Origin of the sequence: Streptomyces sp. NPDC048606 (genome assembly GCF_040650855.1) — a bacterium.
GTDB lineage: Bacteria > Actinomycetota > Actinomycetes > Streptomycetales > Streptomycetaceae > Streptomyces.
In genome coordinates this window covers 112,104-222,253 of record NZ_JBEZIB010000011.1, presented here as the reverse complement: position 1 = coordinate 222,253, position 110,150 = coordinate 112,104, and the positions used below count along the sequence as shown (strand labels likewise).

The window sequence follows — 110,150 nt, the reverse complement described above, 5'->3', positions numbered from 1 at the left end:
CGGGTGCCGCTGGTGGCGGGGGAGGAGATCCGGCCCCTGGACCGGGTGCTGGTGGCGGCGGACTCGGCGAACGGGATCAGCGCGACCCTGGACTACGGCGGCTTCGTCTTCCTCAACGGCGACCTGACCGTCCACCTGCACCGGCACCCGGTGGGTGAGTGGGTCTGCGTGGAGTCCCGTACGAGTGTGGATCCGGGCGGGATCGGGCTGGTGGACGCCCGCGCGCACGACGAGAAGGGGCCGATCGGGCGGATCGCGCAGAGCCTGTTCGTGGCCCCGCGCTGAGCGCCAACCTCCGTGCCGGGGAGGGCAGTCCGTGTGGGAGGCTCGACGGGGGAGCGCCGCGGGGTGATGCTCGGGAGGGGCGCCGCGCCGTGGCGCGCGCGCCGGCGGTTCGGTTTCGCGCGCCGGTGCCCCCGCGGGGTGCGGGTCTGCGCCGGGCCGGTCCTCCCGTGCCTCGGGCGTGACCCCGCGCGGTGCTCCGGTGTGGCGTGCGGGGGCTTCCAAGTGGGGTAGTAGGACCGGCGTCACCGGCGATTCGCAAATGAAAGCGACGGCCATGGGGGAGGGTTGACGGGTGCGCAGATACTGGAAAGCGGGCGGGATCGGGATCGGGGTGGCGTTGAGCTTCCTCCTCCTGCTGGTGGTCGGTACCTATTCGGCCGCGGCCGGCCTCGCGGGGGCCGCGGGCGGTGGACGGCCGCTGGGCCTCGCCAAGGGGGCCGTGCCCGGGAAGTACCAGGCGCTGGTGCAGAAGTGGGGGACGCTGTGCCCGGCGATCACCCCGGCGCTGCTGGCGGCCCAGCTGTACTCGGAGAGCGGCTGGAACCCGAGCGCCGTCAGCCCGGCGGACGCGCGCGGGATCGCGCAGTTCATCCCGGGTACGTGGGCGGGCCACGGGGTCGACGGCGACGGGGACGGCGACCGGGACATCTGGGACCCCAACGACGCCATCCCCTCGGCGGCTTCGTACGACTGCACCCTGGCCAAGGACGTGGCGAGGGTGCCGGGCGATCCGACGTCCAACATGCTGGCGGCCTACAACGCGGGCGCGTACGCGGTCATCAAGTACGGCGGGGTGCCCCCGTACAAGGAGACGCAGGGGTACGTGAAGGCCATCACCACCCTGGCCAAGAGCTTCGAGCGACCGGTCGGGCGGGTGGCGCCGTCCCAGCAGGCGGCCGGGGCCATCTACTTCGCGCAGAAGCAGCTCGGCACCCCGTACCTGTGGGGCGGCAACGGGACGCCCGACCAGGACGGGCGGTTCGACTGCTCGGGGTTGACGAAGGCGGCGTACGAGACGGTGGGGATCGAGCTGCCGCGCGTGGCCAACGACCAGTACAACGCGGGCTCCCATCCCTCGCGCGCCGAACTCCTGCCCGGCGACCTGGTCTTCTTCTCCGATGATCTGACGAACTCGCGGGAAATCCGGCACGTCGGGCTGTACGTCGGCGGAGGCTACATGATCAACGCCCCGTACACCGGCGCGGTCATCCGCTTCGACAAGATCGACACCCCCGACTACTTCGGGGCCACCCGCGTCACGAAGGACGGTGCGGAGGCGCTTCCGGAGCGTCCGGGGTCCACTCCCGCCCCCTAGCGACTCTCCGTGAAGCGAAGGCCTTGAGCTGCGACGACGTGTCTCTCTTGGATAACGTTGGAGTGATCATTCGGTGATGAGTGGAACGGACCCGCCAGAACGGGCGTTCCATGAACACGGGGGCTGATCGGCGGGGGTTGAAGGGGCGCACACAGGCGTGCGTCCGCAGGGGACCTAGGCAAGCAAGGGGCCGCGTCGCATGGCTGGACTCACAACCGGTGGGCCGAATGTGGATGTCAGCCTGCTGTACAGGATCAACGGCCTCGCCCACCGGGCGCCCGACTGGTTCGACAGGGGCGTGGCCTTCATCGGCGGCTACGGCATCCCCCTGGCCCTCGTCCTGCTCCTGCTGTGGTGCTGGCACGGCGCCCGACGGCAGGACGAGTCGACGGCCGCCGAGGCCTTCGCCTCCCTGGTGTGGGCCCCCCTCGCCGCCGCCGTCGCGCTCCTCGTCAACGTGCCGCTAAGGGAGTTCGTGGCCCGGCCGCGCCCGTTCGCGCAGCACGACGGGCTCGACGTCCTCGCCGGCGCCACCGGACCGGGCGCGGGCTGGTCCTTCGTCAGCGACCACGCCACGCTGACGATGGCGCTCGGCATCGGCGTGTTCCTGGCGAACCGTCGGCTCGGGCTCGTCGGCATCGCTCTCGCGCTCGCCGAGGGGCTGTGCCGCGTGTACCTCGGCGTGCACTACCCGACCGACGTCATCGGCGGCTTCGCGCTGGGCACCGCCGTGGTGCTGCTGCTGGCCCCGCCCGCGATGGCCCTGCTGAGCCCGCTGGTGCGGGCGGTGGCGCGCTCGCCGCGCGCGGGGCGGCTCGTACGGGCCAAGGGGCGGGTGCTGGCCCGGCCGGTGGAGCTGGCGCAGCGACCGGCCGAGAGCGACCTCGCGGCCTGACCGTCGGCGCGCCGACGGGTCACCGGCCGGCGTGCGCGTCCCACGCCGACAGCAGCAGTGCCACCAGCAGGCACAGGCCCGCCGCGCCGAAGCACAGGCGGACCGCCGCCGGGCGCGGCCGGGACCTCACCGTCCGACGCCCCCGCGGCCGTCCGCGCCGCCGTCACCGCTTCCGGCCGGGTTCCCCTCGCCGTCCGGGCCCGGACGCTCGGGCTCCTCGCGGCGGTAGCGGGAGCGCAGCCACAGGCCGGTGGCCACGGCGGCCGCGGTGGTGACCCCGATGGCCAGCGCCACGTCGCCCGGTCCGTCCGCCGTGCCCACGGGGCGGGCCCAGGCCGCCGCGGCCGGGGTGAACGCGATCAGCAGGGCCCAGAGGAGGGCCGCGAGGCGGGGTGCGGTTCCTGGCATGAGTCCAGGGCAACGGGTAGCGCGCGCCGCGGCCAGCCGGGGCGTCCGAACGGGGGACGGTGCCTGCGGGTCAGCCGTCCGTGTGGCGGGTGGCGTCCCTGCGGGCCAGGTCGCGCGAGCGGCGGGCCGGGCCCTTCCAGCCGCAGTCGCACACGGCCAGGCAGAAGGAGCCGCGCTCGGCGGTGTCGGTGCGGTGAACGGTGTCCGAAGACGCGGTCGGCGCGGGGTGGCGCGGGGCCGGGACATCGGTAAACGGAGCGGCCTGATCGGCCTTCGCGTGGGATTCCACACCCCCAAGGTACCGGGGTTCGACCCGGCCCGGAATGGGCTTCCGTACCCGATGCCCCGTGACGGGAAACCCCAGGCCTCGTTAACCGGAGCGGGTGGGGGCCTCGGGCAAGCAGCGGTCACGCGTTGGGGGTTGGCAGGCGATGGTGGTGCACCAGCACGGGTGGCGGCGAGGACGTACGAGGCGTGTGGCCGGGGCGGTGCTCGCGGTCGGCGTCGCGGTCGCCGTGGCGGCCCTCGGCGGCTGCGGGGTGGCCGGCGGAACCGGTACGGGCACCCGTACGGGCGCCGGCGACGACCGGCCGGAACGGGACCCGGCCGCGGTGGTCCGCGGGGCCGCCGACGCGCTCACCGCCACCGGCAGCGCGCGGACCCGTACGGCGATGGAGATGGCCACCGGCGGCACCCGGGTCACCATCCGCGGCGAGGGCGGCGTCGACTTCAGGAAGCGGATGGGGCAGCTGCTGGTGATGCTGCCCGCCGACGTGACCGGCAAGGCCGAGCACCGGCCCATCACCGAGCTCCTCGTCCCCGGCGCGCTCTACATGAAGAACCGGGGCGCCGGGGTCCCCGACGACAAGTGGGTCCGCCTCGACACGGCCTCCCTCGCCGACGGCAACCTCGTCACCGGCGGCGCCACCGACCCGATCGCCGCCGCCGAGCTGCTGCGGGCCGCGCGGGAGGTGACGTACGTGGGCGAGACCGAGGTCTCGGGCACGAAGGTGCGGCACTACCGGGGGACGACGGACATCGGGCAGGCCGCCCGGAGCGCCTCGCCCGGGGTGAAGGGAGCGCTGGAGGCGGCGGCGAAAGGGTTCAGCAAGGACAGCGTGCCCTTCGACGCCTACCTCGACGAGGAGGGACGGTTGCGCAAGGTCAGGCACCGTTTCACGTACGTCAAGAATGGCGTGATCGATGTCTCGTCGACCACGCTGCTGTACGGGTTCGGGACACCGGTCGCCGTCGTATTGCCCCCAAGCGGGGACATTTACGCGGGCAAGATCGCCGAATAGTCGCGACGGCCGGTCGGGGCGGTGCGATCGGGTCATGGGCCCGGTATCCGGAAATGGTCCATCCGTGTCATGCGCGACGCGAGCCCCGCTCCCTAGGCTGAGGAGCCGGGCGCCGACGGGCGCGGGCGGTAGAGAGAGGTGACGCGCGTGACTCCCGCAGGCGGTACGACGGTGCAGGACCACGTGGCGCTCGCCGAGATCGAGCTGTGCGGTGAACTGATCATCGCCGCCTCCGCCGCGGCGGAGGAACGGCTCAGCCAGGACCGGATCGACGAGGTCCTGCTCGGCATCTGCCTGTAGCCCGCCGTGGTGGGCCCACCGCGGCGGGGCGGCCCGCTCGAAGGTGCGGTTCGGGTGCGGGTGTGGTGTGCTGCGGGCGCGGTTCAGGTGCGCAGGAGGCGGGCGATGGCCTTCGTGGCCTCCTCGACCTTGGCGTCGATCTCGGTGCCGCCCTTGACGGCCGCGTCCGCGACGCAGTGGCGCAGGTGTTCCTCCAGCAGCTGGAGGGCGAAGGACTGGAGCGCCTTCGTGCTCGCCGAGACCTGCGTGAGTATGTCGATGCAGTAGACGTCCTCGTCGACGAGCCGCTGGAGGCCGCGGATCTGCCCCTCGATCCGGCGCAGTCGTTTGAGGTGCTCGTCCTTCTGGTGGTGATAGCCGTGGACGGCTCCGGAGCCTTCGGCCTCGATGGTCGTCATGCGTCCTCCCGTGGTCCGGCATCGGGGACCCATACCCCTGATGGGTATAGGGTACTTCGCCCTGGCCGGAGGGACAGGGGTCCGTGCCGCCCACTGTGCCTGATGGAGGACACTGGGGAACGGCCGGTTAGCCGTGGCCGGGGGATGCGCCTAGCATCAGCCTGACCGAATCCAATGCACCCCGAGGACCTCACGTGCGATTTCGTCTGACCCCCAGGGAGACGAGCTTCTACGACATGTTCGCCGCATCCGCGGACAACATCGTCACGGGCTCCAAGCTCCTGATGGAACTGCTCGGAGCGGAGCCTTCCGCCCGGGCCGAGATCGCGGAACGGATGCGGGCGGCGGAGCACGCGGGGGACGACGCGACGCACGCGATCTTCCACCAGCTGAACTCCTCCTTCATCACGCCGTTCGACCGCGAGGACATCTACAGCCTGGCGTCGTCGCTCGACGACATCATGGACTTCATGGAGGAGGCCGTCGACCTGGTCGTCCTCTACAACGTGGAGGAGCTCCCCAAGGGAGTCGAGCAGCAGATCGAGGTCCTGGCGCGGGCGGCCGAGCTGACCGCCGAGGCCATGCCCCACCTGCGGACCATGGAGAACCTGACCGAGTACTGGATCGAGGTCAACCGCCTCGAGAACCAGGCGGACCAGATCCACCGCAAGCTTCTCGCCCAGCTCTTCAACGGCAAGTACGACGCCATCGAGGTGCTGAAGCTCAAGCAGATCGTCGACGTGCTCGAAGAGGCGGCCGACGCGTTCGAGCACGTCGCGAACACGGTGGAGACCATCGCGGTCAAGGAGTCCTGAACCTCGTGGACACCTTCGCTCTGGTCGTGACCATCGGTGTCGCGCTCGGTTTTACCTATACGAACGGTTTCCACGACTCGGCGAACGCGATCGCGACCTCGGTCTCGACGCGGGCGCTGACCCCGCGCGCCGCCCTGGCGATGGCCGCGGTGATGAACCTCGCCGGTGCCTTCCTGGGCAGCGGCGTGGCGAAGACGGTCAGTGAGGGCCTCATCGAGACCCCCCACGGCAACAAGGGGATGTGGATCCTCTTCGCCGCCCTGATCGGCGCGATCGTCTGGAACCTGATCACCTGGTACTTCGGTCTTCCCTCGTCCTCCTCGCACGCCCTGTTCGGCGGCATGGTGGGCGCGGCGCTGGCCGGCGGTACCGAGGTCATCTGGACCGGTGTGGTCGAGAAGGTCGTCATCCCGATGTTCGTCTCGCCGGTGGTCGGCCTCGTGGTCGGTTACCTGGTGATGGTGGCCATCCTGTGGATGTTCCGTCGCGCCAACCCGCACAAGGCCAAGCGCGGCTTCCGCATCGCCCAGACGGTCTCGGCGGCGGGCATGGCCCTCGGCCACGGCCTCCAGGACGCGCAGAAGACGATGGGCATCGTGGTGATGGCCCTGGTCATCGCCGACGTGCACGACGCCGGCGACGCGATCCCGACCTGGGTCAAGATCGCCTGTGCCGTGATGCTGTCGCTGGGCACCTACGCGGGCGGCTGGCGCATCATGCGCACGCTCGGCCGCAAGATCATCGAGCTGGACCCGCCGCAGGGCTTCGCCGCGGAGACGACGGGCGCCTCGATCATGTTCGGCTCGGCGTTCCTCTTCCACGCGCCGATCTCCACCACCCACGTGATCACCTCGGCGATCATGGGCGTGGGTGCGACGAAGCGGGTCAACGCGGTCCGCTGGGGCGTCGCCAAGAACATCATCCTCGGCTGGTTCATCACCATGCCGGCGGCCGCCCTGGTGGCGGCGGTGTGCTTCTGGATCGTGAACCTGGCCTTCGTCTAGCGTCGCGGACGAAAGCGGGCCGGCTCCCCCCACCCAGGGGGAGCCGGCCCTTTTCCATTCGCCATGCGGTGGCACCGCCATGCAGCACCGCAGGACGTTCACTCCATGCCCTTTAGCCGAAGCGGCCCGAGATGTAGTCCTCGGTCGCCTGGACGGACGGGTTGGAGAAGATGCGGTCCGTGTCGTCGATCTCGACGAGCTTGCCGGGCTGGCCGACCGCCGCGAGGTTGAAGAACGCGGTGCGGTCGGAGACGCGGGCGGCCTGCTGCATGTTGTGCGTCACGATGACGATCGTGAAGCGTTCCTTCAGCTCGCCGATCAGGTCCTCGATGGCGAGGGTGGAGATCGGGTCGAGGGCCGAGCAGGGCTCGTCCATCAGCAGGACCTGGGGCTCGACCGCGATGGCGCGGGCGATGCACAGGCGCTGCTGCTGGCCGCCGGAGAGGCCGGAGCCCGGCTTGTTCAGGCGGTCCTTGACCTCGTTCCAGAGGTTGGCGCCCTGGAGGGAGCGCTCCACGATGTCGCCCAGCTCGGACTTCTTGAAGTTGCCGTTCAGGCGCAGGCCGGCCGCCACGTTGTCGAAGATCGACATGGTGGGGAAGGGGTTCGGGCGCTGGAAGACCATGCCGACGGTGCGGCGGACCGCGACCGGGTCGACGTTGGAGCCGTACAGGTTCTCGTCGTCCAGCAGCACCTTGCCCTCGACGCGGCCACCGGGGGTGACCTCGTGCATGCGGTTCAGGGTGCGCAGGAAGGTGGACTTGCCGCAGCCGGAGGGGCCGATGAAGGCCGTCACCGAGCGGGGTTCCACGGTCATCGAGATGTCGTCGATGGCCTTGTGGTTGCCGTAGAAGGCGGACAGTCCGCTGACGTCGATTCGCTTCGCCATGAGGGTCACTTCGCTTTCGGGTGGTCGCTTCAGCGACCGGTCTTCGGGGCCTTCCAGCGGGCGATGCCGCGGGCCACCAGATTGAGGATCATGACGAAGGCGATCAGGACGAGGGCCGCTGCCCACGCCCGGTCGTAGGAGGCGTCACTGCCGACCTTGTACTGCTCCCAGATGTAGAGGGGGAGCGAGGACTGGGCGCCTTCGAAGGGGTTGCCGTTGATCAGCTGCGATCCGAAGACCAGGAGCATGATCGGGGCGGTCTCGCCGGCGATGCGGGCCACGGCCAGCATGACACCGGTGGAGATGCCGCCGATGGCGGTGGGGAGGACCACCTTGAGGATCACGCGCCACTTCGGGACGCCGAGGGCCAGGGCGGCCTCGCGCAGCTCGTTCGGGACGAGCTTGAGCATCTCCTCGGTGGAGCGGACGACGACCGGCATCATCAGGATCGACAGGGCCAGCGCGCCGGCGAAGCCGGAGGGGCCGAAGCCGAGCATCAGGTTCCACGTGGTCAGGATGAACAGGCCGGCCACGATGGAGGGGATGCCGGTCATGACGTCGACGAAGAAGGTGACGGCCTTGGCGAGCGAGCCCTTGCCGTACTCCACCAGGTAGACGGCGGTCAGCAGGCCGATGGGGGCCGCGATCAGGGTGGCCAGGGCGACCTGCTCGATGGTGCCGAGCAGTGCGTGGTAGACGCCGCCGCCCGCCTCGAAGCTGGTCACGCCGTTCATCGAGTGGCCGAGGAAGTTCCCGTCGAGGACCTTCATGCCGCGGCTGATGGTGGTGCCGAGCAGCGAGAGCAGCGGGATGACGGCGAGGACGAAGCAGACCCAGACGACGGAGGTCGCGACGCGGTCCTTGGCCTGGCGGCGGTTCTCGACGATCGAGCTCGCGGTGTAGGTGATCGCGACGAAGAGGAGGGCCGCGATCAGGCCCCACTGGACCTTGCTGTCGAGGTCGAAGACGAGGCCGACGGCGATGCCGAGGACGACGGAGGCGGCGGCGATGCCGGCCGGTGCCCAGCGGGGCAGGCCGCCCCGGGTGAGGCCGGCGGGGACCGCGGACTTGTGGGCCCCCGCGGGGCGCTGGTCCTGGATGGTGTGGCTCATCAGGCGTTCGCCCCCGAGAAGTCCTTGCGACGGGCGATGATCAGCCGGGCGGCGCCGTTGACCAGCAGGGTCAGGAGGAAGAGCACCAGGCCGGAGGCGATGAGCGCGTCACGGCCGAACTCGTTGGCCTCGTCGAACTTCGCGGCGATGTTCTGCGCGAAGGTTCCGCCACCCGGGTTGAGGATGTGCAGCGAGATCAGGAAGCTCGGGGACAGCACGGTGGCCACGGCCATGGTCTCGCCCAGGGCGCGGCCGAGGCCGAGCATCGAGGCGGAGATGACGCCGGAGCGGCCGAAGGGCAGCACCGACATGCGGATGACCTCCCAGCGGGTCGCGCCGAGGGCCAGGGCGGCCTCCTCGTTCATGCGCGGGACCTGGAGGAAGACCTCGCGGCTGACGCTGGTCACGATCGGCAGGATCATGATCGCGAGGAGGATGCCGACGGTGAACAGGGAGCGGGCGACGCTCACCTGGGTGCGGTCGAAGACGTACGTCCAGCCGAGGTACTCGTCGAGCCAGAGGTTCAGGCCGTTCAGCTGCGGCACCAGGAAGAGGGCGCCCCAGATGCCGTAGATGATCGACGGCACGGCGGCCAGCAGGTCGACGACGTAGGCGAGGGGCGCGGCCAGCTTGCGGGGCGCGTAGTGCGAGATGAACAGGGCGATGCCGACGGCGATCGGAACCGCGATGGCCATCGCGATGATCGAGCTGACGACGGTGCCGAAGAGGAGGACGGCGATGCCGAAGACGGGAGGGTTGGCCGACGCGTTCCAGTCGAAGGTGGTGAGGAAGTTGCCCTCGTTCTTCGACAGGGCGATCGAGGCCCGGTAGGTCAGGAAGACGGCGATCGACGCCATGATCACCAGGAGCAGGATGCCGGAACCCTTGGAGAGTCCCGCGAAGATCTTGTCACCGGCGCGGCCGGTGGACCTTCCGCTCGCTGCGACAGGCGGAGGCGTGTCTATCTGGGTGGGTGTGGTGGAAGCCATGTTCTTTCCGGTCTGTGTGGGGGGCGAGCCCCCTGGCGGCGGTGCACCGGATTCCCCCGGGGTGGAGGGGGAAGGTCCCGGGCCCGGCCCGCCCCGGACGGGGGGCGGACCTGGCCTCGGGGTTCAGGGTCAGGACAGCGACTTGATGGCTTCGCGGACCTTGGTGTTGATCTCGGCCGGGATCGGCGCGTAGCCGTTGTCCGTGAGGAGCTTCTGGCCCGAGTCGGAGGCGGTGTACTCCAGGAAGGACTTCACGGTGCCGAGGGTCTCGGCCTTGTTGCCCTTGTCGCAGACGACCTCGTAGGTGACGAGGACGATCGGGTACGCGCCGTCGGCCTTGGTCGAGTAGTCGAGCTTCAGGGCCAGGTCGGAGCCGGTGCCGGCGATCTTGGCGGCGGCGATGGCCTTGGAGGCGTTCTCGCCGGTGGCCTTGACCGGGGCGGCCGCGCCGGTGTTCACGTCGACGGTCTTGATGTTCTGCGCCGAGGCGTAGGAGAGCTCGAAGTAGCCGATCGCGCCGTCGACCTGCTTGACCTGGGTGGCGACACCCGCGGAGCCGGAGGCGCCGAGACCGCCCTGCGCCGGCCACTTCTTCGCGGCCTCGTACGGCCAGGCGTCACCGGCGGTGGCCTTGAGGTACTTGCCGAGGTTCTCGGTGGTGCCGGAGTCCTCGGAGCGGTGGAAGGCCTGGATGGCGGTGGAGGGGAGCGTGACGCCGGGGTTCAGCTTCTTGATCGCCTCGTCGTCCCACTTCTTGATCTTGTCGTTGAAGATGTTGGCGATCGTGGCGGCGTCGAGGTTCAGCTTGTCGACACCCGAGACGTTGAAGCCGAGCGCGATCGGGCCGCCGACCATCGGCAGGTTGATGCCCTGGCCGCCGGTGCAGATCTTCTTCGACTCCTCGACCTGCTCGGGCTTCAGCGCCGAGTCCGAGCCCGCGAAACCGACCGTGCCCTGGTTGAAGGCGACGATGCCCTCGCCGGAGGAGGAGGACTTGTAGTTCACCTCGACGCCGGAGCAGGCGGCCATGTAGTTCTTCACCCACAGGTCGACCGCGTTCTTCTGCGCGGAGGAGCCGGAGGCGAGGAGCTTGCCCTTGGCGCCGTCGCACTTGATGTCGCCCGGGGCCGCGGCGGACGCCTTCGGCGCGGTGCCGTCGGCACCGGTCTTCGTGTTGTCGTCCGAGCCGCACGCCGTGAGGACCAGGGCGCCGGACACGACGAGGGCCCCGAGGGCGGAGGCACGAAGCCGGTTCTTGCGCTGAAGCTTCACTTTCGGGTGTTCCTTCCGAGGAGCCGCCGGCCGCTTTCTGTGTCGGGGCGGCGTGCGAAGAGGACTACGGGTCGCGTGGTGCGGGCGCCGTGGTTTCGCGGGCGGCTCGCTCCCTGCGCTACCGAAATTAGGCAGAACAGGTGAAGCGGTCGACGGTGGTCGGTTAACGGATGGTGAACCGTGGCGGGCGGGCCGGTGCGGATGGGGGGGGGTTTGTACCCGGACGTAATCGGGCGTTGTGCTCCCGTTATCCCGCCGTGACCTTCGCCCGGCCGGCGGTGGGGCGGGCAGGGGGAATGGCCGGAACTCGACGGTTCCGGGGCGGGGCGTGGCGTGGCGTGGCGGGGCGGGGCAGGGGCCCTGCCGGGCGGGCCCGGCGGGCCGGGCGGGTCAGCTCGGGGTGGGGAGGGGGTGCCACAGGGTGTGGAAGGTCCGGCGGGCCGCCTCGACCGCGTGGCGCTGGTCGGCGTGCAGGACGCCGAGCGCGTAGGCCGTCGCCGGGGCGATGCGCGGGGTGCGCGCCGCCGCCGCGGAGGCGGTGGCGGCCTCGGAGGCGTCGCGGTGGCGGTCCAGGGCCCGGCCGGCCTCGGCGAGGCGGGCCACGTCCTCGCCGAGGGTCTCCCGCGCGTACCGGTGGACCCGCAGCAGGCGGCGTACCTCGTGCCAGGCGCCGTCCTCGTGCGTGGCGTACGGGGTCGCGGCGTCGGCGTCGGCGACGGGCAGCGCGGACACGGCCGCGTCGAGCCGGGTCTCGGTGACGCCCGCCAGCGGCACCAGGACCTCTCCCACCCGGCCCCGCGCCGCGACCGGGTCGAGCGGCACCTCCGAGGCCAGTAAGGCCACCGCGTCGGCCACCGCGTGGAAGCGGGCGGAGCCGAGCGCGTGCAGGGTCGCCGAGTGGGCCCGCGTACGGGCCAGGGTGAGCCGGCGCTCCAGCAGCGCGCCCGCCCGGGCGGAGCCCACCGTCAGGGCTCCCGGGGAGCCCACCGTGCCGCGCGGCACGGGCACCTCGGGGTTGCCGGAGAGGCGTTGCAGGGCCTCCAGGAGCCGCGCCTGCCGGGCGGCGTACGCGTGCTCGTCGGCCAGGGTCGACGAGAGCCAGACGAGTTCCGTGCGCAGGGAGTCGGCCCACGCCGAATCGGTCACCACCCGGAACGTGCTCAGGGAGGCGGCGATGCGGCGCGCGGCCCCCCGCAGGCCGCGCCCCGCCTCACCGCCGTCCGAGGGGTCCGACCCGCCCGCCGCGCCCGCTTCGCGCAGGCGCAGCGAGCGCAGGAAGACGGTGGCCTGGGAGCGCAGGTAGACGCCGAGCACGTCTCCTGCGGTCGGGTCATGGTTTGGCTGAGCCACGCCGGCGCCTCCGGGCGTCAATGAGCATCTCCTGTACGTGCCGCAGCGGCTGGCCCTCGGCGTCGGTGCTGTGCCGGGTCCATTCGCCGTCCGGGCCCAGGTGCCAGGAGGAGGTGGCGTCGGACATGCCGGTCTCCAGCATCCGGTCCAGGGCCGCGCGGTGGGCCGGGTCGGTGACCCGGACCAGTGCCTCGATGCGGCGGTCGAGGTTGCGGTGCATCATGTCGGCGCTGCCGATCCACACCTCGGGTTCGCCGCCGTTGCCGAAGGCGAAGACCCGGGAGTGCTCGAGGAAGCGGCCGAGGATCGAGCGGACCCTGATGTTCTCCGACAGTCCGGTGACCCCGGGGCGCACGGCGCAGATGCCGCGCACCCAGATGTCGACGGGGACGCCGGCCTGGGAGGCCCGGTAGAGGGAGTCGATCAGGGCCTCGTCGACGATCGAGTTCATCTTGAGGCGGACGTAAGCCGGGCGGCCGGCCCGGTGGTGGTCGGCCTCCTTGTCGATGCGCGAGACGAGCCCGTCGCGCAGGGACTTCGGGGCGGTCAGCAGCCGGCGGTAGGTCTCGCGCCGGGAGTAACCGGACAGCCGGTTGAAGAGGTCGGAGAGGTCCGCGCCGACCTGGGGGTCGGCGGTGAGCAGGCCGAGGTCCTCGTAGAGCCGGGCGGTCTTGGGGTGGTAGTTGCCGGTGCCGACGTGGCTGTAGCGGCGCAGGGTGTCGCCCTCCTGGCGGACGACGAGGGAGAGCTTGCAGTGCGTCTTGAGGCCGACCAGGCCGTAGACGACGTGGCAGCCGGACTCCTCCAGCTTGCGCGCCCACTTGATGTTGGCCTGCTCGTCGAAGCGGGCCTTGATCTCGACGAGGACGAGGACCTGCTTGCCGGACTCGGCGGCGTCGATCAGGGCGTCGACGATCGGGGAGTCGCCGGAGGTGCGGTACAGCGTCTGCTTGATCGCGAGGACGTCCGGGTCGGCGGCGGCCTGCTCCAGGAAGGCCTGCACGGACGTGGAGAAGGAGTCGTACGGGTGGTGCAGCAGGACGTCGCGCTCGCGCAGGGCGGCGAAGATGTCGGGCGCCGAGGCGGACTCCACCTCGGCGAGGTCGCGGTGGGTGCCGGCGACGAACTTCGGGTACTTCAGCTCGGGCCGGTCGAGGGAGGAGATCCCGAAGAGGGCGGTCAGGTCGAGCGGGCCGGGCAGCGGGTACACCTCGGCGGCGCTGACGTTCAGCTCCTGGACGAGGAGGTCCAGTACGCCGGGGTCGATGGACTCCTCGACCTCCAGGCGGACGGGCGGGCCGAAGCGGCGCCGCATGAGTTCCTTCTCCAGGGCCTGGAGGAGGTTCTCGGCGTCGTCCTCCTCGACCTCCAGGTCCTCGTTGCGGGTCACGCGGAACATGTGGTGCGCGAGCACCTCCATGCCGGGGAACAGCTCCTCCAGGTGCGCGGCGATCACGTCCTCCAGGGGGACGTAGCGCTGCGGGGAGGCCTCCAGGAAGCGGGACAGGAGCGGGGGGACCTTGACCCGGGCGAAGTGGCGGTGGCCGCTGACGGGGTTGCGCACGACGACGGCCAGGTTCAGGGAGAGGCCGGAGATGTACGGGAACGGGTGCGCGGGGTCCACGGCCAGCGGTGTCAGCACCGGGAAGATCTGGTTCCGGAACAGGGTGAAGAGGCGGGCCTGCTCCTTCTCGGTGAGGTCGGGCCAGCGGATGAGGTGGATGCCCTCGTCGGCGAGCTGCGGGGCGATGTCCTGCTGGTAGCAGGCGGCGTGCCGGGCCATGAGCTCGCGGGAGCGGGTCCAGATGAGGTCCAGCACCTCGCGGGGCTGGAGGCCGGAGGCCGAACGGGTGGCGACGCCGGTCGCGATGCGGCGCTTGAGGCCGGCGACGCGGACCATGAAGAACTCGTCGAGGTTGCTCGCGAAGATCGCGAGGAAGTTCGCGCGTTCGAGGAGCGGGGTCGCGGGGTCCTCGGCGAGTTCGAGGACGCGTTCGTTGAAGGCCAGCCAGCTGCGCTCGCGGTCCAGGAAGCGGCCGGCGGGCAGCTCGCCGGTCTCGTCCTTGTCCTCGTAGACGTCCAGGTCGGCGTCGAGGTCCGGATCGAGGTCCACGTGGGGGCGGTGGGCGGCTATGGAGCCGAGGCGCGCCTTCGACCGGGCGGTGGCGGGGGGCGGGGTGCCGGTGCCGGTTCCTGTGCCGGTTCCCGTGCCAGTGGTGCCGCCGGTGCCGGTGGTGGTGGTGGTGTGAGACGGGTGCTGGGCGGGGACCTCGGTGGGGCCTGCGCTGGGCTGGTGGCTCATGACTCCATTCTTCCGCGCACGCGGGAGGACAGGCGCGTCGGAAGTGTCGGCCGTCAGGCGGAGTCGGGGGCGCATGTCGGAAGACTGGCAAGCGTTGCTGAATGCCCGGTTAATGGCGAATGGCTTCCAGGGTCCGCCTGGCGCACGGTTCGGCCGATCGGGGGGTGGGCCCTGCCCTTGCCCTGGCCGGGCGGGTGGGTACGGGGCCCTGCGGGGCGGGGGTTCGGGGTGGGGCGGGTGGGGGCCGCTGCGCGGGGCGTGCTCCCCGCCCCGCCCTTCCTCCGTTCCCCGGGGCTGCGCCCCCGCACCCCGTTTCGGGGGCTCCGCCCCCGGGCCCCCGCGCGTCGGGCGGCGGCGGGGCTGCGCCCTGGGCCCCGCGGGCCGGGCCGCCGGGCGTCGGGCGGCGGCGGGGTTGAGGGGGCGCATCGACCGCAGGGGGTGGGGCGGACGTCGCCGGGCCGGGAGGGGGCTCCGCCCCTGGCCCCCGGGGCTCGGGCGGCGGGCCGGGAGGGGGGCTCCGCCCGGGCCCCCCGCGTCTCGGGTGGCGGTGGGCCGGGAGGGGGGCTCCGCCCGGGCCCCCCGCGGCTCGGGTGGCGGTGGGCCGGGAGGGGGCTGCGCCCCGGGCCCCCGGGGCTCGGGTGGGGGGCCGGGGCGGGGGCGGGGGTCAGCTTTCGGTGCGGTACATCAGGTCGACCTCGTGGGTGGTGAAGCCGAGGCCCTCGTAGACGGCGAGGGCCGCCGGGTTGTCGGCGTCGACGTAGAGCATCGCCGTCGGGAGGCCCTCGGCGGCCAGGTGGCGCAGGCCGATCGCGGTGAGGGCCTTGCCGAGGCCGCCGCCCTGGGCGCCGGGGAGGACGCCGACGACGTAGACCTCGCCGAGCCGTTCCTCCGCGTGGACCTTCGTCCAGTGGAAGCCGACCAGTTCGCCGTCGCGTTCCGCGAGGAAGAACCCCTTCGGGTCGAACCACGGCTGCGCGATCCGGTCGTTCAGGTCCCGCTGCGTGAGCGAGCCCTGCTCGGGGTGGTGGGCGAAGGCGGCGGCGTTCGCGGCGAGCCAGGCGGTGTCGTCCCGGCCGGGGACGAAGGTGCGCACGCTCACGCCGGCGGGCGGGGTCGGCTCGGGCAGCGGGGCCGAGTCGGGGCCCAGCGGGCGGCGCAGTTGGCGCAGTTCGCGGAAGAGGGTGAGGCCGAGGACCTGGGCCAGGTGGCGGGCGGCGGACTTGCCGCCGTGGGCCCACACCCGGATCCGCTTGCCGGAGGCGTTGAGCAGCGCGGCGCCCAGGGCGCGGCCGTGGCCGCGTCCGCGCAGCGCCGGGTGGACGACGAGCTCGGCGGCGGGGGCCTCCACCGGGTCGGTGTCCTCCAGTTGTCCGTACGCGACGAGTCGGTCGTCGGCGGTGACGAGGAAGTGGCGGATGCCCTCGCGGGGGCCGCCGCGCAGCTGGAGGCGGCCCTGTTCGGAGACGGCGGTGGTGCCGTCGGTGCGGGCCGCCTCGTGGATCAGTTCCAGTACGGCTTCGGCCTGTTCCTCCGTCAGTTCGTCGAGGGTCTCGATCTGCCGTCCCGGCTCCAGGGCCGCTGCTGCGTCAGTCATGTCCCCGAGCCTACGGCCGAGGCCCCGGGTCGTGCCGCGTGACGGGGGACACGCCGTCCGACGCGTGCGCGTAACCAGCTCGCAACCCCCTACCCCCTGTCGTGCTACGCGCGTTGACCATAGGCTTCGGCCGACCTCCCTAGTTGTCTCGCTGTCCACAAAGGGGACCACATGTCAGCGACACCACAACGGCCCCGCACGGCCCGCCGGTTCACCCTCACCGCCCTCGCCCTCACGGCGGGGGCCGGAGCGATGGTGGCCGCCGCCCTGCCGGCGGGAGCCGCGAGTGGTGGCGGTGCGGCCAAGGGCCGTACCGTCGACGTGCAGATGCTTTCGTTCAACGACTTCCACGGCACGCTGGAGGCCCCCCAGGGCTCCTCCGGCACCGTGACCGAACGCCAGGCGGACGGCACCACCAAGGCCATACCGGCGGGCGGGGTCGAGTACCTCGCCACCGCCCTGCGCGAGGCCCGCAAGGGCCACGAGTACTCCGTCACCGCCGCGGCCGGTGACATGATCGGCGGCAGCCCGATGCTGTCCGGTCTCTTCCACGACGAGCCGACCGTCGAGGCGCTCAACAAGCTGAAGCTGGACGTCAGCAGCGTCGGCAACCACGAGTTCGACGAGGGTCGGGCCGAGCTGCGCCGGATGGCGTACGGCGGCTGCCACCCGGTCGAGGGTTGTTTCGAGTACGGCAAGACCTTCACCGGATCGGAATTCCAGTACCTCGCGGCGAACGTGACGGACGAGAAGACCAAGCGTCCGATGATGTCGCCCACCTTCGTCTGGAAGAAGGGGGACGTGAAGATCGGCTTCATCGGCGTCACCCTGGAGGGCACTCCGGACGTCGTGACCGCCGAGGGCGTCAAGGGCCTGAAGTTCGGCGACGAGGTCGAGACGATCAACAAGTACGCCGCCGAGCTGAACAAGCAGGGCGTCAAGTCGATCGTCGCGCTGATCCACGAGGGCGGTCTGCCCGCGAGCGGCGCCTACAACTACGACTGCGACGTGCCAGGCGCGGGCGCCGGGATCTCCGGTGCGATCGTCGACATCGCCAAGAACGTCGACGCGAAGGTCGACGCGCTGGTGACGGGCCACACGCACCAGGCGTACTCGTGCAACATCCCCGACCCGGCGGGCAACCCGCGCACGGTCACCTCGGCCGCCTCGTACGGCCGGCTGTTCACGGACACCAAGCTGACCTACGACCGGCAGACCAAGGACATCGTCCGTACGCCGGTCGCCTCCCCGAAGCCGGTCAACCGGCTCGTCGGTCGCGACCTGCCGAAGGCCGCCGACATGACCGAGCTGATCGACCGGTGGAAGACGCTGGCGGCCCCGGTCGCCAACCGTCCGATGGGATACATCTCCGGTGACATCGCGGGCCGCGGTCTGGACGCCCCGGAGAAGCCGCTCGGCGACCTGATCGCCGACGCCCAGCTGGAGGCCACGGCCGCCGCCGACAAGGGCGGCGCGCAGCTGGCGCTCATGAACCCGGGCGGCATCCGCGCCGACCTCGCCTACAAGGCGGCCGGTGACGAGGGCGACGGCGTGGTGACGTACGGCGAGTCGTACACGGTGCAGCCGTTCAACAACCTGGTGAACGTGGTGGACCTGACGGGCGCGCAGCTCATCACCGCGCTCCAGCAGCAGGTCAGCGGTACGGTCAACGGCCCGAGCCCGAAGATCCTCCAGGTCTCCAAGGGATTCACGTACACCCTGGACCTGACGAAGGCGGGCGCGGACCGGATCGTCGTGGACTCGGTGCGGCTGAACGGCGCGCCCATCGAGGCGGGCAAGACCTACCGGGTCGCGATGAACGAGTTCCTCGCGGGCGGCGGTGACGGGTTCACCGTGCTGAAGGAGCACAAGAACAAGCTGGTGGGCGTGTCCGACCTGGACGCCTTCAACGCCCTGCTGGCGAAGTCCTCGGCGGCGGACCCGATCGCCCCGCCGGCGGCGGACCGGATCACGGTCGTCAAGTAGGACGCGGACGCGCGGCGCGCAGGGCGCGCGGCGCGGAGCGACCCCGAGGGGGCGGTGGGCCGGTGGCCCGCCGCCCCCTCGGGCTTTCGGCGTCCCGCGCACCCCCGTGGCGCGGGGCCCCTGCCGCCGGTTCACGGGCCGGTTCAGAGGCCGGCGAGGAACGTCCGCACGGCCTCGTGGAAGGCGTCGGGGCGGGTGAAGGGCACGAAGTGGTCGCCCTCGACGGGGATGTACGCGGTTCCCGGGCGGCGCGCGGTCATGGCGTCGGCGGTGGCCCGCGGGAGGGCGGTGCTGTGGGTGGCGTGGATCAGGGCGGTGGGGCAGGTGCCGGCGAGCCAGGCGTCCCAGTGGTCGCCGCGGGCGCCCGCGATGGAGGCGAGCGCGTCCTCGGGGTGGTACGGGAGCCGCCAGCCGGTGCCGTCGGGCAGCGGGCGCAGGGCGGGGCCGACGAACCGGGCCCCGATCGGCCCGGCGGCCTCCAGGAGTTCCTCGCGGGTGGCGGCGGTGTAGCGCATGCCGGTCAGGAACTCGAAGCCCGCGGGCACGGCGGGGGCCCCGGCCCCGGCGCGGGGCACCTCGACGGAGGAGTCGGCGTTGACGAGGGCGGCGACCCGGTCGGGGTGTTCGGCCGCGAGGTGCACGGCGGTGAGGCCGCCGAGGGAGAAGCCGAGGACGACGACGGGGGCGTCGAGGCCGAGGTGGTCGAGGAGGGCGACGGCGTCGGCGACGTAGCCCTCGGTGCGGTAGTGCGGGGCGCGGTCGGAGTCGCCGTGGCCGCGCTGGTCGGGGGCGATGACCCGCCACCCGTCGCCGAGGGCGTGGGCCAGGCCGGTGTAGGCGGCGCCTTCGGAGAGGCCGCCGTGGAGGGCGAGCAGTGGGCGGCCGGAGCCGCCGAAGTCCAGGTAGGACAGTGTGCGGTCGTCGATGGTCAGCGTGTGGCGCATGGGTCCGCTCTCCTCCGTGTGGCCGTGGCCGTGCCGCGGCGTCGCGTGCCGTGTTCCGTGGTGACGGGATCGAGTCTGCCGCGATTTGGGCAAGCGCGCAATACGTTTGTATGGCGCGCTTGCCCAAGAGGGTGGCCGGAGCCCCTGGGCCGAGCCCGGCGCGGCTACGATCCGGGGATGGGAAATCGTGAGGACCTGCTGGCCGGGGCGCGCCGCTGCCTGGAGGAGAAGGGCTACCTGCGCACCACCGTGCGCGACATCGCCTCGGCGGCCGGCGTGAGCATGGCCGCGATCGGCTACCACTACGGATCCCGGGAGGCCCTGCTCAACCAGGCCCTCTTCGCCGCCATGGACGACTGGGCGGCCACCGCCCCGGCCCGCCTGACCGGACGGGGCGACAGCACCGAGGCGCGCTACGCCGACATGTGGGACCGCAAGATCCACGACTTCGGCGACACCCGCTGGCTGTGGATCGCCTCCGTGGAGGCCTTCGTCCACGCCCAGTCCTCGCCCGAGCTGCTCGCCGTCCTCGCCGAGAGCCAGCGCCGATCCCGCCGGATGGTGGCCGCGCAGCTGGCGGGCGTGGCCGAGGAGGACGTCGCCGAGGAGGACGTACGCGGTCTCGGGTCGGTCCACCTGGCCCTGCTGAGCGGGGTGATGGTGCAGGCCCTGACCGATCCCGAACAGGCGCCGGACGGCGCCTCGCTGGCCCAAGGCCTGCGCCGCATGGCCGAGTTGCTCGACGAACCGCTGTCTACCGACGGGTAGTAAAGCCGGGTCCCGCGGGCCATAATCCGTCCGACACCAGGGCGGCGAAGGGGCGGGGCATGGCGATGGACCGACGGGCCTTTCTGATCGGGGCGACGGCGGCGGGCGCGGGCCTGTTGACCGGTGTGGCGACGGCGGCCCCGGCCTCCGCGCGGGCCCTCGACACCCGGGACTGGATGGCCGGCCTCGCTGACTCCACCGCCCTGACCCGTATGACCATCCCCGGCACCCACGACTCGGGAGCGACCAAGGGCGGACTGTACGTCGCCTGCCAGAACACCTCGATCGCCGCGCAGCTCGACTCCGGGATCCGCTTCCTCGACGTCCGCTGCCGCTCCACCGGCGGGTCCTTCGCCATCCACCATGCCGCGTTCTTCCAGGACCTGATGTTCGGGGACGTCCTCGTGGCCTGCCGGGACTTCCTCGCCGCGCGCCCGTCCGAGACGGTGCTGATGCGCGTGAAGCAGGAGTACTCCTCCGAGAGCGACGCCGCCTTCCGCGCGGTCTTCGACGACTACCTCGACCGGCGCGGCTGGCGCCCCCTCTTCCACATCGCCGACACGCTGCCCACCCTCGGGCGGGCCCGCGGCAAGGTCGTCCTGCTCGCCGACAACGCCGGCCTGCCCGGCCTGCGCTACGGCGACGGCAACGTCTACGACATCCAGGACGACTACAACACCGAGCCCTTCGCCAAGCGAGGCCGGATCGAGAACCACTTCCGCAAGGCCGTCCAGCAGCCCGGCAGGCTGTTCGTGAACTACGTCAGCACCGCCGCCTACATGCCCCCGCGCTGGAACTCCGACCGGCTGAACCCGCAGGTCCACGGCTTCGTCGACGGCGGCGAACTCGCCGGTCGCACCGGCCTCGGCATCGTCCCCATGGACTTCCCCAACACCCGCTCGGGGCTGGTGGCCTCACTCATCCGGCACAACTGACCAGCCGGCGCCGCCCGGAGCCGGCGCGGCCGGCGGCGGGGTCGGGGCGCCGGGCAGGCTCAGCACCGCCTCGGTGCCGGCCCCGCCGTCGGCCGGCGCCCGCAGGGCCACGGTGCCGCCGGCGCGGTGGGCCGTACGGGCCACGATCGACAGGCCCAGCCCGCTGCCGGGCAGGGCGCGGGCCGAGGGGGAGCGCCAGAAGCGTTCGAAGACGTGCGGGAGGTCCTCGGCGGGGACGCCCTGTCCGTGGTCGCGCACGGTCAGCTCGCCCGCGCGCAGCCGCACCTCCACCGCGCCGCCCGACGGGCTGAACTTCACGGCGTTGTCCAGGACGTTGACCACGGCCCGCTCCAGCGCCGCCGCCTCGCCCCGGACGTACCAGGGCTCCAGCTCGGAGCCGAAGGTCAGCTCGGGACCGCGCAGCCGGGCCCGGGAGAGCGCGGACGCGGCGATCTCGTGCAGGGCCACCACGCCCAGCGGCGCGTGCGGGGCGGCGTCCGGCCGCGACAGCTCCTGGAGGTCGCCGATCAGCGAGGCCAGTTCCGTCATCTGGGCGGTGACCGAGGCGAGCAGCTCCTTGCGGTCCTCGGGCGGAATGGCCCGCCCGGTCTCCTCGCTGCGCGCCAGCAGCTCGATGTTCGTGCGCAGCGAGGTGAGCGGGGTGCGCAGCTCGTGCCCGGCGTCCGCGATCAGCTGGGCCTGGCGCTCCTGGGAGGAGGCCAGGGCCGCGGTCATCGAGTTGAAGGACCGCGACAGGCGGGCGATCTCGTCGTCGCCGTTCTCGGGGATGCGGACGGTGAGGTCCTCGGTGCGGGCGATGTGCTCCACGACGTCGGTGAGTTCGTCGACGGGCTTCAGACCGGTGCGGGCCACCCACAGGCCGGCCGCGCCGGCGCCGACCACGCCGACGCCGGAGACCAGCAGCAACACCCAGGCCAGGGTGGACAGCGGCTTGTCGATGTCGGCGAGGGGCTTGGCGATGGAGATCGCGAAGACGGCGCCGCCCGAGACGCGGGCCCCCTTGGTGTAGACGCGCATCTCGGTGCCGTCGGCGGTCGTCGCGTCGTAGAGCACCCAGTCGCGCAGTCCGGCCGCGACCTGCCGGTCGCCCGGGGTGACGGGCAGGTCGGTGCGGCCGCTCGTCCAGCAGTGGGTGCCGTCGGCGCCGACGATCTGCACGGTGGCGTTCAGGTTGTCGGCGATGCCCTCGGGCGGCTGGGCCGTCGGCCGGGTCACGCAGCCCTCGCGCAGGGTGCGCAGCACCTGCTCGTTGGGGTTGGTGGCGCGCAGCGACTGGTCGAGCTGGTCGCGCAGCTGGGTGCGGACCATCACCCAGGACACCCCCGCCACGGCGGCCACGGCCACCGCCACCGCCACCGCCACCAGCAGCGCGAGGCGCGAGCGCAGCGGCAGGGCGCGGAATCTGGCGAGGGGGCTCACTCGGGCCCGCCGTCGCCCTGCCGCAGGACGTAGCCGACCCCGCGCACGGTGTGGACGAGCCGGGGCTCGCCGCCGGCCTCGGTCTTGCGGCGCAGGTACATCACGTAGACGTCCAGGGAGTTGGAGCTGGGCTCGAAGTCGAAGCCCCAGACCGTCTTGAGGATCTGCTCGCGGGTCAGCACCTGGCGGGGGTGCGCGAGGAACATCTCCAGCAGGGTGAACTCGGTGCGGGTCAGCTCCACGGCCCGCCCGCCCCGGGTGACCTCGCGGGTGGTGAGGTCCATGCGCAGGTCCCCGAAGGTGAGGGTGTCGGCGTCGTGCGCGGTTCCGGCGGCGGGGGCGGCGTAGGAGCTGCGGCGCAGCAGGGCGCGGACGCGGGCGAACAGCTCGTCCAGCTCGAAGGGCTTGACGAGGTAGTCGTCGGCGCCGGCGTCGAGGCCGGTGACGCGGTCGCCGACGGTGTCGCGGGCGGTCAGCATCAGGATCGGGGTGACGCTGCCGGCCGCGCGCAGCCGGCGGGCCGCCGTCAGGCCGTCCATCCGGGGCATCTGGATGTCCAGGACGATCAGGTCGGGGGCGTACTCCCGCTCTTGGTCGAGGGCGTCGAGCCCGTCGACGGCGGTCCGGGTCCCGTACCCCTCGAAGGCGAGGCTGCGGCGCAGGGCCTCGCGGACGGCGGGCTCGTCGTCGACGACGAGGATGCGCTGCTGGTCGCCTTCGGTCATGGGTTCAGTCCCCCCGGGGGTGGTGGTCGGAGCCGGTCGGAGCGTGCGAGGGCACCTCCCAGGGTGTCAGAAGGAGGTGCCGAAGCCGTTCGCCGTGCCGCCGCCGTAGCCCGAGCCGGCGGAGGAGCCGTCGGAGGAGCCCGCGCCGCCGGGGCCGCCGCCGCGCAGGGAGTCGAGGTCGGCCTTGATGGTGTTGACCGGGATGGCGAAACCGAGGCCGACGCTGCCGGCGCTCGCGCCGTCGGCGGCGGGGGAGTAGATCGCGGAGGGCATTCCGACGATCTCGCCGGCCATGTTGACCAGGGCGCCGCCGGAGTTGCCCGGGTTGAGGGAGGCGTCCGTCTGGATGGCCTTGTACGAGGTGGTGTTCGAGCCGGTGTCGCCGTTGAACTGGCGGCCGTCGAAGGAGAACGGCCAGCCGCCGTCGCCCTGCTGCCGGCGCTGCTGCTGGGGGTTCTCGGACTTCGGGACGTTCACGTCGCGGTTCAGGGCCGAGACGATGCCGCTGGTGACGGTGCCGGTGAGGCGGTCGGGGGAGCCGATGGCGACGACCTGGTCGCCGACCTTGAGCCGGTCGGAGTCGCCGAGGGTCGCGGGCTTGAGGCCGCTCGCGCCCTGGAGCTTGATCAGCGCCAGGTCCTTGGCGGGGTCGGTGCCGACGAGCTTGGCGGCGTACTTCTTGCCGTCGCTCATGGTCACCTGGATCTCGGCGGCGCCGCTCACCACGTGGTTGTTGGTGACGATCTCCCCGTCGGCGGTGAGCACGATGCCGGAGCCGGTGCCCTGACCGCCGGAGGTGCGGGTGTCGATGCGCACCACGGACGGGCTGACCTGCTCGGAGACCCCCGAGACGGTACCGGTGTTGGACTGCGAGGCGTTGGTGCCGTTGATCCCGCCGACGCCGCCGCCGTGCGGGGCGAGGAACTGCTGGACGGCCGCGGCGGTGCCGCCGCCGACGAGGGCGGCGGCCAGGGCCACGGCGGCGATGAGCGCCACGGGCCGCTTGGCGCGGGCGGGGGCGGCGTGCGCGGGACCGCCGACGCCGTCCCGGCTCGCCCAGCCGGTGCCGTCCGCGCCGCCGCCCGCGCCGCCGGCGGGTCGGGGGACGGTCTCGCCCTGGATGACCGGGGGCTGGTGCGCCTCGTACCACCCGGGCGGGGCGGGCGGGACGGTCGGCGGGTGGGCCGGCGGCGGCGGGTAGGCGCCGGCCGCGGGGCCGACCCCGGCGTCGTGGGCCAACCGGTCGCGCCCGCGCTGCCAGTCCTCGCCGAAGGGCGCGTTCCGGTCGGGGCGGTTCTCCTGCGGGTCGCCTTCGCGGCGGAAGCTCTCGGTCATGTCCCCGACTCTGGCGCCGGTTCATGAGAGCTTCCTGAGTCCCCGCTGAGAAGCCCGACAGAACCGCGTATGCCCGATATAAGGCCTTGGGTCAGCGGCAGCCGCAGGAGCGGCGGATGACCAGGGCCGAGGGGAACTGCTTGAGGCGCTCGCGGCGCGAGCCCGCCACGCGCAGGGCGTCGTCCAGGACGAGGTCCACGGCCGCGCGGGCCATCGCGGGCCGGTCGGAGGCGATCGTCGTCAGCGGCGGGTCGGTCAGCGCGGCTTCCTTGACGTCGTCGAAGCCGGCCACCGCCAGCTGCTCGGGGACGTCGATGCGCAGCTCGCGGGCGGCCCGGAGCACGCCGATGGCCTGGTCGTCCGTCGCGCAGAAGATCGCCGTCGGCCGGTCCGGCCGGGCCAGGACCTCCAGGGCGACCTTGTACGCGTCGTAGCGGTTGTACGGGGCCTCGATGAGCCGGCCCTCGACCGAGCGCCCGGCCTCCAGCATGGCCCGCCGCCAGCCCTCGACGTGGTCGGCGACCGGGTCGCCGACGGACGGGGTGTTCTCGACGCCGCCGATGCAGGCCACGTACGCGTGCCCGTGCTCCAGGAGGTGGCGGGTGGCGAGCTGGGCGCCGCCGATGTCGTCCGTGACGACGGCCACGTCGTCGATGGCCTCGGGCCGCTCGTGCAGCAGCACGATCCGCGCGTCCCACGCCTCGATCTCGGAGGCGGCCCGCTCGCTCATGCCCTGGCTGACGAGGATCAGTCCGGACACCCGCATCCCGAGGAAGGCCCGCAGGTAGTGGACCTCGCGCTCGTCGCGGTAGTCGGAGTTCCCGACGAGGACCATCTTCCCGCGCTCGGCGGCGGCCTGCTCGACCGCGTGCGCCATCTCCGCGAAGAACGGCTGACGGGCATCGGGGACGATCATGCCTATGAGGTCCGTGCGGCGTGACGCCATCGCCTGCGCGACCCGGTCCGGGCGGTAGCCCAGGTCCTTGATCGCGGCGAGTACACGCTCGCGCGTGGCCGGGGCGACCGGCCGGGGTCCGTTGTTGATGACGTAGCTCACGACGGCGGTAGACGTACCCGCAAGTCGTGCAACGTCATCCCGCGTCACCTTGGCCACGCGCGGCAGTCTACGCGGGGTGACCTACCTCTGGGCAGGGTGTTTTGCCGAGTGGATGCTCACAGCGCCTTCCTCCATCCGGGGGAGGCCCGCCGACGAGCCGGAGCCCTGGGCGGAGGCCGCCCGCTCGGCCGCCTCCGCGGCCGCGCGCTCCACCTTCTCCGGTGTGACGAAGCGGTAGCCGACGTTGCGGACCGTGCCGATCAGCGACTCGTGCTCGGGGCCGAGCTTGGCGCGCAGCCTCCGTACGTGCACGTCGACCGTCCGGGTGCCGCCGAAGTAGTCGTAGCCCCACACCTCCTGGAGGAGCTGGGCGCGGGTGAAGACCCGGCCCGGGTGCTGGGCGAGGTACTTCAGCAGCTCGAACTCCTTGAAGGTCAGGTCCAGGACCCGCCCCTTCAGCTTCGCGCTGTACGTCGCCTCGTCGACCGACAGGTCGCCGTTGCGGATCTCCATCGGGGAGTCGTCCGAGCCGAGCTGGCGGCGCCCGGTCGCCAGGCGCAGCCGCGCCTCGACCTCGGCCGGCCCGGCGGTGTCCAGCAGGACGTCGTCGATGCCCCAGTCGGCGGTGACGGCCGCGAGGCCGCCCTCGGTGACGACGAGGATCAGCGGACAGCCCGGCCCGGTTGAGCGCAGCAGCTGGCACAGCGACCGCACCTGCGGCAGGTCGCGGCGGCCGTCGACGAGGATCACGTCGGCGCCGGGGGTGTCCACGAGGGCCGGGCCCTCGGCGGGCGCGACCCGGACGTTGTGGAGGAGCAGCCCGAGCGCGGGCAGCACCTCGGTCGAGGGCTGGAGGGCATTGGTCAGAAGCAGGAGGGAGCTCATGCCCGACCACCTGCCCGGGTCGGGTGGTCGTGCGCCTGCGCGGTTCGCGGGTCCATCACGTCGGTTCCTCCTCGGTCCCGTCGAGGACTTGCGTGGTACTGCTTCGTACGACTGCCTGGCGCCCCGCCCCGCCCCGCGCCCTGGGGCCGGAGGAGCGCCACTGTTCTCGGTCCGTTCAACGTGCTGAAAGCACAAAAGGACCCGGGGGCTACGTTGCCCGGATCCTCTACGCCGCCAGAATAGCCCACCGGTCCTTCGCGGGCCGAGGGCTCCGGGGGCCGCGTTCTGTGGTCCGTGCCACGCCCGGGCCCCGCGTATGCCCCGGTTTCACCACATCGGCGGCCCGCCGACCGGTACGGCGGGCCCCGCCGGGCGCACGAGGGGCGCGCGGACGCACACCGGGGTGGAGCCCCGGAGGGGTCATCATGGAGGCCGGTAGAGAGCCGACTGATAGGAGCTGCAGTGGCAACCGGAACCATCCGCTACTGGGCGGCGGCCAAAGCCGCGGCCAAGACTGCGGAGGAGCCGTACTCGGCGCGCACACTGGCCGAGGCGCTCGACGCCGTGCGGGAAGCCCACCCGGGGGAGCTCACCCGGGTCCTGCAGCGCTGCTCCTTCCTGGTGAACGACGAGCCCGTGGGCAAGCGCGCCCACGACGCCGTCCTGCTGACCGAGGGGGGCACCGTCGAGGTGCTCCCGCCGTTCGCGGGCGGGTGAGCGGGAACCGATGAGCACTCCCGAAGAACAGCAGCAGGGGCAGCACCACCGGCAGCAGGGTCAGCCGCAGCCGCAGCCGCCGCAGGACCCCTACTCCACGCAGACCTGGTCGTCCGACACCTGGGACACCGGCTACCAGCCGGTGCAGCCGCCGCTGGGCGCCGTCCCGGGGCAGGCCGCCGCGCCGGCGCCCGAGGGCTGGTTCCGCGACGAGGCCCCGCAGCAGCCGGTGCAGCAGCCGGTGCAGCAGCAGCCGGTGCAGCAGTACGGGTGGCCGCAGGCCGACGCCACGGGCGCGGGCGCCGAGACCGCGTACCTGCCGCCCGTGCAGGCGCACCAGCAGCAGCACCAGCAGCATCAGCAGCCCCAGCCGATGGCACCGGAGGGCTGGTTCCGCGAGGAGGCCCCGCAGCAGCAGGCCCCGCAGCAGCCGGTACAGCCCCAGCCGGTCCAACAGTCCGGATGGCCGCAGGCCGCCGCGCCGTGGCCGCAGGCCGACGCCACGGGCGCGGGCGCCGAGACCGCCTACCTGCCTCCCGTACGGGACGACGCCGCCGCCGAGACCGCCTACCTGCCGCCGGTGCGGGAGCAGCAGCCCCGCCACGCGCGGCCCCAGCAGCCGCAGCCGATGGCGCCGGACGGCTGGTTCCGCGAGGAGGCCCCGCAGGCCTCCGCCGCCGCCGAGACGGCGTACCTGCCGCCCGTACGGGACCTCCCGGCCGAGCAGCCGGCGTACCCGTCCCCCGTGGCCCCCGCGCCCGACGGCGCCGCCGCCGAGACGGCCTACCTGCCGCCGGTGCGGGACACCGAGCCCGCCGCCGAGCGGACCGCCTACCTGCCGCCGGTCGTGGACGACGGCCCCGCCGCCGAGCGGACCGCCTACCTGCCGCCCGTACGGGACACCGAGCCGGCCCCCGCCGCCGGTCCCGACGCGTACTCGCCGCCCACCCTGGGCGGCAACACGCTGCGCGCCGTCGACCCCGCGCAGGCCCGCGCCGAGGGCCGCTCGCCGATCATCGACCCGGGTCCGCAGTCGGCCATACTGACCGCCGCCCTGGGCCTGCTGATGGCCCTGGCCGCGTTCTTCGGCCAGTACGCGCTCCTGCTGCCGCTGATCGCCCTCCAGGGCCTCACCGCGGCCGGCTGGTTCCGCCTCAACGGCATGTGGCCCGCCCGCCAGGGCATCGCCCTCGCCTTCGCCGGCGCGCTCGTCGCCGACGCGGCGGTCCTCGCGGTGGACGACACGTACGGGCCCGGCGCGATCATCGGCACCCTCGGCGCCTGGGTGCTGCTCACGCTGGTGCTCCAGCTGCGCAGCCACGCCGATCCCGACGAGCGGATGTACGGGCTGATGGCCTCGGTCGCCTCGGCGGCCCTGGCGATCGTGTGCGCGGGCTTCCTGGCCGCCGACACGAAGGCCGTCACCGTGGGCGCGGTCGCCGTCGCGGTCGCCGTCTTCACCCGGGCCCTGCCGCTGCCCACCCCCGCCTCGGTGGCCGTCTCGCTGGCCGCCGCGGCCGGTTCGGGCATCGCGGTCGGCGGGCTGACCGGGGTCGGCGCGGGCGGAGCGCTGCTCGGGCTGGCCGCCGGCGTGTGCGCGCTGGTCGGCCTGCGCGTGGCGGCGTACGACTACCCGTCGAAGTTCGTGCACATGACGGCCGGTGTCGCGCTGCCGCTGGCCGTCGCCGCTCCCGCCGTCTACCTGATCGGGCGGGTGGTGGTCTGATCCCCGGCGGCCCGCCCGCGCCCCGATCCGCCCGCACCCCCGCCCGCCCGTACGCCGACCTGACAGGGCCCCGACACCCGGGCATGGTCCACTAGAACGCAGTACCGACTAGCAAGGGGGAGGGGCACGTGCGGTTTCTGCGCGTCGTCGTGATCATCGGAGTGGTGCTGGGCGCCCTGTTCGTGGGGGTGGACCGCTGGGCGGTCGGCTACGCCGAGGGTCGGCTCGCCGAGAAGATCCAGTCCCGGCAGGGGTTGGGCAGCGCCGAGGTGGAGATCCACGGGTTCCCCTTCCTCACGCAGGCGCTCAGCCACGACCTGGAGCGGGTCGACCTGAAGCTGGAGGGCGTGGAGGCCCAGGCGGACGGTCGCAAGACGCGCCTGACGCGGCTGGAGGCCGGCTTCCACGAGGTGAAGCTGAACGGGGACTACACGGGCGGCACCGCCCGCCGCGCCGAGGGCAAGGCGCTGATCTCCTACGAGGACCTCACCAAGGCCTCGCAGAGCGACGCCACGCTGACCTACGGCGGGGCGCCGGGCAAGGTCAAGGTGACCTCGACGCTGGACTTCCTCGGCAAGACCGTCACCAAGAGCGTGGTGTCGACGGTCACGCTCGTGGACACCAAGGGCGGCGGCAAGACGGTCCGGGTGCGGGCCGACTCCGTCCCGGGCGAGGGACTGCCGGGCATCGAGGCCGCCGTCCGCAAGCGGACCGACTTCGACCGGCGCCTCGACCAGGGGCTGCCGGCCGGTCTCCAGCTCTCGGCGCTGACCTCGGACGAGTCGGGTGTGCACCTCACCCTGAGCGGTACGGACGTGTCCCTGGCCGGATCGTGAGACGACTCGGTCCGATCCGCAGATGAACGGGCCACTCGAACAGCCCCGGAAGGCCGCCAGGCGGCCGTCCGGGGCTTTCTCATCCCACTATCCGGACGATCCGGTCTCGGAATATGACACACCGGTGACAGGGCGGCCGATTCCTCCCTACGATCCATGCCTATGAAGCATCAGCAGGCGGACCTCACGAAGCGGCGGGCAGTAGACCTGTGTCGCGTCGCCGCCATGCTCTGTCGCTCCATGTGAGGTGTGAGCCTTCCGCTCCACCGGCCGGATCGACGGCCTCGGCCCTTCATCCCGCGTGATCGCACCGACCGCACCTTCCTCCCGCCCCCGACGCCTCCCCGCGAACGGCCCGGCGCGACGTCCGCCAAGGCGCGCACGCACCCCGCACCATCCAGCCCCGCAGCGCAGCACCAGCACAGCCCGCCGCACACTGCCCCGGAGGAGAACACCATGAGCCGCAGCGACGTCCTCGTAGACGCCGACTGGGTCGAGGCCCACCTGAACGACGCCAACGTCGTGATCGTCGAGGTGGACGAGGACACGTCCGCGTACGACAAGAACCACATCACCAACGCCGTCCGGATCGACTGGAAGACCGACCTCCAGGACCCGGTCCGCCGCGACTTCGTGGACCAGGAGGGCTTCGAGAAGCTCCTCTCCGCCAAGGGCATCTCCAACGACGACACCGTCGTCCTCTACGGCGGCAACAACAACTGGTTCGCGTCCTACGCCTACTGGTACTTCAAGCTCTACGGCCACCAGGACGTCCGTCTGCTCGACGGCGGCCGCAAGAAGTGGGAGCTCGACTCCCGCGACCTGGTCGACGGCAAGGACGTCCCGAACCGCCCGGCCACCGCGTACAAGGCCAAGCCGCAGGACACCTCGATCCGCGCCTTCCGCGACGACGTCGTGGCCGCGATCAACGTCCAGAACCTGGTCGACGTCCGTTCGCCCGACGAGTTCTCCGGCAAGCTGCTCGCCCCGGCGCACCTCCCGCAGGAGCAGTCGCAGCGCCCCGGCCACGTGCCGAGCGCCCGCAACATCCCGTGGTCGAAGAACGCCAACGACGACGGCACCTTCAAGTCCGACGACGAGCTGACGGCCCTTTACCAGGCCGAGGGCGTCGACCTGGACACCAAGGACACCATCGCCTACTGCCGCATCGGTGAGCGTTCCGCGCTCACCTGGTTCGTGCTGCACGAGCTCCTGGGCCAGGAGAACGTCAAGAACTACGACGGTTCGTGGACCGAGTACGGCTCGCTGGTCGGCGTGCCGATCGAGCTCGGCCCCAACAAGTAGTCCCGGGCACGCGACGCCCTCGTAGCAACTCTCTAGGACAGGACAGAGAACATGTGTGGAGCACAGATCGGCGGGCCCGACCTCGCGACGCTGAAGCCCGGTGAGACCGCGATCCAGGGTCAGGTGACCAAGGACGGCGAGCCCATCAGCGGTTACGTCCGTCTGCTGGACTCGACCGGCGAGTTCACCGCCGAGGTCCCGACCTCGGCGACGGGCCAGTTCCGCTTCTACGCGGCGACCGGCTCCTGGACGCTGCGCGCGCTCGTCCCCGGTGCCCAGGCCGACCGCGCCGTCGTGGTCGCCGAGGCCGGCGGCGTGACGGACGTGGCCATCGCGGTCTGAGCCACCGCACGCAGAACGGCCGAAGGGCCGCACCCCCGGGGGTTGGACGCCACTGGATCGGGGTGCGGCCCTTCGCGCCGTCCGCGTCCGGACCTACGCTGGAAGCATGTACGCCAGGCGCCGACGCGCCTACTTCCTGCTCATGGGCGGATGCCTGTTCCTCTTCGTCTCCGCCTGGTCCTTCGTGCGCCTGTTCTCGGTGGAGGCGGCCGTGGCCCTGTGCGTGGTCGCCATGGTCATCCCGCCGGTCGCCGCGATGGTCGCGAACCGGCGGGGACCGGAAGACCGCTGGTGGGACGATCCCTCGGGCGATCCGAAGTCCGACGAGTGGTGGGACGAACTGGACGGAAAGCGGCGTCCGGGAAAAGACGACCCGCCTATATAAGAACGTAATAAGAATGCTTACAACTCCTCCGTAGGCGAAGGTGTCTTGCGTGTGCGCGGGTGAACGGAACCCGACGCGCAGGCCTGTGGGGGACCTCCTTTGGAACAAGAACAGACCGTTCCCGAGCCGTCGAATGCGGCCGAGAAGGGTTCGGAATCGGACACTCCGGAATTTCCGCCGGTGAATCCCGGCGCGGGGAATCCCGATGCGGTGGATCCCGACACGGTGAATTCCGCGCCGCCGCGCCGCAAGGGGCGTACGACGCTCCTCATCGCCGGCGCCCTCGTGCTCGGCGTCCTCGCCGGCACGGTGACCGGCTACGCGGTCCAGTACCACCGCGAGCCCACTCCGCTGCCGCCGCTGGCGCAGCAGGGGCTCGTCACGCCGAAGGCGCTCGCGCCGGACGACGCCACGACGAACAAGTCGATCAACGCCAACCGTCACCACAAGACGGACGACGACCTCGCCGAACTCCTGCTTCCGGTGCCGGACGGCGCGAAGGCCGAGGGCCGGGGTTACGACTCCCTCGACGACTTCGCCGCGGACTTCTTCGAGGAGCCGCAGTTCGCGCTGCCCGAGCTGGCCGAGAGCGGGATCCGGCGGGTCGCCTCGGCGGTGTGGACGGAGAACGACCGGGTCGTCGTCCAGGTCCGGCTGCTCCAGTTCAACGACCGCTCCGGCGCGGAGGACTTCCAGCTCGGGCACTCGCAGTACATGCCCGAGAAGAAGTACGCCGGCAACCCCGGCGTGGCCATTCCCGGCCTGCCCTCGGACCTGGGCCACGTGTGGGTGGACTCCGAGGTGCACGAGAAGCCCGGCTACTACCCCGTGCGCGGGGCCCGGGCCATCGCCCGCCGCGGCGACATCGTCATGGACATCGGCTACTACGACGGACGCGGCAAGATCACGCAGAGCGATGTCGTCGACCTGGCCAAGCGACAGCTGGAGCGACTGTGACCGAGCCCCGCGAAGACCTCCCGCAGTCCCCGGACGCGGCGCCCGTCGCCGCGCCCGCCCCGGCCCCGGACGCGGCTCCGACCCCGGCCGCGGCCCCGACCGCGACCACGGCCCCGGCCCCGGCTCCCGAGGCGGCCGAGGCCCCGGCGGGCGCGGGGCGGCGCAGGGCGCCGGCCCTCATCGCGGCCGGCGTGGCCCTCGCCGTCCTCGCGGGCGGTGGGGCCGCGGCCGTCGGCGCGCTCGAAGGCGCCGACCGGACCGCGACCACCCGCTACTGGAGCGCCCGCGACGACAAGGCCGCGACGCCCGAACCGCCCGCGCCCGTCCCCGCCAACGCCCTCTCGGGCAAGCTCCTCCCGGTCCCCGACGCCTACGACCTCGGCCCGGACCTCGCCGGCGACGGCAACAACTTCTTCGTCTCCGGCGAGAGCGCCGTCCAGGGCTTCAAGGACGCCCGCAAGGGGCTGTCCGGCGCCGAACGCAAGAAGCGCGACGAGGCGCTGGCCGAGCTGAAGCTCAAGGGACTCGCCGGGCGCAGCTACACGCGCGGCGGCGGTCGGATGGTCACGGAGGTCCGCATCATGCAGGCGGACCCGCAGGCCCTCGGCAAGTTCTCCGAGATCACCAAGAAGGTCATCGGGATCATCGGGGAGGGGCGCGACGCTCCCAAGGTGGACGGCTTCCCCGACGCCAAGTGCTCCATCGTCGCCCTGGGCGAGGAGAAGAAGGAGTCGATCGAGTCGATCGACTGCGTGGCCGTCGAGGGCGACGTGATGGTCGACTTCCGTGCCTACGGGCCCAAGCCGATGTCCACCCAGGACGCCATGCAGTTCCTCAAGAACCAGCTGACCCACCTGAAGTCCCCCGGGGAGTCCGTGTGACCGAGCAGAACACCACCCCGGCCGGCCCCGAGACCGTCCCGCAGCCGCCCGCCGCGCCGGTCGGGGCGCCCCTTCCGTCCGTCCCGCAGCCCCCCGCCGCGCCGCCCGTACCGGCCGCGCCCAAGGACCGGCGGGCCCTGTTCGCCTTCCTGCGCTGGACGGCGGCGGTGCTCGTCTTCGGCGCGGTCGGCACGGGGGTCGCGTACGGCCTCGTACGGTCCGAGCGCACCGACCTGCCCGGCCTGGCCACGCGGGACGACGGCCGCTGGACGTACCCGACGCTCGTCAAGCCCACCCTGCCGCCCGGCGCCGCGCAGCCCTTCGCCAAGGACAACCCGGAGGGCGTCCACTACGCCGGACTCCTCCAGCTCCTGCTGCCCGCGCCCGAGGGCTCCACGCCGGACGCCGGGCTCAAGCTGGAGAAGGACCAGAAGGTGTCCGTCGACACCTTCCTGGAGGAGTACGAGTCCACCGTCCGCGCCAAGATGCGGCAGGGGTTCACCGACGAGGGCCTGCGCGAGATCGTCGCCCGTGGCTGGACCATGCCCGACGGCACCCGCACCCGCGTCTACCTGCTGCGTTTCCACTCCTCCGGCTTCGTGGACACCTTCGAGGGCTGCGGCATCAACATGAACCTCGACGGGGTCAACCGGATCGAGGGAGACAGCGCCTGGAGCAAGGCCAAGAACGCCCAGGAGGCACCGGACCTGGCCGACGTCTCCCTCTTCACCGAGGCCGCGCCCGTCGGGGACGAGCAGCTGGTCGCGGGCTGCGTCAAGGGCGGCGACGTCCAGGCGGTGGTCTTCCAGAGCCGCAAGGGCGAGGTGGCCCCCGTCCCCTTCCACCAGACGGTGATCCTCCAGGACCAGCTCCTGCACTGAGTGCACCGAGTGCACCGAGCCGACGGGTCCCGTTGCCGGCCGATGGGCGGTACGGGCTACCTCACACAGTGCTCCGGTCCCCGGGCCAGTAGGCTTGGGGACCGGCCCGTACACCGCACCGAATCCTCCGAGGAGCACCCCGTGCTTGAGGCAGTCTTCACCTCCCTGCTGGTCCTGGTCTGCGTCGGCGTCATGGCCTTCACGGTCCTGGCCGTCAAGAAGCTGTACCAGGGTCAGCGCTGAGCAAGCGGCCGACCGCCCGCCCCGGAACCCCTCCCACAGATCGCCTGAGCAGCCAACCATGATCCAGATCCCGTCCGACCTGAACCCGGGCCTCGTCCCCCTCGCCTTCCTCCTCGGTACGTGGGAGGGAGCGGGCGTCTTCGACTTCCCCGGCGAGGAGAAGTGCAACTTCGGCCAGGAAGTCGTCTTCAGCCACGACGGCCGGGACTTCCTGGAGTACACCTCCCACTCCTGGGTGCTCGACGCCGAGGGCAACAAGGTGCGCCCGCTGGAGTCCGAGTCGGGCTACTGGCGCATCGACAAGGACCGCAAGGTCGAGATCGTCATGGTGCGCGACCAGGGCGTCGTCGAGGTCTGGTACGGCGAGCTCGCCGACAAGAAGCCGCAGATCGACCTGGTCACCGACGCCGTCGCCCGGACGGCCGCCTCCGGCCCGTACAGCGGTGGCAAGCGCCTCTACGGCTACGTCAAGAGCGACCTGATGTGGGTCGGCGAGAAGGCCACCCCCGAGGTCGAGCTGCGTCCGTACATGTCGGCCCAGCTGAAGAAGGTCGTCACCCCGGAGGAGATCGCCGACATGGCGCGCAACCTCCCGGAGCTCCCGGAAGACGGCATCGCCTTCTTCCGCTGAGCCGACCCGCTCCGCGACGAGGGGACCACGGGCACGCCCGGGGTCCCCTTCCCGCGCTTACACTGGCCGGGTGGTGACCACCGACTGGAAGAGCGACCTGCGGCAGCGCGGATACCGGCTGACACCGCAGCGTCAGCTGGTGCTGGAAGCCGTCGACGCGCTGGAGCACGCCACTCCCGACGAGATCCTCGTCGAGGTGCGCAAGACCGCCTCCGGGGTGAACATCTCCACCGTCTACCGGACCCTGGAGCTGCTGGAGGAACTCGGGCTCGTCTCGCACGCCCACCTCGGGCACGGGGCCCCCACCTACCACCTCGCCGACCGGCACCACCACATCCACCTGGTGTGCCGCGACTGCACCGAGGTGATCGAGGCGGACCTGGACATCGCGGCCGAGTTCACGGCGAAGCTCCGCGACACCTTCGCCTTCGACACCGACATGAAGCACTTCGCGATCTTCGGCCTGTGCGCCAAGTGCGCCGCCGGCCGCCGCGCCGCCGCCCCCACCCCCGGTGCGGACCCCGGCCCGGCCGCGCCCTGAGCCCCGCTCCGGCGGTCGTCCACGACGGCCCCCGTCATGATCCGGGCGGGGTCGTACGCTTGGTGGCATGACCAGCAGCCCCTTGCTCCATCTTCCCGGCGCCGTAGCGGCCGAAGGCCGTGACGAGGGCGTCGCCGCCCACTACGGAGAGCTCTACGGCGAACAGCGCGCCCTCGCCGCCGGCCGCGGCTTCGTCGACCTCTCGCACCGGGGCGTCGTCGCCGTCAGCGGACCCGACCGGTTGAGCTGGCTGCACCTGCTGCTCACCCAACACGTCACCGACCTCCCGGCCGGACAGGCCACCGAGGCGCTGATCCTCTCGGCGAACGGGCACATCGAACACGCCCTCTACCTCGTCGACGACGGCGAGACGGTGTGGGCGCACGTGGAGCCCGGCACCCAGGACGAGCTGATCGCCTACCTGGAGGCGATGAAGTTCTTCTACCGCGTCGAAGTCGCCGACCGGACCGCCGACTTCGCCGTCGTGCACCTCCCGGCCGGGTCCATCGCCGAGCTCGACAAGGAGCTCGTCGTCCGCGAGACCCCCTGGGGCCGCGACGTCCTCCTGCCCCGCGCGGACCTGGAGGCCTTCGCCGCCGCCCACGGTCCCGCCGCCGGACTCCTCGCCCACGAGGCCCTGCGCGTCGAGGCGCACCGGCCGCGCCTGGGCCTGGAGACCGACCACCGTACGATCCCGCACGAGATCGGCCTGATCGGCACCGCCGTCCACCTCCAGAAGGGCTGCTACCGCGGTCAGGAGACGGTGGCCCGCGTCCACAACCTGGGGAAGCCCCCGCGCCGGCTCGTCTTCCTGCACCTGGACGGCTCCGAGGTGCTGCTCCCGGCGCACGGCGCGCCCGTACGCCTCGCCGCCGACGGCGAGGAGGGGCGGCAGCTGGGCTTCGTCACCACCGCCGTGCGCCACCACGAGCTCGGCCCGATCGCGCTCGCGCTCGTCAAGCGGAACGTTCCCGTGGACGCCCCGCTGCTGGTCGGGACGACGGCCGCCGCGCAGGAGGTCGTCGTGGCGCCGTAGGACGGCCGGGGGCGCGTACGGGGACGGCCTCGCGCCCCGTACACACCCCCTACGCGCCCCGGGCGCCTCAGACGTCGATGACGATGGTGAACGGGCCGTGGTTGGTCAGCGAGACCCGCATGTCCGCGCCGAACCGGCCCGTCGCCACCGTCGCGCCCAGCGCCCGCAGTTGCGCCACGACCTCGTCGACCAGCGGCTCCGCCACCGGTCCGGGCGCGGCGGCGTTCCAGGTGGGGCGGCGGCCCTTGCGGGCGTCCCCGTAGAGCGTGAACTGCGAGATCACCAGCAGCGGCGCGTCGACGTCGCTACAGGACTTCTCCGCCTCCAGGATCCGCACGGACCACAGCTTGCGCGCCAGCACCGCCGCCTTCTCCGGGGTGTCGTCGTGGGTCACCCCCACCAGCACGCACAGTCCCTCGCCGACGATCTCGCCGACCGTCTCGCCGGCCACCACGACGCTCGCGCCGTCCACCCTCTGCACCACTGCTCGCATACCACCTGTGTACCAGGCGTGCACCCGTCCGGGGCCGATCGGGTGGAGTGGGACTGCGTCGGTACCACGGAGAGTGGCACGATGCACGCAGGCGGTGCCCCCAGCACCGGTCGAGGGGACGGACACGCAACGATGAACACTTCTGGTACCTCCGCACCTGCACCCGCTTCACCCGTCGCTCCCGCGCCGTCCGACGCGCCCGCGGACCCGCCGGGCGTCACCGGGCGCCCGCCCGCGCAGCGCTCGGGCCACGAGCCGGGGTCGACCACCCCGGCCGCCGGCGCCGCCGGCGGCGACGCGCCCCCGAACCCGGCCCCGGCCACCGCGCTCGGACTGCCGGAGCTGCGCGCGATGCGCCGCGACGCGCAGCGCGACGAGGCCGACCTGAGCTACGTGCGCAGGCTCCTCCAGGGCCGCATCGACATCCTGCGCGCCGAGCTGGCCCGCCGTACGGACCCCGAGGCGCCCGTGGTGGACCGGCTGTCGGAGATCCTCGCCGACGCCCCGTCGCGGCGCAGCGCCTCCGCCCGGCACGTCACGCTCGGCACCCCGCACAACGAGGAGTTCCGGCTGCTGGCGGCGGAGATGCTCTCGGACGTGGAACTGTCCGACCTGGACGCCCGTACGGACGCCGAACTGCACGACGCGATGGGCCGGCTGGTCCGCTACGAGCAGCAGGTCTCGCGGCGCCGCCAGCAGCTCCAGCGGATGGCGGACGACTCCAGCGCGGAGATCACCCGCCGCTACCGGGAGGGCGAGGCGCAGGTGGACGACCTGCTGGCGTAGCGAACGGGCGGGTCGGCGCCGAGCGGGCCGGCGGGCGGGCGGAAATTCGGGAGACCCGGGCGCAACGGACGGTTAGCGTGCGCCCCATGAGTGCTGACGTCCGGCCGATCGCCGCATCCGAACTCCCCGCGTGGTTGACCACCGTCAACACCGGATTCCTGACCCCCGGCGAGGCCACCGCGTCCGACGTCGCCGCGCGCTCGAAGTACGGGGACCTGGCCCGCACCCTGGGCGGATTCGACACCGAGACCGGCAGCTGCGTGGCGACCTTCCGCTCCTTCGCGCAGGAGCTGACCGTCCCCGGCGGGGCCGCCGTGGCGTCCAGCGCGATCACGAACGTCACCGTCCTGCCCACCCACCGCCGCCAGGGCCTGCTGACCCGGATGATGGCCGACGAACTCGCCGCCGCCCACGCGCGCGGCGACGTCGTGTCCACCCTCATCGCCGCCGAGTACCCGATCTACGGCCGCTACGGATTCGGGCCCGCCGCCTCGCACCACGAGTGGGAGGTCGACGTCCCGCGCACCGGACTCGACCGCCACCGCGCCCTCCTCGGCCCGGGGGAGGGACGCGTCGACCTGGTCGACGTCACCGAGGTGCGCCGGGTGGGTCCCGCGCTGCACGAGCGGCTGCGGGCGGCCGTGCACGGGGTCGTGAACCGCGACGCCCGCTGGTGGTCCCTGCGGACGGGGCTGGAGGAGGTCTCGCACCGCCCGTACCGGACGCAGATGCACGCCGTGTACCGCAACCCGGCCGGTGAGGTCGAGGGCCTGGTCGACTACGTCGCCGACGACCACTGGACGGACGCGAAGCTCCCGCAGAACACCCTCCAGGTCAACGACCTGATCGCGGTCACCCCGGCCGCCGAGCGGGCGCTGTGGCGGTTCGTGTGCTCCGTCGACTGGGTGCTGAAGGTCCGCACCGGTCGTCGGGCGCCCGACGACCTGCTGCCGAGCCTGCTGCCCGACGCGCGGACCGCCCGGCTGGTGACCGCCGCCGACTTCCTGTGGGTGCGGGTGCTGGACGTCGTCCGGGCCCTTCAGGCCCGGACGTACGCCGTGCCCGGGGTGCTGGTGCTGGAGGTCGAGGACCCCGCCGGCCCGGCCGGGGGCCGCTACCGACTGGACGCGGGCGCCGGCACGTGCGCCCGTACGGAGGACCCGGCCGACCTGCGACTGGGGGCGAGCGAACTGGGGTCCCTGTACCTGGGCGGGGAGTCGGCGGTCCGGTTGGGCGCGCTGGGCCGGGTGACGCAGCTGCGGCCCGGGGCGCTCGCGCTCGCGGAGTCGGTGTTCCGCACGGCCCGCAGCCCGTGGTGCCCGGACGTCTTCTGAGCGGGCGGCGGGCGGGACCGGCCCGCGGGGCCGGTTGAGTACGTTGGGTCGGTCGGGCACGCGAGGGAATCGGGAACACGGAGTCACATGACAACGCTGGTGGAACGGCTGCGCGCCGCGGGGTGCGTCTTCGCCGAGGAGGAGGCCGACCTGTTGGTCGGGGCCGCCGCCGACGAGGGCCGGCTGGAGGGCATGGTCGCCAGGCGGGTGGCCGGCGAACCGCTGGAACACGTCCTCGGCTGGGCGGAGTTCGCGGGGCTGCGCGTGGAGGTCGGGGCGGGTGCGTTCGTACCGCGCCGGCGCACCGAGTTCCTGGTGGAACGGGCCGTCGAGCTGGCCGTGCCCGGCACGGTCGTCCTGGACCTGTGCTGCGGCGTCGGCGCCCTCGGCGCGGCCGTGGCGGCGGGGGTGCCCGGCGGGGTCGAACTGCACGTGGCCGACATCGACCCGGGCGCGCTGGCCTACGCGCGGCGCAACGTGGCCCCGTACGGGGGATCGGTGTGGGAGGGCGACCTGTACGCGGCGCTCCCGGCGGACCTGCGGGGCCGGATCGGGGTGCTCGTGGTCAACGCCCCGTACGTGCCGACCGAGGAGATCGGGCTCATGCCGCCCGAGGCCCGCGACCACGAGCCGCTGGTCTCCCTGGACGGGGGCGCCGACGGCCTCGACGTGCACCGGCGGATCGCGGCCCGGGCCGCGGCCTGGCTGGCGCCGGGCGGCTACCTGCTGATCGAGACCAGCGCCCGGCAGGCGCCGGTGACGGCCTCCGCGCTGACGGCCGGAGGTCTGGAGGTGCGGGCGGTGACCTCGGAGGAGCTGTACGCCACCGTCGTGATCGGACGGGCGCCCCTGAGCGCGTAAGAGGGGCCCACCCCAAGGCGGTTGACGGGGCGTCGGACAATCGTGGGGCGGCCGGACGTCGGCCGTCGACAGGGGGAGGGGCCGAAGTGGGGCACGTGGAGGAGTCGGGGGGCCGGACCGCGCCGTCCGGGGTGACGGCGGAGCGCTTCGAGGAACACCGGGGGCGACTGCGCGCGGTGGCCTACCGGATGCTCGGGTCGCTCGCCGAGGCCGAGGACGCCGTCCAGGAGGCGTGGCTGCGGCTCGACCGCACCGGCGCCGAGGGGATCGAGAACCTCGGCGGGTGGCTGACGACGGTCACCGCCCGGGTGTGCCTGAACCTGCTGCGCTCGCGCGAACAGCGGCGCGAGGAGTCCGACGAGCACCTGGAGGCCCGCGTCCCGGAGCCGCTCATCGGCTCGGTGCGGGGGATCGACCCCGAGCAGGAGGTGCTCCTCGCGGACTCGGTCGGGCTGGCGCTGATGGTGGTGATGGAGTCGCTGGCGCCGGCGGAGCGGTTGGCGTTCGTCCTGCACGACATGTTCGCCGTGCCGTTCGACGACATCGCCCCGCTGGTGGAGAAGACCCCGGCGGCCACCCGGCAGCTCGCCAGTCGCGCGCGCCGGCGGGTGGCCGGGCAGGCGCCGGCCCCGGACGCGGACCTCGCCCGGCAGCGGGAGGCGGTGGACGCGTTCTTCGCCGCCGCCCGCGACGGGCACTTCGAGGCGCTGCTCTCCGTCCTCGACCCGGACGTGGTGCTGCGCTCCGACGCGGGTGTCGGCAGTCCGCTCTCGGTGGTGCTCACGGGTGCCCGTACGGTCGGGGGCCAGGCGGTCGCGTACGGCTCGCTGGCGCCGTACGTCCGCCCGGCGCTGATCAACGGCGCCGCGGGGGTGGTCGTGGTCCGCAAGGGGCGCGCGGTGTCGGTGATGGCGTTCACCGTCGTGGGCGGGAAGATCGTCGCCATCGACGTCCTGGGCGATCCGTCGCGGCTGGCGGAGCTGGACCTGAGGGTGCTGGAGGAGGGGGCGGCGGGCTGACGGGCAGGGCTCGGGTGACGGCGGGCGGCCCGGCGGCGGGCGGGAGCTTTTGCAAGCAGGCTGCTTGCAAAAGTTAGCGGGCTCGGGCAGGATCGGGGCATGGCATCGCTCAACGTCGGAAACCTCGGCGAGTACCTCCGTGAGCAGCGTCGACAGGCCCAGCTCTCGCTGCGGCAGCTGGCCGACGCGGCGGGGGTGTCGAATCCGTACCTGAGCCAGATCGAGCGCGGGCTGCGCAAGCCGAGCGCGGACATCCTCCAGCAGCTGGCCAAGGCGCTGCGGATCTCCGCGGAGACGCTGTACGTGCAGGCCGGGATCCTCGACGAGCGCGACCGCGACGAGGTGGAGACGCGGGCCGTGATCCTGTCGGACCCGTCGATCAACGAGCGGCAGAAGCAGGTGCTGCTCCAGATCTACGACGCGTTCCGCAAGGAGAACGAGGCCGAGTCCGCCGGGTCCGTCGCGGCCGCCGAGTCCGACGGAGCCGTCGGCCACGGAGGCGGCGTCGGCACCGACGACCCGGGCCCCGCGACACCGTGATGCCCCCTACGAACCGACTGTGATCCGGGAGGACCAGCACATGGCCATCGCCGATGACCTGAAGAAGACCCTCACCGACCCCACCCCGCTCTACTTCGCCGCCGGCACCGCCGACCTCGCCGTACAGCAGGCCAAGAAGGTGCCCGGGCTCATCGAGCAGCTGCGCGCCGAGGCCCCCGCGCGCATCGAGGCCGTGAAGAACACCGACCCGAAGGTCGTGCAGGAGAAGGCCAAGGAGGCGCAGGAGGCGGTCACCGCCAAGGTCGCCGAGGTCTTCGGGGCGATCGACCCGAAGAAGCTGGGCGAGACCGCCCAGGACCTGGCGCTGCGCGGCGTCGGCGTGGCCGCCGAGTACGCCGTCCGGGCCAAGGAGACCTACGACAAGGTCGCCGAGCACGGTGAGCAGGCCGTCCGCACCTGGCGCGGCGAGGTCGCCGACGAGATCGTGGACATCGCGGAGGTCGTCGAGCCCGAGCCCGCGAAGGCGCAGGAGGCCCCGGCCGAGGCCGCCGCCGGCTCCGACGCGGACGCCGCGGCCGAGGAGAAGCCGGCCGCGAAGAAGCCCGCCGCGCGCAAGAGCGCGGCGAAGAAGGCGGCCGCCGAGCCGGCCGCGGAGGCCGGCGCGGAGGCCTGATTCACGGCCGAACGAGCCGGGCACCCGTATGGTGTCCGGTTCGTTGTCGTTTCGGAGAGCGGCTCCGGCGGTAGCGTGGTGTCAGGCGTGGTGGATGCGAGAAGGCGGTCGAGACGATGCTCATGCAGGGTTTCAACAACGGTGTGCTCCCGTTGCTCGGCTACGCGATGCTGGTGCTCGCCGTCGTGGCCTTCGTGATGGCGGTGATGGCGCGCGAGGACGCCTTCCGGGCGGCCGACAAGCAGACCAAGACGTTCTGGTTGGTCATCCTGGGCATCACGGTCGTCGTCGACTTCTTCCTCGGGATGTTGTTCCTGCAGATCGCGGGCCTGGTCGCCACGATCGTGTTCCTCGTGGACGTGCGCCCCGCGCTCAAGCAGGTCTCGGGCGGCGGTCGCCGCAAGGGCGGCAGCAGCAGTGATGGGCCCTACGGCCCCTACAACGGCGGTCGCTGACGGCGGTCGCTGACGGCGGTCGCTGACGGCGCTCGCCTGCGGCGCTCGCGCGCTCAGCCCGCCGCGCGGGAGAGCAGGACGACCGCGACGTCGTCGGTGAGTTCGCCGCCGTTGAGGCGGCGGGCCTCGGTGACGGATGCCTCCAGCAGGCCCTCGCCGCTCAGGCCCGCGTTCAGGTGGCGGTTGATCATCTCGATCATGCCGTCCTGCCCGAGGCGCTCGCGGCCCTCGCCGATCCGCCCCTCGATGAGGCCGTCGGTGTACAGCATCAGGCTCCAGGTGCCGCCCAGCTCGACCTGGCGGCGGGGCCAGCGGGCCCGGGGCAGCAGTCCGAGCGCCGGGCCGCTGTTCTCGTAGGGGAGCAGGCGTGCGGGGCGGCCCGGCCGGGATATGAGCGGGGCCGGGTGGCCGGCCAGGCACAGGCCGGCGCGGCGGCCGTCCGGGGCGATGTCGACGGTGCACAGCGTCGCGAAGATCTCCTCGCAGGGACGTTCCACCTCCAGGACCTGCTGGAGGGTCGCCAGGAGTTCGTCGCCGCACAGCCCGGCCAGGGTCAGGGCCCGCCAGGCGATGCGCAGCTCGACGCCGAGGGCGGCCTCGTCGGGGCCGTGGCCGCAGACGTCGCCGATCATGGCGTGGACGGTGCCGTCGGGGGTGCGGACGGCGTCGTAGAAGTCCCCGCCGAGCAGGGCCCGGCTGCGGCCGGGGCGGTAGCGGGCGGCGAAACGGAGGTCGGAGCCCTCCAGGAGGGGCGTCGGGAGCAGGCCGCGTTCGAGACGGGCGTTCTCCTGGGCGCGCAGTTTCGATTCTGCGAGCTTGTACTGGGCGATGTCCGCCCGTTTTCTCTCCACCGCGTAGCGGATGGCGCGGCTCAGGAGCCGGCCGTCGAGCTCGTCGCGGAAGAGGAAGTCCTGGGCGCCGACGCGTACGGCCTCGGCGGCGCGTTCGGCGTCGGCCTCGGCGGTGAGGACGAGCACGGCGTGGCGCGGGGCGATGCGCAGCACCTCGCGCAGGGTGGTCAGCCCGTCGTCCCCGTCGTCACCGCCGCCGTTGGCATTGCCGTTGGCGTTGCCGCCGCCGGACAGGGACAGGTCGAGCAGGACGCAGTGCACGTCGGGGGTGAGCAGTCGGGCGGCCTCGGTGAGGTTGCGGGCGCTGCGGAGCCGGATGCGGTGGTGGCCGTCGGCGTCGAGGATCTCGGGGACGGTCAGCCGGCCGGCGGGGTCCTCACCGATCACCAGGAGGGTCAGCGAGGCGGGGCCGGTCGCGGTCGCGGTCGGCACGAGGGTGACGGAGGGAGCCGCCGGACCGCTCTCCGCGGCCGGGGTGTCCCTCTGCCGCGGTACGGGTACGGGCATCGTTTCCGGTTCCTTCCCTCCCCCCGAGGGTGCGCTCATGCGCCGACCCTAGCGGCCGGTTCCGGCGAGGGGAACGGGGGCCGGGCGGCCCGCCTCCGTCATATGCCCTTATCGCGGGGGAAACCCGTACCGAGGGGATGACGAACGTCACCACCCCGCCCCCGCCCGTCCCGCCCACCGAGACCCCCCGGCCCGTGCCGCGACCGCGCGCCCGGACCCCGAGCCGTGGCCCCGTGCCGCGACCGTGCGCCCGGACCCCGAGCCGTGGCCCCGCGCCGTGACCGTGCGCCCGGACCCCGAGCCGTGGCCCCGCGCCGTGACCGCGCGCCCGGACCCCGAGCCGTGGCCCCGCGCCGTGACCGTGCGCCCGGACCCCGAGCCGTGGCCCCGCGCCGCGACCCGCACCCTTGGCCCCGGGCCCGGCCCGTGCCGCGACCGCGCGCCGCGGGTCCGTGCGGGGGCTCCCCGCAGGGGCTCCGCTCCGGGGCCGCGGCTCCGGCGCACCGGCCCCTCCCGCGGCTCCCCGCAGGGGCTACGCGTCGGGGCGGACGACCGCCTTGATCGGCATCGAGCCCGCGCCCGCCATCGTCACGTTGCGGCCCGGTCGCGGGGCGTGGACCATCGCGCCGTCCCCGACGTACATGCCGACGTGCGTGGCGTCGTCGAAGTAGATGATCAGGTCGCCGGGGCGCATGTCCTTCACCGCGACCTTCGGCAGCAGCCGCAGCTGCTCCTGCGAGGTGCGCGGGATGCCGCGCCCCGCCTTCAGCCACGCCTGCGAGGTCAGCCCCGAGCAGTCGAAGGAGTCCGGACCGGCCGCGCCCCACACGTACGGCTTCCCTATCTGCGCCGTGGCGAACTGCACCGCCCGCAGCCCGGCGTCCGTCGCCGCGCCGTTGACGCCCTTCATCGCGCCCGTCGACAGCCAGGCCGTCTGCGCCTTGTACTGGGCTTCCTGCTCCAGCTGGATCAGCCGGGCCTTCTCCTCGGCCTCCAGCTTGTTCTCCAGCGCCTCGGCCGCCTTGATCTTCTCCTCGATCTCCTTCTTGGCGGCCTCCTGCCTGACCCGGTTCTCCTCCATCTTCTGCCAGATGGCGCCCGCGTCCTTGGCGTACCGCTCCAAGTCCGTCTGGGTCCGGTTCAGTTCGGACAGCAGGTCCGTGGTGGCCTTCTCGCCCTGCCGCAGCCGGCCCGCGCCGTCGAGGAAGTCGGCCGGACTGTCGCTCAGCGCCAGCCGCGCGCCCGGCGGCAGCCCGTTCGAGCGGTACTGGGCGCGGGCGGCGGCGCCCGCGCGGTTCTTCAGGGTGGCGATCCGGTCCTGGCCCGCCACCACCAGCTTGGCGATCTCGACGATCCGCTCCGTCTGCGCCTTGGTCTCGCTCTCCGCGAGGTTGTACGCGTCCGTCGCCGCGCCGGCCTGACGCAGGAGGCCCTCTATCTCCTTGCGCACCTCGTCCAGGGACTTCGCGCCCGGGTCCGGCGCCGGCGCGCCCGGTGCGGCGGGTGCCGAGGGGGAGGGGGCGGGGGGCGTCGGAGCCGCGTACGCGTCGCCCACGGCCAGGCCGGGGGCCGTCAGTATCGCCATCGCGCACAGCAGCGTCAGAGCGGACGCACCCCGTCGTCGTGACGAAGCTCGCTTCGCGGTCCCCATGGCTCCCCCAGGCGCCCCGGGTCAGAACCGACGTCACCCGACATCAGATCTGACTATTCATCAGTAACTTGGCACTGCCTTCGGGATGGTGCCACGACTCGGTGAATTCCGACACCCTCCGGATGCCCCTCCGATCATGAACTCCCCGGCCCCGCCCATCCCAGACGACTCAACGGGCCGGCCCCGACACCCGTTCCCCACCGCGCGAGATTCACCCCGCCGGGCGCAACGCCTCCCAGCGCACCGTCAGTTCCCCCTGCCGCCACCGCCCCGGACCGTCCGCCAGCGGCCAGTCCCCGGCCAGCGCCCGAGCCGTGCGGATCCACCGCTGCCGCGCCCCGTAGGAGGCGTACGGCGCCGCCGCCGACCAGGCCCGGTCGAAGTCCCGCAGGAACGCGTGCACCGGCTCGCCCGGCACGTTCCGGTGGATCAGCGCCTTCGGCAGCCGCTCCGCCAGGTCCGAGGGCCGCTCCAACGACCCCAACCGCGTCGCGAACGTCACCGTGCGCGGCCCCTCCGGCCCCAGCGCCACCCACACGTGCCGCCGCCCGATCTCGTCACAGGTCCCCTCCACCAGCAACCCGTCCGGCGCCAGCCGCCCGCACAGCAGCCCCCACACCCGGGCCACCTGCTCCTCGTCGTACTGGCGCAACACGTTCGCCGCCCGGATCAGCGCCGGCCGCTCCCCGCCGTCCAGCGGCACCTCGAAGCCGCCGTGCCGGAAGGTCAGCCCCTCCCGCTCGTACGGCTTCGCCCCCGACACCCGCGCCGGCTCGATCTCGATGCCCACCACCCGCACCCCGGGCGCCGCCGACCGCAGCCGCCCCAGCAGCTCGACCGCCGTCCAGGGAGCGGCCCCGTAGCCCAGGTCCACCGCCACCGGCGCGTCCGCGCGCCGCAGCGCCGCCCCGTGCGCCGCCGCGATCCAGCGGTCCATGCGGCGCAGCCGGTTCGGGTTCGTGGTCCCCCGCGTCACGGTGCCGACAGGGCGCCTCGGGGGCGGCGGGGTGCTGCGGGAAGCCATGGGGGGGAGCGTAAGCGGAACGCCCGCGCGAGATAAAAAGCCGGCAAACCGACGAGGAATTTCCACACCCCGGAATGCGCGGCACGCCCATCCGGGTTGCACTGCTTGCAGGGCGCACCGACCGCGCTCCCGCAGCCATGCCGTCACCCGCGGCCCGATCGTCCGCCCCGACCGTCGTCCGCCCCGCCCCTGCGCCGAGCGCAATCGTCCGAGCGAGAGGAACCGCCCCCTTGAGCCAGTACGTGTCCCGTCTCGGCGGCAGCATCAGCGGCCGCATCGCCGCCGCGCGCGCCACCCGGCACGACCCGCCCCGCCTGCGCCTGCCCGCCGTGGGCCACCACCGCAAGCCCCGCCGGGTCGCCATGCTCAGCGTGCACACCTCACCCCTGCACCAGCCCGGCACCGGCGACGCCGGCGGCATGAACGTGTACATCGTCGAGCTGGCCAAACGCCTCGCCGCGATCAACATCGAGGTGGAGATCTTCACCCGGGCCACCACCGGCGGCCTGCCCCCCGCCGTCGAGCTCGCGCCCGGGGTCCTCGTACGCCACGTCGACGCCGGCCCCTACGAGGGCCTCGCCAAGGAGGAGCTCCCGGCACAGCTGTGCGCCTTCACCCACGGCGTGATGCAGGCCTGGGCCGGCCACCGCCCCGGCTACTACGACCTCGTGCACTCCCACTACTGGCTCTCCGGCCACGTCGGCTGGCTCGCCGCCGAACGCTGGGGCGTCCCCCTCGTCCACGCCATGCACACCATGGCCAAGGTCAAGAACGCCTCGCTCGCCGAGGGCGACACCCCCGAGCCGGCCGCCCGCGTCATCGGCGAGACCCAGATCGTCGCCGCCGCCGACCGCCTCATCGCCAACACCGCCGAGGAGGCCGACGAACTCGTACGCCACTACGAGGCCGACCCCGGCAAGGTCGCCGTCGTCCACCCCGGCGTGAACCTCGACCGCTTCACCGTCGGCGACGGCCGCGCCGCCGCCCGCAGCCGCCTCGGCCTGCCCCAGGACGCCGTGATCCCGCTGTTCGCGGGCCGCATCCAACCCCTCAAGGCCCCCGACATCCTGCTGCGCGCCGTCGCCGAGCTCGTCGACCGCGACCCCTCGCTGCGCCGCCGCCTCTTCGTCCCCGTCGTCGGCGGCCCCAGCGGCAGCGGCCTCGCCAAGCCCGAGGGGCTCCAGAAGCTCGCCGCGAAGCTCGGCATCACCGACCTCGTGCACTTCCACCCGCCGGTGCGCCAGGACGCCCTCGCCGACTGGTTCCGGGCCGCGTCCGTCCTGGTGATGCCCTCCTACAACGAGTCCTTCGGGCTCGTCGCGATCGAGGCCCAGGCCACCGGCACCCCGGTGCTCGCCGCCGCCGTCGGCGGGCTGCCCGTCGCCGTCGACGACGGGGTGACCGGCATCCTCGTACCCGGACACGACCCCGTCGACTACGCCCGCGAACTGCGCCGCTTCGTCGACGAACCCGGCCTCACCGACCGCATGGGCGGGCAGGCCGCCCGACACGCCCGCTTCTTCGGCTGGGACACCGCCGCGAGCGGCACCGCGGACGTCTACACCGCCGCCATGCACGACCACCGCCGTCGCGTACGCTCCCACCATGGCTGACACCGCCGCGATCATCGAGACCGTCCTGACCGGCGCCGACCTGAGCTGGGAGAGCCCCCGGCCGGGCACCTACGTCGTCCAGCTCCCCGGCACCCGCAAGCTGAGCACCACCTGCTCCCTGCGCGTCGGCCGGCACTCCCTGTCGGTGAACGCCTTCGTCATCCGCCACCCCGACGAGAACGAGGCCGGCGTCCACCGCTGGCTGCTGGAACGCAACCTCAAGCTGTACGGGATGGCCTACGCCGTCGACCCGCTCGGCGACGTCTACCTGACGGCCCGCCTCCCCCTGTCCGTCGTCACCCCCGACGACCTCGACCGGCTCCTCGGCACCGTCCTGGAGGCCGCGGACGGGGCCTTCAACACCCTGCTGGAGCTGGGCTTCGCGAGCGCGATCCGGCGCGAGTACGAGTGGCGCGTCTCGCGCGGCGAGTCCACCCGCAACCTGGACGCCTTCAAGCACCTGACCCGCCCGGCGTGACGGCCGCGGGCCCACCCCGCTACGCCACCTCGGGTCTGTCGTCGAACTCCCGCCTGCCCCGCGACGCCCGGCACGCACTCTCGCCGCACCGGGCGAAAGACCGAGTACGTCCAGTACACGTGCTTCCGCCCGGCACACCGAGAGCACGCACCGGACGCCGCGGGGCCGCCCTCCGGGCGACGTCGGGAGTTCGACGACAGACCCTAGGCCCGAGCCGGCTCCGCCCCCGTCGTCACGTCCTTCGGCACGTCCTTCGCGACCTCCTTGGCGACCTCCTTCGCCTCGGCCGGGACGCCGCGCATCAGCAGCCAGTACCCCGCCGCCGCCACCGTCCCCAGCACCCCGGTGGCCCCCCACAGCCACTGCGCGCCCAGCCGGTCGATGACGAACCCCGCCATCAGCGGGGCCACCAGCGCCGCCACCGACCACGACATCGTGTACATGCCCTGGTAGCGGCCCCGGCCGTGCGCCGGCGACAGCCGCACCACGAGCCCCATCTGGATCGGCGAGTTCACGATCTCCGCCAGCGTCCACACGCACACCGTCAGCGCGTACGCCCACAGCGGCCCCGCGAACGCCGTCATCGCGAACCCGTACCCGGCCAGCAGCGCCGAGGCCACCAGCAGCCGGCGCGGATCGCGGTGCTCGATGAACCGGGTCACCGGGATCTGGAGCAGCACGATCAGCAGACCGTTCACGGCCACGACCAGCCCGTAGTCACCCGGCGAGAACCCGGCCGCGCCCATCGCCACCGGCAGCCCCACGGAACCCTGCGTGAAGATCAGCGAGATCAGGAACGACAGGCCGACGACCCCCATGAACCGGCCGTCGCGCAGCACGGTCCCGAGCCCGATCTCCGGCTCCGCCGCCCCGCGCGCCGAGGACGTCCCCTTCTCGGGACGGGACTCCGGCAACTTCAGGAACACCAGCACCGCGCACACGAGCGTCAGCGCCGCCTCGCCGAGGAACCCGGCCAGGTAGCTGTACTCGGCCACGAACCCGGCCAGCGTCGCGCTGATCGCGAACCCGAGGTTGATGGCCCAGTAGTTCAGCGCGAAGGCCCGTACGCGGTCCTCCGGCCGGACGATGTCGGCCATCATCGCCGAGACCGCCGGCCGCGAGGCGTTCGAGGCCATGCCGACCAGCAGGGCGACGGCCGCGATCGCCGCCGGGTGCTCCATGAACCCCAGCAGTGCCACCGACGCGGCCGTGCCCACGTTCGCCGCCAGCATCGTCGGCCGCCGCCCCAACCGGTCCGTCATCACACCGGCCACCAGCGAGGACACCACGCCACCGAGCCCGTGCAGCGCCACCACGAGTCCCGCGAAGGAGGCCGAATAGCCCCGGTCGAGCGTCAGGTACAAGGTCATGAATGTCGCGACGAAGGCCCCGAGTCGATTGACGAGGGTGCTCGCCCACAACCACCAGAACGCCCGCGGCAGACCCGACACGCTCTCCCGGGCGGCCCGTCTGAGACTGGCAACGGACATAAGGGATCCCCCCGGCGGTGTAAGTGTCTCTACGGCTCCCCGCACGTTACGAGCAGACCCCTGCCGCCGCCACTCAATTGACGCCGGACGTCAATCGGAGACCCCCGCGCACCGCGCGCGAGCGCCTCGGCCCGTCCATTAGGCTCGTACGCATGGCCGACGCACCGTACAAGCTCATCCTCCTCCGTCACGGCGAGAGCGAGTGGAACGCGAAGAACCTGTTCACCGGCTGGGTGGACGTCAATCTCAACGAGAAGGGCGAGAAGGAGGCTGTCCGCGGTGGCGAACTCCTGAAGGACGCCGACCTCCTCCCCGACGTGGTCCACACATCCCTCCAGAAGCGCGCGATCCGCACCTCCCAGCTCGCGCTGGAGGCCGCCGACCGCCACTGGATCCCCGTCCACCGTTCCTGGCGCCTGAACGAGCGCCACTACGGCGCCCTCCAGGGCAAGGACAAGGCGCAGACCCTCGCCGAGTTCGGCGAGGAGCAGTTCATGCTGTGGCGCCGCTCCTACGACACCCCGCCGCCGGCGCTCGAGGACGGCACCGAGTTCTCCCAGTCCGAGGACCCGCGCTACGCCTCGATCCCGCCGGAGCTGCGCCCGCGGACCGAGTGCCTGAAGGACGTCGTCGTCCGCATGCTCCCGTACTGGTACGACGCGATCGTCCCGGACCTCCTCGCGGGCCGCACGGTCCTCGTGGCCGCGCACGGCAACAGCCTCCGCGCCCTGGTCAAGCACCTGGACGGCATCTCCGACGCCGACATCGCGGGCCTCAACATCCCGACCGGCATCCCCCTCGCCTACGAGCTGGACGCCTCCTTCAAGCCCCTCAACCCGGGCGGCACCTACCTCGACCCGACGGCCGCCGCGGCCGCCATCGAGGCCGTCAAGAACCAGGGCAAGAAGAAGTAACGGGCGAACCGCGCCCCCGTGAGCGGGGTCGGTGTGTGGGCCCCTTTCGGCGAGGTCGCCGGGAGGGGCCCTTCGCTTGGGTGGGCCCGGGGTGCAGTGGCGTTTCCGTGGTGAAAGGGATCGGCCGGACGGGTGAGGCGGTCGTTTCCGCGCTGTTCCCGGTGGTGGGCGGGGGGCTAGAAACCGGTGCATGATCACGAACCTCGTACGGCGCGGTCTGCCCGCGCTCGCTCTCGCCCTCCTGCCCGTCATGGCCTCCGTGCCGACCGCGGACGCCTCCGCCGTCGCCTCCGGCAGCGCGCACGCCGCCGCCCGCAGCGACGCCCACTTCTACGCCCCCGCCACCCTCTACAGGAACCAGGCCTGGACCTCCGGCAACGGCCGGACCGTGCTCCGCGTCCAGGAGGACGGCAACTTCGTCCTCTACAAGGACGGCCGCGCCGCCTGGCAGGCCCCCAACGTGTGGCCCAAGGCCGACCGCGCCGTGATGCAGGAGGACGGCAACTTCGTGGTCTACGACAGCTCCGGCCGGCCCGTCTGGGCCGCCGGCACCTGGCACAAGGGCCGCTACCTCGCCGTCCAGGACGACGGCAACGCGGTCGTCTACGACGCCTCCGGCCGCCCCGTCTGGGCCACCAACACCGGCGACTGACCCGCACCCGACGCGGCCGGAACGCGCCAAGGGCCCCGTCCGGCGATCGGACGGGGCCCTCGTGACGTGTGAGGCGGGATCAGCCACCGCACTGGCAGGGGGCACCGGACTGGCAGCCGCAGCCGCAGCCCGAGCCGCAGCCGCAGGCCGCGAGCAGCGGTAGGCGCAGCGGCTCCGGCCGGGGCGGCTGCTCCTGTTCCGGAGTGATGGGGACAGGGGAATCGGGCATGGTGCCTCCTCGCAGGCGGCGTACGGGAAGTCGTGGTGCCTTCGCCTCATTCATGCCCAGCCACACCGGCGCGTCAACGGCGCATTGGGGCTCGGTCCCGTAATGCCCCCGCGACGGCCCCCGGACCGTCAGACGCCCTCGTCCGGCGTCGGCTGCTGGAGCTCGTCCGCGTGCTCGCCCGTCACCAGGTACACGACACGCTTGGCCACCGACACCGCGTGGTCGGCGAAACGCTCGTAGTAGCGGCCCAGCAGCGTCACGTCGACGGCCGTCTCGATGCCGTGCTTCCAGCGGTCGTCCATCAGGTGCTGGAACAGCGTGCGGTGCAGCTGGTCCATCTCGTCGTCGTCCTGCTCCAGCTGGAGCGCGAGGTCCACGTCCTTGGTGATGATCACCTCGGCCGCCTTCGCCATCAGCCGCTGCGCCAGCTGCCCCATCTCCAGGATCGTGGCGTGCAGGTCACGCGGCACCGCCGTGTCCGGGAAGCGCAGCCGCGCCAGCTTCGCCACGTGCTGCGCCAGGTCGCCCGAACGCTCCAGGTCGGCGCTCATGCGCAGCGAGGTGACGACGATGCGCAGGTCGGTGGCGACCGGCTGCTGGCGGGCCAGCAGGGCGATGGCACGCGCTTCGAGGTCGTGCTGGAGGTCGTCCACCTTCTGGTCGGCGGCGATGACGCTCTCCGCGAGCTTCAGGTCGGCGTCCAGCATGGAGGTGGTGGCCCGCCCGATCGCGGAACCGACGAGCCGGGCCATCTCGACCAGGCTCTCTCCGATCGAGTCCAGTTCCTCGTGGTACGCGTCGCGCATGGTGGTGTCCCTCTCTTACCGCTCTTACTGCCTTCTCGGCTGCTGCGTGGCCTTCTTGCCCCACGTTGACACGTTCGGCCCCCAACGCGTCCGACTCCGGCACCACAAGTGAATCAACCCCGTCGCCAGGGTGAACTCTGGGCGACGACTGTTCGAGGTGCCACCCGAACGGCTGTGGAAGTGTCGTTCTGCCTGCTTAACCTGGATACATGGACGTGAACGCGGCGGTCGCCGCAGCTGCCGCGATCGCCGGTCTTTGCACCGGTGTGATCGCGATGCTGGCGTTCCGCTGGAGCGAGCGCGACCAGGCCCGCCCCACCCGGAGCTCCATGCGCCCCGACATCAACGCCGTGCTCCCGCCCGGCGTGGACACGGTGCTGTCCGTACTGCGCTCCTCCGCCGTCGTCCTCGACGAGGGGGACGCCGTCGTCAAGGCCAGCTCGGCGGCGTACGCCCTCGGACTGGTGCGCGGCGGCAAACTCGCCGTCGAGCCCATGCTCCACATGGCCCGCGACACCCGCCGCGACGGCGAGATACGCCAGATCGAGCTCGACCTGCCCCGGCGCGGCACCGGCCGCGGCGAGGCCCTCGCCGTCTCCGCCCGCGTCGCGCCCCTGGGCTCGCGCCTGGTGCTCCTGCTCGTCGAGGACCTCACCGAGGCCCGCCGCATCGAGGCGGTGCGCCGCGACTTCGTCGCGAACGTGTCGCACGAGCTGAAGACCCCGGTCGGGGCGATCTCCCTGCTCTCGGAGGCCGTCATGGACGCCTGCGACGACCCCGAGGCGGTCAGCCGCTTCGCGGGCCGCATGCAGATCGAGTCGACCCGGCTGATCAACCTCGTACAGGAGCTCATCGACCTCTCCCGGGTGCAGAACGACGACCCGCTGGAGGACGCCGAACCCGTACGGGTCGACACGCTCGTGGCCGAGGCCATCGACCGCTGCCGGCACACGGCCACCTCCAAGCAGATCACCATGGCCTCGGGCGGCACCGCCGACCTGCGGGTCTGGGGCAACCGCGGCCAGCTCGCGGCGGCCCTGGGGAACCTGGTGGAGAACGCCGTCAACTACAGCCCGGCCCGCACCCGCGTCGGCATCGCCGCACGCCGGGTCACCGCGCCGGGCGGCGACCTGATCGAGGTGGCCGTGACCGACCAGGGCATCGGCATCCCGGAGAAGGACCGCGAGCGCATCTTCGAGCGCTTCTACCGCGTCGACCCGGCCCGCTCCCGCGCCACCGGCGGAACCGGACTCGGCCTCGCGATCGTGAAGCACGTCGCGGCCTCGCACGGCGGTGAGGTGTCGGTCTGGAGCTCGGAGGGTCAGGGCTCCACCTTCACCCTGCGCCTGCCCGAGGCCGCCGCCCCAGCCGCGCCCGCCACTCCCGCCACCCCCGCCGCTCCCGCACCGGCCGCCGAGCCCGCCGGGCCCGCGCCGGCCCCCGAGACCGTCCCACCCCTGACCGAACCAGAACCCGTCGTTCCTGCCCCGGAGGTCCTTCCGTGACCCGAGTGCTCGTCGTAGAGGATGAGGAATCCTTCAGCGACGCCCTGTCCTACATGCTCCGCAAGGAAGGCTTCGAGGTCGCCATCGCCGCGACGGGCCCCGACGGGCTCGACGAGTTCGAGCGCAACGGCGCCGACCTCGTCCTCCTGGACCTCATGCTGCCCGGCCTGCCGGGCACCGAGGTCTGCCGGCAGCTGCGCGGCCGCTCCAACGTCCCCGTGATCATGGTGACGGCCAAGGACAGCGAGATCGACAAGGTCGTCGGGCTGGAGATAGGAGCCGACGACTACGTCACCAAGCCCTTCTCCTCCCGCGAGCTGGTCGCCCGCATCCGCGCGGTCCTGCGCCGCCGCGGCGAGCCGGAGGAGGTCACCCCGGCGGCCCTGGAGGCCGGACCCGTACGGATGGACGTGGACCGGCACGTGGTCACCGTCGCCGGGGCCAAGGTGGACCTGCCGCTGAAGGAGTTCGACCTCCTGGAGATGCTGCTGCGCAACGCCGGTCGCGTACTGACCCGCATGCAGCTGATCGACCGGGTGTGGGGCGCGGACTACGTCGGCGACACCAAGACCCTCGACGTCCACGTCAAGCGCCTGCGCGCCAAGATCGAACCGGACCCGGGCGCGCCCCGCTACCTGGTCACGGTGCGCGGCCTGGGCTACAAGTTCGAGCCGTAGACCGTAGGGTTTCGAGCCGTCCTCCCCGCGGCTTCGACCGTGGACGGGGTCCGTGGACGGGTTCCGTGGACGCGGTGGTCCGTGAGCCGTCCGTGAACCACCCGTACGGGAACCCGCGCGCGGGCGCGTACGCCGGAGCGGGTGCGCCGCAGGGCGTACGCGGGGACCGAGAACGGAGAACCGGGAACGGAAAACGGAGAAGGGCCCCCGGCCGCAGCGGCCGGGGGCCCTTCCTCGTGGTGGTGCGGCGGCTCAGTGGCCGGCGGCGCGCGACGGGGAGCCGGACGGCGAACCCGACGGGGCGCCCGCGGGGGTGCCCGAGGCGCCGGCGGACGGGGTGCCCGAGGCGGCGGCACCGGACGGGGCGCCGGACGGCGAGCCCGAGGGGGTGCCCGACGGGGACGCGGCCGGCGGGGCCGGGGCCTCGGTCGGACCGTACTGCGCGTACATGCCCGTGCTCGGGACGATGAAGGCGTCCAGCGCCACGTCGCCGGTGCGGCTCAGCTGGAAGACGAGCTCCTGGACGTCGCCGTTCTTCACCGCCTCGTTGCCGCCCTCGACGACCGCGCTGGCGTTGTTCTTGCCGCCGATCACGACGGAGCCGCCGGCCGGGACGGTGACCTTGCCGGCGCCCTCGGCGCCCTTCAGGGCGACCTTGGCCTTGGCACCCTTGAGGGTGATCGAGTCCAGCGTCTGGGGGGCGTCGCCGGCGTTGAAGACGGTCGCCGAGACGACGGCGGCCCCCTTCTTGCCCTTCTCGCCCTGGGTGATCACCAGTGCGTTCTGGATCTTGATGTCGCCCTTGGTGACGGCGGCGTTGTCCGGCTTGATCTGGAGAGTCTGCGCGTCGTTGCCCGCGCCGCACGCTGCGAGCGAGGCGATCGAGAACACGACGGCGGAAGCGGCGAGGGCGCCGCGTCGAAGGCTGCGGCTCACGGCGGCGGCAACTCCTAGGACGTACGGACGGGACGGTGGGCTCTCGGGACGGCCGAGGTAAAGCCGCCCTAAGGGTGTGTCAGCGCGCTTAGGTTACCGAGCCGCCGCCCCGCCCCCGCACCCGACCCTCCGCAGCGCACGCGGCACGCTGCGCCGTGTGGCCCGCACGCGGGCGATCTTGCATTCCGATATCCCGCGCCGATCGCCCCGGTGATCAATTTCCGGAATCCCCGGAAGGCCGCTCCGTGATCAATTCCGGGATTGGGCCGGATCCGGATCCGTACAGGTGGCCGCCAGTCGAACGGAGTACGTCGGTTTCCGGTCCAGTAATCCGGCAAAACGGGACGTACGTCACACTCGTGGGCTCGTCCGTCAGGTGTAACGTGGTCGTTTCGCCCGGTCCGCACAGCGCCTCCGACCTGCGAATACCCCTCTCCGGAAGCCTCCCGCAGCACGTTCGTGTCGCTGTTGTCAAGCCCCGAGATGTGCCCTGACCTGCGAAAACGCCATTCATAACAGTCCGTTCTCGTGTTACCCTGGATAGCCACGGAAGGGGTACCTGTCACATGACGTTCAAGGTTGGCGACACCGTGGTCTATCCCCATCACGGGGCCGCGCTGATCGAGGCCATCGAAACTCGCCAGATCAAAGGCGTGGACAAGACCTACTTGGTGCTCAAGGTCGCCCAGGGCGACCTGACGGTTCGTGTGCCTGCGGACAATGCGGAGTTCGTCGGTGTTCGCGACGTAGTCGGCCAGGACGGGCTGGACCGGGTCTTCGAGGTGCTTCGCGCACCGTACGCAGAAGAGCCGACGAACTGGTCCCGGCGCTACAAGGCAAATCTGGAGAAGCTCGCTTCTGGCGATGTCATCAAGGTCGCCGAAGTGGTGCGTGACCTGTGGCGTCGTGAGCGCGAGCGCGGACTGTCCGCGGGTGAGAAGCGCATGCTCGCGAAGGCTCGCCAGATTCTGGTCAGCGAGCTCGCGCTCGCCGAAAACACGAACGAGGACAAGGCCGAGGCCCTCCTCGACGAGGTTCTCGCGTCCTGACGCGTCGAACCGAACAGCATGCCGCGGTGCCCGATGGCAAGCCCTCTCCCCTACGAGAGGGCTCGTTGCCGGGCGCTGCGGCATGTCCGGCCCCGGATCCCGACCCCGGATGCCGGCCCGCATCCCGGTCCCGGTGGTCCGGTCTTCCTCTCCACACACCACCGACCGTCTCCGACACGATCCTCCGTGTCTGACACGATCGGCATCTTCTGGCGTGCCGAGTCCGGTCAGCCTGCTCGTCCGGTCGTCACGGAAGGGGCGAGGGGCGTCGCACCCGGCACCCTTCGGCCATACCCATGTCGGCCGAAGCCACAAACCTGGCCCGGAGCTACTGATGTCTGACGAAACGCGCCCGCACCGCACCGCCGCGGTGATCCCGGCCGCCGGCCGCGGGGTACGCCTCGGCCCCGGCGCCCCCAAGGCGCTGCGGTCCCTCGGCGGCACGCCGATGCTCATCCACGCCGTCCGCGCCATGGCCCGCTCCCGCGCGGTCTCCCTCGTCGTGGTCGTCGCCCCGTCCGACGGCGCCGCCGAGGTGCGCCACATGCTCGACGAACACGCCCTGCCCGACCGCACCGAACTGCTGGTCGTCCCCGGGGGCGAGACCCGCCAGGAATCCGTCCGCGCCGGCCTCGACGCCCTGCCCGCGGACGTCACCTCCGTCCTCATCCACGACGCGGCCCGCCCCCTGGTGCCCGTCGACACCGTCGACGCCGTCGTCGAGGCCGTCCGCGCGGGCGCCCCCGCCGTGGTCCCCGCCCTGCCGCTCGCCGACACCGTCAAGGAGGTCGAGCCCGGCGCGCCCGGCGCCCCCGAACCGGTCGTCGCCACCCCCGAACGGGCCCGACTGCGCGCCGTACAGACCCCGCAGGGCTTCGACGTCACCACCCTGCTGCACGCCCACGACACCATCGCCCTCGCCGGCGAGGGCGCCACCGACGACGCGGGCATGGTGGAACGCACCGGGGTCACCGTCGTGGTCGTCCCCGGCCACGAAGAGGCCTTCAAGGTCACCCGCCCGCTCGACCTGGTCCTCGCCGAGGCCGTACTCGCCCGCAGGAGGGCCACCGATGCCTACTAGCCACCGCCCCGCCCCCCTGATCCCGCTCGTCGGCATCGGGACCGACGTCCACGCCTTCGAGACGGGCCGCGAACTGTGGTGCGCGGGCCTGCTGTGGGAAGGGGAAGACGGCCTCGCCGGCCACTCCGACGGCGACGTCGCCGCCCACGCCGCCTGCGACGCCCTCTTCTCCGCCGCCGGCGTCGGCGACCTCGGCGCGCACTTCGGCACCTCCCGCCCCGAGTGGTCCGGCGCCGCCGGTGTCACCCTCCTGGCCGAGGCCGCCCGGATCGTGCGCGCCGAGGGCTTCGAGATCGGCAACATCGCGATCCAGGTGATCGGCGTCCGCCCGAAGATCGGCAAGCGGCGCGAAGAAGCGCAGAAGGCGCTCGCCGCCGCCGCGGGCGCCCCCGTCTCCGTCTCCGGAACCACCACCGACGGACTCGGGCTGACCGGCCGCGCCGAGGGCCTCGCCGCCATCGCCACCGCCCTCGTCTACCGGACGAACCCGAACTGACCACGGCGTACGCCCACAACCCGGTCGGCCCCGACGGCGCACGCCCACCGTCCGGAAGCCGCCACTTCGGAAACAATGCCGCCCCGCGCCCCCCAAGGGTCGCGGGGCACTCCCCTACGCGCACTACCCTGGATGCCGTGACTATTCGCCTGTACGACACCAGCGCCCGGCAGATCCGCGACTTCTCCCCGCTCGTTCCGGGCTGCGTCTCGATCTACCTCTGTGGCGCCACCGTGCAGGCGGCCCCGCACATCGGGCACATCCGGTCCTACCTGAACTTCGACGTCATGCGCCGCTGGTTCGCCTACCGCGGCTACGACGTCACCTTCATCCGCAACGTCACCGACATCGACGACAAGATCATCACGAAGTCGGCCGAGCAGGGCCGCCCCTGGTGGTCCATCGGATACGAGAACGAGCAGGCCTTCAACACCGGGTACGACGCCCTCGGCTGCCTGCGGCCCACCTACGAGCCGCGCGCCACCGGCCACGTCCCCGAGATGATCGAGATGATGCGCGGCCTGATCGAGCGCGGCCACGCCTACGAGTCGGACGGCAACGTCTACTTCGACGTGCGCTCCTTCCCCGGCTACCTGAGCCTGTCCAACCAGGAGCTCGACAACCTGCTCCAGCCCTCCTCCGAGGGCGAGACCGGCAAGCGCGACCCCCGCGACTTCGCCATGTGGAAGAACGCCAAGCCCGGCGAGCCCTCCTGGGAGACCCCCTGGGGCCGCGGCCGCCCGGGCTGGCACCTCGAATGCTCCGCCATGGCCCACAAGTACCTCGGCGAGGCCTTCGACATCCACGGCGGCGGCCTGGACCTGATCTTCCCGCACCACGAGAACGAGATCGCCCAGGCCAAGGCCTTCGGCGACGAGTTCGCGAAGTACTGGGTGCACAACGCCTGGGTCACCATGTCCGGCGAGAAGATGTCCAAGTCGCTGGGCAACTCGGTGCTCGTCTCCGAGATGGTCAAGCAGTGGCGCCCGATCGTCCTGCGCTACTACCTCGGCACCCCGCACTACCGCTCGATGATCGAGTACAGCGAGGAGGCCCTGCGCGAGGCGGAGTCCGCCTTCGCCCGCATCGAGGGCTTCTACCAGCGCGTCATCGAGAAGGCGGGCGGGCCCGTCGAGGCCGCCGCCGAGGTGCCGCCGGCCTTCGCCGAGGCCATGGACGACGACCTCGGCGTCCCGCAGGCGCTGGCCATCGTCCACACCACCGTCCGCCAGGGAAACAGCGCCCTCGCCGCCGACGACAAGGACGCCGCCATCGCGCGCCTGTCGGAGGTACGGGCCATGCTGGCCGTCCTCGGCCTCGACCCGCTCGACCCGCACTGGGCCGGCGAGACCGACCGCGGCGAGGAACTGCACGGAGCCGTCGACACGCTCGTACGCCTCGTCCTGGAGCAGCGCGAATCCGCGCGCGCCCGCAAGGACTGGGCGACCGCCGACGCGATCCGCGACCAGCTCCAGCAGTCCGGCCTGGTCATCGAGGACAGCCCCACGGGACCGCGCTGGACGCTCGGCCCGCGCTGAGCCGGCCGGAGCATCCGATGGTGCCGCCCGGCGCTCCGGGCGGCACACTCTTCATACGTACATATCGCAGCACCAACGAAAACAGGTAGAGGTCATGGCCGGGAACAGCCAGCGCAGGAACCGCCGCACGTCCAACAAGAAGGGCGCCACGGTCGGCAGCGGTGGCCAGCGGCGCAAGGGCCTGGAGGGCAAGGGCCCGACCCCCAAGGCCGAGGACCGCAAGAAGCACAAGGCCAACCGCATCGCCAACGCCATGGCCCGCCAGGCCGCCAAGCGCCGCCCGGCCCCCCGCCGCGGCGGCCCCAAGGGCACCAGCGAGATGGTCGTCGGCCGCAACCCCGTCTTCGAGGCCCTGCGCGACGGCGTCCCCGCCACCACCCTCTACGTCCAGCAGTTCATCGACAACGACGAGCGCGTCCGCGAAGCCCTCCAGCTCGCCTCCGAGCGCGGCAACATCAACCTGATGGAAGCCCCGCGCCCCGAGCTCGACCGCATGACGAACGGCCTCAACCACCAGGGCATGGTCCTCCAGGTCCCGCCCTACGAGTACGCCCACCCCGAGGACCTCACCGCCGACGCCTACGACAACGGCGACGACCCTCTCATCGTCGCCCTCGACGGCGTCACCGACCCGCGCAACCTCGGCGCCATCGTCCGCTCCGTCTCCGCCTTCGGCGGCCACGGCGTGGTCATCCCCGAGCGCCGCGCCGCCGGCATGACCGCCGGCGCCTGGAAGACCTCGGCCGGCACCGCAGCCCGCACCCCCGTCGCCCGCGTCACCAACCTGACCCGCGCCCTCCAGGAGTACAAGAAGGCCGGCATCGCCATCGTCGGCCTCGCCGCCGAAGGCACCCACGAGGTCCAGGACCTCGAAGCGCTCGGCGGCCCCGTCGTCATCGTCGTCGGCTCCGAGGGCAAGGGCCTCGGCCGCCTCGTCGGCGAGAACTGCGACTACCTCGTCCGCATCCCGATGCCCGGTGGCGCCGAATCCCTCAACGCCGGCGTCGCCGCCGGCGTCGTCCTCTACGAGGCCGCCCGCCGCCGCGCCGTCCAGGGCCGCGTCTGAGCGTCCCCCACCGGGGTGACCCCTTGATCCACTCGGCTCAGGGGAAGTGACCCGTGAGCGTGTCGCCCCGCCCCTTCCGGGCGGGGCGACTTGATCTTGACGGGTCTCGGACAGATCCCTGCTGTCAAGGCAGTGTCCTAAACACTGATCACTCGGTTAGATGAGTGTGGACACCAGAACGTCAGGGTTCGACGACCAGCCCGCGCTGAGCATGGTCAAGGTGCCGTGCGACCCCGCACAGGTCATCGTCAACCACGCCAGCTTCCGCGTGCGGCTCGCACCGAGCCCGAGCGCGCGTTCCAAGCCCGCGAATGCCCCCGGCCTCGCACCCCTCGCCGGCGCCGCCGTCGCGGCAGCCGCCGGAGCCACCCGCCGCCGGGCCCCCGTCGTCTGGAGCGGCAAATCCGCCCCCGGAGACGCGGCGGCCATGGGCGGACTCCTCCAGGCCGTACGGGAGGCCGGCCGCGGCCACGACGAGTTCGACGGCGGAGCCACCCAGACCATCCCCCGGGTCGACCTCGCACACGACCTCACCGAAGACACCCTCGCCACCCCCACCGTCATCGGCCAACAACGCAGCTACGGCGACCCGGACGAAACCCGCCCCCTCGCCGCCGTACGCGACCTCCCCCGCGGCCCCCACGGCACACGGCCCGGCGGACACGACCCCCGGTACACCCCCCACCGCGGGGGCCCCGACCCGGACCACACCACCCGCCGCACCGCCACCGACCCCCGCGCCCAGGCCCCCTACTACCCCGGCCGCCGCATGAACCTCGGCGTCGTGCTGCTCCCGCTGCGCGTCTTCCTCGGCTTCATCTCCATCTACGCCGGCATGGGCAAACTCTGCGACCCCGTCTACTTCGACGGCGGCGAACGCGGCTCCATGGTCACCTGGCTCCAGACCCTCCACCCCTGGGCCCTCGCCGAACCCCTGCGCGACTTCGCCCTCGCCCACCCCGTCGGCGCCGGCCTCACCGTCGCCTTCCTCCAGGTCATCGTCGGCGTCCTCACCGTCTTCGGCCTCTGGCAGCGCTTCGCCGCCTGCATCGGCGCCCTGCTCTCCGCCGCCCTCCTCATGACGGTCAGCTGGAAGACCGTCCCCGCCTACGACGCGCCCGACATCATCTACCTCGCCGCCTGGAGCCCCCTCATCATCGCGGGCGCCCCCGTCTACTCCCTCGACGGACGCCTCTCCGGCGAAGCCTGGCGCACCCTCGGCCCCCGCACCGAAGTCTGGCGACTGCGCCGACGCGTCCTGCGCCGCGGCGCCGTCATGGCCACCGTCGTCTGCGGACTCACCCTCCTCATCGGCTCCCTCCTCGGCGGCGCCGTCCGCTCCAGCACCGTCGTCACCGTCCCCGGACCCGGCCAGGCCCCCAGCAACTACCTGCCCGGCACCCCCCTCCCGCAGCCCGCCGGCGACAAGCGACCCACCGCACCGCAACAGCGCCAGCAGCCCTCCAAGCAGACCACCCCCTCCGCGACCCCCTCCGGAACCCCCTCCAAGCCCGCACGCGGCACCGCCGGCACCACCACCCGCGAAAGCGCCGGCACCGGCACCGGCAACGGAACCGGCGCCTCCAGCACCCCCAAGAGCGGCACCGGCACCGGCACCGGACAGAGCCCGCGCAGCACCACCCCCAAGCAGTCCAGCCCCCAACAGCAGCCCTCCTCCACCTCCGGCAGCCGCAACGGCGGCGACACCCCCACCAAGAAGCCCGGCCTCGTCGGCGGCCTCCTCGGCTGACCCCCACCCACCCCGACACCGAAAGGGCCCGGCACGCCAACAGCGCGCCGGGCCCTTCCGCACACCCCCACCACGAAGCCTCAGACGCCGCTGTGCGCCGCCAACTCCCGCGCAGCCTCCGCCAGGTCCTTCACCGTGTCGATCGCCCGCCAGTAAGCCCCCTGCGGCAGCGGATACCCCGCCAACCGCCGCTCCCGGGCCAGCCGCGGAAACGTCGTCCGCTCGTGATCCCCCAAATCCGGCAACAACGAAGCGAATTCGGGCGCGAACACATACACCCCGGCGTTGATCGGATAAGGCGACGGCGGAGCCTCGATGAAATCCACCACCTGCCCGAACTCGTTCGTCTCCACCACCCCCCACGGAATCCGCGGCCGCGCCAACGCCAACGTCGCCGTCGCCCCCCGCTCCACATGGAACGCCGCCATGTCGCGCAACGGGAAACGCGTCCACACATCACCGTTCGTCGCGTACCAAGGCCGATCACCCCAAGGCAACCGCCGCGCCGCGAACTTGAGCCCACCCCCACGCCCCAACGGCTCCTCCTCCACCACCGTCGTCACCCGCAACGGCAACGACGCCCCCGCCAACCACTCCTGCAACACCTCGGCCAGATGCCCACACGACACCACCGCATCCGTCACCCCCTCCGCCGCCAACCACGCCAACTGGTGCCCGATGATCGGCAACCCCGTCCCCGGAATCTCGACCATCGGCTTCGGCCGATCGTCCGTAAACGGACGCAGCCGCGAACCCTGGCCCCCCGCCAGCACGACAGCCTGGGTGGGAAGGGCCGGGAACGCGGCCGCGCAAACATTCGACTCGGGTGAAACGGAAGGGACTTCGGTCATGCCCGTCAGCGTAGGGACGGCCCCTGCCCCGGCGGCGGCAGGCGCGTCGGCGGACGACCCGCGTCAGCCCATCGAGGCGACGCCGGTGGCGTACGAGGTGTCACACACGGGACGCGCGAACGACTGCGCCTTCGTGGGACCGTAGGCATCGACGGCGGCCCGGCCCAGGGCCCGCGCGATACCCACGCAGTGCTCGGCGAGCGAAGGCCGCCGATCCACCTCCTGCTGGAGGTGCGTGAGAACGGCTCCCGGCTCCTGCCCCTGCTGGAGCTCACCCAGCAACTTGTCGCGCAGCACGTCATGCGCGGCACGCGGCTTCGCGGGAACGGACACGTCCTCGGCGGACGCGGTCAGGATCTGAGAGGGGGAATTGTCCGCCCAAGGGACCATCGTGACCGCGAGGGTCCCGGACAGGACCAGGACGACGGGCAGGACCAGGGCGAGGGAACGGCCGATACGGCGGGCAGTGTGGGTCACGAGGGCGAGAGTAGCGCTCGGTGAAGATTTGGCGACATTTAGTCACCCGGTCGGGGGATGGTTCGACGTGGCTTTTCGATTCAAGGGTTGACGACTACGGCCGAATGGCCCGCTCTGCCGGGGTTTCGTACGCCCGTTGAACACCCCACCCCACACCCCACCCCACACCCCACCCCCAACTCACGCGAACGGGGCGCCCCTTGGCGGGACGCCCCGAACACCCAAAACGACCCGTCAGTTGGACAGACGCGCCCCGGACGACGTCGAGAACACGTGGATCTCGTCCGCACGCGGCACCACGTGCAGCGACGAACCCTTCTCCGGCACCTGACGACCACCCACGCGCACCACGATGTCCTGAGCCTTCTCCGAACCCACCGCCGCACTGCCGTACACGTAACCGTCCGCGCCCAGCTCCTCGACCACGTTCACCGTGATCGTCAGACCACCGGTCTCCGCGACGTCGAAGTGCTCCGGACGCACGCCCACCGTCACCGTACGGTCACCGGCGTCCGCCGCCGCCGACAGCGCCTCACGCGACACCGGCACCACACTGTCACCGAACCGCACACCACCATCGGTGATCGGCACCTCCACCAGGTTCATCGCCGGAGAACCGATGAATCCCGCCACGAACAGGTTCGCCGGACGGTCGTACATGTTCCGCGGCGTGTCCACCTGCTGGAGCAGACCGTCCTTGAGCACCGCCACGCGGTCACCCATCGTCATCGCCTCGACCTGGTCGTGCGTCACGTAGACCGTGGTGATCCCCAGATCCCGCTGCAACGCCGCGATCTGCGTACGCGTGGACACGCGCAGCTTGGCGTCCAGGTTCGACAGCGGCTCGTCCATGAGGAAGACTTGCGGCTTGCGGACGATGGCACGCCCCATCGCGACGCGCTGACGCTGACCACCCGAGAGGGCCTTCGGCTTGCGGTCGAGGTAGGTGGTGAGGTCCAGCATCTTGGCCGCCTCCTCCACCTTGCGGCGGATGGTGGCCTTGTCCTCACCGGCGATCTTGAGCGCGAAGCCCATGTTGTCGGCGACGGTCATGTGCGGGTACAGCGCGTAGTTCTGGAACACCATCGCGATGTCCCGGTCCTTCGGCGGCAGGTGCGTGACGTCGCGGTCACCGATGCGGATGGCACCGCCGTTGACGTCCTCCAGACCCGCGAGCATGCGCAGGGAGGTCGACTTGCCGCAGCCGGAGGGCCCGACGAGGACGAGGAACTCGCCGTCCTCGATCTCCAGCTCCAGCTGGTCGACGGCGGGCTTGTCGCCGCCGGGGTAAAGCCGGGTCGCCTTGTCGAAAGTGACAGAAGCCATGGTGATGAATCCCTTCTACCGGCAGGAACGTGCCGGACGATCCGAGTGGAAGGTCTAGTCCAGTGCCCTGGACTCCGCCCGACGCTACCCGGCCGAGTCCGTTCTGTCAGTACCCGGGGGTCGTGACGTCGGTCCAGGTCGGTCGGCGGAGCGGTTGCCTTGTGGCTCCAGCTGCCAGAGCACCCCACTTTTGGCCTGGGGTGCCTGTGACACCTCACCGCCCTCGCGAGCGGTGCTTCCTGCTTCGACGCCCGTCGCCGGCCGGCGCGCCCCTGGGGGACGCACACGGACGGTCTTACACGGACTCCACAGGCATGACGGCCGACAGCCCATCGGTCCGTACCTCACTGCGCTAGGCCGCCGGCGCGAGATCCTCCAGCTCCGAAGCCCGGATCACGCTCGGCGGCACTCGGCCGGGCGGCAGGGCCGAGGCCACCATCCGGTAGATCCGCATCCCCTCGTCGTGAAGGTTCACCGCCGCGTTCGTGTCCCGGTCGTGGGCGGCCCCGCACTCGGCGCAGGTCCACGCACGGATCGACACGTCCTGCCTCGGTCCCTTCGCGTGGCAGGCGGAGCACCGCCTGGTCGACGGGAAGAAGCGGTCCACGACCACCAGCGTCCTGCCGTACCACGCGCACTTGTAGGTGAGCTGACGCAGCAGCTCGCCCCAGGCGGCGTCGCCGATCGACCGGTTCAGCGCTGCCTTGCGTCGTCTTCCCGTACCGGTACCGGCGCGCATCAGATTGCCGATGGCCAGGTCTTCCACCACGAGCACTTGGTTCTCGCGCACGAGGCGGGTGGTGAACCGGTCCAGCAGATCACGCCGGACGTCGCCGATCTTCGCGTACAGGCGGGCGATCCGTTCCCGCGCCTTCCCCCGGTTCTTCGAGCCCCGCTCCTTGCGGTGCAGGTCGCGTTGGAGGGAAGCGAGCCGCTTCTCGTACTTCCCGAACAGACGGGGATGCGCGAGCTTCTCCCCGTCGTCCAGGGTGACCAAAGCCGCCAGGCCGAGATCCAGACCCACGGCCTTCGGCTCCCGCCCACCGGAGGCGAACACCTCGGGGAGGGGCGCGATCACCTCCTCGACCAGGACCGAGAGGAAGAAACGGCCCGCACGGTCCCGGGTCACCGTGAGCTTCACCGGCAACTGACCCGGAGGAAGAGCGCGCGACCACCGCACGTCCAGGGGCACCGTCTGCTTCGCGAGGGTGACCGAAGCCGTACCCGGGCGCTCCGGATCCTCGACCCACCGGAAACCGGTACGGACGTAGGTCGCCGAATCCTTCGAACGATGCTTCCTCTTGCGCTGCGGACGCTTCGAGGAACCCTTGAAGAAACGCGAGAACGCCGCGTCCAGATGCCGCAACACCTGCTGGAGGACCGTCGACGAGGCCTCCTTCAACCACGCCCGCCCCGGCATCCGCTTCCACCCCGTCAGGGCGCGACACGTCTCCGCGAACCCGACGGAGACGCGGTGCCGCTCCCAGGCCTGCTCCCGGAGCGCGAGGCCCTCGTTGTAGACCCATCGGCAGGCGCCGAAGGTCTGCTGGAGCTGCGTCGCCTGCTCGGGGGTCGGGTAGAAGCGGTAGCGGTAGACGCGCTGCTGCGCGCCCGGTCGCCTGACCAGTCCCTTGAGGGGCGAGGCGGCCCGGGACCGGTGCTTGGTCCGGTCGCCCACCCCCAGGAGGTCGCGCTTGATGCGCCGGGCTTCCTCCCCCGATATTCGGTCCGCCATCGCCCCTACCCCCCGTCCGACCTTCGGAACAGCACGTCAGTCCGTTCAACGAACACGTGCGTGAGTGGTTACGGGTGCGGCTTCAATGTGATGGCTCGGGGAATCGGGCCCTGTGTAGAGTGATGGCGGCGCCGTGAGCAGCGGGTTTGCGGGCCGATTTGTGCCGCCTTAGCTCAGTTGGTAGAGCAACGGCTTTGTAACCCGTAGGTCATCGGTTCGATTCCGATAGGCGGCTCCGTCCCAGGTCAGAGGCTTGCTGGCCGAGGGAATTCGTACGGAAGTGGAAGGCCCCGGGTGATCACCCGGGGCCTTTCGCGTGCTCGGGGTCAGTGGCGGCCCGCGATGCGGTTGGCCAGGCGGGCCAGGGGGGTCGTGGTGGGGGTGTGGGTCGCGGACTCGTGGCGGTCCGCCTCGCGGTAGGCGGCGTAGAGGCCGTGGACGCCGAGCCAGCGGAAGGGTTCGGGTTCCCAGGGGCGGACGCGGTGGTTGACCCAGGGGAGGTCCGTGAGGTCCGTCGGGGAGTCCAGGACCAGGTCGCGCAGGGTGCGGCCGGCGAGGTTCGAGGTGGCGACGCCTGAGCCGACGTAGCCGCCGGCCCAGCCGAGGCCCGTGGTGCGGTCCAGGGTGACGGTGGCGCACCAGTCGCGGGGGACGCCGAGGACGCCCGACCAGGCGTGGGTGATCTCCGTGCCGGTGAGGATCGGGAAGAAGGAGGTCAGGAGCGCGGTGAGGGAGGCGATCGTGGCCGGTTGGGTGCGGCCGTCGGCGTCGGTGCGGGAGCCGAAGCGGTACGGGACGCCGCGGCCGCCGATCGCGATGCGGTCGTCGGCGGTGCGCTGGGCGTACATGTAGGCGTGGGCCATGTCGCCGAGGAGGGTGTGGTCGCTCCAGCGGAGGCGGTCCCAGGTGGCGGCGGGGAGGGGGGCGGTGACGATCATCGAGGAGTTCATGGGGAGCCAGGTGCGCTTCTGGCCCTTGAGGGCGGCGGTGAAGCCTTCGGTGCAGCGCAGGACGTAGGGGGCGGTGACCTTGCCGTAGGGGGTGGTGGCCTTGCGGGGGGTGATCTCGGTGACCGGGGTGGATTCGTGGATGACGACGCCGAGGCGTTCGCAGGCGTCGGCGAGGCCGCGGGCCAGTTTCAGGGGGTGGATGCGGGCGCCGTGGGGGCTCCAGGAGGAGCCGACGGCGTCGGCGATGTCGATGCGGGTGCGGGTGGCGGTGGCGTCGAGGAGTTCGCGGTCGTGTTCGCCGTAGGAGAGCTCGGTGGTGTGGAAGGCCTTGAGGCGGCCGAGTTGGGCGGGGGTGCGGGCGACTTCGAGGACGCCGCCGCGGTGGATGTCGGCGTCGATGGATTCCTTGGCGGCGGTTTCGATGACCTCGGTGACGCTGTCGTTCATGGCGCGCTGGAGGCGTTGGGCGGCGTCGTGGCCGTGGAGGTCGGCGTAGCGGTCGCGGCCGGCGATGCCGTTGTAGAGCCAGCCGCCGTTGCGGCCGGAGGCGCCGTAGCCGCAGAACTTCTGTTCCAGGAGGGTGACGCGCAGGTCGGGGGCGGCGCGTTTGAGGTGGTAGGCGGTCCACAGGCCCGTGTAGCCGCCTCCGACGATGACGACGTCGGCGGTGGTGTCGCGGGTGAGGGGGGCGCGGGGTGGTCGGGGGCCGGTGGGGTGGGTCGCGTACCAGAAGGAGATCCCGCCGTTGATCGTCATGGGGGAGTTGGTACACGGGGTGTCGTCGGGGTGTCCAGGGGGTCGGGTGTCGTGTTTCGGGGGGTGATCGACGGCTGGTTGGTCGATGTGCGGGGGGTGTGGGCGTCCGTAGGGTGGGGTGGGGATTCGTGCCGGTTTGGAAGGGGTGTGCGGGGTGGCTGTGAACGTGGGCGCGGGTGTGGTCGAGGAGTGTGTGGAGCGGTGGGGGTTGCGGGTGACGGGGGCCGGGATGCGGGGCATGACGGCGGTGGTGTGGCCGGTGGTGCGGGGGGACGGGTCGGCGGCGGCGTTGAAGGTGTTGACGCCGGACGAGGAGACGGTGGGGGAGCCGTTGGCGTTGCGGGCGTGGGGTGGTCGGGGGAGCGTGCGGTTGTTGGAGTACGACGCGGGTTCGGGGTCGATGTTGTTGGAGCGGCTGGACGAGCGTCGGCCGTTGTCGCGGTTGGCGCGGCGGGATCCGCGGGGGGCGGTGCGGGTGCTGGGGGAGTTGTTGTCGCGGTTGGGCGGGGTGCGGGCGCCGGCGGGGTTGCGGGGGCTCGGGGGGATCGCGGAGGGGATGTTGGCGGAGGTGCCGGGGGCGGTGGGGCGGTTGGCTTCGGCGGGGGACCGGCGGGTGGTGCGGGAGTGTGCGGCGGTGTTGGCGGAGGTGGTGGGGGAGCCGGGGGATCGGCTGCTGCATTGGGACCTGCACTTCGGGAACGTGCTGGCGGGGGTGCGGGAGCCGTGGTTGGCGATCGATCCGAAGCCGTTGTCGGGTGATCCGGGGTTCGAGTTGTTGCCGTCGCTGGTGAACGAGTACCGGGAGCGGGATGTGCGGTGGAGGTTCGATCTGTTGTCGGAGGCGGTGGGGGTGGATCGGGCGCGGGCGCGGGCGTGGACGTTGGGGCGGGTGTTGCAGAACTGTTTGTGGGAGGTGGAGGAGGGGTGTCGGCGGCTTCCGCGTCGGGAGGTGGCGGTGGCGGGGGTGTTGTTGGGGCGTGGTTTCGGCGGGTGAGGGGGGTGGGGTGGTGCCGGTGGGGTGGGGTCAGGGTTCGAGGACGACCTTGCCGGTGGTGGCGCGGGTTTCGAGGTCGTGGTGGGCGCGGGCGGCTTGGGCGAGGGGGTAGCGCTGTACGGCGGGGCGGAGTCGGCCGGTGGCGGCTTCGGTGAGGGCGCGGGTTTCGAGGACGCGGAGGGGGTCGGGGGCGCCGACGGCCCGGAGCATGGCGGGGCCGAGGACGTGGTGGGTGGTGATGCGGCGGGCGTCGAGTGCGGCTTGTTCGGTGGGGGTGAGGTCGAGGGGGGCTTCGGACCAGCCGAAGACGAGGTGTCGGGCGTCGGGGGCGAGGAGGTCGAGGGCGGTGCGTGCGGTGGTGCCGCCGACGGAGTCGAAGAGGACGGTGGCTCCGCGGGGGTGGTGGGCGCGGAGGGTGTGGGCCCAGTCGGGGGTGGTGTAGTCGAGGGCGAGGTCGGCGCCGTTGGCGGTGGCGAGGGCGGTTTTGGCGGGGCCGCCGGCGAGGGCGATGACGGTGGCGCCGGCGTTCTTGGCGTATTGGACGAGGAGGGTGCCGATGCCTCCTGCGGCGGCGGTGACGAGGGCGATGGAGTCGGGTCCGAGGTCGGCGAACTGGAGGATGCCGAGGGTGGTGCGTCCGGTGCCGATCATGGCGACGGCTTCGGCGGGGTCGAGGGTGTCGGGGATGGTGTGGAGGCGGTCGGTGTCGGCGACGGCGTGGGCGGCGTAGCCGCCGGGGGCGAAGCCGAGGTGGGTGACGACGCGGCGGCCGAGCCAGGTGGGGTCGGTGTGGGGGCCGAGGGCGTCGACGGTGCCGGCGACTTCGCGGCCGGGGATGGTGGGGAGGTCGGGGAGGGTGGGGGCGGGGCCTTGGTGGCCTTGGCGCAGGGTGGTGTCGAGGAGGTGTACTCCGGCGGCGGCCACGGCGATGCGGACCTGTCCGGGTGCGGGGGTGGGGAGGGGGACCTGTTCGTGGACGAGGTTTTCGGCGGGGCCGAAGGCGTGGAGTCGGACGGTGTTCATGAGGGGCGGGGTGGGGGGTGGGGTGTGGGGTGTGGTGGTCATGGGGCAAGGCTGTGACCTCGACCGGGCTTGAGGTCAAGGGTGTGGGGCGGGGGGTGTTGTCGGTGGGGTGGGCCACGATGGGGGGATGGCGGATGACGTGCGCGGGCAGCGGGGGCGGCGGGGGCGGCGGGGGCCGGAGTCGGTGAAGGAGGCGCGGCGGCCGCAGGTGCGGTTGCCGGAGCTCGTCGCGTGGGAGGGCGGGGAGCTGGAGCCGGACGGGGACTACGACGGTGTGGAGTTCGCCGACGTGGACCTGGCGGGGCAGGAGGGGGCGGGGGCGCGGTTCATGGACTGTGCACTGCGTCGGTGTGTGGTGGACGAGGCGGGTCTGGGGCGGGCGCGGTTCCTGGATTCGGTGTGGGAGGGGGTCCGGGGTGTGGGGACGGACCTGTCGGGGGCTTTGTTGCGGGACGTGGAGTGGGTGGAGCCGCGTCTGGGTGGGGTGCAGTCGCACGGGGCGGTGTGGGAGCGGGTGCTGGTGCGGGGCGGGAAGGTGGATTACCTGAATCTGCGCATGGCTCGGCTGCGGGACGTGGTGTTCGAGGGGTGTGTGCTGGTGGAGCCGGATTTCGCGGGGGCGGTGTTGGAGCGGGTGGAGTTTCGGGGGTGTGTGGTGCGGGGGGCGGATTTCACGGGGGCCCGGATGACGGACGTGGATCTGCGGGGGGCTTCGGAGCTGGGTGTGGCGCGGGGGGTGGAGGCGCTGTCGGGGGCTGTGATCAGCTCGGCGCAGTTGTTCGAGTTGGCTCCGGCGTTCGCGGCGCGGCTGGGGGTGCGGGTGGTGGGGTAGGGCGGGCCGGTGGGTCGGCGGGCAGTGGCCTGGCCGGGGGCCTGTCGGTGCGTGGCTTGGCCGGTCGGCGGGGCCGGTGCGTCGGCTGGCCGGTCGGTCGGGTGTGTGCCCGGTGCCCGGTGCCCGGTGCCCCGGGGTCGTGCCGTGCTCGCCTCGGCCCCGGCCCGGCCCGGCTTGTCGGTGGCGGGTGGGGGCCGGGGGCCGGGGTGGGTCAGGCCGGTACGCGGGGGAAGCGGGACTGGAGCGTCCAGATGACGGGGTTGTCGGCGAGTCCGTCGTGCATGTCGACGAGGTCGGCGATCAGGTCGTGGAGGAAGTCGCGGGCCTCGCGGCGCAGGAGGCGGTGGCTGAAGGTCAGCGGGTCCTCCTCGGGGTCCATCCAGTCGGCTTCGATGTCGACCCAGCCGAAGCGGCGCTGGAAGAGCATGCGGTCGCTGGACTCGGTGAAGTCGAGTTCGGCGTACTGGCGGTTGGCGGAGCGGCTGCCGCGCGGGTCCTGGTCGAGCTGTTCGACGATGTCGCACAGGGCCCAGGCGAAGTCGAGTACGGGTACCCATCCCCAGGCTGTGGACAGCTCGGTGTCCTTGTCGGTGTCCGCGAGGTAGACGTCGCCGCAGAACAGGTCGTGGCGCAGGGTACGGACGTCCGCGGAGCGGTAGTCGGTCTGCGGGGGGTCCGGGAAGCGCCGGGAGAGGGAGTAGCCGATGTCGAGCACGTACCCGATGGTGTCACGGGCGGCCCGCTCCCGGCGCGGCGGCGGGGTCGGGGGCGGCGTCAGCCGACGTTGACGGCTTTCCAGGCGGCGGCGACGCGGGCGACTTCCGGGGCGGTGGGGCCGTAGAGCTCGGTGGCGGCCTTGAGGGTGGCGGTGCGGGCGCCGGCGTAGTTGGTGGTGGGGCGCATGTGGACGGTGAGGGCGCGGTACCAGATCTGGGTGGCCTTGTCGCGGCCGATGCCGAGGAGCTTGGAGTTGTCGTGGGTGGGGGAGTCGTAGGAGACGCCGTTGATCACCTTGGGGCCGCTGCCTTCGGCGAGGAGGTAGTAGAAGTGGCGGGCGGGGCCGGAGGCGGCGTGGGGCGGGAGGTTGGCGAGGTCGCGCGACCAGTGGTCGGGGGAGACGCCGTCGGCGCTGGGGCGGTCGAGGCGGCGGGCCTGGTCGGGCCAGACGCGTTCGCCGAGGAGGTAGTCGCCGACGTCGATCTTGTTGTCGGCGAAGAATTCGCCGGCGGTGGCGAGGATGTCGGAGGTGGCTTCGTTCAGGCCGCCGCTTTCGCCGCTGTAGAGGAGGCCGGCGGTGGAGGAGGTCAGGCCGTGGGCGAGTTCGTGGCCGACGATGTCGAGGGAGGTCGGGGTGCGGCCGCCGGTGCCGTCGCCGTAGGTGACGCAGGCGCAGCTGTCGTTCCAGTAGGCGTTGTTGAGGTTGGTGCCGTGGTGGACGCGTGAGGTGGTGCCGACGCCGTCGCCGCGTACGCCGTTGCGTCCGAAGGCGGCTCGGTAGAAGTCCCAGGTGACGGCGGTTCCGTAGTGGACGTCGACGGCGGCGGTCTGGCGGTGGGCGGGGGTGCTGTTGCCCCAGGTGTTGTCGGTGTCGGTGAAGAGGGTGCCGGGGCCGGAGGTCTGGTTGAGGCCGTCGAGTACGCGTTGGCCGCCGCGGTCGGGGTCGACGAGTCGGAAGCCGCCGGTGGTGGGTGTGGTGCCCAGGGGGACGGTGCCGGAGTGCTGGCTGTGGCCGGTTCCGGCGCCGGTCGGGGCGGCGCCGGTCGGGGTGGCGGTGGCCGGGGTGGCGAGGGTGAGGGTGGCGGCGAGGCCGATCAGGGTGGTGGCGATGCGGCCGGTGCGGTGGGTCACGCGGGCTCCTTCGCGGTGGGGGGGCGCGAGTGAGCGTGCCATCGGGGGGCGGGCGTAGGGCAGGGCTCCGGCGGGATCCGGGGTCGGGTTGTCCGAAGAGCGGGGTCGACTGTCCGGTTCCGCCCCCGTGGTGGTGCGGTCGGCGGCGGGGCCGAGCGCGGGGCCGGGGGTGGGGTCGGGGAGGGGGTCAGGAGGGCAGGAGGCGCTGTTCCTTGGCGACCGCGACGGCGCCGGCGCGGGTGTCGACGCCGAGCTTGTCGTAGATGCGGCCCAGGTGGGTCTTGACGGTGGCCTCGCTGATGAACAGGGCGCGGGCGATGTCGCGGTTGCCGAGGCCGCGTGCCAGTTGGCCGAGGATGTCGAGTTCGCGGTCGGTGAGGGTGGGGCGGGTGCCGCGCATGTGGGCCATGACGCGGCTGGCGACGGGTGGGGAGAGGGTGGTGCGGCCGGCTGCCGCGGAGTGGATGGCGGCGAAGAGTTCCTCGGGTCGTTCGGCCTTCAGGAGGTAGCCGGTGGCGCCGGCGCCGATGGCGCGGGTGATGTCGGCGTCGGTGTCGTAGGTGGTCAGGACGAGGACGTGCGGGGGGTGGGGGAGGGCGGTGATGCGGCGGGTGGCCTCGACGCCGTCGATGCCGTCGCCGAGCTGGAGGTCCATGAGGACGACGTCCGGGTGGAGCTTGTCCGCCAGGGCGACGGCTTCCTCGCCGCTGCCGGCTTCGCCGAGGACCTCGATGTCGGGTTCGCTGCCGAGGAGGGCGAGCAGGCCGGCGCGGACGACGGCGTGGTCGTCGCAGAGGAGGATCGTGGTCATCCTGCGGGCTCCAGGGGGATCGAGGCGGAGAGTACGGTGCCCTCGCCCGGGGTGGATTCGATGGTGAGGGTTCCGCCGAGTTGGCGCACCCGGGCGCGCATGGCGGGCAGGCCGTGGCCGCGGTCGCTCTCGGGGTCGTTCTCGCGGGGCTCGGTGAAGCCGTCTCCGTCGTCCGCGATGTCGAGGACGACCTGGTCGCCGAGGAAGCTGAGCGTCAGTGCGGCCGTCCGGGCTCCGGAGTGTTCCCGTACGTTGGCCAGTGCCCCTTGCGCGATGCGCAGGAGGGCGGATTCGGTGCGGTCGGGCAGGTGGGTGGGGGTGCCTTCCAGGTGGAAGCGGACCTCGATGTCGGGGCCGGCGTCGAGGGCCCGCAGGGCCTCGGCGAGGCCGGCGCCGTTCTCCAGCTCGGGCGGGGCGAGGTCGTGGACCAGGCGGCGGGCTTCCGCGAGGCCGCGGGCGGCGATGCCGTTGGCGGTGCGGACGTGGGCGCGGGCGGTGGTCGGGTCGGTGTCCCAGGTGCGGTCGGCGGCCTGGAGGAGCATCTGCTGGCTGGAGAGGTGCTGGGCGAGGGTGTCGTGGATCTCCATGGACAGCCGTTGGCGTTCGGCGAGGGTGCCTTCGCGGCGTTCGGTGGCGGCCAGTTCCCGGCGGGTGCGGATCAGGTCGTCGATGAGGGCGCGCTGGGCGGCCGCCTGGCGTTCCATGTGGACGAAGACGGCGGTGGCGAGGGCGGCGACGGCCGGCGGGGCGAGGAGGAGGTTGGGGTCGAACTCGGTGGACAGCTTGGCCTGCGCGGCGACGACGAAGAGGGTGAGGAGGGCGACGAGGACGATCGCGGCGCGTGGGGGCAGGGTGCGCAGGGCGGTGAAGAACAGCGGGACGGCGCACCAGGCGAAGCTCGGGGCGAGGACGACGAGGACCACCCAGGTGGCGACGACGAGCAGCAGCCAGAGCCTGCGGCGCGGGGTGGGGGTGGAGGTGGCGCTGACGGCGGGGCCGAGGACGTAGAGCAGGGCGAGCGCGATGCTGAGGGCGATGACCCAGGGGGTGCGGGGTTCGCCGGGGTGGCGGAGCAGGAACCGGGCCACCGAGGCGCCGAGGAGCAGGAAGAACGCGGTGTGCATGACGGTGGCCAGTGCGCGGGTGTCGGGCTTCCGCGGGGGACGGCTCACGGTGGGGCTCCTGGGGTGGGGTGGTGGTTCCATCTTCCCCGGCTTCGCCCCGGCCGGGCGGTACGGGGCCCGGGCGGGGGGATCCCTCCAGGAGACGCCGGCGGGGGGTGTCGCGCATCGGCCGATCGGTTGACCCCCGCGTCAACCGGTGCGGTCGCCGTCGGGAGCCGGTACGGCGACGGGGCGGTGCCGGTCGCGGGGTCAGGCTTGGAACGTAGCCGGTCGAGCCGATGACCAGCCCCAGCCAGGAGCAGACATGAACATCCGCACCCGCGTCCTCACCGGTACCGCTCTCGCCGTCGCCCTCGGGGCCGGCGCCTTCGGGGCGGTCAGCGCGAGCGCCACTCCCGCGCCGGAGTCGGCCCCCGTCCAGGCGGCGGCGAAGAAGGACGACGACAAGAACTTCACCACCTCCACGCACCTGACCATCGACGCCGCGACCCGTGCCGCCCGGGCGGCGCTGGGCGCGGCCGAGAAGGAGAACCAGAAGGTGACGGTCGCGGTCGTGGACCGCAACGGCAACACGGTCGTGACCCTGCGCGGTGACGGCGCCGGCCCGCAGTCCTACGAGTCGGCCCAGCGCAAGGCCTACACCGCCGTGTCCTGGAACGCCCCGACCTCGGTGCTCGCGGGTCGTCTCGCGCAGGCCCCGAACCTGAAGGACATCCCCGGCACCCTCTTCCTCGGCGGTGGCGTCCCGGTGCAGGCCAAGGGCGCGCCGGTGGCCGGTGTCGGCGTGGCCGGCGCCCCCAGCGGTGACCTGGACGAGAAGTTCGCCAAGGCGGGCGTCGACTCGCTCGGCAAGTAGGGGACGGGTCGCGGTCGGTCCACGGGCGGGCCCCGCGCGCCCGCTTAGGATCGAACCCGTGGACCACCGCGCAGTGCCCCGTCTCGCCGCCCCCGCCGTCGCCGTCCTGCTCGCCCTCGCCGCTCTGGCGAGCGGGTGTACGGGCGCCACGGTGCAGGGGCGGCCCGGTGCGTCCGGGCTGCGGGACCCGTACTTCCCGCGGGCGGGCAACGGCGGCTACCAGGTCGAGCACTACGCCCTCGACCTGGACTACGACCCCGCCGACGGGGAGCTGCGCGGTACGGCGGTGTTGACGGCCCGTGCCGAGCAGGGGCTCAGTTCCTTCAACCTGGACCTCAGCGGGCTCAAGGTCGACGCGGTGCGGGTGGAGGGCGTCGCGGCCCGGTACAACCGCACCGGGAACGAGTTGACGGTGCGTCCGGCGGAGGACCTGAAGAAGGGCGAGGTCTTCCGTACGGAGGTCGAGTACCACGGCCGTCCGAAGCCCGTGGTGGATCCGGACGGGTCCGAGGAGGGCTGGATCACCACCGACGACGGGGCGGTGGCCGTCGGTGAGCCGGTCGGGTCGATGGGTTGGTTCCCGGGCAACCACCATCCGAGCGACAAGGCGACGTACGACGTCACCCTCACCGTGCCCGAGGGGTACGAGGCGGTGTCCAACGGTGAGTTGGCCTCGCGTACCGGGGTGGGGGAGGGGCGGACGGCGTTCGCCTGGCGCAGCCGCGAGCCGATGGCGAGCTACCTGGTCACCGCCGCGGTGGGGCCCTTCAAGGTGACGACGGGGAGCACCCCGTCCGGGGTCGCCGTCTACAACGCGGTCTCTCCCGAGGAGGAGGCCGGCAGTGCGGCGGCGCTGGCGAAGACCTCGGAGATCGTGGAGTGGGGGAGCGGGCGCTTCGGCCCGTACCCCTTCGGTACGGTCGGGGCGATCGTGATGCCGTCCGAGACGCTGGGGTACGCGTTGGAGACGCAGACCAAGCCGGTCTACTCGGGGGCGCCGGACGAGACGCTGGTCCTGCACGAGTTGGCGCACCAGTGGTTCGGGAACTCGGTGTCGCCGAAGTCCTGGAAGGACATGTGGCTCAACGAGGGCTTCGCGACGTACGCGGAGTGGTTGTGGGCGGAGGATCACGGCGGGGTGAGCGCGCAGCGTCGCTTCGAGGCCTTCCTGGCCGGTGACACGTCCGTGGATCCGGGGGCGGACGGTGACTGGGCGGCGTTCCCGCCGGCCGATCCGCCGGGCGCGGACCACATCTCCGACGAGCCGGTGTACGTGCGGGGGGCGATGGTGTTGCACCGGATCCGGCAGGAGGTCGGGGACGAGAAGTTCTTCGACCTGTTGCGGGGTTGGGCCGCGGACCACCGGCACGGCAACGCGAGCACGGCGGACTTCACGGCGTACGCGCAGCGGCGTACGGGGCACGACCTGAAGCGGGTCTGGGACGTGTGGTTGTACGGGGAGGGGCGCCCGAAGGCCCCGTAGCGGCCGGTCGGGGGGCGTCGCGGAGTATCGCGGAGTGTCGCGGGGCGTCGCGGGTGCGCGGCCGGGAGTGCGGGGGTCAGAGGGGTTTGCGCAGCACGGTGCAGGGGCGGCCCCGTTCGCGGTCCCGGGCCTGTCGCAGGGGGGTGTAGCCCAGGGTGCGCCAGAAGGCGAGGCCGGTGGTGTTGGCCTCCAGTACGGCGAGTCGTACGCCGGTGCGTCCGGCGGCGCGGAAGCGGTCCTCGACCAGGCCGGCGACGGTGCGGCCGTGGCCCTCGCGGTGGGCGGTGGCGTCGACGAGCAGCAGGCCGATCCAGGGGTCCGGGTCCGCGGCGGCGGGGTCGGGATGGTGCGCCAGGGTGACGGCCAGGGCGACGAGGCGGCCGGCGGAGCGGGCGAGGAGGACCTCGGCGCCTTCGTGGGCGAGCTCGTCGGCGAGGGCCGCGGCGACCTGCTCGACGGTGATGCGGCCCGGGTCGGGGAAGTCGCCGCTGAGCTCGAAGAACGCGTGGTTCGTCGCGTAGAGGGCGGCGATCTCCGTGAGGACCGGTCCGGGCAGGGCGCCGTCCGCGGGGACGAGCGGTTGGATGATCACCCCTCGAACGGTAGCGAAGCCCCCCGCCCGAGCGGGGCGGGGGGCTTCGCCGAGGTGTCGCCCGGGTGGGGCGATCGCCTGGATCAGACGTTGACGCCGAAGTCCTGGGCGATGCCGGTGAGGCCGGAGGCGTACCCCTGGCCGACCGCGCGGAACTTCCACTCCGCGCCGTTGCGGTAGAGCTCGCCGAAGACCATGGCGGTCTCGGTGGCGGCGTCCTCGGAGAGGTCGTAGCGGGCGATCTCGGCGCCGCCGGCCTGGTTCACGACGCGGATGTAGGCGTTGCGGACCTGGCCGAAGTTCTGGCTGCGGGCCTCGGCGTCGTAGATCGAGACCGGGAAGACGATCTTGTCGACGTCGGCGGGCAGGCCGGCGAGGTTGACGTTGATGGCCTCGTCGTCGCCCGCGCCCTCGCCGGTGCGGTTGTCACCGGTGTGCACGATGGTCTGGTCCGGGGTGGACTTGTTGTTGAAGAACACGAAGTGGCCGTCCGAGACGACCTTGCCCGTGGGGTTGACCGCGATGGCGGAGGCGTCCAGGTCGAAGTCGACACCGGTCGTCGTACGGACGTCCCAGCCCAGGCCGACCGTGACGGCGCTGAGGCCGGGGGCCTCCTTCGTGAGCGAGACGTTGCCGCCCTTGGACAGGCTTACTGCCATTTTGACTGGTGTCCCTTCCTCGTCACATGACCTCGATGTGGGGTCAAGTTACCGCTGTCCTTCATAACGCGGGGAGGGGGCCGTCAGGTTCCGACGGGGCCGACCGGCCCGGAAATATGGGTGACGGCCGGCCGACGGGGGCCGATGATGGGGGGCATGCCTGGTCCCTATGTCATCCGCGGTTCCGTCGTGCTCCCCGAGCGGGAGCTCGCCTGGCGTTTCTCGCGTTCCTCGGGGCCGGGCGGGCAGCACGTGAACACCTCGGACTCGCGGGCGGAGCTGTTGTTCGACCTGGCGGCGACGAACGCGCTGCCGGAGGTGTGGAAGGCGAGGGCCCTGGAGCGGTTGGCGTCCCGCCTGGTGGACGGGGTGGTGACGGTACGGGCCTCCGAGCACCGCTCGCAGCTGCGCAACCGGGAGATGGCGATGGTGCGGCTGGCCTCGCTGCTCGCGGAGGCGACGGCGCCGCCGCCGAAGGCCCGCCGCGCCACGAAGATCCCCCGCGGCATCAACGAACGACGGCTGCGGGAGAAGAAGGCCCGCGCCGAGACGAAGCGGGGCCGCACCGGCCGCGACTGGTGACCGGCCCGCCGCGCCGGTGACCCGCCGCCGCGCCGGCCGGCGTCCGGGCCGCGCCACGTGACCGGCCCGCCGCGCCTCTTGATCCGCACGCCGAGACGGGCGACGCCGAGACGGGCGACGCCGCGGCCCGGTGGCGCCGCGGCCGTGAGCCGGGGCGTCCGGTCCTACGGGGCCAGGTGCCGGTAGCGGCCGCGGAAGTAGGTCAGCGGCGGCGCCTCCGGGGTGGGCACGGCGGCGCGCAGGACGCGGCCGATCACCAGGGTGTGGTCCCCGGCCGTGACGCGGGACTCCGTACGGCACTCCAGCGTGGCCAGCGCGTCCGTCATCAGCAGCGCCCCCGACACCTCGCCCCGTACGTGCGGCAGGTTCTCGAACAGCAGTCGGTCACTGATCCGGTTCTTCATGGCGAACCGTCCCGCGACCTGGACCTGGCCCTCCGCGAGGACCGACACCGCCCACAGCGGCTGCTCCGCCAGCAGGTCGTCCATCCGGGACCCCTCCCGGACGCTGACCAGCACCAGCGGGGGTTCCAGCGACACCGACAAGAACGCGGTGGCGGTCATCCCGACGTCCTCCCCGCGCGGCCCGCCGGCCGTCAGGGGCGGTTCGTGCGCGGTGATCAGGCACACGCCCGCCGCCAGTCGGGACATGGCGGCCCGGAACTCGTCGTTGCTCACCCCCTCAGGATGGGGGGTGACGGTCGGTGCTGCGGTCGTATCAACGGTCGTGTTCGGCACGACCCGAACGCTAGTGCCGAACGCGCGCCGGGCACATCGGGCCGAGGTCCGAGCCGCGCCCCACCTCCCGTCCTAGGCCCCCGGGCGTATCGTTTGCTCGCGAGAACGAGCGGGAGCGCTCCCACCCAACACCGCCCGCAGCGCGCCCTGTTATTCATCTCATGTGACTTGAGTCACAGAGAGCAAGATTTGTTGACCCTGTGTACGTGCCGCGCAGCTCACTGTGATTCAGTGGACGGGACACCGCAACGAAACGCCGATGACAAACCTGGAGTTGCTGTCGAGGTCTCGGGGAGAGCGAGCAATGGAGACCGAGTCGGAGCCGTACGTCCGTCTTGCGACCTTGCGGCAGCTGCACCAGGTGGTGGCCGAGCTCAACACCGCCCGGAGCCTGGCCGACACCCTTCAGACCGTCGTCGACGGCATCGTGAAGGGCCTCGGATACGAACTCGCCTGTGTCAATCTCGTACGCCCCGACGGGGACCTCGTCGTCGCCGCCTTCGCAGGTGACCCGGCCGCCGAGGCCCTGATCACCGGCCGCGTCGGATCGCGCCCCTCCTGGGAACGCCGGCTGGCCATGGGCGAGGACTGGGACGGCCTGCGCTTCATCCCGCACACCGAGGGCTGGGTCCTGCTGGAGGACGACGTGCCCCAGTGGCACACCGACGGCCCCGACCCGCGGTTCGAGGACGAATGGCATCCCGAGGACCGCCTCTACGCCCCCATGTACGCGACGGGCGGGGAACTTCTGGGTGTCATCTCGGTGGACAGACCGCGCAACGGGCGCCGCCCCGGCGCGTGGGGGCGCGAGGCGCTCCAGATGTACGCCTTCCAGGCCGCGATTGCGATCAGCAACGCGCGGCTGCGCGCGAACATGCAGCGCGCCCTGGTCCGGCTGGAGCGCGAGCAGCAGGCGCTGCGCGCCAGCGAGGAGTCGTTCCGGCAGGCCTTCGAGTACGCGCCCAGCGGCATGGCCATCGCCGAGATGGGCGGCGACCAGCACGGCCGGCTGCTGCGCACCAACGACGCGCTCTGCCGCCTGCTCGGCCGCCCCGCCTCCGTCCTGCGCCGCTACTCCTTCTCCGACCTCGTCCACCCCGAGGACATCGGCACCCTGCTGCGCACCTCCGCCGAGGGCGGTCGGGCCGAGCTGCGCCTCGGGCGGCGCGACGGCACGTACGTGTGGGTCTCGCTGCGCAACTCCGTCGTCGCCGACGCGGCCGACGGCCCCCGCTTCCTTCTGACGCACGTCGAGGACATCGAGGAACGCAAACGGCACGAGCTCCAGCTCGCGCACCGCGCCAGCCACGACTCCCTGACCGGCCTGCCCAACAGCGCCGAGCTGCGCGCCCGCCTCGGCGCCCGCCTGTGCAGGCGGCCCCAGTCCTCCGCGCGGGCCACCGCCGTCGAGGCCCTGGACGCGGCCTTCGAGGCACGCCCCGGCGCGGCCGCCGGCACCGGGGAACACGGCGGATACGGCGGCCACCCCGGCCACCCCGGATACGGCGGCCACCCCGGATACCCCGGATACGGCGAGGGCGCGGGCGCCGATCCGCACACGGGCCCGGGCGAGGCGGCGGCCGGCTACCCCGGGACGGCCGGCTACCCCGGGACCGGCGGCTACCCCGGGAGCGGCGGGGACGCCTTCGACTTCCCCGGCGCCGTGCCGACGGGCAGCCCGGACCGGGTGGACGGCGGCCCGTACGACCACCACGTGCACACCGTCGCGCCCTCCACGGACATCGACGACGGCACGAAGGGGCTCGCTGTGCTCTTCTGCGACCTCGACGGCTTCAAGTCGATCAACGACCGGTTCGGGCACCACACGGGCGACGCGGTCCTGATCGAGGTGGCCCGCCGGTTGACGACCTGCGTCAGGGACGGTGACACCGTCGCCCGGCTGGGTGGTGACGAGTTCGTCGTCCTCGCCGACGGGCTGGGCGCGGCGGACGCCGCCGATCTCGCCGTGCGGCTGCGCAACGCGATCATCCCGCCGATCCGCGTGGACGGCCGGGCGGTCCGCGTGGGGGCGAGTTTCGGGATCGGCTGGGCGAGCTGCGGGATGTCCGCGGACGAGGTGCTGCGCTCGGCCGACCAGCGGATGTACATCGAGAAGCGGTCGCGCTCCAAGGCGCACCGTCGCGCCGGCTGAGTGGAACGGCCACCCGTGGGTGCACGTGTTCGGGGTAGGCTCCCGGGGGTCGAAAGGAGTGACCTGCGATGACGACGCCCGCGAACAACGGCCCGCACGGTGGGGCGAACCAGCCCGAGGACGACGATCCGTTCGGCTACCTCTACGCGGACGGCCAGGCCGCCGGAGCCACCCCGCCCGGTCAGGGCGGTGGATACGGCTACCCGGGCCCGACGGGCGCAGGGCAGCCCGGGGTCCAGCCCGGCGTGCCCCGTACCTCCTACAACCAGGTCCGCACCGTCGGCGAGCGGACGTACGGCGGCCAGCGCGGGGCGGTGCCGCCCCAGCAGCAGGGTCCGGCCTACCAGGCGCAGTACCAGGCCCCCGAGACGCTCCAGGCCGGCGGGTACGGCGTTCCCCAGCAGCAGCAGTACTCCCAGCCGACCCCGCCCCCGCGTGGCGGCGGTCACGGCGGCGGCGGGCGCGGTGCGCGCGGCGCGGGCGGCGGGTCCAGCCGCAAGGGCCTGATCATCGCGGCGGTCGCCGTGGTCGGTGCGATCGGCATCGGCATCGGCGCGGCGGTGGTCTTCGGCAAGGACAACGACAAGGACAAGGGCAAGGACCAGGCCGCCTCCCAGTCGGGGCAGCCGGTGCCGCCGAAGCAGGACCCGTCCGCCCCGCAGAACTCGGCCTCGCCCGAGGCCTCGCAGGTCCCGCTCCCCAAGGGGGAGGCGGCCGGCAGCGGCATGGCGCTGACCGGTGGCGCGCTGCTCCAGAACTCCGTTCCGGGTTCGAAGAGTTCCGGCGGCCAGTACGTCGGCAACTTCAACCAGACGGGCGCCGCGCTGACCTGGACCGCGGACGTGCCCGAGGGCGGCGAGTACACGCTGCACGTCAACTACGCGGTGCCGGGCAAGGACGCGAAGGTCACGCTGACGGTCAACGGGCAGAGCCCGACGCAGTCGCTGAACCTGGCCAACTTCTCCAAGGCCGAGGCGGGCGCCTGGGACAAGGGCTGGACCCGGACCTTCGCCTTCATCACCCTCAAGAAGGGCACGAACACGATGAAGATCTCGTGTGAGGCCGGCAACCAGTGCGAGGCCATATTCGACCAGCTGCGCCTGGGCTCGGGCTGGTCCCGGGGCTGACGGCCGACCGGCCCGTCGGCGACGGACGCGACGAGGGGGAGACGCACCGGGTGCGTCTCCCCCTCCGTCGTTCCCGCCGCGGCCGTTCCCGTGCCGGCCGTTCCCGCGCCGGTCGCGCGGGGCGCCGGTCGCCTCGGGCGCGGGCTACGGGGCCGGCAGCGGGACGGCCGTGATCTGCGGGGCGATCTCCTCGTAGGTGCCGGGGTCGAAGTCGCCGGCGGTGGCGGAGCGGACGGTGGCCGCCGAGAGGGCGACCGCGCGGGTCAGGCGCGCGGGCCAGGGGAGGTCCTCGGCGAGGCCCGACAGGAGGCCGGCCACGGCGGAGTCGCCCGCGCCGGTCGGGTTGCCGGACAGGGGGCGCGGCGGGGTCGCCCGCCAGGTGCCGTCGGGGGTGGCGGCGAGGAGTCCGGCGGGGCCCAGGGAGGTGACCACCGCGTGCGCGCCGCGCCGGCGGGCGGCGCGGGTGGCGGGGAGCGGGTCGCGGGAGCCGGTGAGTTCGGCCAGTTCGGCGGCGTTCGGCTTGATGATCTCCGGTCGGGCGGCGACTCCCCGGCGCAGGGCCTCGCCGCTGGTGTCGAGGAGCACCGGGGCGGCGCCGGCCGCGCGGGCGGCGCGGACGAGGAGCGCGTAGGCGCCGACGGGTACGCCGGGCGGCAGGCTGCCGCACAGGGCGACCGCGCGGGCCCTCGCGGCGAGTTCGGTGTAGCGGTGGAGGAAGGCGGCCCATTCGGCGGGGTCGATCTGGGGGCCGGGTTCGTTGAACTGCGTGGTGTCGCCGGTGGTTTCGTCGACCACGGCCAGGGTGCGGCGGGTGGCGCCCGCGCAGGGGACGAGGGCGTCGACGACGCCCGTGCCGTCGGCCAGGAGTTCGCGGACGAGGGCGCCGGTCGGTCCGCCCGCGAAGCCCGTGGCCGTCACCTCGTGGCCGAGCGCGGCGAGGACCCGGGCCACGTTCAGGCCCTTTCCGCCGGGGCGTTCGGTGACACCGGTGACCCGGTGGGAGGTGTGCGGGAGCAGTCGCGGCACCCGGTGGGTGACATCGAGTGCGGTGTTGAGCGTCACGGTGAGGATCATGGTCAGCCCCGGTCTCGGTGAATGCCGGGATCATGCCAAATACGGGGCGGCGGGCCCAGTCCCGTGGGCCCGCCGCCCCGCTCCGTACGGCCGAAAGCCGTCGAAAGGCAGCCGAAAGGGCGCCGACCGCCCGCCGACCGGGCGCCCCGGTGGTGCACCTGTGGCGCCTCGGTGGCGCCGTCGGTCGGCGAAGGGGCCGGTCAGACGGTCGGCTTGACGATCCATTCGCCGCGCCGCATGACTCCCTTGAGGTCGAAGGCCTCGTCGAGGACGACGAGGTCGGCGTACTTGCCGGGGTCCAGCGAGCCGACCTCGTCGTAGAGGCCGATGAGCTTGGCCGGGTTGGCGGAGATCGCCTGGACCACGGATTCCACCGGCAGCCGGTCGACGGTGACGGACCGCTTGAAGGCGGTGTCCAGGGTGAGGGTGGAGCCGGCGATGGAGCCGCCCTCCACGAGGCGGGCGACGCCCTGCTTGACCTCGACCTCCAGCGGGCCGAGGTGGTAGATCCCGTCGCCGAAGCCGGCCGCGTCCATCGCGTCGGTGATCAGCGCGACGCGGTGGGCGCCCGCGTGGTGGAAGGCCAGCTCCAGCATGGCGGGGTGCAGGTGGGTGCCGTCGTTGATGAGCTCGACGGTGACCCGCTCGTCCTCCAGCAGCGCCGCGATCGGTCCCGGCGCGCGGTGTTCGAGGCCCGGCATGGCGTTGTAGAGGTGCGTGGCGACGGTGGCGCCGGCGTCGATGGCCTGGCGGGTCTGGTCGTAGGTGGAGTCCGTGTGGCCGATGGCGGCGATGACGCCGTGCTCGGCGAGCAGGCGTACGGAGTCCAGTCCGCCGGGCAGTTCGGTGGCGAGGGTGAACATGCGGGCGGCGCCGTGCGCGGCGTCGACGAGCTTGCGGACCTCGGCCGGGTCGGGGTCGCGCAGCAGGTCCTCCTTGTGCGCGCCCTTGCGGCAGGCGTTGATGAAGGGGCCCTCGAAGTGGATGCCGGCGATCTCGCCCGCCTGCGTCAGTTCGGCGAGCAGGGCGGCGCGGCGGGCCAGTTCGTCGAGTTCGCCGGTGACGGTGGAGGCGACGAGGGTGGTGGTGCCGTGTTCGCGGTGGGTGCGGACGCCCTGGAGGACCTCCTCGGCGGTGCCGGAGGTGAAGGAGGCGCCGCCGCCGCCGTGGTTGTGCATGTCGACGAAGCCGGGGACGATCCAGTGCCCCGAGAGGTCGACGACGTCGGCGCCCTCGTGGGCGCTGCCGGCGATCCGGGCGCCCTCGACGATGACCCTGCCGTTGGCGACGGTCCCGGTGGGCAGCACCACCCTGGCGCCGGAGAGAACGGTGCTGTGTGCGCTTCCGGACATCAGGCAGGTACCTCCGTGGCGAGTAGGTCCCAGGCGAGCAGCCCTGCGCCCAGGCATCCGGCCGTGTCCCCGAGGGCCGCCGGAACGATCTCGGGCAGTCGTTGGAACGTCACGCGTTCCTCGACGGCCGTCCGTAGTGGTGTGAACAAGGTTTCCCCCGCCTCGGCGAGCCCGCCACCGATGATCAGCGTGCGGGGGTCCAGCAGGGTGATCGCCGTGACGAGGCCGTCGGCGAGCGCGCCGATGGCGGCCAGCCACACCTCGCGGGCCCGGGCGTCGCCGGACTCCACGGCCTTGGCGCAGTCCGCCGCGTCCGCCTCGGGGTCGCCGGAGGCGGCGGCCCAGGCGCGGGAGACGGCGGAGGCGGAGGCGAGGGTCTCCAGGCAGCCGCGCTGCCCGCAGCCGCACTCGGGTCCGCCGGGGCGGACCACGATGTGCCCGATCTCGCCGGCGTAGCCGTGGGCGCCGGCCTCGATGAGGCCGGCGATCCCGATGGCGCCGGCGATGCCGGTGCCGAGGGGGACGAAGAGGAAACGGTCGGCGCCCTGTCCGGCGCCGATGCGGCCTTCGGCGAGACCGCCCGTGCGCACGTCGTGGCCGAGGGCCACGGGGATGCCTCCGAGGCGTCTGCTGAGCATGTCGCGCAGCGGTACGTCGCGCCAGCCGAGGTTCGCCGCGTAGACGGCGATCCCCGCTTCGGCGTCGACGATGCCGGGTACGGCGACGCCGGCGGCCGAGGCGGTCGCCCCGAAGCGTTCGGCGCCGAGTGCGAGGAGTTCGGCGGCGAAGTCGAGGATCGTCTCGACGACGGCCTCCGCGCCCCGGGAGCGGCCGGTGGCGCGGCGTGCCTCGTGCAGCAGGGTGCCGTCGCCGGCGATGAGGGCGGCCTTCATCCCGGTGCCGCCCACATCGAGGGCGATGACGTGTTTCACGGGTTTCACAGAGGACAGTCTCGCGTGCTCGGCGGGGAAAGGTCTAGTCCAATGGGGGGAATTGTTGAGTGACCATACAAATCAGGACCGCTCTCCGGACACGGTCCGGACACAGTCCGCCGCGTGACGGCGTTCCGGATGTGGAGGCGACGGCAAAGTGGTGTAGACCTTACGTCGAATCGTACGTACAACAAGGGGTGGATCGAGAACCGTGAAGGGCCGTTACCTGAGCCTGGCCGCCACCGGGGCCGTGCTGTGCCTGACCGCCGTGACGCTGACCGGTTGCGGAACCGTGTCGGGTCTCACGGGGGACAACGAGGTGACCCTCCGGGTCGTGGCGGCCGACTACGGCGACAATCCGCAGAACTCCTCCGCCGGCTACTGGAAGGACCTCGCCGCGTCCTTCGAGAAGGACAACCCGAACGTCCACGTCGAGGTCAGCGTCTACTCCTGGTCCGAGGTCGACGCCAAGGTCGCCGCCATGGTCAAGGAGGGCAAGGCCCCCGACATCGCGCAGATCGGCGCCTACGCCGACTACGCGGAGGCCGGCAAGCTCTACACCACCGACGAACTGCTCTCCGTCACCACCGAGGCCGACTTCCTCGCGCCCCTGGCCGACGCCGGCAAGGTCAAGCGCGTCCAGTACGGCATGCCCTTCGTCGCCAGCACCCGCCTGCTCTTCTACAACCAGAAGCTGCTCGGCGACGCCGGCGTCATACCCAAGGACAGCACCGCCCCCTGGCAGCCGAAGACCTGGGCGGACCTGGAGGCGGCGGCCAAGAAGCTGAAGACCGCCGGCGTCCCCACCCCCTTCGCCGTGCCGCTGGGCCGCGAGGAGGCCCAGGCCGAGTCGATGATGTGGATGCTCTCCGGCGGCGGTGGCTACACCGACAACGAGGACGCCTACCAGATCGACTCCCCGGAGAACGTGAAGGCCTTCGAGTTCCTGCGCGACAAGCTGGTCGGCCAGGGCCTGACCGGCCCCGTCGAGCCCGGCAAGCTGGACCGCCAGGCCGCCTTCGACGCCTTCACGCGCGGCGAGGTCGGCATGCTCAACGGCCACCCCACGCTGCTCAAGCAGGCCGCCGGCAAGGGTGTGAAGTTCGGCATGGTCCAGCCGCCCACCACCGACGGCACCGACCACTCCGCGATGGGCGTCGCCGACTGGGTCATGGCCTTCAAGAACGGCCACCGCAAGGAGTCCGGGAAGTTCCTGGACCACCTCTTCTCCGCGAAGAACGTGACCACCTTCACCAACAAGTACGACCTCCTGCCGGTCACCACCAGCGGGTACCGGGCCATGGAGGCCAGTTCGGGCGGGTCCGCCGCCCAGCTGAAGACCTTCCTCGCCGCCCTGCCGAACTCCAAGCTGTACCCGGTCGGCAAGAAGTCCTGGGCCGGCGTCAGCGAGGACGTGAAGCAGAACATCGGACAGGTCGTCCAGCCCGGCGGCAACCCCGGGAAGGTCCTGGAGGAGATCGCGCTCAAGGCCCGCAAGGCCGACGGCGACCGCTGAACCGGTCCCCCGCCGGCGCTGTCGGCGCCCGCCGTTAATCTGGCCGTATGACGGACGACGGGCGCGAGGAAGCGGAGACGGGGGCGGGAGCGGCGGCAGAGGCGGGAGCGGGGGCGGGGCCGGGAGCGCCCGGGCCCGCCGCGCTGACCGCCGTCGAGACCGCCGTACTGGCGTACGAAGCCCGTACCTGGCCCGGCCCCGGCGCCAAGGAACGGGCGATACGCGAGGGCCTCGGCCTGACCCCCGTGCGGTACTACCAGCTGCTCAACGCCTTGATGGACGATCCACGCGCGCTCGAACACGCCCCGGGCACCGTCAACCGCCTCCGGCGCATCCGCGAGGGCCGGCGGGCCCGCCGCTGAGAAGGGGTGGGCGTCCCCGCCCGACCCCGGTAGGGTCGAACGCATGGGGAGCCATCCGCACGATCCGCCGATGCCCGTGCCCACCACCGCGGCCGGCCGCGAGGGACTCGAAGCCCTCCTCCGCGCACCGCGCGGGGCCGTGATCGCCCTCGACTTCGACGGCACCCTCGCCGACATCGTCCCCGACCCCGACCAGGCCCGCGCCCACCCCGACGCCGTGGCCGCGCTCGCCGCCCTCGCCCCGAAGGTCGCCGCGGTCGCCGTCGTCACCGGCCGACCCGCCGGCGTCGCCGTCCGCCACGGGGGCTTCGCCGGAGTACCCGGCCTCGAACACCTCGTGGTCCTCGGCCACTACGGCGCCGAACGCTGGGACGCCGTCAGCGGCATCGTCCACGCACCCGCCGAACACCCGGGCGTCGCGGCCGTACGCGCCGAACTGCCCGGCTTCCTCGACACGATCGGCGCCTGGCGCGGCACCTGGATCGAGGAGAAGGGCCGGGCGCTCGCCGTCCACACCCGCCGCGCCCAGGACCCCGAAGGGGCCTTCGCGGCCCTGCGCGAACCCCTCACCGAGCTGGCCGCCCGCCATGGGCTCATGGTCGAGCCGGGCCGGGCCGTCCTGGAACTGCGCCCGCCCGGCATGGACAAGGGCGTCGCCCTGACCGAGTTCCTCCAGGAGCGCGGCGCCGAGGCCGTCCTCTACGCGGGCGACGACCTCGGCGACCTCGCCGCCTACTCCGCCGTCGAGAAGCGCCGCGCCGACGGCCTGCCCGGCCTGCTCGTGTGCAGCGGCTCCGCCGAGGTCCCGGAACTGGCCTCCCGCGCCGACCTCGTCCTGTCCGGCCCCTCCGAGGTCGTCGCCCTCCTCGCCTCGCTGGCCGCCGCGCTCTGAGACGCCGCCCGCCCCGGGCGCCCGCCGATCCGCCCGCCGTGGGCGCCCGAGGACGGGCGCCCACCCGCGGCGCTCAGCGCCCGAGCGCCGCCAGCTGCGCCTCGAACCAGGTCGCCGGCGGCAGCGCCGTGGCCGCCGCCGCCAGCCGCTTCGTCCGCTCCGCCCGTTCCGGGGCCGGCATCGTCAGGGCCTCGTGCAGGGCCCGCGCCGTCCGCGAGACGTCGTACGGGTTCACCGTCAGCGCGTCCGCGCGCAGTTCCTCGTACGCCCCCGCACCCGTGGACAGGACCAGCGCGCAGCCGGCCTCCGACACCACCGGGATCTCCTTCGCGACCAGGTTCATCCCGTCGCGCACCGGGTTGACCAGGGCCACGTCCGCCAGCCGGTACGCGGCCAGCGAGCGCGCGAAGTCGTCCTCGACGGAGACCAGCACCGGCTGCCAGCCGGGCACGCCGAACTCCTCGTTGATCTCCGCCGCCAGCTCCCGCACCGCCGCGGTGTAGGAGCGGTAGACCTCCAGGTCCTGCCGCGAGGGGTAGGCGGACGCCAGGTGCACCACCCGCTCGCGCCACTCGGGCCGGGTCACGAGCAGCTCCCGGTAGGCCAGCAGCCCGCGCAGGATGTTCTTCGACAGCTCGGTGCGGTCCACGCGGACGATCGTCCTGCGCTCGCCGACCTCCGCCCGCAGCGCCGCCAGCTTCTCGTCCACCTCCGGCCGGTGCGCCAGCGCCCGCAGGTCGTCGCCGTCCACGCCCAGCGGGAACACCGCCGGCTTCGAGCCCGCCGCGGCCGCGCCCGCCCCGGCCCGGAAGGCCTCCGCCCACGCCTCGGTGTGGAAGCCCACGACGTCCGCGCCGAGCATCCCCTCCAGCAGCCGCGCGCGCACGTCGTCCGGGAGCATCCCGAGGAAGTCGGGGGAGGCCCACGGGGTGTGCGTGAAGTGCGCGATCCGCAGGTCGGGCCGCAGCGCGTGCAGGGCGCCCGGGACCAGCGCCAGGTGGTAGTCCTGCACCAGGACGGCCGCCCCCTCGGCGGCCTCCTCGGCCAGGGCGCGGGCGAAGGCGTCGTTGTAGGCGACGTAGGAGTCCCAGCGGCGCCGGAACTCCGCGTCGAAGACGGGCTCGCGCGGGACGTCGTACAGGTGGTGGTGGGTGAACCACAGCACCGAGTTCGCGATGCCGTTGTACGCGTCGTCGTAGGTCCCCGGATCGATGTCCAGCATCCGCACGCCCGGCTCGGCCACCCCCCGCCGGACCGCCTCGCGGTCGGCGTCGGACAGGGCCGCGCAGATCCACAGGGCCTCCGGCTGCCGGGCGAGCGCGGCGGAGAGGCCGGAGACGAGACCGCCCCCGCCGCGCCGGGCGGTGAGCGTGCCGTCGGCGGCGAGGGCGTACGAGAGCGGGCCGCGGTTGGCGGCGACGAGTACCTGAGAAGCCATGTCGCGAACCTAGCCCGGGGCACCCGCGCTCAAACTCGTGTACGTCTCGTGCCCCCGCTCCGTGCCCCCGGCCGCGCCCGGGCGGCGCGCCCCCGCCGCGTGCACCGGTCGGGGCCTGGCCCGCGCCGGGGACGTCCGCGACGCGCCGGGGCACGGGCCCGGGCACGCGGCGGTCAGGCCACGCACCGCCCCGCGTACTCGGCGATCTCCACCATCGGCGGGCGCTCCTCCGTGTCCACGGGGTGGGTCCGCGGGACGAACCCGTCCGGCCCCCGCTCGAACTGCGTCAGCTCCGGCCGCACCAGATGCCCGCGCGAGAGCCGCAGCTGCGCCGTGCGGTAGATCGCCGCGGCCATCCGGCCCAGTGCCTGCCCGTCCTGGTGCCGGTGCAGCCGGACGCCGACGTCCACCTGGGCCAGCGCGTCCAGTCCGGCGGTGTGCAGCGCGTCCACGAGCAGGCCCAGCTCGACGCCGTAGCCGACGGGGAAGGGCAACCGTTCCAGCAGGGAGCGGCGCACGGCGTACTCGCCGCCCAGCGGCTGCACGAAACCGGCCAGCCGGGGCCAGTGCAGGTTCAGCAGCGGGCGCGCCACCAGCTCCGTCACCCGGCCGCCCTGGCCGGGGGCGTCCCCCAGCGGGCGGTCGTACATCGCCTTGACGAACTGCACCTCGGGGTCGGTCAGCAGCGGCCCGACGATCCCGGAGACGAAGACGGACGAGAAGTCGCGCAGGTCGGCGTCGACGAAGCAGACGACCTCCCCGGTGGTGGCCAGCAGGGAACGCCACAGCACCTCGCCCTTGCCGGGCAGCGCCTCGATCCTCGGCAGGATCGCGTCCCGGTGCACCACCCGGGCGCCGGCCTTCGCCGCCACCTCCGCCGTGCGGTCGGTGGACCCGGAGTCGACGACCACCAGCTCGTCCACCAGCGGGAGGTCCGGGCCGTCCATCAGATCGCGCCGGATCACCTCGACGATCCGCCCGACCGTGGCCTCCTCGTCGAGCGCGGGCAGCACGACGCTGACCGTCGTCCCGGTGGCCCGTTTCCGCTCGATCAGCTGGTCGAGCGGTCGGTCGGCGGCGGACCAGGAGCGGTCGGCCAGCCAGCGCTCCACCTCATCCAGCACTGTCGGTACTCCCTGACGCTCGGTGTTTTCGGCCGAAATGTGATCCATCTCGCCGTTCGGACGGCTGTCTCAACCGCCCGGCCCTTCGGTTACAGTCTTGAACAACGCGAAGGACCACCGCATGCCGGGGGTCCCGCGCACAAACGCACCGGCGCGCCCTCCAGCGCGGTAGCCGGCGCCATACCGCTCATCCAGAGGGGCAGAGGGATACGGCCCGTTGAAGCCCCGGCAACCCTCCAGTCGGTTCTCGCGATCGCCATCGGCGACATCAGCGGGGTCCCCGACTAGGGAAGGTGCCAATTCCGTCTCATGGCGAAGTGCGCCATGGGGAAGATGAGGAGAAAGGGCCTCGCCATCATGGCTGCACAGACTGTCGCCACCTCTGTCGATCTCGGACCGGCCAACGGTCTTTCCTGTCGCGAGTGCGGCACCCGCTTCGAACTCGGACCGATCTTCGCGTGCGCCGAGTGCTTCGGACCGCTGGAAGTCTCCTACGACCTGCCCACCGGTGACCCCGAGGCCCTGCGCGCCGCCATCGAGGCCGGCCCGAACAACATCTGGCGCTACGCCCCCCTGCTGCCCGTCCCCGCGGACGTGGCCTCCAAGCCCAGCCTGAACCCCGGCTTCACCAAGCTCGTGGACGCGGCCAACCTGGCCAAGGAGCTCGGCGTCACCGGAAAGCTGTACGTCAAGGACGACTCCGGCAACCCGACGCACTCCTTCAAGGACCGCGTCGTGGCCATCGCCGTCGAGGCCGCCCGCGCCTTCGGCTTCACCACCCTCTCCTGCTCCTCCACGGGCAACCTGGCCGGCGCCGTCGGCGCCGCCGCCGCCCGCGCCGGCTTCCGTTCCTGCGTGTTCATCCCGCACGACCTGGAGCAGGGCAAGGTCGTCATGGCCGGTGTCTACGGTGGCGACCTGGTCGGCATCGAGGGCAACTACGACGACGTCAACCGCTTCTGCTCCGAGCTCATCGGCGACCCGCTCGGCGAGGGCTGGGGCTTCGTCAACGTCAACCTGCGCCCCTACTACGGCGAGGGCTCCAAGACCCTGGCGTACGAGATCTGCGAGCAGCTCGGCTGGCGCCTGCCCGACCAGATCGTGATCCCGATCGCTTCCGGCTCCCAGCTGACGAAGATCGACAAGGGCCTCCAGGAGCTGATCAAGCTCGGTCTCGTCGAGGACCGGCCGTACAAGATCTTCGGTGCCCAGGCCGAGGGCTGCTCCCCGGTCTCGACCGCCTTCAAGGCCGGTCACGACGTGGTCCGCCCGCAGAAGCCGAACACCATCGCCAAGTCGCTGGCCATCGGCAACCCGGCGGACGGCCCGTACGTCCTGGACATCGCGCGCCGCACCGGCGGCTTCGTCGAGGACGTGAACGACGAGCAGGTCGTCGAGGCCATCAAGATCCTCGCGCAGACCGAGGGCATCTTCGCCGAGACCGCGGGCGGCGTGACCGTCGGCGTGACGAAGAAGCTCATCGAGAACGGGCAGCTCGACCCGTCGCTGACGACCGTCGTCCTGAACACCGGCGACGGCCTGAAGACCTTGGAGGCGGTCGCCGCGGACAGCGGTCAGACGGCCACCATCCGCCCGAGCCTGGACGCGTTCCGCGCCGCCGGCCTGGCCTGACCACTTCTCCTCCGCACTACCGGAAAGGCAGTAGCGCCATGAGCGTCAACGTCCGCATCCCCACCATCCTGCGCACCTACACCGGCGGCGTCGCCGAGGTCCCGGCCGAGGGCGCGACCCTCGCCGAGGTCATCGAGTCCCTGGAGAAGAACCACCCGGGCATCGCCGCGCGCGTCCTGGACGACCAGGGCAAGCTGCGCCGCTTCGTGAACGTCTACGTGAACGACGACGACGTGCGCTTCGAGGGCGGCCTCGCGACGGCGACGCCCGACGGCGCCGGCGTGTCGATCATTCCCGCCGTGGCCGGCGGCTGCTGACGCCCCACGCGTTTCGCACGAGAAACAGAATTGCCCCCTCCGCCGAAAGCGGAGGGGGCAATTCTGCTTGATTGGGCGCGGTAGAGTTGGGGAAGTCCCCTCCGCTGTTCTTGCCCGCCGCATATGAGCGGGCCGCGGGAGGGTTGACATTGAGTCAACATGTGCGCGCGCTTTGGGGCTTTGGCGTGGATTGTCAGGCCCGAGTTGCCCTGGAATATGCCAGATTTTCACTCTATTTCCACGTTTCCGTGTGTCCAGATTTCTCGTCGGATTGACCTGTTGCAGACAGCAGCGGTGCGGATACATTCAGCCCCGGTCGAGGCGTTCCGGCGCAAGTTCTGACCCGGGTCCGCGAAGTGCGGTCCTGCGCAAGGGCCAGTAATAGGGGAGTTAGGCATGGCTCAGGGCACCGTCAAGTGGTTCAACGCGGAGAAGGGCTACGGCTTCATCGCGGTCGACGGTGGCGCGGATGTGTTCGTCCACTACAGCGCCATCCAGATGGACGGGTATCGCACCCTCGAAGAGGGCCAGCGGGTCGAGTTCGAGATCTCGCAGGGCCAGAAGGGTCCGCAGGCGGACATGGTCAAGCTCGCGGCCGGCTGAGTCCCAGCGCGTTCGACCACCGATACGTACGTACGAGGGGCCCACATCCCGGACACGGGATGCGGGCCCCTCGGCGCGTTCCCGGGCGTGTCCCGGCGCGCGGCCGGTGGTGTTGCCCGAAGCCGCTTGCACTCGTGGGGGTCGAGTGCTAATCATTGGCGTTAGCACTCTCCGGGTGAGAGTGCTACTAAGAGGACCGGGTCGGTGAGGCCCGCAGGGTCCGGCGGGAAGGAACCGCCGGAGTCGCAGGCCGTCCGTCGCGGGCGCGGGCGCGGTCCGGAGCAATCCACCCCTGTCCGGGAGGACCACTTCAGATGGCCAAGATCATTTCGTTCAACGAGGAGGCCCGGCGCGGTCTCGAGCGTGGCATGAACCAGCTCGCGGACGCCGTCAAGGTCACCCTTGGCCCCAAGGGTCGCAACGTCGTCCTTGAGAAGAAGTGGGGCGCCCCCACGATCACCAACGATGGTGTCTCCATCGCCAAGGAGATCGAGCTCGAGGACCCGTACGAGAAGATCGGCGCCGAGCTGGTCAAGGAAGTCGCCAAGAAGACGGACGACGTCGCGGGCGACGGTACGACCACCGCCACCGTGCTGGCCCAGGCGCTGGTCCGCGAGGGCCTGCGCAACGTGGCCGCCGGCGCCAACCCGATGGCCCTCAAGCGTGGTATCGAGAAGGCCGTCGAGGCCGTCTCCGCCGCCCTGCTGTCCCAGGCCAAGGACGTCGAGACCAAGGAGCAGATCGCCTCCACCGCCTCGATCTCCGCCGCTGACACCCAGATCGGCGAGCTCATCGCCGAGGCCATGGACAAGGTCGGCAAGGAAGGCGTCATCACCGTCGAGGAGTCGCAGACCTTCGGTCTGGAGCTTGAGCTCACCGAGGGCATGCGCTTCGACAAGGGCTACATCTCGGCGTACTTCGCCACCGACATGGAGCGTATGGAGGCGTCCCTGGACGACCCGTACATCCTGATCGTCAACTCCAAGATCGGCTCGGTCAAGGACCTGCTGCCGCTCCTGGAGAAGGTCATGCAGTCCGGCAAGCCGCTGCTGATCATCGCCGAGGACGTCGAGGGCGAGGCCCTGTCGACCCTGGTCGTCAACAAGATCCGCGGCACCTTCAAGTCCGTCGCCGTCAAGGCCCCGGGCTTCGGTGACCGTCGCAAGGCCATGCTCGGCGACATCGCCATCCTCACGGGCGGCACGGTCATCTCCGAGGAGGTCGGCCTCAAGCTGGAGAACGCCGGTCTCGACCTGCTCGGCCGCGCCCGCAAGGTCGTCATCACCAAGGACGAGACCACCATCGTCGACGGTGCCGGTGACAGCGACCAGGTCCAGGGTCGCGTCAACCAGATCCGCGCCGAGATCGAGAACTCCGACTCGGACTACGACCGCGAGAAGCTCCAGGAGCGCCTCGCGAAGCTGGCCGGCGGCGTGGCCGTCATCAAGGCCGGTGCCGCGACCGAGGTCGAGCTCAAGGAGCGCAAGCACCGCATCGAGGACGCCGTTCGCAACGCGAAGGCGGCCGTCGAAGAGGGCATCGTCGCCGGCGGTGGCGTGGCCCTGCTCCAGGCCTCCTCGGTCTTCGAGAAGCTGGAGCTGTCGGGTGACGAGGCGACCGGCGCCAACGCCGTGAAGCTCGCCCTGGAGGCCCCGCTGAAGCAGATCGCCGTCAACGGTGGTCTCGAGGGTGGCGTCGTCGTGGAGAAGGTGCGCAACCTTCCGATCGGTCACGGCCTGAACGCCGCGTCCGGCGAGTACGTCGACATGATCGCCGAGGGCATCATCGACCCGGCGAAGGTCACGCGTTCCGCCCTGCAGAACGCCGCGTCCATCGCCGCGCTGTTCCTGACCACCGAGGCCGTCATCGCCGACAAGCCGGAGAAGGCCGCTGCCGGCGCTCCGGGCGGCATGCCGGGCGGTGACATGGACTTCTGATCGGCCCCCGGCTGATCGGCTGTTCTCGAACGAGGGCGGCACCCCGCACGGGGTGCCGCCCTCGGGCGTTGTCCGGGCCCGGTGTCGCCCGGCGTCAGAGCCGCTTGAGGAGGTACACGTCCTCGTGGCCGGCGGGGAACCCGGGCACGCGGGCCTGCTCCTCGTAGCCGTGGCGGGCGTAGAAGGCAGGCGCCTGGAAGGTGAAGGACGACACCAGGATCGTCACGCAGCCGCGCCGGCGGGCCTCGGCCTCCGCGGCCTCCAGCAGTCGCGTGCCCCAGCCGCCGCCCCGGCTGTCCTCACGGACCCAGGTCATCCCGATCCCGGCCCGGTCCCCCCAGCTCCACCCCGACAGCCCGGCGACGAGGTCGCCGTCCGCGTCGGTGATCCGCACGGTGAACTCCGCCTGCTCGTGCCCGGCGGTCGCCGCCTGGTTGAAGGCGTCCAGCTCCTTGCCGAGCCGCGTGTCGAGCTCCGCGTCCCCGCCGCCTGTGGTGACCTGCACCCCGTTGTCGTCCATCCGGCCATTGTGCGGTGCGTCCGGGCCCCGGACCGAAGGGTTTTCGCCGGGCCGGCGGGGTCAGAAGACCGAGAGGTCGAGTGTGAAGTCGAACGGCGCGGGGACGGCCAGGGTCTCACCGAAGGACACCGTCCGGCGGGTCCGGTACCCGTGCGAGGAGGGGTCCGAGAAGCAGGTGATCTCCGAGTCCTGCATGTCGACGACGAGGTACACGGGGACGAGCGAGCCGTACACGTCCAGCTTCTCGTTCCAGTCGGCGTCCTTGGTGGAGACCGAGGCGAACTCCGCCACGAGGGAGAGCGCCGCCCCGTCCGCGTGCCGACCGTCTTCCTCGAACGCGGCCTCGTCCGCCACGAAGAGGTCCGGCCCGTAGGCGCGCTCGGCAGCGGAGAACCTGAAGAGGAAGGGTGCCGTCTCCGCGATGTGCCCCTCGGGCGCGTGGGCCTGGAGCTGTTCTCGCAGGGCGCGCATGCGACGGAGGCAGCGCAGCTTGGAGAACGGTGACACGACGATCTTCCCCCGGATGAGCTCGGCCTTGAAGCCGGCTGGTGTGTTCATCTCCGCGACGGTGCGCAGGAGGCTCTCGAACGGCTCTGGTGCCGACGCAGCCCCTATGGGGGTGGCCCGCTCGGTCATGGTCGTCACCGTCGTCCTCCGTGTGGCGTTCCGCGTCGGAATGTGTGCCCCGTCCCAGGCTAGTGGTGGCGAGGTGGCCGCGCTCGGCTGATGGGACGTATCGGCGGGGGAGAGGAGGGTTTGGTTGACTCGGGGCATGAGTGAGATGAGCGGGCTGTACGTCAAGATCTGCGGGCTGCGGACCGGGCACGACGTCGACGTCGCGGTGGAGGCCGGGGCGGACGCCATCGGGTTCGTGTTCGCGCCCGGGAGCCCCCGGACCATCGACGTCGTCGCGGCGCGGGAACTGGCGCGGCGGGTGCCGTCGGGGGTGCTGACCGTCGGGGTGTTCCGGGGCCAGTCCGTCGAGGAGGTGCGGCGGCTGACCGAGGAGAGCGGGGTGCGGGGCGTGCAGCTGCACGGGGAGGAGGGGCCCGAGGACTTCGCCGCGCTGCGCGCCGACGGCCGGACCCTGCTGCGGGCCACCTCCGAGCGCGCGGAGCGGTGCGGGGAGTACGGGGAGGACCTGTTGCTCCTCGACGCGCCCGACCCCGGCTCCGGCAAGCCGTGGAACTGGGGCTCGGCGGACTTCACCGCGCCCGAGGGGCGTTGGCTGCTGGCCGGCGGGCTGACCCCGGGCAACGTCGCCGAGGCCGTCGCCGTGACCGGGGCGTGGGGCGTGGACGTCTCCAGCGGGGTCGAGCGGGAGCGCGGGGTGAAGGACCCCGCGCTGATCCGGGCCTTCGTGGCGGCGGCCCGGTCGGCCGGCGGGGCGTGACGGGCGGGGCGTAGCTCCGGGCGCGTCGGGCGCTTCGGGAGCGGGTCGACAGATCGTCGAGGGTGTCGTGGATCTATGTGTTAGGTTATTTCTGTAGTGATCGTTACTGAATTACAGGGGGATTCGTCATGAGCAGGAACGCACTGGTCACGGGCGGCAGCAGGGGCATCGGCCGGGCCGTCGCCGAGCGGCTCGCGGCCGACGGGGTGACCGTCGTGCTGACGTACGCCGAAAACGAGGCGGCGGCCCGCGACACCGTCGAGACGATCACCGCCCGCGGTGGTCGCGCCCACGCGCTGCGGGCGGAGCTGGGCCGGCACGGGGACGCCGCCGCACTGTGGGAGGCGTACGACGCGCTCGGGCTCGGACCGGCCGACATCCTCGTCAACAACGCCGGCATCGGCCGCTCGCTCCCCCTCGGGCAGGTCACCGAGGACGACTTCGACCAGGTCTTCGCCGTCAACGTCCGCGCCCCCTTCTTCCTGGTGCAGGAGGGGCTGGAGCGGCTGCGCGACGGCGGCCGGATCATCAACGTCTCCAGCGGGGCCGCCCGTATCGCGATGCCCGAGAGCATCGCCTACGGGCCCACCAAGGGAGCCCTCGACAACCTGACGCTGAACCTCGCCAAGGTCCTCGGCCCGCGCGGGATCACCGTCAACTCCGTCGCCCCCGGCATCGTCGACACCGACGTCAACGCGGGCTGGCTCCGCGACAACCCGCAGGCCCAGGAGCACGCCGCGTCCCTCGCCGCGCTGGGCCGCGTCGGCAGGCCCGAGGACATCGCCGACATCGTCGGCTTCCTCGCCTCGGACGCCGGCCGCTGGGTCACCGGCCGCGTCGTCGACGCCACCGGCGGCGCCGGGCTCTGACCGCCGTCACCGCCGGTGGGCCGCCGCGCGGGGCGGCCCACCGGCGTCACCGGTCAGCAGACCTGGATGGCGTCGGCCTTGTCGTTGTTCGCGTCACCGACGTAGGAGCTCGACGAGGGGCCGTGGAGGCCCACAGCTGCTGCCGGTACCCGACCCAGTTGTAGACACGGGTGACGGTCCCACGGGTCTGGTTGTTGTGCCAGGACGAGGTCTTGTCGGTGAAGCCCCAGTTGCCCAGGTGCTCGAAGTCGCAGTCCGACCAGGTGAGCCGGCGGCCGTCGAAGTTGCCGTGCTCGTACAGGCAGGTCCAGGCGTAGGAGCAGTTCGGCGAACCGAGCGCGGCGGCGGGCTCGTAGGGGAAGGACGGGCGGGCGTGGGACCGGCCGGACCTCAGACGGCGGGGCCGAGGGCGCTCGCCGGACCGTCCTCCTCCACGGACTCCACGATCGGCGCGGCGCGCAGCGCGGAGACCTGCTCGGGGGAGAGCCGGGCGGCGAAGCCGTTGAGGGCGGTGCGGAAGACGTGCACCGGGGTGATCCCGTAGGCCTCGGCGACGGACGCCGGGTCGAGGGCTTCGTGGACGGTGACGAGGTACGTCGGCCAGTCCGCCGGCGCCACCGCGGCGGGCACGGCGGTGTCGGTGGTAGCGGCGTCGGCCGCCTGTGCGGCGGGCAGGACGGCCACGGCGGCCAGTGCGGCGGCGGCGACGGCCGTCGGCAGGGCCCAGCTCGGTCGGGTGCGCATGACGGCGAGGCCATCACGCACGTCCGGGCCGGTCAACGACCCCGTGCGGCGCGGCGGGGGCGGGCGGTGGTGAACCCGCGCGCGCTCCCTCGCCCGGCCGCCGGGTCACGGCCCGTACGGGTGAACCTGCGCGGACGGCGGGCGGAGCGGGGCGGCCGGCCCGGTGGCGCGCCCCGCCACGTGCATGATCGATTCTGCTGATGGCCCGACGGCCCCCGCCCGGCCCCGTGCACCCCCTTCGGCCAGGTGGCCGGAGCCGTTTCAAGTTCGTGGCCCCGGGTGACCGATGCACCGGGAGGCCGTCCCGCGGGGCTCTCGTCCCGGCCCGGTCGGCCCCACCCCCCACCGTTCTCCGCCTTCCGCTTCAGGGAGTTGCCGTCATGCGCATGTTCGTCCGTCTGGCCATCGCCACCCTCCTCACGGCCGGTCCGGCCCTGGCCGGTGGTGCGGCCGTCGCCGACACTCCGGAGCCCACGCCCGTCCCGCTGCACACCGCCGAGACGGGCGGCCTGCCGGGCCAGTACATCGTCACCCTGCACAAGGGCGTCGACCCCTCGAAGCTGGCGCAGAGACTGGGCGTGAAGCCGACGTTCGTCTACAGCGCGGCGATCAACGGCTTCGCCGTGGCCCTGAACTCGCACCAGCTGGACAAGCTCCGCACTACCTCGGGCGTGAAGTCCGTCGAGCAGGACGCGACGGCGTCCGCCCCGCCCGTCCCGAAGGCCCCGGCGGCCGGCCGCGCCCCGTCCAACTCCTGGGGTCTGGACCGCATCGACCAGCGCGACCTGCCCCTCGACGGCGCCTTCACCGTCGAGGGCAGCGGCGCCGGGGTGACGGCGTACATCCTGGACAGCGGCATCGACTACGAGCACGACGAGTACCGGGGCCGGGCCACGTTCGGCTTCGACGCGATGGGCGACGGCCGCCGTGGCGCGGACTGCAACGGCCACGGCACGCACGTCGCGGGCACGGTCGGCGGCAAGACGTACGGCGTGGCCACGAAGGTCAACCTGGTCAGCGTCCGCGTCCTCGGCTGTGACAACCGGGGCTCGTTCTCGGGCATCATCGCCGGCCTGGACTGGGTGGCGCGCAACGCGCGGCAGCCCGCCGTGCTGAACGGCTCGCTGGGCGGCGGCTTCTCGCAGACGGTGAACGACGCGGCGAACAACCTGTCGCGCGCCGGTGTGCTGCCGGTCATCTCGGCGGGCAACGACGCGAAGAACGCCGCGAACTACTCGCCGGCCTCGGCCGACCGCGTGCTGACCGTGGGCGCGAGCGACCGCTACGACGACGAGACCAACTTCTCGAACTACGGCAACGTCGTCGACCTCTACGCCCCCGGTCAGGACATCCTCTCGGCCCGCCTCGGCGGCGGCTCGGTGTCCTTCAACGGCACCTCGATGGCCGCCCCGCACGTGACGGGCGCCGCCGTCCTCTTCAAGCAGAAGCACCCGAAGGCGGACCCGGAGGAGATCTTCAACGCGCTGCTGACCGAGTCGACGAAGGACCGGCTGTCCTTCCTGAGCTCGGGCAGCCCGAACCGCCTCCTGTTCACCGGCGGCCTCTGACCCGTCAGAGGGACCTGACGAAGTCGTCCCAGGCCCGCGCGCGGAACACCACGTGCGGGCCGTCCGGGACCTTGGAGTCCCGGACGGGGACGACGCCGGGGTGCGCGTCACAGACTTCGACGCAGTTGCCGCCGTCACCGCCGCTGTGGGTGGACTTCAGCCAGGTGGCCATCTCCAGGCAGTCTCCGCCGTCGCCACCGCTGTAGCTGGACTTGTGCCAGGTGGCGGTCGACAGGTTGTAGTCAGACGTGCTGGTCATGTGCGTAATCCTCCGCCGCGGACTCGATCAGGGCCAGTGAGTCGGCAGGTGGCAGCGCACTGGCCGTGAGGAGATCGTAGGTCAGGGCATGTCGGGCTACCGTGGCCGGATCGTCCAACAGCACTCCGGTTCCGTTGCCTTGCGTGTAGGCGAGGGGCGGCGCGTCCTCGAAGGCCATCAGTTTGAGGGGGCCCATCAAGGCAGCATGGGCACCCGCTCCGAACGGGATCACCTGGACGATGATCCGCCGTGCCCGGATCAGGCTCGCGATGTGGTGCAGCGCCTCGGCCATGACGGCTCGGCCGCCCACGACCCGTTGGAGCACCGCCTCGTCGAGCACGCACCACAGCAGGGGCGTTGATGGGTCGGCGAGGAGCTTGGCGCGGTCGAGCCGCGCTTCGGTCAGTTCGTCGATGACGGGTTCCGGCGCGGTCGGCTGGTACGCGTGGAAGATCTCCCGCGCGTAGGCCTCCGTCTGGAGCAGCCCCGGGATGACCAGGGGTGCGTACTCCCGGATGGACAAGGCCTCCGCTTCGGCCTCGGCGGCCTCCACGAAGTGGTCCGGGTACTTGGACTTGCCCTGCTTGCCGCAGTTGCGGGTGAAGAAGCCGGTGGTGCCGAGGACCTCGTCTATCGAACCCGCGAGTTCGAGGGTGATCCTGCGGGTGCCCGCTTCCATCTGGCCGACGTACGAGCCGCTCACGAACAGCAGTTCGCCGAGCGCGGCCTGGCTGAGGCCGGCCCGTTCGCGGGCGACGCGGAGTTCGGCGCCGAGCAGGGCGCGGGGGGAGGACGAGGGGTCGAGGTTCTTTCCTGGCATGACAACTCCCGGTACAACATGTGCGGTTGCTGCGGTGGCCCACTTGAAAGGCTAGCCACCTCGTCGCCACTCTGTGTGCAGAAGCTGAATACTCAGAGTGGAAGGTGACATGGCATGGTGCTCACTCCGAAAGAGCGGATCCGTGCGGCCGAGGAGGCGGTGGGGCAGCTGAAGGAGGCCCTCGACGGGGTCGGCGTGGTGTTCCCCTCGCTCGGGGTGGACGGGGTGTCCGCCGCGGGGACCTACGGGCTGCCGCTGGTCGACCTCGGGCGCTGCAACCTCGACACGGCGTTGCGGTTGGCCGCCGTCCTGCACGAGCGGGCGTGCCCGTGACCGAGGGGATCGACTCGGCGGAGTTCGCCTTCGAGCTGGGCTGGAAGCTGCGCGGGCTGGAGGCGGCGCTGGCGGGGGGCCGGTGGCGGCGGTGCGGGAGCGGGCTGTCGGTGCGGGTGCGGCGCGACGAGGGCGGCGCCGGCGGTGGTGACGGCGCGGCGGTGTGGACGGCCGTCGGGGACGACGGCGAGCGGCGGGAGAGCCGGAGCGCGGAGTCGGCGGACGAGGCGACGGCGCTGGTGCACGAGGCGTTCGGGTTGAAGGCGTGGCGTCCGCAGCCGCCCCCGCCGCCGGGCTGGCACCGCTTCACGCTGGTGCACTGTCCGGCGGGGGAGTACCCGGGCTTCGAGCACGTCCGCTACGACGGGATCAAGGCGAGGCCGCCGACGGGCTGTGCGGTGGAGGAGGTCGGCGGGTACCTCGGGCTGCGCTGCGAGCGGCCCGGTGGGCGGCTGCTGGACGCGGTGGCGCAGACCTGCGGGGAGATCCGGGCCGGGCACGGGCTGCTGATGACGGACCTGGGCATCGAGAAGCTGTGGGAGTGGTCCGAGGACGGTCCGGACGGCTGGGGCGCGGAGATCGTGGGGCAGCTGCTGCTGATGGCGGCCGAGCGGGGCCCGAAGCTGGGGTACAGCGCCGAGGACCTGGTCCGTTTCCTGCGGGCGGCCACGGGGGCGGGCGGCGGGGCGTGAGCGGGTGCGAGGGGCTCCTCCCGGGGGGAGCCCCTCGCACCCCGGTCAGGCCAGGGCGGGTTCCTTCGTGGGTTCGGTGGTGCCGGGGGTGGCCGGGGGGAGGGGGTCGGTGTTGAGGTCGGCGAGCATCCGGGGGGTGAAGCCGAAGAAGTAGGTGGCGGCGAAGCCGACGAGGTAGCCGACGCCGAGGCCGCCCGCGTAGATGGCGAGGGTCGTGCCCGTGCCCGAGGTGCCGTCCAGGAGCGGGAAGAGGGCCCAGCCGGAGGGGCCGATGGCGCTGGATCCGAAGCCGACGCCGAGCTGGTTGAACAGGCCGACGAAGGCCCCGCCCGCGGCGCCGCCGACGCAGGCGGTGACGAAGGGGCGGCCCAGGGGCAGGGAGACCCCGTAGATCAGCGGTTCGCCGACGCCGAGGAAGCCGGCGGGGAGCGCGGACTTGATGGTGGTGCGGAGCGAGCCGTTGCGCGGGAGGCGGTAGTAGACGGCGATGGCGGCGCCGACCTGGCCCGCGCCGGCCATGGCGAGGATCGGGAGCAGGACGGTGTAGCCGGACTGTTCGATGAGGGTGGTGTGGATGGGGATGAGGGCCTGGTGCAGGCCCAGCATCACCAGCGGCAGGAACAGTCCGCCGAGGACGAGGCCGGCGAAGGCGCCGCCGGTGGCCAGCAGCCAGTTGGCGAAGTCGCCGATGGCGGCGGAGACCTCGCCGGCGAGGAACATCAGGCCGAAGAGGGTGACGAGTCCGGAGACCAGCACGGTCAGGGTGGGGGTGACGAGGACGTCGAGGGCTTCGGGTACCCACTTGCGGCACCACTTCTCGACCTGGACGGCGAGCAGGGCCGCCGCGAGTGCGCCGAGGACGCCGCCCTGGCCGGGGGAGAGGTGTTCGCCGAACACCTCGATCTTCGCGACGCCGGGGAAGACGATGATGGCGGCGACTGCGCCGCCGAGGACGGGCGTCCCGCCGAACTCCTTGGCCGTGTTGAAGCCGACGAACACCGCGATGAGCGACATGAAGCCGGAGGCGATGGCGGCGAGGGCCGGGACGAGGGTGGGCAGCCAGCCGAGGTTGGTGAGCATGCCGCCCAGGCCGGCGATGATGCCGCAGCCGATGAGGGCGGGGATCAGGGGGACGAAGATGTTCGCGACGCGGCGCAGGAACAGTTTGAACGGGGTCGCGTTCCTGGCCTTGCGGGCGTCCTTGAGGGCCTGTCCCTGCGCGGCGAGTTCCTCGGCGGTGACGGCCTGGGGGGTTTTCCCGTCCGCGCCGGCGGTGACGGGCGTGGGCGCCGGAGCGGGCGTGGGCGTGGGCGCGGCTTCGCGGGCCTGTGCGACGAGGGCTTCGAACTCGGGGGTGACGCGGGCGACGGTGCCCGGGCCGAGGACGATCTGGTAGGTGTCGTCCTCCACCACGCCCAGGACCGCCGGGAGGGCCCTCAGGGCCTCGTCCCGGACGAGGGAGCGGTCGCGCAGGCCGATCCGCAGGCGGGTCATGCAGTGCGCGATGGAGGTGATGTTGTCCGGGCCGCCGACCAGAGGAAGGATCGCGGCGGCTGTGGCGCGGTTCTTGTCAGTGGACATGGGGTCGCCTTGCGTCGGTGGTGCGGGGCGGGGGTGGTGCGGGTGGGTCAGAGGGCCTTGGCGAGGGCGTCGCGCAGGTGGCCGCCGGAGGCGGTGAGCAGCGCGGCGGCGGTGGGGCCGTCGACGCCGCCGAGGATGACGAGGATGGCGTTCTTGACCTCGCCGTCGGTGGCGGTGAGCGCGGCCTCGATCTCGGTGTCGTCGGCGCCGGTGGCGAGGGAGACGATGCGGCGGGAGCGGGCGCGCAGCTTCTCGTTGGAGGCGCGTACGTCGACCATGAGGTTCCCGTAGGTCTTGCCGAGGCGGATCATCGTGACCGTCGAGATGAGGTTCAGGACGAGCTTCTGGGCGGTGCCGGCCTTCAGGCGGGTGGAGCCGGTGAGCAGTTCGGGGCCGACGACGACCTCGATGCCGTGTTCGGCGGCGGCGGCGAGGGCGGATCCGGCGTTGCAGGACAGGCCGACGGTGAGGGCGCCGCGGCCGCGGGCGAACTCGACGGCGCCGATCGCGTACGGGGTGCGGCCGGAGGCGGAGACGCCGACGACGGTGTCGTCGGGGCCGATCGCGAGGGCGGTGAGGTCGGCCGCGGCCAGTTCGCGGGAGTCCTCGGCGCCTTCCACGGCCTTGACCATGGCGGAGGGGCCGCCCGCGATCAGGCCGACGACCTGTGCGGGGTCGGTGTTGAAGGTGGGCGGGCACTCGCTGGCGTCCAGGACGCCGAGCCGGCCGGCGGTGCCGGCGCCCGCGTAGACGAGGCGGCCGCCCCGGGCCATGCGGGCGGCGATGCCGTCGACGGCGGCGGCGATGGTCTCCAGCTGCCCGGCGACGGCGGCCGGGACGGTGGCGTCCTCGGCGTTCATGAGGCGGGCGATCTCCAGCGTGGGGAGCCGGTCGACGTCCGCGAGTTCGGGGCGGAAGGCCTCGGTGGTGAGGGTGTCGAGCTGGGCGCGGAGGGCTGCGTAGGCGGTCACGGGCGGTGCTCCTGACGGGCGGTGGTGCGGGTGGGGCCGACGGTGGTGCGGTGGCGGGGGGCGAGGGCCTCGTAGGAGGCGGCGAGGGCGGGGGCGGCGGTCTCGTAGGTGCGCTGCGCGACGCCGACGAAGAGGCAGTCGACGACCAGGAGTTGGCTGGTGCGGCTCGACATGGCGGCCGGGCGCAGTTGGCTCTCGCGGGCGGCGGAGGTGGCCAGGACCAGGTCGGCGTAGCGGGTGACGGGGGCGCCGGGGCGGGCGGTGAGGGCGAGGGTGGTCGCGCCGTGTTCGAAGGCGTGCCGCAGCGGTTCGATGACGTCGCCGGTGCCGCCGGAGTGGGTGACGGCGACGGCCACGTCTCCGGGGCGCAGCAGGACGGCGTTGGTGACGGCGAGGTGGGGGTCGTCGTGGGCGTGGGCGATCAGGCCGATGCGCAGGAGCTTCTGGGCGAGGTCGCGGGCGACGAGGCCGGAGGCGCCGACGCCGTAGATGTCGATGCGGCGGGCGGTCGCGAGGGCGTCGACGGCGGCTTCCAGCTGGGTCAGGTCCAGGCCGGCGGCGGTGTCGGCGAGGGTCTGGGCCTCTTCGCGGGCGAGCTTGGCGACGACCTCGGCCAGGGGGTCGTCGACGGCTATGTCGACCGTGACGGCGGGGGCGGCGCCGGATTCCTGCTGGGCGGCGAGTGCGGCGAGGGCCAGGCGCAGGTCGCGGTAGCCGGGGTAGCCGAGGAGGCGCGCGGTGCGCACGACGGTGGCCTCGCTGGTGCCGGTGCGTTCGGCGAGTCCGGTGACGGTGAGGCGGGCGCAGCCGGCCGGGTCGGAGGCGACGGCCTCGGCGACGGCCCGCACGGTGCGGGTCATGGTGGGGCCGAGGGCGCGGACGCGGGCCCGCAGGGCGGCGGGGGCGGGGGGTGCCTCGGTGCCGGTGCCGGTGCCGGGGGCCGGTGTCGGTTCGGGTGTCGGTTCGGGGGCCGGTTCGGGTGTCGGCCCCGGGGGCGATCCGTCCGCCGGATGGAAAGTTTCCTTCGCGTTCTCGCTCACGTCTGAAATCTATTTTCGGGCCGGGGGCGGGTCAAGGAGCCATAGGCAACCGGGGAAGGGGACTTGTGGCCCTGGACGGCCCCGCCGGCCCGACGGGCGGCGCTTCGCTACCGGAGAGTCCGGGTCCACAATGAGCGCATGGACCACACGACCCCCCTGGAACAGGCGCTGCACGTCGCCCGTGCGCTCGTTCTCGCCGATCTCGCCGCGGGTGAGGTCGCCGACGCCGATGTCGTCTCCCTCGTCGAGGACTCGGTCACGCACCGCCGCTGGTGGGTGGAGCAGTGGCCCGAGGGGGTCGACTACCTCGCCGGACTCGTCGCCCAGGACGTCCAGGACGCCCTGTTGGAGAAGTACGGCCGCTGGCCGCTGTGCCCGGTGTGCGGCCACGGCGACCCCCACGCGCTGGACGTGGAGCCGGAACTGGGCCCGGATCCGCACTGGGTGTGCTCGGAGGCGGGCGTGCGGGTGGCGTCCGTGGGCGCCCTCGGTCCCGTCCTGCACCCCGGTCGGTGAGCCGCCGGTGACGGTGTACATCGACCCGCCGACCTGGCCGGGGCACGGCCGCATGTGGTCGCACCTGGTCAGCGACGTCTCGTACGAGGAACTGCACGCCTTCGCGGGGTCCATCGGCTGCCCCGCGCGCGCCTTCGAACGGGACCACTACGACGTGCCCGCGCACCGGTACGCGGACGCGGTGGCGGCGGGGGCGGTGGAGGTGGGCAGCAAGGAACTGGTCCGCCGTCTGACGGCGGCCGGGCTGCGCCGCCCGAAGGGCCGGCCGGTCGCCTAGGCCGCGGGCGGGCTCGCCGGTGGGGCCGGGGCCGGGGTCGGTTTCGGGGTCGTCGGGGCGGGGGGTTCCGGGACGGCGTTCGGTTGGGCCGCCGCCGGGAGCGCCCAGACGTGCTCCGGGGTCACGATCCGGGTGACCGCGTTGGCGATGAGGGAGCTGAGGTTGCCGAACTGCCCGTCGACGTCGGAGTTCACCACGATCACCAGCGTGGCACGCTCCTGCGGGAGCCGGACGGCGACGGTCTCGTAGCCGGGCAGCTCGCCGTTGTGGCCGATCCAGCCGTCGATGTCGGCGATGCCGAGCCCGTAGCCCACGTCCGGGTAGCCGGTGGGCAGTGCGCGCAGCCGCTGGGCCTGGGTGCCCGGCTCCAGCAGCCGGCCTCCGTCGGGCAGCCGCCCGCCGACCAGGATCGGGACCCAGTCCCGCAGGTCGTCCATGGTGGAGATCATCGCGCCGGCCGCCCAGGCCCAGGAGGGGTTCCAGGCGGAGGCGTCGACGGTCGCGCCGTCCGGGGTGAAGTTGGTGTAGCCGTGCACGTGCGGGTCGGGGATCTCCGCGCCGGTCGGCAGCGAGGTGGAGTCGAGCCCGGCCGGCCGCAGGACGTGCTGCTCCAGGTAGGTGTGCAGGGGCTGCCCGCCGACCTTCTCGACGAGCAGGCCGAGGAGCACGGTGTTGGTGTTGGAGTACTCCCAGCGCGCGCCCGGCGGGAAGTCGGCCGGGTGCCGGAAGGCGATGGCCAACAGTTCCCGGGGGGTCCAGGAGCGCTGCGGGTCGGCCTTGTAGGCGGCCAGCCAGCGCGGGTCCTCGGTGTAGTTGTAGAGGCCGCTGCGCATCTCGGCGAGTTGGCGCACGGTGATCCGCTCGCCGCCGGGCACCCCGTCGAGGTAGGTGGAGATCGGCGCGTCGAGCCGTACCTTCCCCTCGTCGACGAGGCGCAGCACGGCGGTGACGGCGAAGGTCTTGGTGACGCTGCCGATGCGGGTGTGCGTGTCGGTCTTGATCGGGACGCCGGTGGCCTTGTCGGCGGTCCCGAAGGAGCGCACGTAGGAGTCGTCCCCGTCGACCCACAGGCCGACGCCGACGCCGGGGATGGCGGCCCTGCGCATGGCGGCCTCGATGGCGTCGTCGAGCCGCTCGGCGACCGCCGGGTCGATGTCGACGCGGCCCGGCGGGGCGGCGGCCGGGGCCTGTCCCGCGCACAGGGCGCTGAGCAGCAGGGTGGCGGCCGCGAGGAGGGTGGGCGTCCGGTACCG

At 72.4% G+C, this 110,150-nt stretch carries 115 protein-coding genes, 1 tRNA gene and 1 riboswitch (2 of these 117 cut by a window edge); of the genes, 64 read left to right on the top strand and 52 right to left on the bottom strand.

The window, feature by feature from the left end; genetic code table 11:
- The 3 genes from AB0D01_RS15120 to AB0D01_RS15110 form a co-directional block, all read left to right on the top strand.
- On the top strand, positions 1-285 hold the 3' end of the coding sequence (locus AB0D01_RS15120) for a thioesterase family protein (protein ID WP_363055591.1). It extends 528 nt beyond the left edge of the window; only the last 285 of its 813 coding nucleotides appear in the window; the start codon falls outside the window, past its left edge; the stop codon is at positions 283-285.
- A gap of 292 nt (positions 286-577) precedes the next feature.
- Complete coding sequence (locus tag AB0D01_RS15115) at positions 578-1,600, top strand: bifunctional lytic transglycosylase/C40 family peptidase (RefSeq protein ID WP_363055590.1); 1,023 nt, start codon at positions 578-580, stop codon at positions 1,598-1,600.
- A 199-nt stretch (positions 1,601-1,799) separates the two neighbouring features.
- Positions 1,800-2,495 (top strand): phosphatase PAP2 family protein, encoded by a 696-nt coding sequence (locus tag AB0D01_RS15110; protein ID WP_363055589.1) that lies wholly within the window; start codon positions 1,800-1,802, stop codon positions 2,493-2,495.
- A gap of 126 nt (positions 2,496-2,621) precedes the next feature.
- On the opposite strand, the gene AB0D01_RS15105 is transcribed toward AB0D01_RS15110, so the two are convergent.
- Both AB0D01_RS15105 and AB0D01_RS15100 read right to left on the bottom strand, forming a co-directional pair.
- The gene (locus tag AB0D01_RS15105) at positions 2,622-2,903 is read right to left on the bottom strand and encodes a hypothetical protein (protein WP_363055588.1); all 282 of its coding nucleotides are present in this window, start codon (positions 2,901-2,903) and stop codon (positions 2,622-2,624) included.
- Positions 2,904-2,973: 70 nt separating this feature from the next.
- The gene (locus tag AB0D01_RS15100) at positions 2,974-3,192 is read right to left on the bottom strand and encodes a hypothetical protein (RefSeq protein WP_363055587.1); all 219 of its coding nucleotides are present in this window, start codon (positions 3,190-3,192) and stop codon (positions 2,974-2,976) included.
- Positions 3,193-3,334: 142 nt separating this feature from the next.
- Between AB0D01_RS15100 and AB0D01_RS15095 the strand changes: the two genes are divergently transcribed.
- Entirely contained in the window at positions 3,335-4,204 is an 870-nt protein-coding gene (locus AB0D01_RS15095; RefSeq protein ID WP_363055586.1) for a hypothetical protein, read from the top strand.
- A gap of 147 nt (positions 4,205-4,351) precedes the next feature.
- The gene (locus tag AB0D01_RS15090) at positions 4,352-4,504 is read left to right on the top strand and encodes a hypothetical protein (protein WP_363055615.1); all 153 of its coding nucleotides are present in this window, start codon (positions 4,352-4,354) and stop codon (positions 4,502-4,504) included.
- 83 nt (positions 4,505-4,587) lie between these two features.
- Here the strand turns inward: AB0D01_RS15090 and AB0D01_RS15085 are convergent, their stop codons facing one another.
- The gene (locus AB0D01_RS15085) at positions 4,588-4,902 is read right to left on the bottom strand and encodes a metal-sensitive transcriptional regulator (RefSeq protein WP_030009310.1); all 315 of its coding nucleotides are present in this window, start codon (positions 4,900-4,902) and stop codon (positions 4,588-4,590) included.
- A 194-nt stretch (positions 4,903-5,096) separates the two neighbouring features.
- Between AB0D01_RS15085 and AB0D01_RS15080 the strand changes: the two genes are divergently transcribed.
- Positions 5,097-5,717: a DUF47 family protein gene (locus AB0D01_RS15080; RefSeq protein ID WP_363055585.1), complete on the top strand. Its 621-nt coding sequence runs from the start codon at positions 5,097-5,099 to the stop codon at positions 5,715-5,717.
- Positions 5,718-5,722: 5 nt separating this feature from the next.
- The gene (locus AB0D01_RS15075; RefSeq protein ID WP_363055584.1) at positions 5,723-6,721 is read left to right on the top strand and encodes an inorganic phosphate transporter; all 999 of its coding nucleotides are present in this window, start codon (positions 5,723-5,725) and stop codon (positions 6,719-6,721) included.
- 112 nt (positions 6,722-6,833) lie between these two features.
- On the opposite strand, the gene pstB is transcribed toward AB0D01_RS15075, so the two are convergent.
- The 7 genes from pstB to mshD form a co-directional block, all read right to left on the bottom strand.
- Positions 6,834-7,610 carry a phosphate ABC transporter ATP-binding protein PstB gene (gene pstB / locus AB0D01_RS15070; protein ID WP_363055583.1) on the bottom strand — a complete coding sequence of 259 codons (777 nt, stop codon included), beginning with the start codon at positions 7,608-7,610 and terminating at the stop codon, positions 6,834-6,836.
- Positions 7,611-7,639: 29 nt separating this feature from the next.
- Positions 7,640-8,722, bottom strand: coding sequence for a phosphate ABC transporter permease PstA (pstA, locus tag AB0D01_RS15065; RefSeq protein ID WP_363055582.1), 1,083 nt, complete (start codon positions 8,720-8,722; stop codon positions 7,640-7,642).
- A complete protein-coding gene (gene pstC, locus AB0D01_RS15060; RefSeq protein ID WP_363055581.1) occupies positions 8,722-9,711 on the bottom strand; it encodes a phosphate ABC transporter permease subunit PstC in 990 nt (329 codons plus the stop codon). Before pstC ends, pstA begins: the two co-directional genes overlap by 1 nt.
- A 129-nt stretch (positions 9,712-9,840) precedes the next feature.
- Positions 9,841-10,983, bottom strand: a complete 1,143-nt coding sequence (pstS, locus tag AB0D01_RS15055) for a phosphate ABC transporter substrate-binding protein PstS (RefSeq protein ID WP_363055580.1) — start codon at positions 10,981-10,983, stop codon at positions 9,841-9,843.
- A gap of 390 nt (positions 10,984-11,373) precedes the next feature.
- Positions 11,374-12,333, bottom strand: coding sequence for a CHAD domain-containing protein (locus tag AB0D01_RS15050; RefSeq protein ID WP_363055579.1), 960 nt, complete (start codon positions 12,331-12,333; stop codon positions 11,374-11,376).
- Positions 12,314-14,635, bottom strand: a complete 2,322-nt coding sequence (locus AB0D01_RS15045; protein ID WP_363055578.1) for an RNA degradosome polyphosphate kinase — start codon at positions 14,633-14,635, stop codon at positions 12,314-12,316. Before AB0D01_RS15045 ends, AB0D01_RS15050 begins: the two co-directional genes overlap by 20 nt.
- A gap of 664 nt (positions 14,636-15,299) precedes the next feature.
- On the bottom strand, positions 15,300-16,229 hold the full coding sequence (mshD, locus tag AB0D01_RS15040; RefSeq protein WP_363055577.1) for a mycothiol synthase: 930 nt from the start codon (positions 16,227-16,229) through the stop codon (positions 15,300-15,302).
- A 171-nt stretch (positions 16,230-16,400) separates the two neighbouring features.
- Between mshD and AB0D01_RS15035 the strand changes: the two genes are divergently transcribed.
- Positions 16,401-18,215 (top strand): bifunctional metallophosphatase/5'-nucleotidase, encoded by a 1,815-nt coding sequence (locus AB0D01_RS15035; protein ID WP_363055576.1) that lies wholly within the window; start codon positions 16,401-16,403, stop codon positions 18,213-18,215.
- A 143-nt stretch (positions 18,216-18,358) separates the two neighbouring features.
- Here the strand turns inward: AB0D01_RS15035 and AB0D01_RS15030 are convergent, their stop codons facing one another.
- Positions 18,359-19,159, bottom strand: a complete 801-nt coding sequence (locus tag AB0D01_RS15030) for an alpha/beta hydrolase (RefSeq protein ID WP_363055575.1) — start codon at positions 19,157-19,159, stop codon at positions 18,359-18,361.
- A 177-nt stretch (positions 19,160-19,336) separates the two neighbouring features.
- Here AB0D01_RS15030 and AB0D01_RS15025 point away from each other — a divergent pair, with 177 nt between their 5' ends.
- Positions 19,337-19,927: a TetR/AcrR family transcriptional regulator gene (locus AB0D01_RS15025; protein WP_363055574.1), complete on the top strand. Its 591-nt coding sequence runs from the start codon at positions 19,337-19,339 to the stop codon at positions 19,925-19,927.
- Positions 19,928-19,992: 65 nt separating this feature from the next.
- Complete coding sequence (locus AB0D01_RS15020; RefSeq protein ID WP_363055614.1) at positions 19,993-20,862, top strand: phosphatidylinositol-specific phospholipase C; 870 nt, start codon at positions 19,993-19,995, stop codon at positions 20,860-20,862.
- Here AB0D01_RS15020 and AB0D01_RS15015 read toward each other — a convergent pair.
- From AB0D01_RS15015 to AB0D01_RS14995, 5 genes are all read right to left on the bottom strand, one after another.
- The gene (locus tag AB0D01_RS15015) at positions 20,842-22,302 is read right to left on the bottom strand and encodes a HAMP domain-containing sensor histidine kinase (protein WP_363055573.1); all 1,461 of its coding nucleotides are present in this window, start codon (positions 22,300-22,302) and stop codon (positions 20,842-20,844) included. The genes AB0D01_RS15020 and AB0D01_RS15015 overlap by 21 nt on opposite strands.
- Entirely contained in the window at positions 22,299-23,027 is a 729-nt protein-coding gene (locus AB0D01_RS15010; RefSeq protein WP_363055572.1) for a response regulator transcription factor, read from the bottom strand. The genes AB0D01_RS15015 and AB0D01_RS15010 overlap by 4 nt, the downstream gene beginning before the upstream one ends.
- Positions 23,028-23,093: 66 nt before the next feature.
- A complete protein-coding gene (locus AB0D01_RS15005) occupies positions 23,094-24,362 on the bottom strand; it encodes a trypsin-like peptidase domain-containing protein (protein ID WP_363055571.1) in 1,269 nt (422 codons plus the stop codon).
- A 91-nt stretch (positions 24,363-24,453) separates the two neighbouring features.
- A complete protein-coding gene (locus AB0D01_RS15000; RefSeq protein ID WP_363055570.1) occupies positions 24,454-25,476 on the bottom strand; it encodes a LacI family DNA-binding transcriptional regulator in 1,023 nt (340 codons plus the stop codon).
- A 24-nt stretch (positions 25,477-25,500) separates the two neighbouring features.
- Positions 25,501-26,304, bottom strand: coding sequence for a response regulator transcription factor (locus AB0D01_RS14995; RefSeq protein ID WP_363055569.1), 804 nt, complete (start codon positions 26,302-26,304; stop codon positions 25,501-25,503).
- A 462-nt stretch (positions 26,305-26,766) separates the two neighbouring features.
- Between AB0D01_RS14995 and AB0D01_RS14990 the strand changes: the two genes are divergently transcribed.
- The 13 genes from AB0D01_RS14990 to AB0D01_RS14930 all read left to right on the top strand — a co-directional run bounded on the left by AB0D01_RS14990 (position 26,767) and on the right by AB0D01_RS14930 (position 36,785).
- Positions 26,767-27,021 carry a MoaD/ThiS family protein gene (locus AB0D01_RS14990; protein WP_363055568.1) on the top strand — a complete coding sequence of 85 codons (255 nt, stop codon included), beginning with the start codon at positions 26,767-26,769 and terminating at the stop codon, positions 27,019-27,021.
- A 10-nt stretch (positions 27,022-27,031) separates the two neighbouring features.
- Entirely contained in the window at positions 27,032-28,747 is a 1,716-nt protein-coding gene (locus AB0D01_RS14985; protein ID WP_363055567.1) for a hypothetical protein, read from the top strand.
- 128 nt (positions 28,748-28,875) lie between these two features.
- Complete coding sequence (locus AB0D01_RS14980; RefSeq protein ID WP_363055566.1) at positions 28,876-29,583, top strand: DUF2993 domain-containing protein; 708 nt, start codon at positions 28,876-28,878, stop codon at positions 29,581-29,583.
- Positions 29,584-29,739: 156 nt separating this feature from the next.
- Positions 29,740-29,829, top strand: a complete 90-nt coding sequence (locus tag AB0D01_RS14975; RefSeq protein ID WP_353962230.1) for an Ms5788A family Cys-rich leader peptide — start codon at positions 29,740-29,742, stop codon at positions 29,827-29,829.
- A 210-nt stretch (positions 29,830-30,039) separates the two neighbouring features.
- Positions 30,040-30,888: a sulfurtransferase gene (locus tag AB0D01_RS14970; protein WP_363055565.1), complete on the top strand. Its 849-nt coding sequence runs from the start codon at positions 30,040-30,042 to the stop codon at positions 30,886-30,888.
- Positions 30,889-30,939: 51 nt separating this feature from the next.
- Entirely contained in the window at positions 30,940-31,230 is a 291-nt protein-coding gene (locus tag AB0D01_RS14965) for a DUF1416 domain-containing protein (RefSeq protein WP_007265476.1), read from the top strand.
- A 106-nt stretch (positions 31,231-31,336) separates the two neighbouring features.
- Positions 31,337-31,615: a DUF3099 domain-containing protein gene (locus tag AB0D01_RS14960; RefSeq protein WP_363055564.1), complete on the top strand. Its 279-nt coding sequence runs from the start codon at positions 31,337-31,339 to the stop codon at positions 31,613-31,615.
- 225 nt (positions 31,616-31,840) lie between these two features.
- Positions 31,841-32,572 (top strand): hypothetical protein, encoded by a 732-nt coding sequence (locus tag AB0D01_RS14955; protein ID WP_363055563.1) that lies wholly within the window; start codon positions 31,841-31,843, stop codon positions 32,570-32,572.
- Entirely contained in the window at positions 32,569-33,453 is an 885-nt protein-coding gene (locus AB0D01_RS14950; protein WP_363055562.1) for a hypothetical protein, read from the top strand. Before AB0D01_RS14955 ends, AB0D01_RS14950 begins: the two co-directional genes overlap by 4 nt.
- The gene (locus AB0D01_RS14945; protein ID WP_363055561.1) at positions 33,450-34,334 is read left to right on the top strand and encodes a hypothetical protein; all 885 of its coding nucleotides are present in this window, start codon (positions 33,450-33,452) and stop codon (positions 34,332-34,334) included. The genes AB0D01_RS14950 and AB0D01_RS14945 overlap by 4 nt, the downstream gene beginning before the upstream one ends.
- A 301-nt stretch (positions 34,335-34,635) precedes the next feature.
- Positions 34,636-35,208: an FABP family protein gene (locus AB0D01_RS14940; protein ID WP_249767065.1), complete on the top strand. Its 573-nt coding sequence runs from the start codon at positions 34,636-34,638 to the stop codon at positions 35,206-35,208.
- Positions 35,209-35,278: 70 nt separating this feature from the next.
- Entirely contained in the window at positions 35,279-35,749 is a 471-nt protein-coding gene (locus AB0D01_RS14935; protein WP_363055560.1) for a Fur family transcriptional regulator, read from the top strand.
- Positions 35,750-35,816: 67 nt separating this feature from the next.
- Positions 35,817-36,785: a folate-binding protein gene (locus tag AB0D01_RS14930; protein WP_363055559.1), complete on the top strand. Its 969-nt coding sequence runs from the start codon at positions 35,817-35,819 to the stop codon at positions 36,783-36,785.
- A gap of 67 nt (positions 36,786-36,852) precedes the next feature.
- Here the strand turns inward: AB0D01_RS14930 and dtd are convergent, their stop codons facing one another.
- Positions 36,853-37,278, bottom strand: a complete 426-nt coding sequence (gene dtd, locus AB0D01_RS14925) for a D-aminoacyl-tRNA deacylase (RefSeq protein WP_042801357.1) — start codon at positions 37,276-37,278, stop codon at positions 36,853-36,855.
- Positions 37,279-37,410: 132 nt separating this feature from the next.
- Between dtd and AB0D01_RS14920 the strand changes: the two genes are divergently transcribed.
- The 7 genes from AB0D01_RS14920 to AB0D01_RS14890 all read left to right on the top strand — a co-directional run bounded on the left by AB0D01_RS14920 (position 37,411) and on the right by AB0D01_RS14890 (position 42,907).
- The gene (locus tag AB0D01_RS14920) at positions 37,411-38,064 is read left to right on the top strand and encodes an AmfC protein (protein WP_363055558.1); all 654 of its coding nucleotides are present in this window, start codon (positions 37,411-37,413) and stop codon (positions 38,062-38,064) included.
- An 86-nt stretch (positions 38,065-38,150) separates the two neighbouring features.
- On the top strand, positions 38,151-39,398 hold the full coding sequence (locus AB0D01_RS14915; RefSeq protein WP_363055557.1) for a GNAT family N-acetyltransferase: 1,248 nt from the start codon (positions 38,151-38,153) through the stop codon (positions 39,396-39,398).
- A gap of 87 nt (positions 39,399-39,485) precedes the next feature.
- Positions 39,486-40,259, top strand: a complete 774-nt coding sequence (locus tag AB0D01_RS14910) for a putative protein N(5)-glutamine methyltransferase (RefSeq protein WP_363055556.1) — start codon at positions 39,486-39,488, stop codon at positions 40,257-40,259.
- Positions 40,260-40,345: 86 nt separating this feature from the next.
- A complete protein-coding gene (locus AB0D01_RS14905) occupies positions 40,346-41,278 on the top strand; it encodes a sigma-70 family RNA polymerase sigma factor (RefSeq protein ID WP_363055555.1) in 933 nt (310 codons plus the stop codon).
- 99 nt (positions 41,279-41,377) lie between these two features.
- Complete coding sequence (locus AB0D01_RS14900) at positions 41,378-41,818, top strand: helix-turn-helix domain-containing protein (protein WP_363055554.1); 441 nt, start codon at positions 41,378-41,380, stop codon at positions 41,816-41,818.
- A gap of 40 nt (positions 41,819-41,858) precedes the next feature.
- Entirely contained in the window at positions 41,859-42,452 is a 594-nt protein-coding gene (locus tag AB0D01_RS14895) for a hypothetical protein (protein ID WP_363055553.1), read from the top strand.
- 116 nt (positions 42,453-42,568) lie between these two features.
- Complete coding sequence (locus AB0D01_RS14890; RefSeq protein WP_363055552.1) at positions 42,569-42,907, top strand: DUF2516 family protein; 339 nt, start codon at positions 42,569-42,571, stop codon at positions 42,905-42,907.
- A gap of 53 nt (positions 42,908-42,960) precedes the next feature.
- Here AB0D01_RS14890 and AB0D01_RS14885 read toward each other — a convergent pair whose 3' ends face one another.
- The 3 genes from AB0D01_RS14885 to AB0D01_RS14875 all read right to left on the bottom strand — a co-directional run bounded on the left by AB0D01_RS14885 (position 42,961) and on the right by AB0D01_RS14875 (position 46,940).
- Positions 42,961-44,265, bottom strand: a complete 1,305-nt coding sequence (locus AB0D01_RS14885; protein ID WP_363055551.1) for a PP2C family protein-serine/threonine phosphatase — start codon at positions 44,263-44,265, stop codon at positions 42,961-42,963.
- A 532-nt stretch (positions 44,266-44,797) separates the two neighbouring features.
- On the bottom strand, positions 44,798-45,916 hold the full coding sequence (locus AB0D01_RS14880; RefSeq protein WP_363055550.1) for an NlpC/P60 family protein: 1,119 nt from the start codon (positions 45,914-45,916) through the stop codon (positions 44,798-44,800).
- A gap of 211 nt (positions 45,917-46,127) precedes the next feature.
- Positions 46,128-46,940 (bottom strand): class I SAM-dependent methyltransferase, encoded by an 813-nt coding sequence (locus tag AB0D01_RS14875; protein WP_363055549.1) that lies wholly within the window; start codon positions 46,938-46,940, stop codon positions 46,128-46,130.
- Positions 46,941-47,203: 263 nt separating this feature from the next.
- Here AB0D01_RS14875 and mshA point away from each other — a divergent pair, with 263 nt between their 5' ends.
- Both mshA and AB0D01_RS14865 read left to right on the top strand, forming a co-directional pair.
- Entirely contained in the window at positions 47,204-48,553 is a 1,350-nt protein-coding gene (gene mshA, locus AB0D01_RS14870) for a D-inositol-3-phosphate glycosyltransferase (RefSeq protein ID WP_363055613.1), read from the top strand.
- Positions 48,546-49,031 carry a YbjN domain-containing protein gene (locus tag AB0D01_RS14865; protein ID WP_363055548.1) on the top strand — a complete coding sequence of 162 codons (486 nt, stop codon included), beginning with the start codon at positions 48,546-48,548 and terminating at the stop codon, positions 49,029-49,031. Before mshA ends, AB0D01_RS14865 begins: the two co-directional genes overlap by 8 nt.
- Before the next feature lie 203 nt (positions 49,032-49,234).
- On the opposite strand, the gene AB0D01_RS14860 is transcribed toward AB0D01_RS14865, so the two are convergent.
- The gene (locus AB0D01_RS14860) at positions 49,235-50,521 is read right to left on the bottom strand and encodes an MFS transporter (protein WP_363055547.1); all 1,287 of its coding nucleotides are present in this window, start codon (positions 50,519-50,521) and stop codon (positions 49,235-49,237) included.
- A 152-nt stretch (positions 50,522-50,673) separates the two neighbouring features.
- Between AB0D01_RS14860 and AB0D01_RS14855 the strand changes: the two genes are divergently transcribed.
- The gene (locus tag AB0D01_RS14855; RefSeq protein WP_363055546.1) at positions 50,674-51,435 is read left to right on the top strand and encodes a phosphoglyceromutase; all 762 of its coding nucleotides are present in this window, start codon (positions 50,674-50,676) and stop codon (positions 51,433-51,435) included.
- 190 nt (positions 51,436-51,625) lie between these two features.
- Positions 51,626-52,087, top strand: coding sequence for a hypothetical protein (locus AB0D01_RS14850; protein WP_363055545.1), 462 nt, complete (start codon positions 51,626-51,628; stop codon positions 52,085-52,087).
- A 79-nt stretch (positions 52,088-52,166) separates the two neighbouring features.
- Here AB0D01_RS14850 and AB0D01_RS14845 read toward each other — a convergent pair whose 3' ends face one another.
- Positions 52,167-52,316: a hypothetical protein gene (locus AB0D01_RS14845; protein WP_167344738.1), complete on the bottom strand. Its 150-nt coding sequence runs from the start codon at positions 52,314-52,316 to the stop codon at positions 52,167-52,169.
- Positions 52,317-52,444: 128 nt separating this feature from the next.
- Entirely contained in the window at positions 52,445-53,122 is a 678-nt protein-coding gene (gene phoU, locus AB0D01_RS14840; protein WP_363055544.1) for a phosphate signaling complex protein PhoU, read from the bottom strand.
- A 209-nt stretch (positions 53,123-53,331) separates the two neighbouring features.
- On the opposite strand from phoU, the gene AB0D01_RS14835 reads away from it, so the two are divergent.
- Entirely contained in the window at positions 53,332-54,627 is a 1,296-nt protein-coding gene (locus AB0D01_RS14835; protein WP_363055543.1) for an ATP-binding protein, read from the top strand.
- Complete coding sequence (locus AB0D01_RS14830) at positions 54,624-55,304, top strand: response regulator transcription factor (protein WP_007265514.1); 681 nt, start codon at positions 54,624-54,626, stop codon at positions 55,302-55,304. Before AB0D01_RS14835 ends, AB0D01_RS14830 begins: the two co-directional genes overlap by 4 nt.
- 252 nt (positions 55,305-55,556) lie before the next feature.
- On the opposite strand, the gene AB0D01_RS14825 is transcribed toward AB0D01_RS14830, so the two are convergent.
- Positions 55,557-56,240, bottom strand: a complete 684-nt coding sequence (locus tag AB0D01_RS14825) for a DUF461 domain-containing protein (RefSeq protein ID WP_363055542.1) — start codon at positions 56,238-56,240, stop codon at positions 55,557-55,559.
- A gap of 566 nt (positions 56,241-56,806) precedes the next feature.
- Here AB0D01_RS14825 and AB0D01_RS14820 point away from each other — a divergent pair.
- From AB0D01_RS14820 to AB0D01_RS14795, 6 genes are all read left to right on the top strand, one after another.
- The gene (locus AB0D01_RS14820) at positions 56,807-57,289 is read left to right on the top strand and encodes a CarD family transcriptional regulator (RefSeq protein ID WP_003953493.1); all 483 of its coding nucleotides are present in this window, start codon (positions 56,807-56,809) and stop codon (positions 57,287-57,289) included.
- Positions 57,290-57,623: 334 nt separating this feature from the next.
- Complete coding sequence (gene ispD / locus AB0D01_RS14815) at positions 57,624-58,370, top strand: 2-C-methyl-D-erythritol 4-phosphate cytidylyltransferase (RefSeq protein ID WP_363055541.1); 747 nt, start codon at positions 57,624-57,626, stop codon at positions 58,368-58,370.
- Positions 58,360-58,866, top strand: a complete 507-nt coding sequence (gene ispF / locus AB0D01_RS14810) for a 2-C-methyl-D-erythritol 2,4-cyclodiphosphate synthase (protein ID WP_363055540.1) — start codon at positions 58,360-58,362, stop codon at positions 58,864-58,866. Before ispD ends, ispF begins: the two co-directional genes overlap by 11 nt.
- Positions 58,867-59,003: 137 nt before the next feature.
- The gene (gene cysS / locus AB0D01_RS14805; protein ID WP_363055539.1) at positions 59,004-60,404 is read left to right on the top strand and encodes a cysteine--tRNA ligase; all 1,401 of its coding nucleotides are present in this window, start codon (positions 59,004-59,006) and stop codon (positions 60,402-60,404) included.
- 94 nt (positions 60,405-60,498) lie between these two features.
- Positions 60,499-61,470: a 23S rRNA (guanosine(2251)-2'-O)-methyltransferase RlmB gene (rlmB, locus tag AB0D01_RS14800; protein ID WP_363055538.1), complete on the top strand. Its 972-nt coding sequence runs from the start codon at positions 60,499-60,501 to the stop codon at positions 61,468-61,470.
- Positions 61,471-61,630: 160 nt separating this feature from the next.
- A complete protein-coding gene (locus AB0D01_RS14795; protein ID WP_363055537.1) occupies positions 61,631-63,220 on the top strand; it encodes a DoxX family membrane protein in 1,590 nt (529 codons plus the stop codon).
- 80 nt (positions 63,221-63,300) lie between these two features.
- Here the strand turns inward: AB0D01_RS14795 and AB0D01_RS14790 are convergent, their stop codons facing one another.
- The 4 genes from AB0D01_RS14790 to AB0D01_RS14775 all read right to left on the bottom strand — a co-directional run bounded on the left by AB0D01_RS14790 (position 63,301) and on the right by AB0D01_RS14775 (position 67,609).
- Positions 63,301-64,071 carry a nucleotidyltransferase family protein gene (locus AB0D01_RS14790; RefSeq protein WP_363055536.1) on the bottom strand — a complete coding sequence of 257 codons (771 nt, stop codon included), beginning with the start codon at positions 64,069-64,071 and terminating at the stop codon, positions 63,301-63,303.
- A 63-nt stretch (positions 64,072-64,134) separates the two neighbouring features.
- The gene (locus tag AB0D01_RS14785) at positions 64,135-64,548 is read right to left on the bottom strand and encodes a hypothetical protein (RefSeq protein ID WP_363055535.1); all 414 of its coding nucleotides are present in this window, start codon (positions 64,546-64,548) and stop codon (positions 64,135-64,137) included.
- Positions 64,549-64,782: 234 nt separating this feature from the next.
- Positions 64,783-65,874, bottom strand: coding sequence for a sn-glycerol-3-phosphate ABC transporter ATP-binding protein UgpC (ugpC, locus tag AB0D01_RS14780; protein ID WP_363055534.1), 1,092 nt, complete (start codon positions 65,872-65,874; stop codon positions 64,783-64,785).
- A 352-nt stretch (positions 65,875-66,226) separates the two neighbouring features.
- Positions 66,227-67,609, bottom strand: coding sequence for an RNA-guided endonuclease TnpB family protein (locus AB0D01_RS14775; protein ID WP_363055533.1), 1,383 nt, complete (start codon positions 67,607-67,609; stop codon positions 66,227-66,229).
- A 162-nt stretch (positions 67,610-67,771) separates the two neighbouring features.
- Between AB0D01_RS14775 and AB0D01_RS14770 the strand changes: the two genes are divergently transcribed.
- Positions 67,772-67,844 (top strand) — tRNA-Thr (locus AB0D01_RS14770).
- A gap of 91 nt (positions 67,845-67,935) precedes the next feature.
- Here the strand turns inward: AB0D01_RS14770 and AB0D01_RS14765 are convergent.
- Entirely contained in the window at positions 67,936-69,315 is a 1,380-nt protein-coding gene (locus AB0D01_RS14765; protein WP_363055532.1) for an FAD-binding oxidoreductase, read from the bottom strand.
- Positions 69,316-69,469: 154 nt separating this feature from the next.
- Between AB0D01_RS14765 and AB0D01_RS14760 the strand changes: the two genes are divergently transcribed.
- Positions 69,470-70,309 carry an aminoglycoside phosphotransferase family protein gene (locus tag AB0D01_RS14760; protein WP_363055531.1) on the top strand — a complete coding sequence of 280 codons (840 nt, stop codon included), beginning with the start codon at positions 69,470-69,472 and terminating at the stop codon, positions 70,307-70,309.
- Between the two features lie 30 nt (positions 70,310-70,339).
- On the opposite strand, the gene AB0D01_RS14755 is transcribed toward AB0D01_RS14760, so the two are convergent.
- The gene (locus tag AB0D01_RS14755) at positions 70,340-71,332 is read right to left on the bottom strand and encodes a zinc-binding dehydrogenase (protein ID WP_363055612.1); all 993 of its coding nucleotides are present in this window, start codon (positions 71,330-71,332) and stop codon (positions 70,340-70,342) included.
- Positions 71,333-71,459: 127 nt separating this feature from the next.
- On the opposite strand from AB0D01_RS14755, the gene AB0D01_RS14750 reads away from it, so the two are divergent.
- Complete coding sequence (locus AB0D01_RS14750; RefSeq protein ID WP_363055530.1) at positions 71,460-72,164, top strand: pentapeptide repeat-containing protein; 705 nt, start codon at positions 71,460-71,462, stop codon at positions 72,162-72,164.
- Positions 72,165-72,375: 211 nt separating this feature from the next.
- Here AB0D01_RS14750 and AB0D01_RS14745 read toward each other — a convergent pair whose 3' ends face one another.
- The 4 genes from AB0D01_RS14745 to AB0D01_RS14730 all read right to left on the bottom strand — a co-directional run bounded on the left by AB0D01_RS14745 (position 72,376) and on the right by AB0D01_RS14730 (position 75,947).
- On the bottom strand, positions 72,376-72,879 hold the full coding sequence (locus tag AB0D01_RS14745) for a hypothetical protein (RefSeq protein WP_363055529.1): 504 nt from the start codon (positions 72,877-72,879) through the stop codon (positions 72,376-72,378).
- Between the two features lie 59 nt (positions 72,880-72,938).
- Entirely contained in the window at positions 72,939-74,012 is a 1,074-nt protein-coding gene (locus AB0D01_RS14740; RefSeq protein WP_363055528.1) for a M4 family metallopeptidase, read from the bottom strand.
- Positions 74,013-74,199: 187 nt separating this feature from the next.
- Positions 74,200-74,823, bottom strand: coding sequence for a response regulator transcription factor (locus AB0D01_RS14735; protein WP_363055527.1), 624 nt, complete (start codon positions 74,821-74,823; stop codon positions 74,200-74,202).
- Complete coding sequence (locus tag AB0D01_RS14730; RefSeq protein WP_363055611.1) at positions 74,820-75,947, bottom strand: sensor histidine kinase; 1,128 nt, start codon at positions 75,945-75,947, stop codon at positions 74,820-74,822. Before AB0D01_RS14730 ends, AB0D01_RS14735 begins: the two co-directional genes overlap by 4 nt.
- A gap of 304 nt (positions 75,948-76,251) precedes the next feature.
- Between AB0D01_RS14730 and AB0D01_RS14725 the strand changes: the two genes are divergently transcribed.
- Both AB0D01_RS14725 and AB0D01_RS14720 read left to right on the top strand, forming a co-directional pair.
- Positions 76,252-76,803: a heme-binding protein gene (locus tag AB0D01_RS14725; protein ID WP_363055526.1), complete on the top strand. Its 552-nt coding sequence runs from the start codon at positions 76,252-76,254 to the stop codon at positions 76,801-76,803.
- Between the two features lie 58 nt (positions 76,804-76,861).
- The gene (locus tag AB0D01_RS14720) at positions 76,862-78,286 is read left to right on the top strand and encodes a M1 family metallopeptidase (protein ID WP_363055525.1); all 1,425 of its coding nucleotides are present in this window, start codon (positions 76,862-76,864) and stop codon (positions 78,284-78,286) included.
- Between the two features lie 76 nt (positions 78,287-78,362).
- Here the strand turns inward: AB0D01_RS14720 and AB0D01_RS14715 are convergent, their stop codons facing one another.
- On the bottom strand, positions 78,363-78,878 hold the full coding sequence (locus tag AB0D01_RS14715) for a GNAT family N-acetyltransferase (RefSeq protein WP_363055524.1): 516 nt from the start codon (positions 78,876-78,878) through the stop codon (positions 78,363-78,365).
- Between the two features lie 83 nt (positions 78,879-78,961).
- The gene (locus AB0D01_RS14710) at positions 78,962-79,537 is read right to left on the bottom strand and encodes a TerD family protein (RefSeq protein ID WP_363055523.1); all 576 of its coding nucleotides are present in this window, start codon (positions 79,535-79,537) and stop codon (positions 78,962-78,964) included.
- A gap of 147 nt (positions 79,538-79,684) precedes the next feature.
- Here AB0D01_RS14710 and arfB point away from each other — a divergent pair, with 147 nt between their 5' ends.
- Complete coding sequence (arfB, locus tag AB0D01_RS14705; protein WP_363055522.1) at positions 79,685-80,119, top strand: alternative ribosome rescue aminoacyl-tRNA hydrolase ArfB; 435 nt, start codon at positions 79,685-79,687, stop codon at positions 80,117-80,119.
- A 164-nt stretch (positions 80,120-80,283) separates the two neighbouring features.
- On the opposite strand, the gene AB0D01_RS14700 is transcribed toward arfB, so the two are convergent.
- A complete protein-coding gene (locus AB0D01_RS14700; RefSeq protein ID WP_363055521.1) occupies positions 80,284-80,856 on the bottom strand; it encodes a flavin reductase family protein in 573 nt (190 codons plus the stop codon).
- 304 nt (positions 80,857-81,160) lie between these two features.
- Between AB0D01_RS14700 and cdgB the strand changes: the two genes are divergently transcribed.
- Positions 81,161-83,008 carry a diguanylate cyclase CdgB gene (cdgB, locus tag AB0D01_RS14695; protein WP_363055520.1) on the top strand — a complete coding sequence of 616 codons (1,848 nt, stop codon included), beginning with the start codon at positions 81,161-81,163 and terminating at the stop codon, positions 83,006-83,008.
- Between the two features lie 68 nt (positions 83,009-83,076).
- On the top strand, positions 83,077-84,135 hold the full coding sequence (locus AB0D01_RS14690; RefSeq protein WP_363055519.1) for a CBM35 domain-containing protein: 1,059 nt from the start codon (positions 83,077-83,079) through the stop codon (positions 84,133-84,135).
- Between the two features lie 144 nt (positions 84,136-84,279).
- Here AB0D01_RS14690 and AB0D01_RS14685 read toward each other — a convergent pair whose 3' ends face one another.
- From AB0D01_RS14685 to AB0D01_RS14675, 3 genes are all read right to left on the bottom strand, one after another.
- On the bottom strand, positions 84,280-85,209 hold the full coding sequence (locus AB0D01_RS14685; RefSeq protein WP_363055518.1) for a 1-phosphofructokinase family hexose kinase: 930 nt from the start codon (positions 85,207-85,209) through the stop codon (positions 84,280-84,282).
- A gap of 200 nt (positions 85,210-85,409) precedes the next feature.
- Positions 85,410-86,561 carry an N-acetylglucosamine-6-phosphate deacetylase gene (gene nagA / locus AB0D01_RS14680; RefSeq protein WP_363055517.1) on the bottom strand — a complete coding sequence of 384 codons (1,152 nt, stop codon included), beginning with the start codon at positions 86,559-86,561 and terminating at the stop codon, positions 85,410-85,412.
- Entirely contained in the window at positions 86,561-87,493 is a 933-nt protein-coding gene (locus AB0D01_RS14675; protein ID WP_363055610.1) for an ROK family protein, read from the bottom strand. The genes nagA and AB0D01_RS14675 overlap by 1 nt, the downstream gene beginning before the upstream one ends.
- Before the next feature lie 211 nt (positions 87,494-87,704).
- On the opposite strand from AB0D01_RS14675, the gene AB0D01_RS14670 reads away from it, so the two are divergent.
- The 3 genes from AB0D01_RS14670 to otsB are packed head-to-tail and all read left to right on the top strand — an operon-like array spanning position 87,705 to position 90,263.
- Complete coding sequence (locus tag AB0D01_RS14670) at positions 87,705-89,009, top strand: extracellular solute-binding protein (protein WP_363055516.1); 1,305 nt, start codon at positions 87,705-87,707, stop codon at positions 89,007-89,009.
- 47 nt (positions 89,010-89,056) lie between these two features.
- Positions 89,057-89,371 (top strand): DUF3263 domain-containing protein, encoded by a 315-nt coding sequence (locus AB0D01_RS14665; RefSeq protein WP_363055515.1) that lies wholly within the window; start codon positions 89,057-89,059, stop codon positions 89,369-89,371.
- A gap of 43 nt (positions 89,372-89,414) precedes the next feature.
- Entirely contained in the window at positions 89,415-90,263 is an 849-nt protein-coding gene (otsB, locus tag AB0D01_RS14660) for a trehalose-phosphatase (protein WP_363055514.1), read from the top strand.
- Positions 90,264-90,336: 73 nt separating this feature from the next.
- Here the strand turns inward: otsB and AB0D01_RS14655 are convergent, their stop codons facing one another.
- Together AB0D01_RS14655 and AB0D01_RS14650 are read right to left on the bottom strand one after the other, a co-directional pair.
- Entirely contained in the window at positions 90,337-91,701 is a 1,365-nt protein-coding gene (locus AB0D01_RS14655; protein ID WP_363055513.1) for a trehalose-6-phosphate synthase, read from the bottom strand.
- A gap of 173 nt (positions 91,702-91,874) precedes the next feature.
- The gene (locus AB0D01_RS14650) at positions 91,875-92,825 is read right to left on the bottom strand and encodes a glucosyl-3-phosphoglycerate synthase (RefSeq protein WP_363055512.1); all 951 of its coding nucleotides are present in this window, start codon (positions 92,823-92,825) and stop codon (positions 91,875-91,877) included.
- Positions 92,826-93,009: 184 nt separating this feature from the next.
- A riboswitch (SAM riboswitch) is annotated at positions 93,010-93,165 on the top strand.
- Here AB0D01_RS14650 and thrC point away from each other — a divergent pair.
- From thrC to groL, 4 genes are all read left to right on the top strand, one after another.
- Positions 93,159-94,457: a threonine synthase gene (gene thrC / locus AB0D01_RS14645; RefSeq protein WP_363055511.1), complete on the top strand. Its 1,299-nt coding sequence runs from the start codon at positions 93,159-93,161 to the stop codon at positions 94,455-94,457. Its footprint overlaps the riboswitch before it by 7 nt.
- 38 nt (positions 94,458-94,495) lie before the next feature.
- Positions 94,496-94,774, top strand: coding sequence for a MoaD/ThiS family protein (locus AB0D01_RS14640; protein WP_363055510.1), 279 nt, complete (start codon positions 94,496-94,498; stop codon positions 94,772-94,774).
- Between the two features lie 396 nt (positions 94,775-95,170).
- Complete coding sequence (locus AB0D01_RS14635; protein ID WP_008743607.1) at positions 95,171-95,377, top strand: cold-shock protein; 207 nt, start codon at positions 95,171-95,173, stop codon at positions 95,375-95,377.
- Between the two features lie 314 nt (positions 95,378-95,691).
- Complete coding sequence (gene groL / locus AB0D01_RS14630) at positions 95,692-97,314, top strand: chaperonin GroEL (RefSeq protein WP_363055509.1); 1,623 nt, start codon at positions 95,692-95,694, stop codon at positions 97,312-97,314.
- 94 nt (positions 97,315-97,408) lie between these two features.
- On the opposite strand, the gene AB0D01_RS14625 is transcribed toward groL, so the two are convergent.
- Both AB0D01_RS14625 and AB0D01_RS14620 read right to left on the bottom strand, forming a co-directional pair.
- Positions 97,409-97,834, bottom strand: coding sequence for a GNAT family N-acetyltransferase (locus AB0D01_RS14625; protein ID WP_363055508.1), 426 nt, complete (start codon positions 97,832-97,834; stop codon positions 97,409-97,411).
- A gap of 60 nt (positions 97,835-97,894) precedes the next feature.
- Positions 97,895-98,470: a Uma2 family endonuclease gene (locus tag AB0D01_RS14620; protein ID WP_363055609.1), complete on the bottom strand. Its 576-nt coding sequence runs from the start codon at positions 98,468-98,470 to the stop codon at positions 97,895-97,897.
- 136 nt (positions 98,471-98,606) lie between these two features.
- Here AB0D01_RS14620 and AB0D01_RS14615 point away from each other — a divergent pair, with 136 nt between their 5' ends.
- Both AB0D01_RS14615 and AB0D01_RS14610 read left to right on the top strand, forming a co-directional pair.
- Positions 98,607-99,227: a phosphoribosylanthranilate isomerase gene (locus AB0D01_RS14615; protein ID WP_363055507.1), complete on the top strand. Its 621-nt coding sequence runs from the start codon at positions 98,607-98,609 to the stop codon at positions 99,225-99,227.
- A 128-nt stretch (positions 99,228-99,355) separates the two neighbouring features.
- Entirely contained in the window at positions 99,356-100,096 is a 741-nt protein-coding gene (locus tag AB0D01_RS14610) for an SDR family oxidoreductase (RefSeq protein ID WP_363055506.1), read from the top strand.
- A gap of 46 nt (positions 100,097-100,142) precedes the next feature.
- Here the strand turns inward: AB0D01_RS14610 and AB0D01_RS14605 are convergent, their stop codons facing one another.
- Positions 100,143-100,397, bottom strand: a complete 255-nt coding sequence (locus AB0D01_RS14605) for a hypothetical protein (RefSeq protein ID WP_363055608.1) — start codon at positions 100,395-100,397, stop codon at positions 100,143-100,145.
- 89 nt (positions 100,398-100,486) lie between these two features.
- On the bottom strand, positions 100,487-100,840 hold the full coding sequence (locus tag AB0D01_RS14600) for a protease inhibitor I9 family protein (RefSeq protein ID WP_363055505.1): 354 nt from the start codon (positions 100,838-100,840) through the stop codon (positions 100,487-100,489).
- A gap of 380 nt (positions 100,841-101,220) precedes the next feature.
- Between AB0D01_RS14600 and AB0D01_RS14595 the strand changes: the two genes are divergently transcribed.
- Positions 101,221-102,408 carry a S8 family peptidase gene (locus AB0D01_RS14595; RefSeq protein WP_363055504.1) on the top strand — a complete coding sequence of 396 codons (1,188 nt, stop codon included), beginning with the start codon at positions 101,221-101,223 and terminating at the stop codon, positions 102,406-102,408.
- Positions 102,409-102,412: 4 nt separating this feature from the next.
- Here AB0D01_RS14595 and AB0D01_RS14590 read toward each other — a convergent pair whose 3' ends face one another.
- Together AB0D01_RS14590 and AB0D01_RS14585 are read right to left on the bottom strand one after the other, a co-directional pair.
- Positions 102,413-102,667 carry a DUF397 domain-containing protein gene (locus tag AB0D01_RS14590; RefSeq protein WP_363055503.1) on the bottom strand — a complete coding sequence of 85 codons (255 nt, stop codon included), beginning with the start codon at positions 102,665-102,667 and terminating at the stop codon, positions 102,413-102,415.
- On the bottom strand, positions 102,651-103,487 hold the full coding sequence (locus AB0D01_RS14585; protein ID WP_363055502.1) for a helix-turn-helix transcriptional regulator: 837 nt from the start codon (positions 103,485-103,487) through the stop codon (positions 102,651-102,653). The genes AB0D01_RS14590 and AB0D01_RS14585 overlap by 17 nt, the downstream gene beginning before the upstream one ends.
- Before the next feature lie 114 nt (positions 103,488-103,601).
- On the opposite strand from AB0D01_RS14585, the gene AB0D01_RS14580 reads away from it, so the two are divergent.
- Entirely contained in the window at positions 103,602-103,820 is a 219-nt protein-coding gene (locus AB0D01_RS14580) for a hypothetical protein (protein WP_363055501.1), read from the top strand.
- Complete coding sequence (locus tag AB0D01_RS14575; protein WP_363055500.1) at positions 103,811-104,512, top strand: hypothetical protein; 702 nt, start codon at positions 103,811-103,813, stop codon at positions 104,510-104,512. Before AB0D01_RS14580 ends, AB0D01_RS14575 begins: the two co-directional genes overlap by 10 nt.
- Before the next feature lie 45 nt (positions 104,513-104,557).
- Here AB0D01_RS14575 and AB0D01_RS14570 read toward each other — a convergent pair whose 3' ends face one another.
- The 3 genes from AB0D01_RS14570 to AB0D01_RS14560 are packed head-to-tail and all read right to left on the bottom strand — an operon-like array spanning position 104,558 to position 107,957.
- Positions 104,558-106,093: a PTS transporter subunit EIIC gene (locus AB0D01_RS14570; RefSeq protein WP_363055499.1), complete on the bottom strand. Its 1,536-nt coding sequence runs from the start codon at positions 106,091-106,093 to the stop codon at positions 104,558-104,560.
- Positions 106,094-106,140: 47 nt separating this feature from the next.
- A complete protein-coding gene (gene murQ / locus AB0D01_RS14565) occupies positions 106,141-107,064 on the bottom strand; it encodes an N-acetylmuramic acid 6-phosphate etherase (RefSeq protein WP_363055498.1) in 924 nt (307 codons plus the stop codon).
- Complete coding sequence (locus AB0D01_RS14560) at positions 107,061-107,957, bottom strand: MurR/RpiR family transcriptional regulator (protein WP_363055607.1); 897 nt, start codon at positions 107,955-107,957, stop codon at positions 107,061-107,063. The genes murQ and AB0D01_RS14560 overlap by 4 nt, the downstream gene beginning before the upstream one ends.
- 285 nt (positions 107,958-108,242) lie before the next feature.
- On the opposite strand from AB0D01_RS14560, the gene AB0D01_RS14555 reads away from it, so the two are divergent.
- Both AB0D01_RS14555 and AB0D01_RS14550 read left to right on the top strand, forming a co-directional pair.
- On the top strand, positions 108,243-108,620 hold the full coding sequence (locus AB0D01_RS14555) for a hypothetical protein (RefSeq protein WP_363055497.1): 378 nt from the start codon (positions 108,243-108,245) through the stop codon (positions 108,618-108,620).
- Positions 108,621-108,627: 7 nt separating this feature from the next.
- Complete coding sequence (locus AB0D01_RS14550) at positions 108,628-108,897, top strand: DUF4031 domain-containing protein (protein ID WP_363055496.1); 270 nt, start codon at positions 108,628-108,630, stop codon at positions 108,895-108,897.
- On the opposite strand, the gene AB0D01_RS14545 is transcribed toward AB0D01_RS14550, so the two are convergent.
- On the bottom strand, positions 108,894-110,150 hold the 3' portion of the coding sequence (locus AB0D01_RS14545) for a serine hydrolase domain-containing protein (protein WP_363055495.1). The gene runs 6 nt beyond the window's last position; 1,257 of the gene's 1,263 nt are visible here — the last part of the coding sequence; its start codon lies beyond the right edge, outside the window — the gene reads right to left on this strand; the stop codon is at positions 108,894-108,896. The two genes, AB0D01_RS14550 and AB0D01_RS14545, sit on opposite strands and share 4 nt — an antisense overlap.

Coding starts and splice junctions, on each gene's coding strand:
- AB0D01_RS15110 (WP_363055589.1), top strand. CDS start 1,800: ATGGCTGGACTCACAACCGGTGGGCCGAATGTGGATGTCAGCCTGCTG.
- AB0D01_RS15105 (WP_363055588.1), bottom strand. CDS start 2,903: ATGCCAGGAACCGCACCCCGCCTCGCGGCCCTCCTCTGGGCCCTGCTG.
- AB0D01_RS15095 (WP_363055586.1), top strand. CDS start 3,335: ATGGTGGTGCACCAGCACGGGTGGCGGCGAGGACGTACGAGGCGTGTG.
- AB0D01_RS15085 (WP_030009310.1), bottom strand. CDS start 4,902: ATGACGACCATCGAGGCCGAAGGCTCCGGAGCCGTCCACGGCTATCAC.
- pstB (WP_363055583.1), bottom strand. CDS start 7,610: ATGGCGAAGCGAATCGACGTCAGCGGACTGTCCGCCTTCTACGGCAAC.
- pstA (WP_363055582.1), bottom strand. CDS start 8,722: ATGAGCCACACCATCCAGGACCAGCGCCCCGCGGGGGCCCACAAGTCC.
- pstC (WP_363055581.1), bottom strand. CDS start 9,711: ATGGCTTCCACCACACCCACCCAGATAGACACGCCTCCGCCTGTCGCA.
- AB0D01_RS15045 (WP_363055578.1), bottom strand. CDS start 14,635: ATGAGCCACCAGCCCAGCGCAGGCCCCACCGAGGTCCCCGCCCAGCAC.
- mshD (WP_363055577.1), bottom strand. CDS start 16,229: ATGACTGACGCAGCAGCGGCCCTGGAGCCGGGACGGCAGATCGAGACC.
- AB0D01_RS15035 (WP_363055576.1), top strand. CDS start 16,401: ATGTCAGCGACACCACAACGGCCCCGCACGGCCCGCCGGTTCACCCTC.
- AB0D01_RS15030 (WP_363055575.1), bottom strand. CDS start 19,159: ATGCGCCACACGCTGACCATCGACGACCGCACACTGTCCTACCTGGAC.
- AB0D01_RS15025 (WP_363055574.1), top strand. CDS start 19,337: ATGGGAAATCGTGAGGACCTGCTGGCCGGGGCGCGCCGCTGCCTGGAG.
- AB0D01_RS15020 (WP_363055614.1), top strand. CDS start 19,993: ATGGACCGACGGGCCTTTCTGATCGGGGCGACGGCGGCGGGCGCGGGC.
- AB0D01_RS15010 (WP_363055572.1), bottom strand. CDS start 23,027: ATGACCGAAGGCGACCAGCAGCGCATCCTCGTCGTCGACGACGAGCCC.
- AB0D01_RS15005 (WP_363055571.1), bottom strand. CDS start 24,362: ATGACCGAGAGCTTCCGCCGCGAAGGCGACCCGCAGGAGAACCGCCCC.
- AB0D01_RS14995 (WP_363055569.1), bottom strand. CDS start 26,304: ATGAGCTCCCTCCTGCTTCTGACCAATGCCCTCCAGCCCTCGACCGAG.
- AB0D01_RS14985 (WP_363055567.1), top strand. CDS start 27,032: ATGAGCACTCCCGAAGAACAGCAGCAGGGGCAGCACCACCGGCAGCAG.
- AB0D01_RS14975 (WP_353962230.1), top strand. CDS start 29,740: ATGCCTATGAAGCATCAGCAGGCGGACCTCACGAAGCGGCGGGCAGTA.
- AB0D01_RS14970 (WP_363055565.1), top strand. CDS start 30,040: ATGAGCCGCAGCGACGTCCTCGTAGACGCCGACTGGGTCGAGGCCCAC.
- AB0D01_RS14965 (WP_007265476.1), top strand. CDS start 30,940: ATGTGTGGAGCACAGATCGGCGGGCCCGACCTCGCGACGCTGAAGCCC.
- AB0D01_RS14960 (WP_363055564.1), top strand. CDS start 31,337: ATGTACGCCAGGCGCCGACGCGCCTACTTCCTGCTCATGGGCGGATGC.
- AB0D01_RS14940 (WP_249767065.1), top strand. CDS start 34,636: ATGATCCAGATCCCGTCCGACCTGAACCCGGGCCTCGTCCCCCTCGCC.
- AB0D01_RS14930 (WP_363055559.1), top strand. CDS start 35,817: ATGACCAGCAGCCCCTTGCTCCATCTTCCCGGCGCCGTAGCGGCCGAA.
- dtd (WP_042801357.1), bottom strand. CDS start 37,278: ATGCGAGCAGTGGTGCAGAGGGTGGACGGCGCGAGCGTCGTGGTGGCC.
- AB0D01_RS14920 (WP_363055558.1), top strand. CDS start 37,411: ATGAACACTTCTGGTACCTCCGCACCTGCACCCGCTTCACCCGTCGCT.
- AB0D01_RS14915 (WP_363055557.1), top strand. CDS start 38,151: ATGAGTGCTGACGTCCGGCCGATCGCCGCATCCGAACTCCCCGCGTGG.
- AB0D01_RS14910 (WP_363055556.1), top strand. CDS start 39,486: ATGACAACGCTGGTGGAACGGCTGCGCGCCGCGGGGTGCGTCTTCGCC.
- AB0D01_RS14900 (WP_363055554.1), top strand. CDS start 41,378: ATGGCATCGCTCAACGTCGGAAACCTCGGCGAGTACCTCCGTGAGCAG.
- AB0D01_RS14895 (WP_363055553.1), top strand. CDS start 41,859: ATGGCCATCGCCGATGACCTGAAGAAGACCCTCACCGACCCCACCCCG.
- AB0D01_RS14890 (WP_363055552.1), top strand. CDS start 42,569: ATGCTCATGCAGGGTTTCAACAACGGTGTGCTCCCGTTGCTCGGCTAC.
- AB0D01_RS14885 (WP_363055551.1), bottom strand. CDS start 44,265: ATGCCCGTACCCGTACCGCGGCAGAGGGACACCCCGGCCGCGGAGAGC.
- AB0D01_RS14880 (WP_363055550.1), bottom strand. CDS start 45,916: ATGGGGACCGCGAAGCGAGCTTCGTCACGACGACGGGGTGCGTCCGCT.
- AB0D01_RS14875 (WP_363055549.1), bottom strand. CDS start 46,940: ATGGCTTCCCGCAGCACCCCGCCGCCCCCGAGGCGCCCTGTCGGCACC.
- AB0D01_RS14865 (WP_363055548.1), top strand. CDS start 48,546: ATGGCTGACACCGCCGCGATCATCGAGACCGTCCTGACCGGCGCCGAC.
- AB0D01_RS14860 (WP_363055547.1), bottom strand. CDS start 50,521: ATGTCCGTTGCCAGTCTCAGACGGGCCGCCCGGGAGAGCGTGTCGGGT.
- AB0D01_RS14855 (WP_363055546.1), top strand. CDS start 50,674: ATGGCCGACGCACCGTACAAGCTCATCCTCCTCCGTCACGGCGAGAGC.
- AB0D01_RS14850 (WP_363055545.1), top strand. CDS start 51,626: ATGATCACGAACCTCGTACGGCGCGGTCTGCCCGCGCTCGCTCTCGCC.
- AB0D01_RS14845 (WP_167344738.1), bottom strand. CDS start 52,316: ATGCCCGATTCCCCTGTCCCCATCACTCCGGAACAGGAGCAGCCGCCC.
- phoU (WP_363055544.1), bottom strand. CDS start 53,122: ATGCGCGACGCGTACCACGAGGAACTGGACTCGATCGGAGAGAGCCTG.
- AB0D01_RS14835 (WP_363055543.1), top strand. CDS start 53,332: ATGGACGTGAACGCGGCGGTCGCCGCAGCTGCCGCGATCGCCGGTCTT.
- AB0D01_RS14820 (WP_003953493.1), top strand. CDS start 56,807: ATGACGTTCAAGGTTGGCGACACCGTGGTCTATCCCCATCACGGGGCC.
- ispD (WP_363055541.1), top strand. CDS start 57,624: ATGTCTGACGAAACGCGCCCGCACCGCACCGCCGCGGTGATCCCGGCC.
- ispF (WP_363055540.1), top strand. CDS start 58,360: ATGCCTACTAGCCACCGCCCCGCCCCCCTGATCCCGCTCGTCGGCATC.
- rlmB (WP_363055538.1), top strand. CDS start 60,499: ATGGCCGGGAACAGCCAGCGCAGGAACCGCCGCACGTCCAACAAGAAG.
- AB0D01_RS14795 (WP_363055537.1), top strand. CDS start 61,631: ATGAGTGTGGACACCAGAACGTCAGGGTTCGACGACCAGCCCGCGCTG.
- AB0D01_RS14790 (WP_363055536.1), bottom strand. CDS start 64,071: ATGACCGAAGTCCCTTCCGTTTCACCCGAGTCGAATGTTTGCGCGGCC.
- ugpC (WP_363055534.1), bottom strand. CDS start 65,874: ATGGCTTCTGTCACTTTCGACAAGGCGACCCGGCTTTACCCCGGCGGC.
- AB0D01_RS14775 (WP_363055533.1), bottom strand. CDS start 67,609: ATGGCGGACCGAATATCGGGGGAGGAAGCCCGGCGCATCAAGCGCGAC.
- AB0D01_RS14765 (WP_363055532.1), bottom strand. CDS start 69,315: ATGACGATCAACGGCGGGATCTCCTTCTGGTACGCGACCCACCCCACC.
- AB0D01_RS14755 (WP_363055612.1), bottom strand. CDS start 71,332: ATGAACACCGTCCGACTCCACGCCTTCGGCCCCGCCGAAAACCTCGTC.
- AB0D01_RS14750 (WP_363055530.1), top strand. CDS start 71,460: ATGGCGGATGACGTGCGCGGGCAGCGGGGGCGGCGGGGGCGGCGGGGG.
- AB0D01_RS14735 (WP_363055527.1), bottom strand. CDS start 74,823: ATGACCACGATCCTCCTCTGCGACGACCACGCCGTCGTCCGCGCCGGC.
- AB0D01_RS14730 (WP_363055611.1), bottom strand. CDS start 75,947: ATGCACACCGCGTTCTTCCTGCTCCTCGGCGCCTCGGTGGCCCGGTTC.
- AB0D01_RS14725 (WP_363055526.1), top strand. CDS start 76,252: ATGAACATCCGCACCCGCGTCCTCACCGGTACCGCTCTCGCCGTCGCC.
- AB0D01_RS14710 (WP_363055523.1), bottom strand. CDS start 79,537: ATGGCAGTAAGCCTGTCCAAGGGCGGCAACGTCTCGCTCACGAAGGAG.
- arfB (WP_363055522.1), top strand. CDS start 79,685: ATGGGGGGCATGCCTGGTCCCTATGTCATCCGCGGTTCCGTCGTGCTC.
- cdgB (WP_363055520.1), top strand. CDS start 81,161: ATGGAGACCGAGTCGGAGCCGTACGTCCGTCTTGCGACCTTGCGGCAG.
- AB0D01_RS14690 (WP_363055519.1), top strand. CDS start 83,077: ATGACGACGCCCGCGAACAACGGCCCGCACGGTGGGGCGAACCAGCCC.
- AB0D01_RS14685 (WP_363055518.1), bottom strand. CDS start 85,209: ATGATCCTCACCGTGACGCTCAACACCGCACTCGATGTCACCCACCGG.
- nagA (WP_363055517.1), bottom strand. CDS start 86,561: ATGTCCGGAAGCGCACACAGCACCGTTCTCTCCGGCGCCAGGGTGGTG.
- AB0D01_RS14665 (WP_363055515.1), top strand. CDS start 89,057: ATGACGGACGACGGGCGCGAGGAAGCGGAGACGGGGGCGGGAGCGGCG.
- otsB (WP_363055514.1), top strand. CDS start 89,415: ATGGGGAGCCATCCGCACGATCCGCCGATGCCCGTGCCCACCACCGCG.
- AB0D01_RS14655 (WP_363055513.1), bottom strand. CDS start 91,701: ATGGCTTCTCAGGTACTCGTCGCCGCCAACCGCGGCCCGCTCTCGTAC.
- thrC (WP_363055511.1), top strand. CDS start 93,159: ATGAGGAGAAAGGGCCTCGCCATCATGGCTGCACAGACTGTCGCCACC.
- AB0D01_RS14640 (WP_363055510.1), top strand. CDS start 94,496: ATGAGCGTCAACGTCCGCATCCCCACCATCCTGCGCACCTACACCGGC.
- AB0D01_RS14635 (WP_008743607.1), top strand. CDS start 95,171: ATGGCTCAGGGCACCGTCAAGTGGTTCAACGCGGAGAAGGGCTACGGC.
- groL (WP_363055509.1), top strand. CDS start 95,692: ATGGCCAAGATCATTTCGTTCAACGAGGAGGCCCGGCGCGGTCTCGAG.
- AB0D01_RS14625 (WP_363055508.1), bottom strand. CDS start 97,834: ATGGACGACAACGGGGTGCAGGTCACCACAGGCGGCGGGGACGCGGAG.
- AB0D01_RS14620 (WP_363055609.1), bottom strand. CDS start 98,470: ATGACCGAGCGGGCCACCCCCATAGGGGCTGCGTCGGCACCAGAGCCG.
- AB0D01_RS14615 (WP_363055507.1), top strand. CDS start 98,607: ATGAGTGAGATGAGCGGGCTGTACGTCAAGATCTGCGGGCTGCGGACC.
- AB0D01_RS14610 (WP_363055506.1), top strand. CDS start 99,356: ATGAGCAGGAACGCACTGGTCACGGGCGGCAGCAGGGGCATCGGCCGG.
- AB0D01_RS14600 (WP_363055505.1), bottom strand. CDS start 100,840: ATGCGCACCCGACCGAGCTGGGCCCTGCCGACGGCCGTCGCCGCCGCC.
- AB0D01_RS14595 (WP_363055504.1), top strand. CDS start 101,221: ATGCGCATGTTCGTCCGTCTGGCCATCGCCACCCTCCTCACGGCCGGT.
- AB0D01_RS14590 (WP_363055503.1), bottom strand. CDS start 102,667: ATGACCAGCACGTCTGACTACAACCTGTCGACCGCCACCTGGCACAAG.
- AB0D01_RS14585 (WP_363055502.1), bottom strand. CDS start 103,487: ATGCCAGGAAAGAACCTCGACCCCTCGTCCTCCCCCCGCGCCCTGCTC.
- AB0D01_RS14580 (WP_363055501.1), top strand. CDS start 103,602: ATGGTGCTCACTCCGAAAGAGCGGATCCGTGCGGCCGAGGAGGCGGTG.
- AB0D01_RS14570 (WP_363055499.1), bottom strand. CDS start 106,093: ATGTCCACTGACAAGAACCGCGCCACAGCCGCCGCGATCCTTCCTCTG.
- AB0D01_RS14555 (WP_363055497.1), top strand. CDS start 108,243: ATGGACCACACGACCCCCCTGGAACAGGCGCTGCACGTCGCCCGTGCG.